The sequence below is a fragment of the Flavobacterium labens genome (assembly GCF_048286755.1).
In the GTDB taxonomy this organism is placed as follows: Bacteria; Bacteroidota; Bacteroidia; order Flavobacteriales; family Flavobacteriaceae; genus Flavobacterium.
The window spans coordinates 115,344-211,946 of sequence record NZ_JBLVPL010000005.1 but is presented as its reverse complement, the minus strand read 5'-3'; the positions used below and the strand labels follow the sequence as shown (position 1 = coordinate 211,946).

General features: G+C 33.2%; 84 protein-coding genes, 2 tRNA genes, 1 rRNA gene and 1 riboswitch (1 of these 88 cut by a window edge). Of the genes, 57 read left to right on the top strand and 30 right to left on the bottom strand.

Annotated elements, in window-relative coordinates:
* The 11 genes from rrf to ACNQF8_RS12390 all read left to right on the top strand — a co-directional run bounded on the left by rrf (position 1) and on the right by ACNQF8_RS12390 (position 9,584).
* Positions 1–109, top strand: a 5S ribosomal RNA gene (gene rrf, locus ACNQF8_RS12440).
* Positions 110–175: 66 nt separating this feature from the next.
* Positions 176–248, top strand: a tRNA-Phe gene (locus tag ACNQF8_RS12435).
* 7 nt (positions 249–255) lie between these two features.
* Positions 256–341 (top strand) — tRNA-Leu (locus ACNQF8_RS12430).
* A 223-nt stretch (positions 342–564) separates the two neighbouring features.
* On the top strand, positions 565–1,317 hold the full coding sequence (locus ACNQF8_RS12425; protein WP_417952565.1) for a LytR/AlgR family response regulator transcription factor: 753 nt from the start codon (positions 565–567) through the stop codon (positions 1,315–1,317).
* Positions 1,318–1,360: 43 nt separating this feature from the next.
* A complete protein-coding gene (locus ACNQF8_RS12420; protein WP_417953665.1) occupies positions 1,361–4,297 on the top strand; it encodes a sensor histidine kinase in 2,937 nt (978 codons plus the stop codon).
* A gap of 341 nt (positions 4,298–4,638) precedes the next feature.
* Positions 4,639–5,190 (top strand): hypothetical protein, encoded by a 552-nt coding sequence (locus ACNQF8_RS12415; RefSeq protein ID WP_417953664.1) that lies wholly within the window; start codon positions 4,639–4,641, stop codon positions 5,188–5,190.
* A gap of 174 nt (positions 5,191–5,364) precedes the next feature.
* Positions 5,365–5,616: a hypothetical protein gene (locus ACNQF8_RS12410; protein WP_417952562.1), complete on the top strand. Its 252-nt coding sequence runs from the start codon at positions 5,365–5,367 to the stop codon at positions 5,614–5,616.
* 31 nt (positions 5,617–5,647) lie between these two features.
* Complete coding sequence (locus tag ACNQF8_RS12405) at positions 5,648–6,370, top strand: hypothetical protein (RefSeq protein ID WP_417953663.1); 723 nt, start codon at positions 5,648–5,650, stop codon at positions 6,368–6,370.
* Between the two features lie 41 nt (positions 6,371–6,411).
* Positions 6,412–7,281 (top strand): hypothetical protein, encoded by an 870-nt coding sequence (locus tag ACNQF8_RS12400; RefSeq protein WP_417953662.1) that lies wholly within the window; start codon positions 6,412–6,414, stop codon positions 7,279–7,281.
* Positions 7,282–7,446: 165 nt separating this feature from the next.
* Positions 7,447–7,734: a hypothetical protein gene (locus ACNQF8_RS12395; protein WP_417953661.1), complete on the top strand. Its 288-nt coding sequence runs from the start codon at positions 7,447–7,449 to the stop codon at positions 7,732–7,734.
* A 230-nt stretch (positions 7,735–7,964) separates the two neighbouring features.
* Complete coding sequence (locus ACNQF8_RS12390; RefSeq protein ID WP_417952560.1) at positions 7,965–9,584, top strand: amidase; 1,620 nt, start codon at positions 7,965–7,967, stop codon at positions 9,582–9,584.
* A 48-nt stretch (positions 9,585–9,632) separates the two neighbouring features.
* On the opposite strand, the gene ACNQF8_RS12385 is transcribed toward ACNQF8_RS12390, so the two are convergent.
* The 3 genes from ACNQF8_RS12385 to ACNQF8_RS12375 are packed head-to-tail and all read right to left on the bottom strand — an operon-like array spanning position 9,633 to position 11,570.
* Entirely contained in the window at positions 9,633–10,277 is a 645-nt protein-coding gene (locus ACNQF8_RS12385) for an endonuclease III domain-containing protein (RefSeq protein ID WP_417952558.1), read from the bottom strand.
* A gap of 4 nt (positions 10,278–10,281) precedes the next feature.
* Positions 10,282–10,671: a peptide-methionine (R)-S-oxide reductase MsrB gene (gene msrB / locus ACNQF8_RS12380; protein WP_315211857.1), complete on the bottom strand. Its 390-nt coding sequence runs from the start codon at positions 10,669–10,671 to the stop codon at positions 10,282–10,284.
* A gap of 32 nt (positions 10,672–10,703) precedes the next feature.
* Positions 10,704–11,570, bottom strand: coding sequence for an alpha/beta hydrolase (locus ACNQF8_RS12375; RefSeq protein ID WP_417952557.1), 867 nt, complete (start codon positions 11,568–11,570; stop codon positions 10,704–10,706).
* Between the two features lie 168 nt (positions 11,571–11,738).
* On the opposite strand from ACNQF8_RS12375, the gene ACNQF8_RS12370 reads away from it, so the two are divergent.
* The 6 genes from ACNQF8_RS12370 (at position 11,739) to ACNQF8_RS12345 (ending at position 21,427) form a co-directional block, all read left to right on the top strand.
* Positions 11,739–13,160 carry a glycogen synthase gene (locus ACNQF8_RS12370; RefSeq protein ID WP_315211866.1) on the top strand — a complete coding sequence of 474 codons (1,422 nt, stop codon included), beginning with the start codon at positions 11,739–11,741 and terminating at the stop codon, positions 13,158–13,160.
* The gene (locus ACNQF8_RS12365; protein ID WP_417952556.1) at positions 13,157–14,437 is read left to right on the top strand and encodes a glucose-1-phosphate adenylyltransferase; all 1,281 of its coding nucleotides are present in this window, start codon (positions 13,157–13,159) and stop codon (positions 14,435–14,437) included. The genes ACNQF8_RS12370 and ACNQF8_RS12365 overlap by 4 nt, the downstream gene beginning before the upstream one ends.
* A 72-nt stretch (positions 14,438–14,509) precedes the next feature.
* Positions 14,510–16,417, top strand: coding sequence for a 1,4-alpha-glucan branching protein GlgB (gene glgB, locus ACNQF8_RS12360; RefSeq protein ID WP_417952555.1), 1,908 nt, complete (start codon positions 14,510–14,512; stop codon positions 16,415–16,417).
* 196 nt (positions 16,418–16,613) lie between these two features.
* A complete protein-coding gene (locus ACNQF8_RS12355) occupies positions 16,614–19,013 on the top strand; it encodes a glycoside hydrolase family 31 protein (protein WP_417952554.1) in 2,400 nt (799 codons plus the stop codon).
* Between the two features lie 88 nt (positions 19,014–19,101).
* On the top strand, positions 19,102–19,917 hold the full coding sequence (locus tag ACNQF8_RS12350; protein WP_417953660.1) for a M48 family metallopeptidase: 816 nt from the start codon (positions 19,102–19,104) through the stop codon (positions 19,915–19,917).
* A 184-nt stretch (positions 19,918–20,101) separates the two neighbouring features.
* On the top strand, positions 20,102–21,427 hold the full coding sequence (locus ACNQF8_RS12345; RefSeq protein ID WP_417952552.1) for an MFS transporter: 1,326 nt from the start codon (positions 20,102–20,104) through the stop codon (positions 21,425–21,427).
* A 35-nt stretch (positions 21,428–21,462) separates the two neighbouring features.
* Here ACNQF8_RS12345 and ACNQF8_RS12340 read toward each other — a convergent pair whose 3' ends face one another.
* From ACNQF8_RS12340 to ACNQF8_RS12325, 4 genes are read right to left on the bottom strand one after another with little or no spacing between them, the layout of a single operon-like run.
* On the bottom strand, positions 21,463–22,197 hold the full coding sequence (locus ACNQF8_RS12340) for a head GIN domain-containing protein (RefSeq protein ID WP_417953659.1): 735 nt from the start codon (positions 22,195–22,197) through the stop codon (positions 21,463–21,465).
* A gap of 16 nt (positions 22,198–22,213) precedes the next feature.
* Entirely contained in the window at positions 22,214–23,278 is a 1,065-nt protein-coding gene (locus tag ACNQF8_RS12335; RefSeq protein ID WP_417952550.1) for a hypothetical protein, read from the bottom strand.
* Complete coding sequence (locus ACNQF8_RS12330) at positions 23,262–23,798, bottom strand: anti-sigma factor (protein ID WP_417953658.1); 537 nt, start codon at positions 23,796–23,798, stop codon at positions 23,262–23,264. Before ACNQF8_RS12330 ends, ACNQF8_RS12335 begins: the two co-directional genes overlap by 17 nt.
* A complete protein-coding gene (locus tag ACNQF8_RS12325; RefSeq protein WP_417952548.1) occupies positions 23,795–24,349 on the bottom strand; it encodes an RNA polymerase sigma factor in 555 nt (184 codons plus the stop codon). The genes ACNQF8_RS12330 and ACNQF8_RS12325 overlap by 4 nt, the downstream gene beginning before the upstream one ends.
* A 308-nt stretch (positions 24,350–24,657) precedes the next feature.
* Here ACNQF8_RS12325 and lon point away from each other — a divergent pair, with 308 nt between their 5' ends.
* The 6 genes from lon to ACNQF8_RS12295 all read left to right on the top strand — a co-directional run bounded on the left by lon (position 24,658) and on the right by ACNQF8_RS12295 (position 33,518).
* Entirely contained in the window at positions 24,658–27,108 is a 2,451-nt protein-coding gene (lon, locus tag ACNQF8_RS12320; RefSeq protein WP_417952547.1) for an endopeptidase La, read from the top strand.
* Between the two features lie 167 nt (positions 27,109–27,275).
* The gene (gene porQ, locus ACNQF8_RS12315) at positions 27,276–28,298 is read left to right on the top strand and encodes a type IX secretion system protein PorQ (protein ID WP_417953657.1); all 1,023 of its coding nucleotides are present in this window, start codon (positions 27,276–27,278) and stop codon (positions 28,296–28,298) included.
* A gap of 63 nt (positions 28,299–28,361) precedes the next feature.
* A complete protein-coding gene (gene cmk, locus ACNQF8_RS12310) occupies positions 28,362–29,054 on the top strand; it encodes a (d)CMP kinase (RefSeq protein ID WP_417953656.1) in 693 nt (230 codons plus the stop codon).
* Between the two features lie 74 nt (positions 29,055–29,128).
* On the top strand, positions 29,129–30,505 hold the full coding sequence (locus ACNQF8_RS12305; protein ID WP_417952544.1) for a nucleoside permease: 1,377 nt from the start codon (positions 29,129–29,131) through the stop codon (positions 30,503–30,505).
* Positions 30,506–30,863: 358 nt separating this feature from the next.
* Entirely contained in the window at positions 30,864–32,642 is a 1,779-nt protein-coding gene (rpsA, locus tag ACNQF8_RS12300; protein ID WP_417952543.1) for a 30S ribosomal protein S1, read from the top strand.
* Positions 32,643–32,963: 321 nt separating this feature from the next.
* The gene (locus ACNQF8_RS12295; protein ID WP_417953655.1) at positions 32,964–33,518 is read left to right on the top strand and encodes a fasciclin domain-containing protein; all 555 of its coding nucleotides are present in this window, start codon (positions 32,964–32,966) and stop codon (positions 33,516–33,518) included.
* A gap of 125 nt (positions 33,519–33,643) precedes the next feature.
* Here the strand turns inward: ACNQF8_RS12295 and pheT are convergent, their stop codons facing one another.
* The gene (gene pheT, locus ACNQF8_RS12290; protein WP_417952541.1) at positions 33,644–36,064 is read right to left on the bottom strand and encodes a phenylalanine--tRNA ligase subunit beta; all 2,421 of its coding nucleotides are present in this window, start codon (positions 36,062–36,064) and stop codon (positions 33,644–33,646) included.
* 295 nt (positions 36,065–36,359) lie between these two features.
* On the opposite strand from pheT, the gene ACNQF8_RS12285 reads away from it, so the two are divergent.
* Together ACNQF8_RS12285 and ACNQF8_RS12280 are read left to right on the top strand one after the other, a co-directional pair.
* The gene (locus ACNQF8_RS12285; protein ID WP_417953654.1) at positions 36,360–37,865 is read left to right on the top strand and encodes an aldehyde dehydrogenase family protein; all 1,506 of its coding nucleotides are present in this window, start codon (positions 36,360–36,362) and stop codon (positions 37,863–37,865) included.
* Positions 37,866–38,097: 232 nt separating this feature from the next.
* Complete coding sequence (locus ACNQF8_RS12280) at positions 38,098–38,472, top strand: DUF779 domain-containing protein (protein ID WP_315211832.1); 375 nt, start codon at positions 38,098–38,100, stop codon at positions 38,470–38,472.
* A 1-nt stretch (position 38,473) separates the two neighbouring features.
* Here ACNQF8_RS12280 and ACNQF8_RS12275 read toward each other — a convergent pair whose 3' ends face one another.
* From ACNQF8_RS12275 to recG, 6 genes are all read right to left on the bottom strand, one after another.
* Positions 38,474–39,397, bottom strand: a complete 924-nt coding sequence (locus tag ACNQF8_RS12275; RefSeq protein ID WP_282717708.1) for an AraC family transcriptional regulator — start codon at positions 39,395–39,397, stop codon at positions 38,474–38,476.
* Positions 39,398–39,471: 74 nt separating this feature from the next.
* Positions 39,472–40,335 carry a bestrophin family protein gene (locus ACNQF8_RS12270; RefSeq protein ID WP_417952540.1) on the bottom strand — a complete coding sequence of 288 codons (864 nt, stop codon included), beginning with the start codon at positions 40,333–40,335 and terminating at the stop codon, positions 39,472–39,474.
* 27 nt (positions 40,336–40,362) lie between these two features.
* Positions 40,363–41,676 carry a TolC family protein gene (locus ACNQF8_RS12265; protein ID WP_417952539.1) on the bottom strand — a complete coding sequence of 438 codons (1,314 nt, stop codon included), beginning with the start codon at positions 41,674–41,676 and terminating at the stop codon, positions 40,363–40,365.
* A gap of 88 nt (positions 41,677–41,764) precedes the next feature.
* Positions 41,765–44,860: an efflux RND transporter permease subunit gene (locus ACNQF8_RS12260; RefSeq protein ID WP_417952538.1), complete on the bottom strand. Its 3,096-nt coding sequence runs from the start codon at positions 44,858–44,860 to the stop codon at positions 41,765–41,767.
* Between the two features lie 82 nt (positions 44,861–44,942).
* A complete protein-coding gene (locus ACNQF8_RS12255) occupies positions 44,943–46,001 on the bottom strand; it encodes an efflux RND transporter periplasmic adaptor subunit (RefSeq protein WP_417952537.1) in 1,059 nt (352 codons plus the stop codon).
* A 294-nt stretch (positions 46,002–46,295) separates the two neighbouring features.
* Positions 46,296–48,401, bottom strand: a complete 2,106-nt coding sequence (recG, locus tag ACNQF8_RS12250) for an ATP-dependent DNA helicase RecG (RefSeq protein WP_417952536.1) — start codon at positions 48,399–48,401, stop codon at positions 46,296–46,298.
* A 181-nt stretch (positions 48,402–48,582) separates the two neighbouring features.
* On the opposite strand from recG, the gene ACNQF8_RS12245 reads away from it, so the two are divergent.
* From ACNQF8_RS12245 to ACNQF8_RS12225, 5 genes are all read left to right on the top strand, one after another.
* The gene (locus ACNQF8_RS12245) at positions 48,583–49,530 is read left to right on the top strand and encodes a hypothetical protein (RefSeq protein ID WP_417953653.1); all 948 of its coding nucleotides are present in this window, start codon (positions 48,583–48,585) and stop codon (positions 49,528–49,530) included.
* Between the two features lie 140 nt (positions 49,531–49,670).
* The gene (locus ACNQF8_RS12240) at positions 49,671–50,150 is read left to right on the top strand and encodes a GyrI-like domain-containing protein (protein ID WP_417953652.1); all 480 of its coding nucleotides are present in this window, start codon (positions 49,671–49,673) and stop codon (positions 50,148–50,150) included.
* Between the two features lie 109 nt (positions 50,151–50,259).
* A complete protein-coding gene (locus ACNQF8_RS12235) occupies positions 50,260–50,805 on the top strand; it encodes a DUF1697 domain-containing protein (protein ID WP_417952533.1) in 546 nt (181 codons plus the stop codon).
* A 214-nt stretch (positions 50,806–51,019) separates the two neighbouring features.
* On the top strand, positions 51,020–51,445 hold the full coding sequence (locus tag ACNQF8_RS12230) for a hypothetical protein (protein WP_417952531.1): 426 nt from the start codon (positions 51,020–51,022) through the stop codon (positions 51,443–51,445).
* Positions 51,446–51,700: 255 nt separating this feature from the next.
* A complete protein-coding gene (locus ACNQF8_RS12225; RefSeq protein ID WP_417953651.1) occupies positions 51,701–53,185 on the top strand; it encodes an aminopeptidase P N-terminal domain-containing protein in 1,485 nt (494 codons plus the stop codon).
* A gap of 67 nt (positions 53,186–53,252) precedes the next feature.
* Here the strand turns inward: ACNQF8_RS12225 and ACNQF8_RS12220 are convergent, their stop codons facing one another.
* Positions 53,253–53,990, bottom strand: coding sequence for a Dph6-related ATP pyrophosphatase (locus ACNQF8_RS12220; RefSeq protein WP_417952529.1), 738 nt, complete (start codon positions 53,988–53,990; stop codon positions 53,253–53,255).
* Positions 53,991–54,094: 104 nt separating this feature from the next.
* Here ACNQF8_RS12220 and ACNQF8_RS12215 point away from each other — a divergent pair, with 104 nt between their 5' ends.
* Positions 54,095–56,158, top strand: coding sequence for a M1 family metallopeptidase (locus ACNQF8_RS12215; protein ID WP_417953650.1), 2,064 nt, complete (start codon positions 54,095–54,097; stop codon positions 56,156–56,158).
* Between the two features lie 102 nt (positions 56,159–56,260).
* Here ACNQF8_RS12215 and ACNQF8_RS12210 read toward each other — a convergent pair whose 3' ends face one another.
* A complete protein-coding gene (locus ACNQF8_RS12210; protein WP_417952527.1) occupies positions 56,261–56,782 on the bottom strand; it encodes a DUF7935 family protein in 522 nt (173 codons plus the stop codon).
* Positions 56,783–56,912: 130 nt separating this feature from the next.
* On the opposite strand from ACNQF8_RS12210, the gene ACNQF8_RS12205 reads away from it, so the two are divergent.
* The 3 genes from ACNQF8_RS12205 to ACNQF8_RS12195 all read left to right on the top strand — a co-directional run bounded on the left by ACNQF8_RS12205 (position 56,913) and on the right by ACNQF8_RS12195 (position 60,837).
* Positions 56,913–57,683: a sulfite exporter TauE/SafE family protein gene (locus ACNQF8_RS12205; protein WP_417952526.1), complete on the top strand. Its 771-nt coding sequence runs from the start codon at positions 56,913–56,915 to the stop codon at positions 57,681–57,683.
* Between the two features lie 125 nt (positions 57,684–57,808).
* On the top strand, positions 57,809–60,148 hold the full coding sequence (locus tag ACNQF8_RS12200) for an ATP-dependent helicase (protein ID WP_121342086.1): 2,340 nt from the start codon (positions 57,809–57,811) through the stop codon (positions 60,146–60,148).
* Positions 60,149–60,216: 68 nt separating this feature from the next.
* Positions 60,217–60,837 carry an L-threonylcarbamoyladenylate synthase gene (locus ACNQF8_RS12195; protein WP_417952525.1) on the top strand — a complete coding sequence of 207 codons (621 nt, stop codon included), beginning with the start codon at positions 60,217–60,219 and terminating at the stop codon, positions 60,835–60,837.
* 105 nt (positions 60,838–60,942) lie between these two features.
* Here the strand turns inward: ACNQF8_RS12195 and ACNQF8_RS12190 are convergent, their stop codons facing one another.
* Genes ACNQF8_RS12190 through ACNQF8_RS12180 form a run of 3 tightly spaced genes read right to left on the bottom strand, consistent with a single transcriptional unit; the run spans position 60,943 to position 63,291 of the window.
* Entirely contained in the window at positions 60,943–61,776 is an 834-nt protein-coding gene (locus tag ACNQF8_RS12190; protein WP_315211794.1) for an OmpA/MotB family protein, read from the bottom strand.
* A gap of 44 nt (positions 61,777–61,820) precedes the next feature.
* Positions 61,821–62,828: a glycosyltransferase family 2 protein gene (locus ACNQF8_RS12185; protein ID WP_417952524.1), complete on the bottom strand. Its 1,008-nt coding sequence runs from the start codon at positions 62,826–62,828 to the stop codon at positions 61,821–61,823.
* Between the two features lie 13 nt (positions 62,829–62,841).
* Positions 62,842–63,291, bottom strand: a complete 450-nt coding sequence (locus tag ACNQF8_RS12180) for a type I restriction enzyme HsdR N-terminal domain-containing protein (RefSeq protein ID WP_282717738.1) — start codon at positions 63,289–63,291, stop codon at positions 62,842–62,844.
* A gap of 92 nt (positions 63,292–63,383) precedes the next feature.
* Between ACNQF8_RS12180 and holA the strand changes: the two genes are divergently transcribed.
* From holA to ettA, 3 genes are all read left to right on the top strand, one after another.
* Entirely contained in the window at positions 63,384–64,388 is a 1,005-nt protein-coding gene (gene holA / locus ACNQF8_RS12175; RefSeq protein WP_417953649.1) for a DNA polymerase III subunit delta, read from the top strand.
* A 76-nt stretch (positions 64,389–64,464) separates the two neighbouring features.
* A complete protein-coding gene (locus tag ACNQF8_RS12170) occupies positions 64,465–64,647 on the top strand; it encodes a CAL67264 family membrane protein (protein WP_091169561.1) in 183 nt (60 codons plus the stop codon).
* A gap of 75 nt (positions 64,648–64,722) precedes the next feature.
* Entirely contained in the window at positions 64,723–66,417 is a 1,695-nt protein-coding gene (gene ettA / locus ACNQF8_RS12165) for an energy-dependent translational throttle protein EttA (RefSeq protein ID WP_113633893.1), read from the top strand.
* A gap of 64 nt (positions 66,418–66,481) precedes the next feature.
* Here ettA and ACNQF8_RS12160 read toward each other — a convergent pair whose 3' ends face one another.
* From ACNQF8_RS12160 to ACNQF8_RS12145, 4 genes are all read right to left on the bottom strand, one after another.
* Positions 66,482–66,607 (bottom strand): hypothetical protein, encoded by a 126-nt coding sequence (locus tag ACNQF8_RS12160; RefSeq protein ID WP_256371164.1) that lies wholly within the window; start codon positions 66,605–66,607, stop codon positions 66,482–66,484.
* 77 nt (positions 66,608–66,684) lie between these two features.
* The gene (locus ACNQF8_RS12155; RefSeq protein WP_417953648.1) at positions 66,685–67,101 is read right to left on the bottom strand and encodes a thiol-disulfide oxidoreductase DCC family protein; all 417 of its coding nucleotides are present in this window, start codon (positions 67,099–67,101) and stop codon (positions 66,685–66,687) included.
* Positions 67,102–67,220: 119 nt separating this feature from the next.
* Positions 67,221–67,598, bottom strand: a complete 378-nt coding sequence (locus ACNQF8_RS12150) for a GIY-YIG nuclease family protein (RefSeq protein WP_417952521.1) — start codon at positions 67,596–67,598, stop codon at positions 67,221–67,223.
* A gap of 63 nt (positions 67,599–67,661) precedes the next feature.
* Entirely contained in the window at positions 67,662–69,827 is a 2,166-nt protein-coding gene (locus ACNQF8_RS12145; RefSeq protein ID WP_417952520.1) for an endonuclease MutS2, read from the bottom strand.
* A gap of 145 nt (positions 69,828–69,972) precedes the next feature.
* On the opposite strand from ACNQF8_RS12145, the gene ung reads away from it, so the two are divergent.
* Positions 69,973–70,644: a uracil-DNA glycosylase gene (gene ung / locus ACNQF8_RS12140; RefSeq protein WP_417953647.1), complete on the top strand. Its 672-nt coding sequence runs from the start codon at positions 69,973–69,975 to the stop codon at positions 70,642–70,644.
* Between the two features lie 149 nt (positions 70,645–70,793).
* Here the strand turns inward: ung and ACNQF8_RS12135 are convergent, their stop codons facing one another.
* The 5 genes from ACNQF8_RS12135 to porX form a co-directional block, all read right to left on the bottom strand.
* Positions 70,794–71,168, bottom strand: a complete 375-nt coding sequence (locus tag ACNQF8_RS12135) for a DUF4258 domain-containing protein (RefSeq protein ID WP_315210049.1) — start codon at positions 71,166–71,168, stop codon at positions 70,794–70,796.
* A 36-nt stretch (positions 71,169–71,204) separates the two neighbouring features.
* On the bottom strand, positions 71,205–72,404 hold the full coding sequence (locus ACNQF8_RS12130; protein ID WP_417953646.1) for an alanine dehydrogenase: 1,200 nt from the start codon (positions 72,402–72,404) through the stop codon (positions 71,205–71,207).
* A 94-nt stretch (positions 72,405–72,498) separates the two neighbouring features.
* The gene (locus ACNQF8_RS12125) at positions 72,499–72,972 is read right to left on the bottom strand and encodes a GNAT family N-acetyltransferase (protein WP_417953645.1); all 474 of its coding nucleotides are present in this window, start codon (positions 72,970–72,972) and stop codon (positions 72,499–72,501) included.
* An 8-nt stretch (positions 72,973–72,980) separates the two neighbouring features.
* Positions 72,981–73,388: a tRNA (adenosine(37)-N6)-threonylcarbamoyltransferase complex ATPase subunit type 1 TsaE gene (gene tsaE, locus ACNQF8_RS12120; RefSeq protein WP_417952516.1), complete on the bottom strand. Its 408-nt coding sequence runs from the start codon at positions 73,386–73,388 to the stop codon at positions 72,981–72,983.
* A gap of 73 nt (positions 73,389–73,461) precedes the next feature.
* Positions 73,462–75,015, bottom strand: coding sequence for a T9SS response regulator signal transducer PorX (gene porX, locus ACNQF8_RS12115; protein WP_417953644.1), 1,554 nt, complete (start codon positions 75,013–75,015; stop codon positions 73,462–73,464).
* A 403-nt stretch (positions 75,016–75,418) separates the two neighbouring features.
* On the opposite strand from porX, the gene ACNQF8_RS12110 reads away from it, so the two are divergent.
* The 18 genes from ACNQF8_RS12110 to ACNQF8_RS12025 all read left to right on the top strand — a co-directional run bounded on the left by ACNQF8_RS12110 (position 75,419) and on the right by ACNQF8_RS12025 (position 93,327).
* Complete coding sequence (locus ACNQF8_RS12110) at positions 75,419–75,820, top strand: hypothetical protein (RefSeq protein WP_417952514.1); 402 nt, start codon at positions 75,419–75,421, stop codon at positions 75,818–75,820.
* Between the two features lie 199 nt (positions 75,821–76,019).
* Complete coding sequence (locus ACNQF8_RS12105; protein ID WP_417953643.1) at positions 76,020–76,883, top strand: alpha/beta hydrolase; 864 nt, start codon at positions 76,020–76,022, stop codon at positions 76,881–76,883.
* Between the two features lie 49 nt (positions 76,884–76,932).
* The gene (locus tag ACNQF8_RS12100) at positions 76,933–77,481 is read left to right on the top strand and encodes a GNAT family N-acetyltransferase (RefSeq protein ID WP_417952512.1); all 549 of its coding nucleotides are present in this window, start codon (positions 76,933–76,935) and stop codon (positions 77,479–77,481) included.
* A 181-nt stretch (positions 77,482–77,662) separates the two neighbouring features.
* A complete protein-coding gene (locus tag ACNQF8_RS12095; RefSeq protein ID WP_417953642.1) occupies positions 77,663–78,457 on the top strand; it encodes a 3-keto-disaccharide hydrolase in 795 nt (264 codons plus the stop codon).
* A gap of 122 nt (positions 78,458–78,579) precedes the next feature.
* The gene (locus tag ACNQF8_RS12090) at positions 78,580–79,809 is read left to right on the top strand and encodes an HD domain-containing protein (protein ID WP_417953641.1); all 1,230 of its coding nucleotides are present in this window, start codon (positions 78,580–78,582) and stop codon (positions 79,807–79,809) included.
* A gap of 40 nt (positions 79,810–79,849) precedes the next feature.
* Complete coding sequence (gene lpxD, locus ACNQF8_RS12085; RefSeq protein ID WP_417953640.1) at positions 79,850–80,893, top strand: UDP-3-O-(3-hydroxymyristoyl)glucosamine N-acyltransferase; 1,044 nt, start codon at positions 79,850–79,852, stop codon at positions 80,891–80,893.
* Complete coding sequence (locus ACNQF8_RS12080; protein ID WP_099716333.1) at positions 80,886–82,274, top strand: bifunctional UDP-3-O-[3-hydroxymyristoyl] N-acetylglucosamine deacetylase/3-hydroxyacyl-ACP dehydratase; 1,389 nt, start codon at positions 80,886–80,888, stop codon at positions 82,272–82,274. The genes lpxD and ACNQF8_RS12080 overlap by 8 nt, the downstream gene beginning before the upstream one ends.
* Before the next feature lie 70 nt (positions 82,275–82,344).
* Positions 82,345–83,130, top strand: a complete 786-nt coding sequence (lpxA, locus tag ACNQF8_RS12075) for an acyl-ACP--UDP-N-acetylglucosamine O-acyltransferase (RefSeq protein WP_099715483.1) — start codon at positions 82,345–82,347, stop codon at positions 83,128–83,130.
* Between the two features lie 58 nt (positions 83,131–83,188).
* Positions 83,189–83,755 carry an elongation factor P gene (efp, locus tag ACNQF8_RS12070; protein WP_035672298.1) on the top strand — a complete coding sequence of 189 codons (567 nt, stop codon included), beginning with the start codon at positions 83,189–83,191 and terminating at the stop codon, positions 83,753–83,755.
* Positions 83,756–83,822: 67 nt separating this feature from the next.
* Positions 83,823–84,752, top strand: coding sequence for a UDP-3-O-(3-hydroxymyristoyl)glucosamine N-acyltransferase (locus ACNQF8_RS12065; RefSeq protein WP_417952507.1), 930 nt, complete (start codon positions 83,823–83,825; stop codon positions 84,750–84,752).
* A 1-nt stretch (position 84,753) separates the two neighbouring features.
* The gene (locus ACNQF8_RS12060) at positions 84,754–85,116 is read left to right on the top strand and encodes a nuclear transport factor 2 family protein (protein WP_315209997.1); all 363 of its coding nucleotides are present in this window, start codon (positions 84,754–84,756) and stop codon (positions 85,114–85,116) included.
* 94 nt (positions 85,117–85,210) lie between these two features.
* On the top strand, positions 85,211–86,083 hold the full coding sequence (gene sucD / locus ACNQF8_RS12055) for a succinate--CoA ligase subunit alpha (RefSeq protein WP_035672307.1): 873 nt from the start codon (positions 85,211–85,213) through the stop codon (positions 86,081–86,083).
* Positions 86,084–86,300: 217 nt separating this feature from the next.
* Positions 86,301–86,723 carry a hypothetical protein gene (locus ACNQF8_RS12050; protein WP_417952505.1) on the top strand — a complete coding sequence of 141 codons (423 nt, stop codon included), beginning with the start codon at positions 86,301–86,303 and terminating at the stop codon, positions 86,721–86,723.
* 126 nt (positions 86,724–86,849) lie between these two features.
* Positions 86,850–86,946: riboswitch (SAM-I-IV-variant riboswitch) on the top strand.
* 54 nt (positions 86,947–87,000) lie between these two features.
* Positions 87,001–88,323, top strand: a complete 1,323-nt coding sequence (locus ACNQF8_RS12045) for a Na+/H+ antiporter NhaC family protein (RefSeq protein WP_417952504.1) — start codon at positions 87,001–87,003, stop codon at positions 88,321–88,323.
* Between the two features lie 183 nt (positions 88,324–88,506).
* Complete coding sequence (fabG, locus tag ACNQF8_RS12040; protein ID WP_417952503.1) at positions 88,507–89,253, top strand: 3-oxoacyl-[acyl-carrier-protein] reductase; 747 nt, start codon at positions 88,507–88,509, stop codon at positions 89,251–89,253.
* A gap of 82 nt (positions 89,254–89,335) precedes the next feature.
* A complete protein-coding gene (locus ACNQF8_RS12035; RefSeq protein ID WP_417953639.1) occupies positions 89,336–91,363 on the top strand; it encodes a hypothetical protein in 2,028 nt (675 codons plus the stop codon).
* Between the two features lie 14 nt (positions 91,364–91,377).
* Positions 91,378–92,274, top strand: a complete 897-nt coding sequence (locus ACNQF8_RS12030) for a LysR family transcriptional regulator (protein WP_417952501.1) — start codon at positions 91,378–91,380, stop codon at positions 92,272–92,274.
* 75 nt (positions 92,275–92,349) lie between these two features.
* Positions 92,350–93,327, top strand: a complete 978-nt coding sequence (locus tag ACNQF8_RS12025) for a YeiH family protein (protein ID WP_417952500.1) — start codon at positions 92,350–92,352, stop codon at positions 93,325–93,327.
* Here the strand turns inward: ACNQF8_RS12025 and ACNQF8_RS12020 are convergent.
* Positions 93,311–94,060 carry a YoaK family protein gene (locus ACNQF8_RS12020; protein ID WP_417953638.1) on the bottom strand — a complete coding sequence of 250 codons (750 nt, stop codon included), beginning with the start codon at positions 94,058–94,060 and terminating at the stop codon, positions 93,311–93,313. The genes ACNQF8_RS12025 and ACNQF8_RS12020 overlap by 17 nt on opposite strands.
* A 98-nt stretch (positions 94,061–94,158) precedes the next feature.
* Between ACNQF8_RS12020 and ACNQF8_RS12015 the strand changes: the two genes are divergently transcribed.
* The gene (locus ACNQF8_RS12015; protein ID WP_417952497.1) at positions 94,159–95,157 is read left to right on the top strand and encodes a zinc dependent phospholipase C family protein; all 999 of its coding nucleotides are present in this window, start codon (positions 94,159–94,161) and stop codon (positions 95,155–95,157) included.
* A 57-nt stretch (positions 95,158–95,214) separates the two neighbouring features.
* Here the strand turns inward: ACNQF8_RS12015 and ACNQF8_RS12010 are convergent, their stop codons facing one another.
* A protein-coding gene (locus tag ACNQF8_RS12010) for a sulfatase-like hydrolase/transferase (RefSeq protein ID WP_417953637.1) crosses the window boundary here: on the bottom strand, positions 95,215–96,603 show its 3' portion. The gene runs 711 nt beyond the window's last position; the window shows 1,389 of its 2,100 coding nt (coding positions 712–2,100); its start codon lies off the right edge, out of view; its stop codon occupies positions 95,215–95,217.

The window sequence follows — 96,603 nt, the reverse complement described above, 5'->3', positions numbered from 1 at the left end:
AAGGTGGTTATTGCGGCGGGGCTCACCTCTTCCCATCCCGAACAGAGTAGTTAAGCCCGCCTGCGCAGATGGTACTGCAGTTATGTGGGAGAGTATGTCGTCGCCTTTCTTTGAAAAGCCTATCTGAAAAGATGGGCTTTTTTATTCATACTTCTTCATTATTGAAAAGTATAATGGTACCTTAGCTCAGATGGTAGAGCAATGGACTGAAAATCCATGTGTCCCTGGTTCGATCCCTGGAGGTACCACAAAAATGCTCGGATGGTGAAATTGGTAGACACGCTGGACTTAAAATCCAGTGAACAGCAATGTTCGTGCGGGTTCAAGTCCCGCTCTGAGTACAATAAGCTTCATCAGTTTAATGCTGGTGAAGTTTTTTTTTACACATTTTTAACTGAAGAATTACTATAAATTTTTTATTGTAGCGAATTCTACAATTTATTTCTTTTAAGAATCATATCGATTCAGTTAAATAGTTTTTTTTGTTTATAAATGTTTTTAATGTTCGAAATAGGTAGGTTTCTTCTTTAATATGTAGTATTTTTAGCTTAAATATTCCATTTAATGAAACTAAAAGCAATAATAGTTGACGATGAATCACATGCACGTAGTTTTTTGAAAAAATTATGTAACCATTTATACAATAATAAAATTGAAATTGTTGATGAATGTGACTCTGTTAAAAAAGCAGTTACTTCAATTAAAAAACACAATCCAGATATTGTTTTTTTAGATATTCAAATGCCAGAGGAAAATGGTTTTGAACTTTTAAAAAATTTTGAATCTATTCCATTTGAAATAATTTTCACGACAGCTCATAAGGAATATGCTATAGATGCTATTAAAAATAGCGCTATAGATTATCTCATTAAACCCATTGATATTGAAGGTTTTAAATCGGCTATTACTCGCGTTAAGAGAGTAAAATCAGAGAAAAATAATTTTGATCGTTATAAATTATTAGCTGAAAATATTGCCAATCAAAATACAGGTAAAGAGAGAATTGTTTTTCCCTCAAAAACGGGTTTTGAAGTAGTTCAAGCTAATACAATTGTCTTTTGTAAATCTGATGGGGCTTATACTACAGTCCATACTTTGGATAAAAATTATTTTACTTCGAAATCGTTTAAAGAGACCTGTGAACTGCTTCATTCCGCTAATTTTTTAAGAGTTCACAGAAGTTTTCTAATTAACATCAATTTTGTAGTTAGTTTCAGGTCTGATGAGTTTATCTTAGAAATGATTACTGGTGATAAAATTCCTGTATCGGATAAATCATTTACCAAAAAAGAATTAATTGATGCGATTTCTAAATAAGTTAATCCTTTTTTTCGGCCTTCTATTTTTTCCAAGTCTTATTTTGGGACAGTATTATCCTTCAAAGAACTATTCTACTACAGATGGATTACCTAATAATGCTGTTCGTTCTTTATTTTTGGATTCAAAAAATATTTTATGGATTGGAGCTGAAAATGGTGTTTCCAGGATGGAGAATGGTTCATTTTCTAATCTAGATGAAACTGATGGTTTGGGTCACAACAGCTGTTGGGATATTAATCAAGATGGAAATGGAAACATGTGGTTTGCCAGTTATGGTGGAGGAATCAGTAAATTTGATGGTAAAAAATTCACTATTTTTACAACAAAAAATGGTTTATTAGCTGATAAAACCCGAAAAGTATTTCCTTATAAAAATAAAATGTATGTAGGTACAGAACAAGGGGTTTCGATTATTGATATTAATACTAATAAATTAGTCAATCCAAAAGTACCGCCTCACAAAGAAGATTTTATTAGTATATCCTTTTTTGAATACGGTAATGAAGTATATTTTGCTACTATTTTTGATGGTTTGTTTAAAATTGACGAATCTGGTTCATTTCCAATAATTATTCCTGTTCTTTTGCATAAAAATACTTATGGATTAGGACTTTATGGATCAACTCTTTATAGTAGCAATGAGGGTTCTATAGATAAATTTGGTATTGATGAAGTTTTAAAAGGCAAAAGGTCCTCAATAAAATTTGGAAAATCTTTTGTTTGGCAATATGCGAAAGACAAACGCAATACCATTTTTGCTGCGGCTTGGGGAGTTTACAAGCCAGATGGCGGACTTTATAAAGTTGAGAATGACAAAATGCTTGATGTTTCGGAATTTTATGGAATAGATTCTAAAATTTTGCTAAATGTAGTGTATGATAAATCCAAGGATATATTATATGTAGGTTCCAATGATAAAGGAATTTATGAAGTTCGCTTAGACAAAATAATTGATTACAATTTATTTGATACTAAATCAGTAATAGATTTTGAAAATCTAGGAAAGCAGAGATTGATTTTGCACAATAAGGGTTTAACTATTTTAGATTCAAATAGTAGAATTGCAAAAACTATTTCTTTATTTGATTTTAAAAATTTTCAATCAAATTTTTTAAAAAAAGGACATAAAGTTACCAATAAGCAAGGAATTGAGTCGAGAGATTTTGAATTGGATTTTGCTATTCCAGCCAGTGGCATCGAATTTTATGAAATCGTTAAAAACAATAATTCTTTTTGGATAGGAAGTAATATAGGGATATTTGAAATTAACAGTTTAGGAAATATTATAAATTATTTACCTAAACACAGCTTGAAAATTGGTTTTACATATGATGGTAAATTCATAGAAACCATAACTTATGCAGGTACCAGGCTATATGACAATATTCACAGCGTAGTTAATAAACATTTTTCAAAGTTTGAAAAAAACACTCCTCAGTATATTGTTAAGATTCTTACTAACAAAGATAAAACGTATTTGCTATCCGTTTTTAACGGATTGTATGTCTATAAAAATAATGACTTTCATTCTTATTTATCGGAAGGCATCTGGAAAGAGAATAAGTTCAAGCATATTACAACTAACAGTAAAGGGCAACTTATTTTAGCTGCCGAATTTGGAAATGTTTTTATTGTCGATGATTCAAAGGCTTTTAAAATTTTAAAAACTATTTATAAAAAAGAGATAGTAGGTAACACTATTCTATTTCTAGAATCGTATAAAGATTTTATTCTTATTGGTACTGAAAAAGGAATTAACCTCTATAAGGGAGGTATAGCCCGATTGATTGATAAGGAACAAGGATTAAAAGATGCAGCAGTTACCACTTCGCAAATTTTTGATAAGCAATTGTGGTTAGGAACTAAAAAAGGATATTATACAATTGATTTAGAGCGATTAACAGCACCGCAAATGACAGTGTCAGAGATGGTAATTTCAGCAATCGCAATCAATAATATTCCCATAAATTCCTCTAATTATAAATGGTTTCGCTTTAAATCAAAAGAATTAATTTGTGACTATAAAGACAATTCCTTTTCTATTGATTTTATTCCAAAAGGACATGCTTTTCCTAATAAATTAAAATTTCGATATCGTCTAAAGAGTTCAAATAGATGGAGTCCATATAGCGAAAAAACAAACCTATTTTTGCCTTATTTGTCTTATGGTAATTATAATTTAGAGGTTGAAGTTTTTGATTCGAATGCAGGAAAAGCAACTGTTTTTAAATTATTAAAAATTCAGATTGAGCCTCCATTTTGGATGACTTGGTGGTTTATTGCTCTTGTTGTATTGGTTCTTTTTAATATTTTAGTCTATTTGATTTTTAAATCTAAAAAGAAATCAAGAGAAAAAGCAGTTATTCAAAAGCGTATTGCAGAAACCAAACTGGAGGCATTGTTAAGTCAAATGAATCCTCATTTTACCTTTAACGCCATGAATGCTATACAAGATTATATTATCAGTAATGACATAGATAATTCGTTAAAATACATCGGTGGGTTTGCTAAGTTAATTCGTAAAACACTAGAAAATTCCTCTAAACAAACAATAACTATTGAAGAGGAAATTGATTATTTGAAGTCTTATATTATTATTGAAAATATGCGTTTTGATAACCGAATTGAAACTGAATTTAACATCGGTAATGAAGTTGACCTTTATCATTCCAAAATTCCAACGATGTTGCTGCAGCCTTTTATTGAAAATGTTTTTGTTCACGCTTTTAATGCTTCTCATCCTGCTCCAAAATTGACTATTTCTTTTGAGATGTTGTCTAAAAATATTTTAGAATGTAAAATTATTGACAATGGAATGAGCTTAAAAGCTTCTAAAAAAATAAAAATTCATCAGTCAAAAGGCATTCAGTTGATTAAAGAAAGACTTTCTCTTTTACAAAATTCGAATGTGAATCCTGTTGACATTCAGTTAACAGAAAATAACGGAACGACAGTTACAATAAGGTTGAAGGTTTAAATTTTTAAATGAATAATTTTAAAAGGCTCTTGTCCAATTTTGGATAGGAGCCTTTTACGTTTACGAACCAATATTACTCTTTCATAACCTAAAAAGTACCTTTCATAAGATGTTTTAATTTTGCCTGCTGTAATCTTATATTTTTGATATAAAGTAGATAAATTAAAGTCCAAATCGCATGGAAAAGTATTACTGTGAAAATTGTGGTTCCAAAAGCAATAACATTTTGAGTTTAACAAGCTTTTTATGTCCGTTTCATCCTAAAGGGAATTGTCAGGGAAAGCATTTCCCGTTCTTTCAAAATATCACATTATTATAAATTGAATAATACAGTGTTAATTATGGATTCTATTTTTTTGCATCTGCAAAATTTTAATGTTGTTTCTTACAGCGCTTTTGGTATCGTTTTGATAAGTTTCATTATTGAAGCTAAATCAAATTCACCCTACAAGTCGCTTTTCCTTTCTAATATTGGCTTTGGAATATACCATTTTAATTTATTGACTGGTTCAGAATTTGATTTTCCAATATATTTTATTCTACTCAGTTTTTTGATTTGCTCCTGGTTCTTTGTGTTAAAGAATATTGAAGAGGAAGAAGATCAGGATAGAGGATTTTTAAGAAATTATTATAATGATAGTATTATTGGGTTTAATGAAACTGCAGATAAAAATAATAAGCAAAATTTCTCACTAGAAAAAGACACTCAATTAACCGCCATACATGTTTTAAACAATAATTTATCAAAACTATTTGAAAGCGAATTTATGTTGATCGTTAGAATTTTTTTAAAAAATGATATTATTTATTACAAACATCCTCAACGAAAGTTTGTGCATGCGTTTACGTACCTAATTTTGACTTCCATTTTAGTTTCGTTTTTTCTTGTGTAGGAATATAGTTTCTGGAGTTTGGATTTAATGTGTTTAAATACCATAAAGTACTATATAGCCCAAAATGATACTTTCATCGCTATAAAAGTACCTTTCATAAGATGAATAATTGTAGCAGAAAAGAAATTCTATTTTTGGAAAAAAGTATAATTAACTAACCAAAAATCATAAACAATGTCAAATTTTTATTGTGAATACTGTGGTACTAAAAGTTCCAGCATTTCGAGTTTAACCTCAAGTTCTTGTTCTCGTCACCCACTTGGGAATGGAAAAGGTAAACACAAATTATATGAAGGCAGTGAGAAAGCTAAATACAGTTGTAAATATTGTGGCACTTCCTCTTCTAGTATTTCAAGTTTGACAGGAAGCTCATGTAGCCGTCATCCAGATGGGAATGGAAAAGGTAAACACGCTCCGGCTTTATAGTTCTGTTTTTTAATTAATTTTATAAATAATTATGAATACTGTAGAAAACTTAATTTTAGAAGAAATTGTTAATATAATTTCAAGTGATAAAGTATATATTTTTATTAATTCTGGCAAAGGGTTGGATGGTATCCCAAAAGAGATTCTCTATAAAATTAGAGAGATTAATAATATTGATAAGGATATAGAAATACTATTAGCACTCTATGATCAAGATTTTGTTCCCGGGGGCTTTTTCGAATCAGCCAGAACATATATTTGGTGTGCTATTTTTTTAGAGGATAGATTTTGTGTTAGGAACATTGAAGAGACTACTGGTTGGGATAAAAAAAACGATTTTGTAAGCGATTTTTATTGGAATGATATTGAAGAAGTAAAGGCGATATATTTTGAAGGAAAAGACGCCAATGATAAGATTGTTCAAAATTTCCATGTTAGAGTATTTTCTAACTCTAATAATAATTTTATAGATATTCCAATAGAATATTTTGGTTTACTCTCAGGAGAATATGACTGTAATAATATTGTAAGTTTAATAAATAATATTATTGAAAAGCTCAATAATCAAAATAACGAAAATAATAATAATTTAAATCTAATTCTAGAAGATATAATATCAAACGAAGATAATGGAGAATTTGAAACAGCATTATACCTCATAAAAAATAATTTTGACTTAACTTCAATTATCGATACAGACTTATCGTTATATTATTTTTTAGTGTTTTTAATGCACTATGTCTTCAAGGGTTAGGATTACATAAGGAAGCTTTAAAGTTTTTAAATGAAATAAATTTGATTAAAGATTATACAGATGTTTATTGTGTATCAATTTTTGATTTAAGAGCTGAATTAAATGAAAATGAAGGAAATTATTATTCTTCAATGCAGGATTATCACACCTCTTGTGAAAATTCGAATGATATAGAGTTTAAAAATACGATTAAAGAGAAATTAAATTCTACATATTCAAAATTTATAGGAATTTTTCCGGAATTAAACTATGATAAGAGAAAAACGATATTGATTAACGATGGTGTTAAACCTAGTTTATCAAATGAATTTGTTGTCCTAAATAGGCATAATTTACCGGATAATATATCCTTTCCTTTTAATCATCCAAAAAAAGAAGAATTATATATGGCTCATCCATATATAAAAGAGGTTTACTTGCCTTTTGCTAGTTATGAAGCTTTATTATTTAATGATCGATTTGAAGAATTTTCTTATTTTATTCAATGTTTAGGTGCTAAATCGATGACGATTGGAGTTGTTAGAGGAAATAAAACAAATAATACTAATAGCTCAACAAATAATTTAAGTTCTAATGTTAATTTTGGAAAAAGTATAATTAAAAATGAGTTATGTGCGTCTGCAGAGAATAATAAAATTAAAAATGAACAAGAAGATGCATTTGCATCTAGAGTAAGAAAGCAAAAATTTAATCCTATAAAAAAACCGTACATACCAGAAAATTTATTGTGGTACCCTCATGAAACATCTTGGCATAGACTTTATCAACAAAGAATCAATGGTAATATACTTCAACATCATGACGTTTTGAGTTCTAAAAATTCTCATTCAATCAATGAAAAGGAAAAATCAGATTTGAAAGTAGCATTTAAAAACTTTTTTGTTGATGCGAAAGTTAATGTTGATACATGAATAGAACATACATTTACCCAAAATGAAACAATTGAATGGGAAATTGAAATTGAGTTTGAATCTATAGAAAATCTACAAGATGTAAACAAAGAAATTGAACAAAAAAACAGCATTGTTTTATTATCTAATGACTATGAAAAAGAGTATATTGAAGAAATAAAATTCATGTTAGAAGATGATGGAATTATTGACCAGAAAGAAAGATCAATTCTTGAAAGATTTAGAGAAAAAAAAGGAATTTCAAATGACAGGGCTGCTGAATTAGAAAATATATTAACTTCTATTAGTAATTTTACAGAAAATGAAAAAGAATATTTAGAAGAGTATAAAGAGATGTTGAAAGATGGTGAAATTGCTGAAAAAGAAAGAAAAATATTAAATAGATTTGCCAATAGATTAGGTTTGCTGGAGGAAAGGGTCAGTGAACTAGAGCAAATTTATATTAAAAATTGAGTTTAAATCTTTCCTAATATTTTTTTTAAAACTATATTATGAAATAACTTTAATATCTCTAGAATTCACCTCTTACCCTATTCCTTAACCAGAATAGGGTTTTCTATTCCCACTTCAATTATAATCTAAACTTTAACTTTTGTTCAATTTGATTATTTATTGTAATTGGTAAAAATAAAGTACTTTAGTAGATTACTTAATATATAGTTATCCAAATAAATGATTAATCTATGAAAAGAAGATCTTTTTTAACTACTGCAACTTTAGCGTCTGCAGGTCTTACCACACTTTTAATTGCAGGTTGCACGTCTAATACAAAAAAGGATGAAGATTTAGCATCAGTTGAAGATTCTGTAGTCTTTGAACTGGATGAAGAAACCATCGGCAGTTTAAGGGAGAAATTAGCTTCTGGAAAATATACTTCGGAACAATTAGTACAATTATATTTAAAACGCATAGAAGCTATTGATGCAACTGGACCTCAATTGCATTCTGTTATCGAAGTCAATCCTGATGCAGTGGCTATTGCTGTTGCAATGGATAAAGAGCTGAAAGCGGGTAAAAACAGAGGCCCTTTACATGGAATTCCCGTTTTAATAAAAGATAATATAGATACAGCAGATAAAATGCAAACCACTGCAGGATCTTTGGCAATGGAAGGAAATATTGCTTCAAAAGATGCTTTTATAGTTAAAAAACTGAGAGAGGCCGGAGCAATAATCATTGGAAAAACAAATTTAAGCGAATGGGCAAATTTTCGTTCAACTCAATCATGTTCCGGATGGAGCAGCAAAGGCGGTCAAACTAAAAATCCATATATTTTAGATCATAATCCATGTGGTTCAAGTGCGGGTTCTGGAGCGGCAGTTTCAGCTAATCTTTGTGTAGTTGCTGTTGGAACTGAAACGGATGGTTCTATTGTTTGTCCAGCTTCGGTAAACGGAATTGTAGGGATTAAGCCAACAGTTGGTTTGGTTAGTCGATCTGGAATTATTCCAATTTCAAAAACACAAGATACAGCTGGTCCAATGGCGAGAACCGTTACTGATGCTGCCATTTTATTAGGTGCAATAACGGCGATTGACGAAGATGATTCTGTAACTCTTGAAAGTAAAGGAAAAGCGCAGAAAGATTATACTACGTTTCTAGATATAAATGCTTTGAAAGGTAAACGTATTGGTATTGAAAAAAAGCCACAGGGAAATAATAAATACATTAATGCACTTTTAGCAGATGCCATCAACCTTCTAAAAAAACAAGGTGCTATTATTATCGAAATTGACTATTTGGAGAAAATTAATGCTTTGGGTCAAGCTGAATTTGAAGTTTTGCAATATGAATTTAAAGACGGATTGAACAGCTATTTGGCTACTGCCAATGCAAAAGTAAAAAATCTGAAAGAGGTCATTGATTTTAATGCTGCTAATGAAGATAAAGCAATGCCGTATTTTAAACAAGAAACACTAGAGAGTTCAAATACAAAAAAAGGATTGGATGATAAAAAATATACCGATGCTTTAAATGTAAGTTTTGAAGGAAGTAAAGGTATTTTAAATGCTGTTTTTGAGGAAAATAAGTTAGATGCTATTTGTGGAATCACAATGGGACCTGCTTGTAGTATTGATATGATTTACGGCGATCGTTGGGGAGGATATTCTTTAACTTCTCCTGCTGCGGCAAGTGGTTATCCGCATATTACGATTCCTAATGGGATGGTTTATGATCTACCCGTTGGTTTATCATTTTTTGGGACTCCATATACGGAAGGGGAGTTAATAGGATTGGGTTATGCTTACGAACAAGCCTCTAAAAAGCGTTTAAAACCAGAACTTAAAGCTTCTTTTTTATAATAAATTACATTTCGGAAATATATAAAAGGGTAAAGAGTGAATCACTTTTTACCCTTTTATTTTTTTATAATACTGACAAATCGAGTTAATAGGACATTCTAGACATTTGGGTTGTGGCCGACAAATTTCCCTTCCTAAAAATGAAATTGCCATTCCAATTTCGCCCCAGATTTCTCTTGGTAAAACGTGCATGAGTTGTTTTTCAGCTTTAATCCCGTCTTTGGTTTCTGGGATTAATCCAATTCTTGGTGCAACCCTAATAACATGTAAATCAGCTATGATTCCTTCTGCGGGAATTTTTGCTTCGCGTAGAATTACATTAGCTGATTTTCTTCCAATGCCTTTTAATGCAACCAAACCTTCCATAGAAAGTGGGATATTTTCGTCTTTTTGGATGGTTTGCGCTATTTCTAAAAGCCAGTTTGCTTTGGTTCCAAAATTTCGGACTTTAGAGATGTATGGAAATAATGCTTCAACATTAGAAACAGCTAGACTTTCCATATTAGGATAGGCTTCAAATAGGACTGGTGCAATTTTATTAATATTAGCATCGGAATCTTGTGCTGATAAAACGACCATCACCATAAGTTGATATAAATTATGATATTCCAGCGGATGCTTTCGTCCTTTATATTTAGTTAAGATGGGTTTTAAATTTTTAGCCCAATCATTAGAATTTCCAAATAAATCCATAGTATTATTCTTTAAAATCTACAGATAAGGAGTTGACACAATAGCGTTGTCCGGTTTTTGTAGGTCCGTCATCAAATACATGCCCTAAATGACTGCCACAATTAGCACAAAGGATTTCAGTACGTTTCATTCCATGGGTAACATCTGAAATGTATTCTACCTTTCCGGGTATAGATTCGTCAAATGAAGGCCAACCGCAATGGGCATCAAATTTAGAATTACTTTCGAACAAAGGTTCTCCACAGGCACCACAGCAGTAGGTTCCTTTTTCGTAATGTAAGTTATAAGATCCTGTGTGTGGATATTCAGTTCCTTTTTGTCGAAGAATTCTATAGCGTTCTTCTCCCAATTGTTCTTTCCATTCTTGTTCGGTTTTTTCTACAGGATATTTCATGATTTATTTTTTTAATTTTATAGAATTATATTTTATTTGTTTTGAATGAATTGAATTGTTCTTTCAATTACTTTAGGATTGCCTAGAATTTTTCTATGCCCTAATCCATCGGTTAATAATAACTCCCCATTTTTTAAGTATTCATGAATGTGAATCCCTGCTTTTACAGGAACTTCAGGGTCATTGTTGTCATGAATTACTAAAACTGGAATAGTGGTTTCCTTTGCGGCTAGAAAAGCAGAATAACTATTCATTTTTTCTCCATATTTTTTTTCAAAATGCAAACGTAAAAGAGTACTCACTGTTGGTTTGAGACCTAATTTTGCTACAAAATCATCCATAATATCTTCTACTATGTCTCCACTGCCAATAACTACAGCATGATTTACTTTTAATCCTTTTTTAATTGCATTTAAAACTGACATTCCTCCTAATGAATGACCAATAGCTGCTTCAAATGGTCCAAATTGTCGATCTATTTCTAAAATTGTAGCGATAAAATCGACCATGATAGTATCTTTTCCCGGTGATTTTCCATGTGCAGGAGCATCAAAACTAACGGTTGAATATCCAGCTTTTAGCAGTTCATCGGCTATTTTAAATAATTGTGTTCCGCGTCCTGACCAACCGTGAACTAGTAAAATTTTCTTCTCACTTTTTCCATATTGGTACAAAACAACTTCTTTATTAATAGCTGGTATTGGAATTAATTTTTGAATGCTATTTCGATCCATTTCTAATTCTCTTTTTGGAATTTTATGTTTTATGGGAGTTGTAAAGAGTTTAGCAGCAAATAATGTAATTAGTTTTGGAGAAATAAAAGAGATTAATTTACTGGTTAATAAGATAATTTTAGGAATTTTCAATGATTGGGTATGATTAGAAGTTTTTTTTGTCATTTCAATAAATTTTCAAGCGCGTTATTATATTATAATTTTTTTAGTAAATTTAGAAAAACATAAAAGTAGTATTTTTTATAAAGTTTTTATTGGTATTAACATAAAAGACGGATATATTAAATAATTCGAATAGTGTTATAATTAACTAAAAACACCAAAATTTCATAAATGGAAATATTTCATATCAGTGCAGAATGTTACCCCATAGCTAAAGTAGGAGGTTTAGCTGATGTTGTGGGTGCATTGCCAAAATATCAAAATAATGCAGGACATCAAGTAAGAGTAGTGATGCCATGTTATGACACAAAATTCAAAAAAGAAAATGATTTTGAATGTGTTCATTGGGGACATGTGAAATTGGGGAATTTTAATTTTCCTTTTAGTATTCTCAAAGAAAAAACAGACAAGTTAGGATTTGAATTGTATTTAGTTGAAATCCAAGAATTATTTGACAGAAAAGATGTTTATGGATATCAAGATGATATAGAACGTTTTTTATCTTTTCAAATCGCAACTTTGGATTGGATTATAGGTAGAAATGAAGTTCCGGATGTAATCAATTGCCATGATCATCATACTGGTTTAATTCCATTTATGATGTTGTATTGTTATAAATACGAAAAATTACGTAATACCCCTTCCATGATTACCATTCATAATGGTTTGTATCAAGGGCAATTTGGTTTTGATAAATTGTATTATTTACCAGAATTTGATTTAGCTCATGTTAAAGTTTTAGAATGGGATAATTGTATTAATTCATTAGCAGTAGCCGTAAAATGTGCTTGGGGTGTAACAACAGTATCACCAAGTTATTTGAATGAGATTAATTATTCAGCTAATGGATTAGAGTCTTTATTTAATCTAGTGCGTTATAAATCCAGAGGAATTTTAAACGGAATTGATATCGAAGTTTGGGATCCTGCTAAAGACATGATGTTAGAAAAAAACTATTCGATTAAAAATTTCGAAAAAGGAAAACAAGAAAATAAAGAAAAATTATGCAATCTTTTTAATCTAGACCCAACAAAACCACTTTTTAGTTTCATTGGTAGGTTATTAGAAGAAAAAGGAGGCGATTTATTGCCACATGCTGCAGCGTTAGCTTTATCTGAAAATTATCAACAAATTAATATTTTAATTTTAGGTTCAGGAAATACAGCTATTGAGAATGAATTGAATGGCTTGTTATCGGATTACAAAGGGAATTACAATACGTTTATTGGTTATAATGAGGAATTAGCGCACTTAATTTATGCAGGTTCTGATTTTTTATTAATGCCTTCAAGAGTGGAACCTTGTGGTTTGAACCAAATGTACTCGTTGCGCTACGGAACAATTCCTATAGTACGCAGGACTGGGGGATTGAAAGATACTGTCATTGATTTTGGAGATGATGGAAATGGAATTTGTCATGACCAGGCAACTGTAGGGGATGTTTGTTATTCGATTCAAAGGGCAGTAAATTTATACGACGATAAAAAACACTTAAATAAAATTATAAAAAAAGGAATGAGTACTGATCATTCTTGGGAAAGGGTTTGTCAGGAATATATAGAAATGTACAATTTAATAATTAACAAAAAATGAAAGCTAAAAAGAAAAATGTTATTGCAATAATTTTAGGTGGAGGACAAGGATCCAGATTATATCCATTGACAGAAACAAGGTCTAAACCTGCAGTACCAATAGGAGGTAAATATAGATTAGTTGATATTCCGATTTCAAATTGTATGAATTCAGATATTTACAGAATGTTTGTACTGACGCAATTCAACTCTGCTTCTTTAAATGCTCATATAAAAAACACGTATAATTTTAGTATTTTTAGCCATGCTTTTGTTGATATTCTTGCAGCAGAACAAACTCCCGATAATCCAACTTGGTTTCAAGGTACAGCAGATGCTGTAAGACAATGTATGCCTCATTTCTTGAACCATGATTTTGATTATGCTTTGATTCTTTCCGGAGATCAGTTGTATCAAATGGATTTCAACGATATGTTAGAAGAGCATATTAAGAGAGAAGCCGATATTACAATTGCTACTTTACCTGTAAATTCAAAAGATGCTCCTGAATTTGGAATATTAAAAACAAACTCTGAAAGCTGCATTGAATCTTTCATCGAAAAACCGGCAAAGGAATTATTGCCAGATTGGGAATCGGATGTGAGTGAGCAAATGAAGAGTGAAGGAAAGAATTATTTAGCTTCAATGGGAATTTATATCTTCAACAAAAAATTGTTGGTAGACATCATGTCAAATAAAGAAACCAAAGATTTTGGTAAAGAAATTATTCCACAAGCAGTAGGTCACAAAAAGATATTGAGTTACCAATATGAAGGATATTGGACAGACATTGGTAATATTGATTCATTTTTTGAAGCTAATATTGGGTTAACCGATGACTTGCCAAAATTTAATTTATTTGACAACGATAATAAAATTTTTACCAGACCTAGATTGCTTCCACCTTCTAAATTCCAAAAAACAATGATTGATAAATCATTGATTTCAGAAGGTTGTATTTTGAATGCGAAAGAAATAAATCGCTCCGTTATTGGGATCCGATCCAGAATAGGCGAGGGAACAATTATTCAGAATTGTTATGTCATGGGGAATGATTTTTATCAGAATATTGATGATATGAATGACGATGTTAAAACAGGGAGACAACTGGTGGGGATTGGAGAAAGATGTTTTATAAGCAATGCTCTCGTGGATAAAAACTGTCGAATTGGGAATGATGTTTACATCAATGGAGGCAGCCATTTAGAAGATTTTTCGAATGAATTATACGCCATTAAAGACGGGATTGTTGTTATTAAAAAAGGAGCAGTTATACCGGACAATTACATCATAAAATAAATTTATCAACTGTTTTTTCTTAAAATAATATTCTATTTTTTTTTATAAAAAATAGAATTACACAAATGTTATATGAGTAAAGTTATCTCGCATTCCCTTTTTACCGATTTTGATATCGATTTATTCAAATCAGGGAAACATTTCCGACTATACGAAAAACTAGGTGCCCATCTTATTACGGTTGACGGAGTAGATGGCGTTTATTTTGCCGTTTGGGCTCCTACGGCTCATTCTGTATCTGTGGTTGGGGATTTCAACTTTTGGACACAAGGCGAACATCTTTTAGAAGTTCGTTGGGATTCATCCGGTATTTGGGAAGGTTTTATTCCAAATGTCAAAAAAGGCACAACGTATAAATATAAAATACAATCTAACAATGGTGGTATAGTAACTGAGAAAGCAGACCCTTTTGCTTTTTACTGTGAAAAACCTCCACATACAGCTTCTGTAGTTTGGGACTTAGATTATAAATGGAATGACAAAAACTGGATGCAAACGCGTCAAAATCATAATGGTTTAGACAAACCTTATTCTGTTTATGAAGTACATTTAGGCTCTTGGAAACGTCATACAGAAGAAAATCGTTTTTTGACCTATCTAGAATTTGCCGAAGATTTAGTAAACTATGTAAAAGAAACAGGCTTTACTCACGTAGAGTTTATGCCTATCATGGAATATCCTTACGATCCTTCTTGGGGATATCAATTAGTGGGATATTTTGCGCCAACTTCCCGTTTTGGGAATCCGCAAGAATTTATGCATTTGGTAGATAAATTACATGAAGCTGGAATTGGTGTAATTCTCGACTGGGTACCCTCTCATTTTCCAGATGACGCACATGGTTTAGGCTTTTTTGACGGGTCTAATCTTTTTGAACATCCAGATCGCAGAAAAGGCTATCATCCTGATTGGAAAAGTTTGGTTTTTAATTATGGACGAAATGAAGTTCGTTCGTTCTTAATAAGCAATGCTTTATTTTGGTTACACTATTATCATGCAGATGCTTTGCGTGTTGATGCTGTTGCCTCGATGTTATATTTGGATTATTCCAGAAATGATGGCGAATGGGAACCTAACATTTACGGAGGAAGAGAAAATTTAGACACGATTAGTTTCTTGAAGGAATTTAATGAAGCCGTTTATTTAAATTATGAAGGAGTTCAAACTATAGCAGAGGAAAGTACTTCTTTTCCTATGGTTTCCAGACCTACATCGGTTGGTGGTTTAGGCTTTGGTATGAAATGGATGATGGGTTGGATGCACGATACTTTAGAATATTTTCAAAAAGATACTGTGTATAGAAAATACCATCAAAATGATTTGACTTTTTCAATGACCTACACCTTTTCAGAAAATTTCATGTTGCCGCTTTCGCATGACGAAGTGGTTTATGGAAAAAAATCAATTGCAGGAAGGATGCCAGGCGATGAATGGCAAAAATTTGCGAATTTAAGATTACTATACGGCTATATGTTTATGCATCCCGGAACTAAATTGTTGTTTATGGGAAGTGAATTTGGACAAAGTAGCGAGTGGAATTTTGAAGGAAGTTTAGATTGGCATTTGTTGCAATATCCATATCATGAAGGAGTAAAAATATTGATAACAGATTTGAATAAATTATATAAGACACAGCCTGCTTTGCACGAAAAACAATTCAGTCCTGAAGGTTTTGAATGGATTAATTATTCCGATCATCAAAATGCAGTAATGTCTTTTATTCGTAAAGGGAATGACCCAAAAAACGATGTAATTGTAGTCTGTAATTTCACTCAAGTAGTGCGTCCTAATTATCGAATTGGTTTACCTAAAAAAGGAAAATTGACAGAAATTTTTAATAGTGATGCTTCAAATTATGGTGGAAGCGGAGTTTCTAACGCTAAAAAAACAGCAATTGAGGCTATGCCTTATGATGGAAGAGATTATTCTGCTGAGTTGCTTTTGCCTCCATTAAGTGTTACTGTTTTTAAAATTTCATAAGTACAAAATTGTTTTTTTGCAGATAAGCATAGCTAATGGTTTTCATTTATAATGAAAACCATTATTGTATATTGTTGATTGTTACATTGAATCACACTATAACGTTTTCGCTAATATTCCCCAGATATATAGCTGTTTACAAAGTAATTTTGTAAGTTTTAGCTTTAGAAAAGGATTAAAATTAATACCATAGAAAATGATTACAAATACAGAATTAGAATATAAAGGGGATCTATATCCCACAAAAATAGTTTCTTTTGAGCATGAAGTTGATTCTATAAGTTTTCATACCGATAATAGTGTCATACTAAAAGTAACGGTATTAAGAGATAGTTTAATCCGGTTTAGATTTACCACAAAAGGGTATTTCAGTAACGATTTTTCTTATGCAGTTGATAAAAGTCATTCGCATGGATATAATTTTCTTGAGGTTTCTGAAGTGGAAGATTATTATCAGATAAAAACCAGTAAAGTAAAATGTAGAATTCAAAAAATAGATATGAGGTTATCTATTTTTGATTTAGAAGACACTATTATTTTAGAAGATGAATTGGGTTTCCATTGGGAAGAAAGTTATGAATACGGTGGTAATATCGTAAAAATGAGTAAAGCTTCAAAAGATGGGGAATGCTTTTACGGACTTGGTGATAAAGCAACCCAAATGAATTTGAAAGGGAAGAGACTGGAAAATTTTGCTACAGATCAATATGCTTTTCAAAAAGATCAAGAGCCTTTATACAAGGTAGTTCCGTTTTATATTGGATTACAAAACAAGCAATCTTACGGTATTTTCTTTGATAATACGTTTAGAACCTATTTTGATTTTTGTCACGAAAGAAGAAACGTAACCAGTTATTGGGCTGAGGGTGGTGAGATGAATTATTATTTCATTTACGGACCACAAATGCAAGATGTGGTTACCACATATACTGATTTGACTGGAAAACCTGAATTACCGCCACTTTGGGCACTTGGATACCACCAATGTAAATGGAGCTATTATCCTGAAAGTAATTTAAAAGAAGTGGCAGCTAAATTCAGGGAATTGAAAATTCCATGTGATGCGCTATATTTAGATATTGATTATATGGAAGGTTTTCGATGTTTCACTTGGAACAAAGAATATTTCCCCGATCCCAAAAGAATGGTGGCTGAATTAGCCGAAGATGGTTTCAAAACAGTTGTAATTATTGATCCGGGAATAAAAATTGACAAAGAATACTCCATTTACAAAGAAGCATTAGAAAAAGACTATTTCTGCAAAAGAGCTGATGGCCCCTACATGAAGGGGAAAGTTTGGCCTGGAGAATGTAATTTTCCAGATTATACAAATCCTGCAGTAAGAGAATGGTGGGCAGGATTATTCAAAGAATTAATTTCAGATATTGGAGTAAAAGGAGTGTGGAACGATATGAATGAACCCGCGGTAATGGAGGTTCCTAATAAAACGTTTCCTATGGATGTACGTCACGATTACGATGGAAATCCTTGCAGTCATAGAAAAGCGCACAATATTTACGGTACCCAAATGGCGAGAGCAACCTATCATGGTGTAAAACGATTTGCGTATCCAAAAAGACCTTTTGTAATAACAAGATCAGCATACGCTGGAGCACAACGTTATACGTCTTCTTGGACAGGAGATAATGTTGCCACTTGGGAGCATTTATGGATTGCAAATATTCAAGTACAACGCATGTCAATTTCTGGTATGGGTTTCACAGGATCTGATATTGGTGGATTTGCAGAACAACCTTCGGGGGAATTATATGCACGTTGGATTCAATTAGGTGTTTTCCATCCTTTTTGCAGAACGCACTCTTCAGGAGATCACGGAGACCAGGAGCCATGGGCTTTTGATGAAGAAGTTATTGATATCACCAGAAAATTTGTCAATTTGAGATATCAATTATTACCTTATTTATATACTATGTTTTGGCAATATATTGAGGAAGGAATTCCTATGCTGAAACCATTGGTATATTATGACCAAGATGATATTCAAACGCATTACAGAAATGACGAATTTGTTTTTGGAAATCAAATATTAGTATGTCCAATTTTAGAGCCAAATGCTTTAGGAAGAAGAATGTATATTCCTCGTGGTCACTGGTATAATTATTGGACGAACGAAGAAGTTAAAGGCGGAAAAGAAATTTGGGTTGACACTAAATTTGATCAGATTCCAATTTTTGTGAAAGCAGGTGCAATCATTCCTAAATATCCTGTTCAACAATATGTTGGAGAGTTAGAATTTGATGAGTTAACATTAGATATTTACTACAAAGAAGGAAAAGAAAAATCAGTAGTTTATGAAGATGCGCAAGATGGATATGATTACAAAAAAGGGAGATACAGCTTCTTATCATTTCAAACAACCGGTAAAGAGAAAGAATTGATTATTCAGTTGCATAAAGAAGGAAAATACGATACGAATTATTCGAAATATAAAATAAATCTTATCGGATTACCATTTAAAGTTAAAATGATCGAAATTGATAATGTAGAAGTATCATTTGATAAAATTACTTTAGAACAAGAGGGGTACTTAATTGTTGATAAAGGGTTTACGGCATTTCATATTACTGGAGAATAACAAAAAAAGTTGATACTTTTATATTTAATTATGTAAATTTAAATGTTGATAATAATTGTATTTTTGTTTAAAATTTAATTCTAAAATTATGAAAAAGCATTTACTAATAGGGATTTTTGCAGCAGGATTGGTTTATTCTTGTGCTACGAATCCAATTACAGGGAAAAAAGCACTTAATATAGTCCCTAATGATCAGTTGTTCCCAACATCTTTTCAACAATATGGTACTTTTTTAAAGGAGAATAAAGTGATTACTGGAACTGCAGAGGCTAGAAAAGTGGAAGCAGTTGGGATGCGAATTAAAGCGGCAGCAGAAAAATATTTAATCTATTTAGGTCAATCACAATATTTGGCTGATTACCGTTGGGAATACAAATTAATTGACAATAAAGAAGTGAATGCTTGGTGTATGCCGGGAGGGAAAATTGTTGTTTATTCAGGGATTTTGCCAGTAACATTGAATGATTCAGGTTTGGCTACCGTAATGGGACACGAAGTATCTCATGCATTAGCTAATCATGGTGCTCAACGTATGAGTGCTTCTCAATTGCAACAATTAGGAGCGGTAGGTGTTGCAGTAGCGACTGGAGGTAAAAGTGAACAAACACAACAAATATGGGGTCAAGCATATGGATTAGGATCTCAGTTTGGTGTAATGCTTCCTTTTAGTAGAAATCACGAAACTGAAGCAGATAAAATTGGTTTGACTTTAATGGCAATTGCAGGTTATAATCCGGAGGAATCTATTACTTTCTGGTCTAGAATGGCTGCAAAATCTTCAGGTCAAGCACCACCAGAATTTATGAGTACGCACCCATCTGATGCTACCAGAATTGCAAATCTAAAAGCATTAATTCCTGAAGCTAAAGCTCTAGCGGCTAAAGTTGGTATTATTTACAAATAGTAACTTAATTATTATAAAATATCTAAACAGGCTGCCCTTAAAATGGTTAGCCTGTTTTTTTTGAATATGAGTAATAATCATTATACGCCCTTAATTCATTAATGATTTGTTAATGTATAAATTATTTACTTTTTATATCGTTCTTAGCAAAAAATAAATAAATTCGTATCATAAAAAAATAAATATGGCAGATTTAGAAAAAGGGAGTAAAAAATTATTAAATGCTTGGGCTTTTTATGATTGGGCAAATTCAGTTTATACACTTACCATTGCATCTGCAGTATTTCCTATTTTTTATGAAGCTTTGTTTTCTGAACGAGATCATTACATTGATGTTTTTGGTTTGCATCTAAAAAATTCAGCTTTAATTAGCTTTGTTACTGCTTTTGCATTTTTATTGGTGGCTTTTATTTCGCCTTTATTATCTGGTATTGCAGATTATGTAGGGGATAAAAAATCATTTATGAAGTTCTTTTGCTACCTGGGAGCCTTGTCTTGTATGGGATTGTATTGGTTTAATCTTGAAAATATATACATCGGATTGGCATTTTATTTTTTTGGATTGATTGGATATTGGGGAAGTTTAGTTTTTTATAATTCCTATTTACCAGACATCGCTTATGTAGAGCAACAAGATAAAATTAGCGCCAAAGGATATTCATTTGGATACATTGGAAGTGTTATTTTATTGATTATCAATTTAGCGATGATCATGAAACCAAAACTTTTTGGAATTACTGGAACAGATGGTGAAGCAGCGATGAAAGCCATGAGATATTCATTTGTTATGGTAGGAGTTTGGTGGATCTTATTCAGTCAGTACTCATATTATTATTTGCCAAAAGGAAATAAAAATGCCAATCGTAAAGTAACACACCATGTTATATTTAATGGTTTTAAAGAGTTAAAAAAAGTTTGGTTTTTATTGAAAGAAAACATCGCATTAAGACGGTATTTAGGAAGTTTTTTCGTGTATAGTATGGCCGTACAAACCGTGATGCTTGTTGCCACATATTTTGGAGCACAAGAAATTGCCTGGTCATCTAAAGCTGAAAGTACAACGGGTTTAATTATTTGTATTTTGATAATACAATTAGTTGCTGTTCTGGGCGCAGTTATAACTTCAAGAGCCTCAGAAAAATTCGGAAATATTCCAACTTTAATTGTGATAAACTGTATTTGGGCAGCATTTTGTGCAATTGCATTTTTTATTACTCTACCAATACATTTTTATGTTATGGCAGGAATTGCAGGACTTGTAATGGGTGGAATTCAAGCATTATCACGCTCAACGTATTCTAAATTATTACCTGAAACGGATGATACGGCTTCGTTTTTTAGTTTTTTCGATGTTGCTGAAAAAATCGGAATTGTTATAGGAATGTGTATTTATGGAATTATTGATCAAATCACAGGAAGTCCAAGATTAGCAATTGTATTTCTTGGTGTATTCTTTGTAGTGGGTGTTTTATTGCTAAAAAGAGTTCCAAAAAAAGGCGTTTTAAATTAATAAAACACCTTTTCGGCTGATTTACTTTTTGAAAATTAAGCTTTCGAAATTGCTCCTGAGCCATTTACTTTCGTGTCTTTTTTCTTGGGGTCACCAATGTATTCAATATCTCCGGAACCAGAAACTCTGGCGTGAAGGCTTTCGCTGCAAAAAACTTTACTATCTCCTGAACCAGAAACCGTAATTTTTGCATTTTTAGCTTTCAAATCACCCGCATCAATATCACCAGAACCGTTTAAATTACTGTTGAAATTTTCAGTTTTTCCAGTTAAAACCATATCTCCTGAACCACTCAAGTTAACATCAAAGTCATTTGATTCAACATCTAAATTCATATCACCGGAGCCAATTAATTTAGCTGAAAATGATTTCGATTTAATGCTATTTTTAGTTGCTACATCGCCTGAACCAGTCAAAGAAACTTGATCAATACTTTCGAAAGGGACAACTATTACAATTTCACTTCCTTTGCTGGTACTGATATATTTATTCTTTTCAGTAGAAATTTTTAATACTTTATCGACAACTTCAACTTTGATGTAAGGCAACAAATTTTCTTCACCTTTTATAGTAATGTTTCCTTCCTTTCCCGAAACTAATTCGACATCAAAAAAACCTGTTATTGCAATTCCATCATAAGAAGCTGTTGTTCTTTTTTCAGAAATTACTTTGCCATTTCCTTTTATTTTTTGATTGGATGACCATTGACCATAAGATATAGTTGTTAGTAATAGTGAACAACTTATAAATAATTTGATTGAATTTTTCATAAATAAAGCTTTAAGGTTATTGTTTTTTTACTAGAATTACATTTCCGTAATCTGAAATTATAGTGATGTTGTTGACTCCTTTTTTCTTGAAGAAACCACTATATTTTTTCAAGTTATTTGAGTCTTCTTTAGAATTTATCTCTAGTTCATTGTCATATTTAAAATTAGCATATTTTACAGTCACATTAAAATCAAAAGCATAATTAGCATCAAATCCAATGTTTAATCCGGTGTAACCCGCTGTAATAGTTATATTATTGGCTTTTGCACTAATAGTTCCAATAGTTACATTGCTGTATTTTGTGGATAGTTTTAAAGTATTAGATAATTCACCAATTTTAAGTGTTAAATAATTTCCATTTGCATCTAATGATTTTACATTCTGAATTTTAATATTTCCGTATTTACTGATGTATTTAACGACATCACTTTCTTGAATATCTACATCTGTATAATCAGAAGCCAAATCTAGTTTTGTGACTTCTCCAATTTTCAGATTCGAATACTTTGCCGTAATGATTGCATTCTTTAAAAATGAAATAGTCGAGTTAGAGCAATATTCGGTTTGTATGTTACTGGAGCTTCCGGATAATCGGCCTAAAACTATTTTACCGTATTTACATTTAATTTCAGCCTCAGAAAACAAGTCTGATGTGGTGATATTTCCGTATTTATTGTGGAGTTTTACACTTCCGTTTTTAGGAATTTTGAGCATATAATTAATTTGAAAACTATTGTTTTTACCATTACTCTTATAACTAGAGTTTCCTAAAATGGTTTTTGCAGTAATCATTCCTTTGAGTGCTATTATATCAACATCAATATCATTTATGCGTTGGTTCACCCAGTTTTCATTGTCACCGCTCACTTTTATAACAATATCCAATTCGGTTTTATCTTCGTCCCAAGTTGTTACTGAAATATTACCGTATGAGTTATCTATATAAAGACCTGCATCCGAATTTACGAAATAGGCTTTTTTAATATTTTTTTGTTTGGTATGAATGTAATCAGCATTGTTTGAAAATCCTAAAAATGGAATTAAAGCCAATAAGAGGAGTAGTTTAAATTGTTCTTTCATCAGAAATATTTTTTAATTTTTCATTGTTTTCAATTTGTAATAGTACATTTTGTAAAAAAGAAATTCGCGTTTGAAGATTGCTGATCATCGCATTAATAATTTGCTTACTTTCTCCATTAATCTCTAATTCTTTAATTATTTTTTCATAATCACTATCTAATGTTCTCACTTGTTTGAGCGCATCGGAAATTATTTTTTCGTTTTCTGGTGATTTTTTCTCTCTTATTTTTTCTAATTCATTTTCAATTAAAACCGTAAAAATTGAATCTGTTTGTTTGGTTTCTTTTGATGCAAATCGCAACTCTTCTGTCCTTTTAGGAGTGTTATTGAATATTGAAAGTCCTAACATAACTACGAAAGAAGCAGCGATTCCAATAGAAACGAAACGTTTCCAATTCGATTTCTTAGATTTTAATTTTTGTACAAATCGTTCCTCATGATTGCTTTCAAGAGTCTCGATGTCCCAATGATTTTCAAATTTGTCAAATAATTTGTCTAGTTTTTTATTTTCCTTTTTCATATTTCCTCTAATTTTTTTCTTAAACAATCTTTGGCTCTGCTCAATGTAGTTCTGCAATTGGCATAACTGATATTTAGGATTTCACTGATTTCTTCTTGATCATATCCTTCAATAAAAAATAAAGTTAAAACCATTCTGTAATTATATTTCAGAGAGTTGATAACCTCTAAAATTTGTTTTACTTTTAATTCATTGAAGTTTATACTTTCAGTTAAAGCGGATTCTTTTTCTTCAATTTTATAAAGCGTGGTATCAAAATCTTCTGGTTTGAATTGATTGTTTTTTTTGTAAAAATCAATACTACAGTTCACTACAATTCTTTTTAACCAAGCACCAAAAGAAACTTCCTGTTTATAGTCGTTTATCTTAATGAATGCCTTTAAAAAACCTTCCTGCATTACATCTTCAGCAAAATGGACATCTTTGACAATCCTAAACGACACATTATACATCGCTTTTGCATAGCGATTGTAAACTTCGCACTGTGCTTTTTGATTTTTTTGCCTGCAAAGCAAGATTAATTCTTCGATATTATAGTTGGTTAAACTCAAACAGCTGATTTTAGTTTATTATAAGGACTTGCTCTTTTTACGTTTGTTACAGTTTTATAAAACTAAATTACATTTTTTCTTTTGACATGTTCTAAATTGTTTTATTTGGTGGTAGTTTGTTGTGTCTCAAATATCCCTTTCTAATGGAAAATAGGATAAAAAGATTATATTTTGGCACAGAGATTGACTCTTTTACCGTTATGCAAATAATGAGGATTAAAGATAGATTTTATATAAAAAGACTACTTTGAAAGCTTATATTTGCTTAAATAATGAAATTTTTAATGACAAAAAGACTTAAATAATATATGTCAAATCATAAAATACTTACTATTGACAATCTGTCACTTCAGGAATTTGATTCAGAAGCAGATTTAATTCCACTTTTGACTCCTGAAGACGAGGAGGAAATGAATAATGAGGCTTTACCGGAATTATTGGCTATTTTACCTTTGCGAAATATGGTTTTATTTCCTGGTGTTGTAATACCAATTACTGCTGGGCGAGATAAATCAATCAAATTGATTAATGATGCCAATGCCGCTGGAAAAACGATTGGAGTCGTTGCTCAAATCAACGAAGAAGATGAAGATCCAACTAAAGATGATATTCATAAAATAGGAACTGTTGCCCGTATTTTACGAGTCTTAAAGATGCCCGATGGAAATATCACCGTAATTCTTCAAGGTAAAAAACGTTTCGAAATTGATGACATCGTTGAGGAATCACCTTACTTGACAGCTAAAATTAAAGAAGTTCCTGAGAAAAGACCTAAGAAAAATGATACTGAATTTGTCGCAATTCTAGATTCTATCAAAGAACTAGCCATTCAGATTATTAAAGAAAGTCCAAATATTCCCAGCGAAGCAACTTTTGCCATCAAAAATATTGAGAGCCAATCTTTCTTGATCAATTTTGTTACTTCTAACATGAATCTTTCGGTTAAAGAAAAACAAGATTTATTAGCAATTAATGAATTGAAAGGAAGAGCTTTAGAGACGCTTCGTTATATGAATATTGAGTTGCAAAAACTCGAATTGAAAAATGATATTCAATCTAAAGTTCGTTTCGATTTAGACCAACAACAACGTGAATATTTCTTGCACCAACAAATGAAAACCATTCAAGAAGAATTGGGTGGCGTTTCTCAGGAAGAAGAAATGGACGAAATGTTGCAAAAGTCTTTGACCAAGAAATGGGACGAGAAAACCAAAAAACATTTCGAAAAAGAATTGTCTAAAATGCGTCGCATGAATCCGCAAGCGCCAGATTTTGGAATTCAAAGAAATTATTTAGAGTTGTTTTTAGAATTGCCTTGGAACGAATATTCAAAAGATAATTTCGATTTAAAAAGAGCTCAGAAAATATTGGACAGAGATCATTTTGGTCTTGAAGATGTTAAGAAAAGAATGATAGAACATTTGGCAGTTTTAAAATTGCGAAATGATATGAAATCTCCAATTATTTGTTTGACAGGACCTCCGGGAGTTGGTAAAACTTCGATTGGACGTTCCATTGCAGAAGCATTGGGTAGAAAATATGTTAGAATTTCCCTTGGTGGTTTGCGCGATGAAGCAGAGATTCGTGGACATAGAAAAACGTATATTGGCGCCATGCCGGGACGAATTATCCAAAGTTTGAAAAAAGCAGGAACTTCAAATCCAGTTTTTGTTTTGGATGAAATCGATAAACTATCAAATAGTAATCAAGGTGATCCATCTTCGGCATTATTGGAAGTTTTAGATCCGGAACAAAACAATTCTTTTTATGATAATTTCCTTGAAATGGGATATGATTTATCGAAAGTGATGTTTATTGCGACTTCTAATAATATGGCTGCGATTCAACCTGCGTTGAAAGACAGAATGGAAATCATCAAAATGTCAGGTTACACAATTGAAGAAAAGGTAGAAATTGCGCGTCAGCATTTGTTTCCAAGACAATTGAAAGAACACGGTTTGACTACTAAAGATTTAACCATTGGAAAAAAACAATTAGAAAAAATTGTTGAAGGATATACGCGTGAATCTGGAGTTCGTGGTTTAGAAGCTAAAATTGCTCAAGTAATCCGTAATGCAGCAAAATCAGTTGCGATGGAAGAAGAGTATAACAAAAAAGTAACGGACGAAGATATCATAAAAACACTTGGTGTTCCCAGATTAGAAAGAGATAAATACGAGAATAATGATGTTGCCGGAGTGGTAACTGGTTTGGCTTGGACTTCTGTTGGTGGTGATATTCTTTTTATTGAATCGTTACTTTCTCCAGGAAAAGGAAGTATGACTATTACCGGAAACTTAGGTACGGTCATGAAAGAATCTGCAACAATTGCTTTGGAATATATTAAAGCGAATGCAAAACTTTTAGGATTGGATTCCGAGATTCTTTCTAAATATAATATTCACTTACACGTTCCTGAAGGAGCTACTCCAAAAGACGGTCCAAGTGCTGGAATTGCGATGTTAACATCATTAGTTTCATTGTTTACACAAAAACGAGTGAAGAAAAATTTAGCAATGACAGGAGAAATCACCTTGCGTGGAAAAGTGTTGCCAGTAGGCGGAATCAAAGAAAAAATCTTGGCTGCTAAGAGAGCGAATATCAAAGAAATTATTCTGTGTCACGAAAATAAGAGTGATATTGATGAAATAAAACCTGAATATCTGGAAGGACTTTCTTTTCATTATGTAAAAGAAATGAGTGAAGTATTGAAATATGCATTAACCGATCAGAAGGTAAAGAACGCCAAGGATTTATAATAAAAATGAATTCTTAATTTTAAAATTCCAAATTCTAAATGCTGATTTTCAGTGCTTAGATTTTGGAATTTTTATTTGTAATTACGAGATTCAAAGTTGCCATTTATTGTATTTATAATTTTATCTTCGCATTTACGTTTTACCTTACATAAGTTGCAATTTAGAGCATGTTAAAAAAACTTTTACTATACTCCTTATTTTTTATTTGTTCTGTGTCTTACAGCCAAATAGGAGGGAAGTATACCTATCAGTTTTTGAACTTGGTCACTTCGCCAAGACAAGCCGCGCTGGGCGGAAAAGTAATTACGATTTATGATGATGACGTCAATCAGGCCCATTTTAATCCAGCAACTATAAATGCTGAAATGGACAACCGTTTGGCTTTAAATTATGGAAGCTATTTCAAGGAAGTAACTTACGGAACTGCTTCTTATGCGTACACATACGATAGACATTTACAAACATTTCAGGCTGGAGTAAATTATGTGAATTATGGTAATTTTGAAGGCTATGACGAGAATGGTCAGCCAACATCAGAATTTACAGGAAGCGAAATAGCCCTTTCTTTTGGGTATGCGTACAATATTCCGTATACGGACATTCATATTGGAGCTAGTGCCAAATTGATATCTTCGACTTTAGAAAGTTATAATTCTTTAGGAGGAGCAATTGATATTGGAGCGCTTTTTATCGATGAAAAAAATGATGTGAATTGGGGTTTGGCTATTCGAAATATTGGAACTCAATTTTCCACTTATAATGGTACAAATGAAAAACTGCCACTCGAAATCATTGCTGGCGTTTCGCAAGAATTAGAAAATGTGCCTATTCGTTGGCATCTTACTTTGGAAAATTTGCAGCAATGGAATATAGCTTTTTCAAATCCGGTTAGGTCAGAATCATCATTTGACGGAACTGATACCGAAGAAAGAGTTTCATTTGTAAATAATGCGTTGCGACATGTAATTGTAGGGGTCGAGCTTTTTCCAAAAAAAGCATTTAATTTGCGTGTGGGATATAATTTTAGAAGAGCAGAGGAATTACGCCTTCAGGAACAACGTAATTTTTCGGGAGTTTCATTAGGTTTCGGACTTAAATTGAATAAGTTGAAATTTAATTATTCGTATTCCAGGTATACATTGGCAGGAAATACAAGCCTTTTTGGGTTAACCATTAACTTTCAAGAATAATTTTCTCATTTGAAATTGACAGCAGAACAGTTTGATTAATTATTAAAATTTAAATACAATATTTTGAAAAAAATTACCATAGCAATTGACGGATTTTCATCTACTGGAAAAAGTACGTTAGCCAAACAACTCGCAAATCATTTAGGATATATTTATGTAGATACAGGAGCAATGTACCGTGCAGTAGCTTTATTTGCGATGCAAAACGGTTATATAAATGCAGAATCTTTTGATAAACAAACATTAATAAACAGTTTGCCAAATATAAAATTGCAATTCAAATTCAATGCTGATTTGGGTTTTGCCGAAATGTATTTGAATGAAGTAAATGTTGAAACAGAAATCAGAACGATTGAAGTTTCTAGTTTTGTGAGTAAAGTAGCTGAAGTTTCTGAAGTTCGTGCCAAATTAGTCGAACAGCAAAAAGAAATGGGAAAAGACAAAGCAATAGTAATGGACGGAAGAGATATTAGTACTGTAGTTTTTCCGGATGCTGAGCTTAAAATTTTCATGACAGCAAGTGCAACTACAAGAGCACAAAGACGTTACGACGAACTGGTAAAAAAAGGTGATACTGTGACATTTGATGAAGTTTTGGCAAATGTAGAAGAACGAGATTACATTGATACGCACCGTGAAGATTCTCCTTTAGTCATGGCTGAAGATGCAGTAGAAATAGATAATTCACATTTGAATCGTGAGGAGCAATTCGAGCTGGTATTGGAATTGGTGAATGAAATTACTAAAACAATATAATTATTTGCAGATCGCATTTTTAATAGTAGATTTACGCCCTGTAAATTTTTTTAAAATAAAAAACAATTCATCGCATGGGAATTAAAAATAGATTGATAATAATGAGTTTTCTTCAATTTTTTGTTTGGGGAGCTTGGTTGATTACCATTGCAAATTACTGGTTTGGTACAAAAAACTGGGAAGGAACTCAATTTGGGTTGGTTTTCGGAACTATGGGAATTGCTTCTTTATTTATGCCAACACTAACGGGAATTATCGCAGATAGATGGATAAATGCTGAAAAATTATATGGAACGCTACATATTTTATATGCCGCGGTTTTATTCTATATTCCTCAAGTTACCACTCCAAATTCTTTTATTTATATTATGCTTTTGGCAATGTGTTTTTACATGCCTACGATTGCTTTGAGTAATTCTATATCTTATAATGCACTCAAACTAAACAATAAAGATATTATTAAAAATTTCCCACCTATACGCGTTTGGGGAACAATAGGTTTTATTGTTGCGATGTGGATTACCAATTTAACTGAAAATAAAGCAACTGAATATCAGTTTTACATCGCCGGTTTAGCCGCTATAGTTCTGGGGATTTATTCTTTTACTTTACCAAAATGTAAACCGCAGCGATTATCGAAAGAAAATGCTTCTGTAATGGAAACATTAGGATTAGAGTCTTTCAAGTTATTTGCTGATTATAAAATGGCTTTGTTTTTTGTTTTCTCTATGTTTTTAGGAGGGGCGCTGCAATTGACAAATGCGTACGGAGATGTTTTTTTAGATGAGTTCAAGCATTTTCCAAAATATGCGGATTCATTCGTAGTGGAATATTCAACGATTATTATGTCCATTTCTCAAATATCGGAGACTTTATTTATTCTTGCAATTCCTTTCTTTTTAAGACGTTTTGGAATCAAACAAGTGATGTTGATTAGTATGTTGGCTTGGGTATTGCGTTTTGGATTATTTGCTTACGGAAATCCTACAAGTGGATTATGGATGATTATTATGTCTTGCGTGGTGTACGGAATGGCATTTGATTTCTTTAATATCTCGGGATCATTATTTGTGGAAACGAATACAGATCCTAAAAACCGTTCTTCAGCGCAAGGTTTGTTCATGATGATGACCAATGGTTTTGGAGCAGTTTTGGGAAGTTTTACTTCGGGATGGGCTATCGATAAATATTTTACGAAATCATTTAACAATACTACTGAGTTAGCTAGTTTTCTGGAAACAGAAACTACAAATTCAAAAATGCTAGAGTTTGTAACTGGTCAAGGCAATGCAATAGGAGCTGATGGATTGTTCAGCAAAGTGGTTTTAATGAAAGACTGGCATACAATTTGGCTAGCTTTTGCAATATATGCCTTGATAATTGCGGTTGCATTTGCTGTTTTGTTCAAGCACAAACACAATCCTTTGGATGTTGAAAATATAAGTCATTAAAAAGTGGCAGGAAAAAAGAGAACCCGATAACTGAAGAATAGTTATCGGTTTTTTTTTGTGTTGAAAAACCAATTGAAGTTAAATAGCCCCGATTGAAGTGGCATCCCACGCTTTTGGGCGTGGATACAGCGGAAAGCGGGAGCAGAGTTCCTAAAAACTGCTAAATGTTCTGCTCCTAATAATCAATCGTTTATCGCAATACAAATATTTTGTTATTTAATATAAATGTGTTACTTTTGCAGTCCTTTTGGTGAATAAGAGTTTCCTTTAGGGTTCAACTAATTATACAAACAACTTCTGTTGTTTTCTAGCACATTAAGAAACTCGAGAGAATACAGAATACAAATTTTTAATCAGCATGTCTGAACAATTAAAATCACAAGAAGAGTTTTTAGCAAATTTTAACTGGCACAATTTCGAAGAAGGTATTGATGCTGTTGATGAGAAAAACTTATTAGAATTCGAAGAACTAGTTTCAAAAACATTTATCGCTACTGATCAAGAAGAAGTGGTTGATGGTGTAGTTGTTAGAATTACAGATAGAGACGTTATCGTTGATATCAACGCAAAATCGGAAGGTGTTATTTCATTGAATGAATTCCGTTACAACCCAGCATTAAAAGTAGGTGATACTGTTGAAGTATTAATTGACATCCGTGAGGACAAAACTGGTCAATTAGTATTATCTCACAGAAAAGCACGTACTATCAAATCATGGGATAGAGTTATTTCGGCTAACGAAACAGGAGAAATCGTTAATGGTTTTGTAAAATGCAGAACTAAAGGTGGTATGATCGTTGACGTTTTCGGAATTGAAGCTTTCTTACCAGGATCTCAAATTGATGTTAAACCAATTAGAGACTACGATGTATATGTAAACAAAATGATGGAATTCAAAGTGGTAAAAATTAACCACGAATTCAAAAATGTTGTTGTTTCTCATAAAGCGCTTATTGAAGCGGATATCGAAATCCAGAAAAAAGAAATCATCGGTCAATTGCAAAAAGGACAAGTATTAGAGGGTGTTGTTAAAAACATTACTTCTTATGGTGTCTTTATTGACTTAGGTGGTGTTGATGGATTGATTCACATTACTGACCTTTCTTGGTCTAGAATCAACCACCCATCTGAAGTTCTTGAATTAGATCAAAAATTAAACGTTGTAATCCTTGATTTCGATGATGAGAAAACAAGAATTCAATTAGGATTGAAACAATTAAACGCTCACCCATGGGACGCTTTAGATGCTAACTTAAAAATTGGTGATAAAGTAAAAGGTAAAGTAGTTGTAATCGCTGATTACGGTGCTTTCATCGAAGTTGCTGAAGGTGTTGAAGGTTTAATCCACGTTTCTGAAATGTCTTGGTCAACTCATTTACGTTCTGCTCAAGATTTCGTAAAAGTAGGTGATGTTGTTGAAGCTGTTATCTTAACTTTAGATAGAGATGACCGTAAAATGTCATTAGGTATCAAACAATTGTCTCAAGATCCTTGGACTGATATCACTGCTAAATACCCAGTAGGTTCTAAACATACAGGTATCGTTAGAAACTTTACAAACTTTGGAATTTTCGTAGAATTAGAAGAAGGAATTGATGGATTAATTTACATCTCTGACTTATCTTGGACTAAGAAAATCAAACACCCATCTGAATTCGTAAACGTTGGTGAAAAACTTGATGTTGTGGTATTAGAGTTGGATGTTGATGGACGTAAATTATCTTTAGGTCACAAACAAACTACTGCTAATCCTTGGGATCAGTATGAAGATTCTTTCGCAGTTGGAACTATCCACACAGGTGAAATTTCTGAAATTGTTGACAAAGGAGCTACTGTAGAATTCGGAGATGATATCGTTGCTTTCATTCCTACTCGTCACCTTGAAAAAGAAGACGGAAAGAAATTGAAAAAAGGTGATTCAGCTGATTTCAAAGTAATCGAATTCAACAAAGAATTCAAAAGAGTAGTTGCATCTCACACTGCTATCTTCCGTGAAGAAGAAGAGAAAAATGTGAAATCAGTTTCTGAAAACACTTCATCTAATTCATCTACAAATGCACCAGCTGCAACTTTAGGTGATAATAATGATATGTTAGCTGCATTGAAAGCTAAAATGGAAAAATCAGAGAAAAAATAATTTCTTGAAATTTTTTGAATATAGAAAGCCCCGCAAATTGCGGGGCTTTTTTTTTGTGCTTAAATTTTTAGAAGCAGAACATTTTAATTTACTATCCGCAATCCTCCCGCTGTACGTAGTATCTTTTTATTGTGCAGAAAACTTATTTTTAAAATCAACTTTTGTATAACACAATAAAAAGGATACTTGCTGCCATCAGGGCTAGTTAGAACTAATATCTATTTCATCTCATCCCAAAAAAATTAAAAATAATTTCATTTTTTAAAACCAAACACAACTAAATGCCGTAAATGCTTTTATATAACTTAAAAAATAGATTTTATGAAAACTAGAAAATTTTTATCAATTGCATTATTCACAGTAGTATTAGGAGCAACTTCTTTCGCTCAAAAAACAGTTATGGTTGGTGGAGCAGCGATGTATCCTTCTAAAAACATTGTTGAGAATGCTGTAAACTCAAAAGATCACACAACTTTAGTAGCAGCAGTAACAGAAGCCGGTTTAGTTGAAACATTACAAAGTAAAGGACCATTCACCGTTTTTGCCCCAACAAATGCCGCGTTTGATAAATTGCCAGCTGGAACTATAACCACATTGTTAAAACCAGAAAACTTAAAAACATTACAAACAATCCTTACGTATCATGTTGTTGCAGGAAAAATGAACGCTTCGGATATAGCAAAAGCTATTAAAATGGGGAAAGGAAAAGCTACAATGAAAACGGTTAGTGGTGGAACTTTGACAGCTTGGATGCAAGGAAAAGATTTATACATTACAGATGAGAACATGAATAAAGCTAAAGTAACAATTGCTGATGTAAACCAATCAAATGGTGTGATTCACGTGATTGATGCTGTTGTATTACCTAAACAATAATTTTTGGATTAGAGGTTGATATTTTGTTAGTCTTAAAAGCCTTGCTGCTCGCAGGGCTTTTTTGTATAAAAAAGTCCCAATTCTAAACTTAGAATTGGGACTTAATATTTTTATAAAAAGAGCTATTATCGCAAGCTAGCTCCAAGTTCAGTTTCAAAATTATTTTGCAGTTTACTCATAATTTTATCAATTTGTGTATCGGTAAGAGTTTTAGAACTGTCTTGAATAGTAAAACTTAGCGCGTATGATTTTTTACCTTCAGGAAGATTTTTTCCTTCATACACATCAAATAGATTAATATCCTTTAAGAGTGCTTTCTCTGTTTGACGTGCAATATTGTAAATGTGGTCATACGTTACGTTTTGATCAATGAGCAACGCTAAATCTCTACGAACTTCAGGATATTTAGGAATCTCAGTATATTTTATCTTGGCAGCAATCAATTTTAAAATCAAAGCCCAGTTAAAATCAGCGAAAAACACTTCTTGTTTGATTCCAAAATGTTTTAATATTGATTTTTTAACTACTCCTAATTCTACCAGTATTTCGGTTCCAACCCTAATAGCAATCCCTTCAGAAAACACATCTGTTGTTACTGGAACGTTTTGTGTTTTTTGAATCCCTAATCTAGAAAGTATGCCGTTTACATATCCTTTGAACAAAAAGAAATCAGATGGTTTTTGAGCGCTGGTCCAGTTTTCTTGATTTCTATTTCCAGAAAGGAATAAAGTCAAGTGCTTTTTCTCTTCGTAACCGGCAAGGTAGTTATGGTACGTTTTTCCAAATTCAAATAATTTCAAATCGGAATTTTTACGATTGATATTATAAGAGATTGCTTCTAGCCCGGAAAATAGTAAAGACTGACGCATTGTAGCTAAATCAGCACTTAAGGGATTTAACATTGTTACGTTATTTGCTGGATTCAATACTTCAGAAAGTTCAACATAAGACGCAGTAGTCAATGAATTAGCCATCATTTCATTAAATCCTTGAGAATTTAATTGTGTGGCAATCACATTTTGTATTTTGTAATCTTCATTTCTTGGAGAATTAGAAACCGTCGCATTTAGTTTTTTAGAAAAATTAATGTTGTTGTATCCGTATACTCTCAGTATTTCCTCTATAACATCTATTTCTCTTTGCACATCAACGCGGTACGAAGGAATAGTTAATCCTAATCCTGCATCTGAAACGCTGTTTACTTTAATGTCTAATGAAACTAATATTTTCTTAATAGTATCTTTTGGTAATTCCTGTCCAATAATTTTAGCCACTTTGCTGAAGTTTAAAAACACAGAAAAGTCTTCAATTTTCTTTGGATACACATTAACAACATCCGATGTTATTTCTCCGCCCGCTACTTCTTGAATCAATAAAGCCGCACGTTTCAATGCGTATTCAGTTATAGTAGGGTCAATTCCTCTTTCAAAACGGAAAGAAGCATCAGTGTTTAATTGATGTCTTTTGGCTGTTTTACGAATGCTCACTGGATTAAAATAAGCACTTTCTAAGAATATAGAATTAGTACTTTCAGAAACTCCTGATTTTTTTCCGCCAAAAACTCCCGCAATACATAAAGGACCTTTTTCATCACAAATCATTAAATCCTCTTCGTGTAAGGTTCTTTCTATATCGTCAAGTGTAGTAAATTTTGTTCCCGCAGGAAGTGTTTGAACTACTATTTTACCGTTAATTTTTGAAGCATCAAAGGCGTGAAGTGGCTGGCCTAATTCGTGTAAAACGTAATTAGTGACATCAACAATATTATTTTTTGGATTTAATCCAATGGCTTTTAATCTATTTTGCAACCAAGCTGGAGATGGTTTTACTTCAATTCCAGAAATAGTTACTCCACAATATCTAGGAGCAAGTTTAGGTTCTTTTACATCAATATCAATTTTCAAAGTTCTTTTGTCTACTCTGAAATTACTCACTGAAGGTGTAATTAATTCTACGTTTACACCACTTTGTAGCATTCCGGCTCTTAAATCACGTGCTGTTCCTAAATGGCTCATTGCATCGGCACGATTGGGTGTTAGTCCAATTTCGAAAACTTCGTCATTTTCAATTTTGAAAACTTTTGCAGCAGGAGTTCCAGGTGCTAATGCTTCGTCTAATATCATAATTCCGTCATGGCTTTCACCAAGACCTAATTCATCTTCAGCACAAATCATTCCGTGACTTTCCTGTCCGCGTATTTTTCCTTTTTTGATTGAAAAAGCAACACCTTCTTTATCGTATAATGTTGTTCCAATTGTAGCAACCGGTACTTTTTGTCCTGCAGCAACATTATTAGCACCACAAACAATCTGCACAGGAACGCCATTTCCTAGATCTACAGTAGTTATTTTTAGTCTGTCAGCATCCGGATGTTGTATACAAGTAAGAACATGTCCTACAACAATGCCTTCTAATCCGCCTTTTACCGATTGGTATTTGTCAACAATTTCTACTTCCAGACCTAAATCGGTAAGTAGTGCTGCAGTTTCTTCGGATTTCCAGTCTATTTTAATGAATTGTTTTAACCAGTTGTAAGATATTTTCATCTGTCAATTTTAATGCGATTACTTCGTCAGTTCGACCTTCGGTCTCGGGTGCAAATATAAGGATTGCAGTTTGGAGTAAGAAACAATTTTTTTGGTTTTTTATAACTGATTTAATGTATTAAGTAAGTATTTAAAATAGGAATTCAATAGTATTAGTTACAAATAAATATGAATTAAATAATAAATTTAGGTTAAAAAAACACATATGAAAATTTAATGCTATTAGTTGAATGAATTGTGCTATTCTAACTATAAAGATGAGGGTATATTTGATAAAACATAAATAGATAACGACATGGATAACGTGGTAAAAAGACCTGATTTTAAGGCAACATATGATAATTATATAGGTGGAAAATTTGTTGCGCCAATAGGTGGGCAGTATTTTGACGTAGTTTCTCCGGTTGATGGAAAAGTATTTACAAGAGCCGCACATTCTACTAAAGTAGATTTAGATTTAGCTGTTGATACTGCGTATGAAGCTTTCCAAACATGGGGAAAAACATCTGTTACGGAACGCAGTAATTTATTGAATAAAATTGCTCAGGTTATGGAAAATAACCTTGAATATCTTGCTACTGTTGAGACAATTGACAACGGAAAAGCCATTCGTGAAACATTGGCAGCCGATATGCCTTTGGCAATTGATCACTTCAGATATTTCGCAGGTGTAATTCGTGCTGAGGAAAGTTCAATCGCCGAATTGGATTCGCAAACGGTTTCTATTGCTTTAAGCGAACCTTTGGGAGTTATTGCTCAAATTATCCCTTGGAATTTCCCTATTTTAATGGCTGTTTGGAAATTAGCGCCAGCATTAGCAGCAGGAAATACAGTAGTTTTAAAACCTGCAGAAAGTACGCCAATCTCTATTATGGTTTTGATGGAATTGATTGGTGATATCTTGCCTCCGGGAGTTATAAATATTGTTAATGGTTTTGGTGCTGAACTTGGAAGAGCTTTGGTAACCAATAAAAAAGTGTCAAAAGCAGCTTTTACAGGTTCTACAACAACTGGTCGTTTAGTAATGCAATATGCTACTGAAAATATTATTCCAGTAACCTTAGAACTTGGAGGAAAATCTCCAAATATTTTTATGAAGTCAGTTGGTGATGCTGATGATGATTTCTTTGACAAAGCAATTGAAGGTGCGGTAATGTTTGCTTTGAATCAAGGAGAAATTTGTACTTGTCCGTCCAGATTATTAGTTCACGAAGATATTTATGAAAAATTCATTGCAAGAGTAATCGAAAGAACAGCCGCAATCAAATTAGGAAATCCTTTAGATAGAACAACTATGATGGGAGCACAAGCATCTTTAGTTCAAAAAGAAAAAATCCTGACTTATATAAAATTAGGAAAAGAAGAAGGTGCGGAAGTTTTAATTGGAGGTGAAGAAAATCATTTGGAAGGGAATTTAGCAGGAGGTTATTACATCAAACCAACGCTTTTCAAAGGACACAATAAAATGCGTATTTTTCAAGAAGAAATTTTTGGACCAGTTTTAGCCGTTACTACTTTCAAAACTACCGAAGAAGCTATTGCTATAGCAAATGATACGATGTATGGTTTGGGAGCCGGACTTTGGACACGTGATGCACACGAAATTTATCAGGTTCCAAGAGCGATTCAAGCAGGTCGTGTTTGGATTAATCAATACCATTCTTATCCTGCAGGCGCTCCTTTTGGAGGTTATAAACAATCAGGTATTGGTCGTGAAAATCATAAAATGATGCTTGGACACTACCGTCAGACAAAAAATATGCTGATTTCTTACGATAAAAAGAAATTAGGCTTCTTTTAATTGATTACAGATTATTGGTTAATCTTGAACCTGACAGATTGTATAATTTGTCAGGTTTTATTTTAAAGGGAAATACATGGGTGGAATCATTTAAAATGTTACACGGATTATACAGATTTTGAATTAAATTTAACTTATTGAACAGTAATGTATCTGCGAATTAGCGGTAATTTTATAGACTAAAAAATAAATACATTTTGAAATATTTTCGCAAGAAATCAAATTAAAAAAGATGATAAAAAGAATTGATGCCACAGAAAAAGCAATAGAATTAATCAATATTCTAAAGGAAAAGCACGGTGATTTAATGTTTTATCAAGCGGGAGGATGTTGTGAAGGAACGCAACCACAATGTTTTGAAAAAGGCGGATTTTATCAGCGAATGGGTGATGTGTGCATTGGCACAATTGAAGATACTGAATTTTGGGTTGACAAAGATTTATTCGAATATTGGAAACATGCTCATTTTACTTTGGATGTAATTGATGCTTTTGGAGTGGGAGGATTTTCCTTAGAAACGCCATTGAAAAAAACATTCCGAATTGAATATAGAATTTTTACTCCGGAAGAAGAATTATCGCTTGAGCCGGTTACATTTATTGAATAAGCTAGTTTACGTACAATAGTTGATATTGTTTTGGAGTAATTCCTTCATGTTTTTTAAACAAACGAATAAAGTAGTTACAATCTTCAAATCCAGATAAATAACAAACCTCATTGATTTGTATCGATGGATTTTTTAGCAATTGTTTGGCACATCTCATTTTCTCGCTAATCACAAATTCAATTGGGCTCATGCCTAATTCTCTTTTGAAAAAACGATAGAAAGATGTTGTGCTCATACACGCTTTCTCACTCAAGTGTTTCATGCTGATGTTTTCCTTCAAATTCAAGCGGATGAATTCTACTACTTGTGTAATTGGATTTTTTGGATCAGCAAATAAACCGTCATCTATTGCTTTTGCTGTTTGTGTCTGAATAATTCTAATTAATAATTCCTGCAAAGTCAAATCAGCCAAAGCATCTTTAGTTATTGAAGTGCTCATGCATTCTTTGATCAATTTATTAATCGTCGTTGCCAATTCCACATTATTGTAAAAGAAATAATTTTGGTAGTTCAATTGCCAGAATTGGTCTTTTCCTTCTTTTGGGTAGCGTTCATTTAAAAATTGTAGAGTATCGGTAATTTTAGTTTGGTCTATCGCCAAAGCCAAACACTGTGTCGGATTGTTTTTTGAAGCCTCCGGAAAATCTATTTTCATCTCAACATTAGAAGGAATCACAACCGTTTCGCCAGGTAAATAGACAAAACTGGGGTCATCAAAAAGATGCATTATTTTTTTACCTCGCAACATGCTAGTCACTACAAAATCATTAAATTTTAAAGGAACTAATGCCGAAGATTCATACGTTTCAAAAAGATTCAGTTCACAATGGTTTAAAGAGTAAACGGTTCTATTTTCTACTAATGTTTTTAAAGATTTCTCGTTTGATAAATGAGGTGGATTTATAAAAGCGCGGGTACTATTCATAGTTTTAAACTTTAAAAAAGGCAAAGTCTAAATTTAATGAAAATAATTAAAACAAGAACACAGTTTAACAAAATTTAAATTAATTCTTCCACATGTTTTTTGATGTTCTCAGCAATTTTATGAGTTGGTAAATCATTTTCATCACTTCCAAAAGGATCTTCAATTTCCTCAGCAATTAACTCTAAACTTGCTAAAACATAAAAAATAAATACCACAACCGGAACTACATAATAACCCAAACTGAAAGAGTATCCAAAAGGTAAAGTCATCACATAAAAGAAGATGAATTTTTTAAGGAAAGCACTGTAGGAGTAGGGAATAGGCGTGTTTTTGATTCGTTCGCAAGCACCACAAATATCAGTAAATGATTTTACTTCTTCGTTTAAAATAATCAGTTGATCACCAGTTATTTTTTTGGAATCATACAAATCATTAATTTTTTGAAACAACATTTTAGCTACCTGATTGGGCTTGTGTTTGTGATGATCAATTTCTAAATCCACATCTTCAAACAATTGTTTGCTGGTATCATCATCATTCAAATGTTTATGCAAAATAGAAGCATAACCGGGAATCATTTTTCGAAAGTATTTGCGATCTTTTTCTTCATGCAAAATGGCAGATAATTTGATGGCAAAATTACGGCTGTTATTGACTAATGCTCCCCACATTTTACGTCCTTCCCACCAACGGTCGTAAGCAGTATTAGTTCTGAAAACGAGTAATAATGAAATCACGAAACCAAGCATTCCGTGCATAATTGTAATATTCTTTACATAACTGTTATCCGCTAATTTCCAATATTCAACCTCTAAATAACCGATAACTCCAGAATAAATTCCAATAGCAAACATTATTGGCATTAATGTTCTAAAGGTGTCTGCTTTGTGAAAACGAAAAATAAAAGTAAACCAGTCTTTTGTATTATATGAAACCATTTAATAAGCTTTTTTAGCAAATTTAAATTAAAAATTAAGATTTCCGGCCAATTCTCGGAGTGCAATTTCAGATAATTTTCCTTGAAATTGTGCATTGCTGTAACGCACTTTTGCATTCACATAATTCAATTGTGCAGTTCTGAATTCTAAAGTTGTTATTGTTCCAATTCTGAATTTGTCTAAAGTAATATTCAGATTTTGTTTGGCTATCGATTCATTTTTTTCTTCTAAAGCAATCAATTCTAAATTGGTCAAATACGTTTGATAGGAAGTTGCTAATTGTGAGTTTAAAGCTAAATTTTGTTGATCAATATTTAATTTAGAATTTTCAATTTGGATCTTGGCGATTTTCTCATTTCGATTTTGTGAAAAGCCATCAAATATATTCAAAGAAGCACTAAAACCATAGTTCAAACCTCTGGATTGTGATTGTGCCACAAACCCAAGACTAGATTGACTTTCTGAAAAATTATAGGCAGTATTCACTCGAACTGTCGGATAACGTGCCGCTTTGATTTGTTTTAATTCTAATTCAGCTACTCTTTTATTAATAATCTGGGCTTCTAATTGTGGATTTTGCTTTTCGGCTAAAGCTCTTAGTTCAGGCAGCAGTAATAATGCATCCACTTCAAGTTCATCAATAACTTTGAAATCAGTCGTAACATCTCTTGCCAATAGTTGATTTAATAAAATCTTACTGTTAGCATACAATTCTTTTTGCCTTAACAACGCAACTTGGTCCGTATTCAAATCTACTTGGGCATTCAAAACTTCTAATTTAGATGCTTTCCCAATGGTAAATCTGTTTTGTGCCAAAGTCAAGCGTTGGTTTGAAATCACAATTGTTGTATCCAAAGCGGCTAATTGTTGTTGCTGTTGCACCAAATTGTAATATGCTGCATTCACGTCACTGATTCGCGTGATCACGGTTAATTTTAATTGCGCTTCACCCAGTTTTTGTAATTCTTTTAACTGATCCAGTCTGGCAAACATTCTCATTCCGTCAAAAACAGTCCAATCCAATCCAACGCCATACGTCAAACTATTGTTTTTGGCATTGTCTAATTCTGTTTCTGTTCCGTCCTGACGCGTTTGGGAACTGTTTTGAATACTGTTGTTATCCACAACGGTTGCAGTAACTGTAGGTAACATCCCAGCATTTCCAATGGCAACGTTTGTTTTTTCAATGCTTAAATTATTGGTGGCAATTTTTATTTCGTAATTGTTTTCCAATGCAATTTTCACTGCGCTTTCCAATGTCAAAACTTCTTGTGCATTGGTTTTTACCACACAAAATAAGAGTAGTACAAAGCTTTGAAATAGTATTTTAGTATGTGTCATAATTATATTTTTTAGCCACGAATCAACGAATTTTAGATAAAAATTCGCGTAAATCTATTTAATTCGCGTCATCAGCATTCCATTAAAATTATTTAACTTCTTTTTCATATTCTTCAATATGATCAAATTCAGGGTAATGTTTTCTGGCCTTAGACCACATTAAATACATAGCTGGAATAACAAATAATGTTAAAACTAAAGAGAAAATGGTTCCTCCTACAATCACAACTCCCATTCCAATTCTACTGGTTGAAGCTGCTCCAAGTGACATAGCGATTGGTAAAGCTCCTAATGAAATGGCTAAACTCGTCATTAAAATAGGTCGTAATCTCGCTTCTGAAGCTTCTAAAATAGCTTCCATTTTCGGTTTGCCTTGTTCTCGAAGCTGGTTCGCAAATTCGACAATTAAGATTCCGTTCTTGGTTACCAAACCAATAAGCATTACGGTTCCAATTTGGCTGAAAATATTCCAAGTCTGGTCAAATAACCATAATGAGAATAATGCTCCTGCAACGGCCATTGGAACGGTTAAAATAATGATAAAAGGATCAATAAAGCTTTCAAATTGTGCCGCTAAAATCAAAAATATTAATACCAAAGCCAATCCAAATGCAAAAGCAGTATTTGAGCTACTTTCGACAAAATCTCTGGATTCTCCACCTAAATCGGTAGTGAATGTATCGTCAAGAACTTTGGCCTTAATTTCGTTCATCGCATCAATTCCATCGCTTATACTTTTGCCTGGAGCAAGACCTGCAGAAACAGTTGCAGCCATGTATCTATTGTTGTGGTATAATTGTGGCGGATTACTTTTTTCTTCAATAGTTACCACATTGTCCATTTGGATTAATTGGCCCAAATTATTTTTGACATACATGGACGTTAAGTCCAATGGTTTCGAACGGTCTTTTTGGTCAAATTGTCCAATAACCTGATACTGTTTTCCATTTCTCATGAAATAACCAAAACGTTGTCCGCTTAATGAAAGCTGTAAGGTTTGTGCAATATCAATAACTGAAATTCCTAAACTTTCGGCTTTTTCTCTGTCAATGGTTACATTAACTTCTGGTTTGTTGAATTTTAAATTCACATCACTAACCGCAAAAGTTGGGTTTTTAGCAACTTCATCCATGAAAATAGGAATTTTTTCTTCCAGTTTTTTAAAGTTTGGCGCTTGTATGATGTATTGAATAGGCAATCCACCGCGTCTGTTTACTGCAATAGTAGGTTGCTCAATCACGGAAGTTTTTGCATCTGGATATTGTTTAGTCCATTTGGTTAATTTCTCAGCAATTTCTTTTTGAGAATCTTTTCTTTCATCTGGCTGAACCAATGATACCCGAATAAAGCCACTGTTTACGGATGAAGATCCAAAACCAGGTGACGTGATAACCAAAGCTACTTTTTTACCAGGAATCGAGTCATCTACCAATTTTGACACTTCTTGCATGAAACGATCCGTGTATTCATAAGAAGAACCTTCGGGTGTAGACATACGCAACACAAAACCACTACGGTCATCGTATGGCGCGGTTTCTTTTTGCAAAAGGTTGAAAAATAAATAAATTAATCCAAAACAAGCAATCAAAATAGGGAAGCTCAACCATTTTTTCTTCATAAAACGGTCTAATGCACTGGCATAACCACTGTTTAGTTTTTGAAAATATGGTTCGGTCCGAATGTAGAATTTTGATTTTTTTTGTTCGCCGCCTTTCATCAGATAGGCGTTTAACATTGGTGTTAATGTCAACGATACAAAAGCTGAAATTAATACCGCAGCACCTATGACGACTCCAAATTCCCTAAACAATCGCCCGACAAATCCTTCGAGAAAAATCACTGGAAGAAATACCGCTGCTAAGGTTATCGAAATCGAAATTACCGCAAAAAATATTTCGTTAGATCCTTTGATAGCTGCCTCGATAGGCGTCATGCCTTCTTCTACTTTTTTGAAAATATTCTCGGTGACCACAATTCCATCATCGACCACTAATCCTGTAGCCAAAACAATAGCTAATAATGTTAATACATTGATGGAAAACCCGAAAAGCCACATGATAAAGAAAGTAGCAATCAACGAAACAGGAATATCAATCAATGGTCTAAATGCAATCGCCCAATCCCTAAAGAATAAATAGATAATCAAAATAACCAAAACAATAGAAATCCCTAATGTTTCCGCAACTTCAATAACTGATTTTTTTACAAAAATAGTATTGTCTATAGCAATATTAAGTTTAATATCCTTTGGTAAATCCTTTTTTAAACGTTCAAATTCTTTATAAAAAGCAGTAGAAATATCTAAATAATTAGCTCCGGGAAGCGGCACAATAGCAACACCAACTAAAGGCGTTCCAGATTGCGTCATTTTGGTTTCTGTATTTTCAGGTCCAAGACTTGCTAATCCTACATCACTAAAACGTACTACTTTTTCTCCTTCGGAACGAATAATAATATTGTTGAATTCTTCAGCAGTAGATAGGTTTCCCACTGTTTTTACCGTTAATTCGGTATTGTCTCCCGTTAGTTTTCCCGAAGGTAATTCTACATTTTGTTTGTTTAAAGCATCTCTCACTTCAGAAACGGTACAACCGTAAGAAGCCAGTTTCACGGGATCAATCCACAAACGCATCGCGTATCTTTTTTGTCCCCAAATTTGGACACCACTCACGCCAGGAATCGTTTCTAATCGTTGTGAGATTACATTTTCGGCATAATCACTTAATTCTAATGCGTTTCTCGTATCACTTTGAACCGTCATTGAAATAATCGCTTCACCATTGGCATCAGCTTTAGAAACAACAGGCGGAGAATCGATATCTTGTGGAAGGTTTCTAACGGCTTGAGAAACTTTATCTCGCACATCATTAGCAGCTTCTTCTAAATCTTTATCCAGATTAAACTCTATGGTAATGTTACTGCTTCCTTGCGCACTCGAAGAAGTAACGTTTCTAATCCCATCAATGGAATTGATTGCTTTTTCTAACGGTTCCGTAATTTGCGACTCAATAATATCAGCATTTGCGCCGGCATATCGAGTACTGATGGAAACTTGTGCAGGATCAATCGATGGAAATTCTCGAACCCCCAGAAAAGTATAACCAATTATTCCAAACAATACGATGGATAAATTGATTACTATAGTAAATACAGGTCTTCTAATACTTGTTGTGGATAAACTCATTTTTTTTGAATTATGAGTTATAAATTATGAATTATGAGTTACTGGATGTAAACTCACAATTCATAATTTATAACTTTTAAAATTATTTAATTTTAACAGTCACAGGAGTTTCATTTTTTAGAGACATAACACCACTGGTAATAATGGTATCACCCGCTTTCAAACCAGAAAGAACTAAAATAGAGGCATCCGTTCTTGTGGCAGTTTCTATCATCACTTCTTTGGCTTGACCATTACTGGAGATAAAAACTTTTTTACCGTTTTGCACGGGAATAATAGCTTCTGTAGGCACAACGATAGCATCTTTTATAATATCCAAAGGCAATTCGACATCAGCAAATGTTCCCGGTAATAATTTTCCGTTTTTGTTATCGGCAATCGCACGAACTTGTAATGTTCTGGTCGCAACCGCAACTTCTGGCTCAATAGCATATACTTTAGCGGTATATTTTTCATCAGAACCTGATACCTTAAAACTTATGTAGGTATTTGTTTTTACTTGACTGGCGTATTTTTCCGGGATTGAAAAAGTGATTTTTAGTTTTCCTGTATTTACTAGTTTCGCCACCAAAATTGTAGGTGTAATGTAGGTTCCTGGAGATATAGATCGCAATCCGATTCTTCCTGAGAATGGAGCTCTAACTGATGTTTTGGCTATTTGTGCTTTTATCAACTGACTTTGAGCTTGTGCCGATTTTAAATCGGCTCTGGCCAAATCATATTCTTCCTGACTGATGGCTTCTTTTTGTAATAACAATTTAGCTCTTCTTTCGTTTTCCGAAGCCAATCCTTCTCTGGTGGAAGTTTGTCTCAATTGTGCTCTTAATTCTAAATCATTTACTTTAAAAAGTACCTGTCCTTTGCTCACATTACTTCCTTCCTGAAAATAAATAGCCTCCACAATTCCAGATACTTCACTACGAATTTCTACTTGTTCATTGGCTTCAATAGAACCGGAAAGTGATAAGTTATTGTCAAAAGTTTGTGGTGTTGCCACAATTCCGTTAACGCTCATGGACTTACCTTTCCCTTTTTGGTCTTTCGAATCGGCATTTTTACTTTTATTTTCTGTGATTCGGTAGCCGATAAATCCAATGATTCCGATGGTTAACAAGCCATAAACTAGGTATTTAATTTTCATAGGTATAGAATAATGTAGGATTAGGTTTGAGTAATTTTAGTTAAAAACAAATTTAGGTTTTAGAAATGGGAATTGTGATCTTGTTAATTTTTATTTAACGTTTGTACATACAAATATTAACAATTAGAAAAAAAAATATTTACAAATAGATACAAGCAATAAAACTTTTTAAAGAGTATTGACTGCTAAAAATGCAAATGGTTTAATCAAGAATTAAAAAAAAGAGTTTTTTTTAAGAAAATAAATTTAGTAGCGTAATTTGAAACAGTTAAGAAATGTATATCAAGCAGTGTTTTAACTTATGTAATTCCAGATGTTTTTCTTTTTGGTCATTTCGATAAAAACAGCTCTCAAAGCAGAATGTTCCGGTTTTTGCATGCCCGCATCTTCTTTGAGTAATTTTAAAGCATAGTTTCTGGCTAATGCCAAAGTATCTCTGTCTCGAACCAAATCAGCAATTTGAAGATTAAGTACACCGCTTTGTTGTGTTCCCATTAAATCACCCGGACCGCGAAGTTTCAAGTCGACTTCGGCAATTTCGAAACCATCGTTCGTTTGCACCATCGTTTCCATTCGGGTTTTACTGTCGGAACTCAATTTATGACTCGTCATTAGGATGCAATAACTTTGCTCCGCACCACGACCCACGCGACCACGAAGCTGATGCAGTTGCGATAATCCAAAACGTTCTGCACTTTCAATAATCATTACACTGGCGTTAGGAACATTCACGCCAACTTCAATTACGGTTGTAGCGACCATAATATTGGTTTTCCCTTCCGAAAAGCGTTTCATTTCGGCATCTTTATCCGCTGGTTTCATCTTTCCGTGGAGTATGGAAATCGAATATTGTGGTAACGGAAAATCTCTTGAAATGCTTTCATAACCGTCCATTAAATCCTTAAAATCCATTTTTTCTGATTCCTGAATCAAAGGATAAACAATATAGATTTGTCTTCCCAAAGCAATTTCGTCTCGAAGGAATTTCCAAACTTTCAATCTGTTGCTGTCAAATCGATGAACAGTCTGAATGGGTTTTCTTCCCGGAGGCAATTCATCAATTACTGAAATGTCTAAATCGCCATACAAACTCATCGCCAAAGTTCGTGGAATAGGCGTGGCGGTCATCACCAAAACGTGTGGAGGAATCACATTTTTCTTCCACAATTTAGAGCGTTGTTCTACGCCAAAACGGTGTTGCTCATCAATTACTGCCAGTCCTAGATTCTTAAATTTTACTTTGTCTTCCAATAAAGCATGCGTTCCGATGAGGATGTGTAACGTACCGTTTTCTAGTTCTTCATGGATAATTCTACGCTGCGCTATTTTGGTAGAACCGGTTAGGATTCTGATGTTTATATTTAAGGTTTCGGCCAATTCGGATAAACCAACAAAATGCTGATTTGCCAAGATTTCTGTGGGCGCCATCAAGCACGCTTGAAAGCCGTTATCAAGTGCCAAAAGCATGCTCATAAAAGCCACAATCGTTTTCCCGGAACCTACATCGCCTTGCAGCAATCGGTTCATTTGGGCATTGCTTCCCATATCGGTTCGGATTTCTTTGATAACTCTTTTTTGGGCATTAGTCAATTGAAAAGGCAAATGATTCTGATAAAAATCATTGAAATATTCGCCTACGGTTGTAAACGGATGTCCTTTTATTTTGTGTTTTCGAATCAGGTTTTTCGTGATTAATTGCAACTGAATAAAGAACAATTCTTCAAATATTAATCGGAATTTGGCTTTCGCCAATACATCAGCGCTTTTTGGAAAATGAATGTTGAATAAAGCTGCTTTTTTAGGAATCAGCTTCAGTTCGTTGATTAAATAATCCGGTAAAGTTTCTGTGAACAACGCTTGCGTTTCCACAAACAATTGTTGCATCAATTTATTAATCACTCGATTCGAAATCCCGCGATTCGTCAAGGTTTCTGTCGAAGGATAGACGGGTTGCATTGCCGAACGTAGGCTTTGTTCGTGCTCGCTCATCAATTCAATTTCCGGATGCGCCATGTTGAAAGCATTCCCAAAAGACGTGCATTTCCCAAAAATCACACACATTTCATTGAGTTTTAAACTCTCCCGAATCCATTTGTGGCCTTGAAACCAAACGAGTTCCATTTGGCCTGTATCATCCACAAAAGTCGCGACTAATCGTTTTTGGTTTCTGCCAAATTCTACAGTTTTGATGTTGATGATTTTACCGATAATCTGAACCTCTGCAATGTTGTTCTGCAGTTCGTTAATCTTGTAATACCGTGTCCTGTCAATGTATCTGTTTGGAAAAAAATTAACGAAATCCACGTACTTATAAATACCCAATTCCTTACGTAGCAATTCGCCCCGATTGGGACCAACGCCTTTCAAGTATTCGATGGGAGTGAGTAGGAGGTTTTGCATTTAGATTTTTTTGGACACAGATGGAACGAATTTGCAAAAGCAAAAACGCAGATTAAGACGCTTTTTAGTTTGATGAAGCGAAGATAGTTTTTTGTTTGGAAATTTGGAAATGGGAAGGCTTGGAAATGGAGTAGGAAAAATTGTATATTTGAAAAAAAAAAAATAAACTACCCCAATTAAAATGAAATATAAAATTCGTTGTTTATTGCTATTCATAATTATAGTAGGAATCAATTCTAGCGCAATTGCTCAATCGCCACAAATAACGATCGAAAGAACTGTTAATACGGATAATAGTGTCATATTGAGTTATAAAAAGGAAGACCCTGGTAGTTATTTTGTCTATTTAAATTTTTCAAATGTTACCAATAGTAACGTTTCGAATTATAAAACAATTATCGATAGCTATTCAGGAAATTTACTCACACTTAAACCATCAAACGACAAACAATCAATTGGTTATGCATTACAATATTATGTAATATTTGGCAAGCCTAATCCAAAAGTTGACAGCTTATTTCATTACGTTTTACCTTTCAAGAAAGGGAAGAGGCATAAAATAGTTGAAGCATCTAATTTAGGTGAAAAATATCTTGGACAAGAAAAGCCTAAAAATTGGAAGTCGTATGTAATCAATTCTACAACGCCTGATACAATTTGTAGTATGAGAAAAGGAATTGTCGTTAAAATTGATAATCAATACCAAAATTCCTCTTTAGACATGTCGTTTACTAGCAAAAGAAATTCTATCACTGTGGAACATTCAGATGGAACAATAGCGATATACAATGGATTTAAAAAAAATCTAATATTTGTAAAATTAGGCCAAACCGTCTATCCGCAAACTGAGTTAGGAGTTATAGAAGAGTTTAATCCAGGTGTTTATCGAGCAGATTTTTTTGTTTTTTATTGGTCCGACAAAGAAATTAATACTGCATCCAAACAATTTTTTCAAAATCACCGTTCTAAATATACCTATTTAGCTCCTTATTTTGTTACTGAAAATGGTGTCGCACAAATAGTGTCGACCAATGAGTATGAGGCACTTTACACTGAAGAGCAGTTAACTCTTGAATTCAGCCGATCAGAAAAGAAAAAATATCTAAAAGAACCAACCTTATTTCGATAATTATAAAATACAAGATAAAAAAAACTACAAAAGAAGACAATGTTCTTTTGTTGTCATTGAGGTTAGTTATTTTTGCTTTAAATAATAGTATGAAAAACAAATGGTTTCTTGATGTTACCTACAAATAAATCGCTTAATAGATGAATCCAACAATAACTACACTCATTGAAAAAAAATGTATTGGTCTGAACCAAAATATGTCCTATACTGATTATCAAGCGCAAGAAGTTTGGAAACGTTTTATGCCAAGACGTAATGAAATCAAAAATAGAGTAGGTACTGATTATCTATCCATTCAGGTATTTGGGAACTCGTATTGGAATGCTTTTAATGCAGATAACACTTTTCAGAAATGGGCAGCGGTCGAGGTAAGTGTTTTAGAGGATATTCCTGCCGAAATGGACACATTAATTATTCCAACTGGCTTGTATGCTGTATTTGTATACAAAGGAGACGGAGCAACTGCACCCGCTTTTTTTGAATCGATTTTTAGCAGTTGGTTGCCAAATTCTATTTACGAATTGGCAGATCGTCCGCATTTTGAAATTCTTGGTGAAAAATATCAAAAAAACAATCCAAATTCTGAGGAGGAAGTATGGATTCCAATTCAATTTAAATAAGAGTTTACTTTATACAATTATTACTCTAAAAGGCAATGATTGAATATTGAGTTGCTGTTCCTATTATTTATGCTAAATAGATAATACATTTGCAAAAAAGAATTAAATCATGACAACTCATCTCGCATTACTTCGTGGTATCAATGTTTCGGGTCATAGTATGATCAAAATGGAAGCGTTAAAAACGACTCTAGAAGCCATTGGTTTTCAAAATGTGCAAACGTATATTCAATCGGGAAATGTTTTCGTAGACACTGAGGAGGAAAATCCTGCGGCTGTTGGTTTTAAAATAAAGCAGGAAATTTTCAAGGCTTTTGGTCATGAAGTACCTGTTGTAGTTATTGGTTCTGCAGATTTAGAAGCGTGTTTCAAGAATAATCCTTTCTTGAAGGAAAAAGATATTGATACTAAGAAGTTATATGTGGCTTTTATTTCGACCACTTTGCAAAGCACCAGTATGAATGATTTGAAAATTAGTCAATTTAAGCCGGACGAAGCCAGTATTGATGGCAGCAGGATTTTTATTAAATACGCTGTTGGTGCAGGAAAAACAAGGTTCGATCAAAAATACATTGAGAAAAAACTGAATGTTACCGCAACAATCCGCAATTGGAATACGGTGACGCAACTGCTGAAAATGTACGAGGAAAGATAATAAGACTTTAAAGTCTAGTTTAACCGCTAATTCGCTAATTTTTAAATGTTATCATCCATTTGAAATTTGCGAATTAGCGGTATTTTTTTAGAGTCAAAACATGGATGTTTCAAAATCTATTTTTAACTTTTTTAACTTTAGAAAAAAATAATTATAATTTGACGCAACCTTTTGCAAGAAGTAGCATCTAGAGAATATATGTAAAATCTGATACATGAAAAAACGAATTATTCTTGTTGCTTTCCTTACAATTTTTACCTCCTGCTTTAAGGATGAAGCTGAAGCAATTGTTACTCCAGATTATTACGGAAAATGGAATTTGGTTGCGATGACGGGTAGTTTACAAAATTCAGGAACTACAGGCGCAGCAATGGCTTGGCAAGAATTTTATTTATTCAACACCAACGGAACTTTTACAAAATCCAGAGAAGAAAATTCAATAAAAACAACACTTTCGGGTACTTATACGACCACAACTCAATCTGACGGAATATTTTTTGAATTAACATATCCCAATGACAGCGAAATTATAGGCAGCTGTTATGGAAACCAAAAAGAAGTTCTGTTTTTAAATGCCAATAATTCTTTGTCCAGTACATGGAATTATTGTGATGGTCCCGGATTAAAATATAAAAAGTAAATTATAAGTGCTTATTATAAAACATTTTTCATAAAATTTAGTTTTGGTTAATTTTAGAATGATGAAGCACTTTTGCTAAAGAGTACTCAGAAGTTGAAAAACTTTTGGTGCTCTTTTTCTATTTTAATCGAATAGTAGGATCAGTCTTTTCAATAAAAAAAAGTAGCTGGTACGAACAAAAAAAATTATATTTACGCACTAATTAATGCTGTCAAAATCTTTTATTTATTTTGCAAAACCCTAAAATGTAGCGCTATGAATTTAAAACTTTCTTTTGTTTTTGCTGTCTTTTTTGTTTGTGTCTCCATAGCACAAAACGGAAATCCAAATGATTATTTGTCGGCTCAATTCCATAAAGAGCGTAGAGAAGCCTTGCGTGCTAAAATGCCTCAGAATAGTGTAGCGGTATTTTTTGGAAATCCTATTCGGAACCGAGCCAATGATGTGGATTTTATCTACCATCAAGATCCCGATTTTTATTATTTGACAGGATATAAAGAGCCTAATTCAGTTCTGGTAATTTTTTCGAACAATCAAACCAATAAAGATGGAAAATCATTCAATGAATTGCTCTATGTTCAAGAGAAAAATCAAAGAGCAGAGCAATGGACAGGAGTGCGTTTAGGAACGGAAGGCGCCAAAAAAGAGTTGGGTTTTGAAAATGCTTTCGATGGGTCAGCGTTTTTAAATTCGGGGATTGATTATATCAGTTTTGACACTGTTTTCTTTAAAGAATTTGAAGAAGACACTCGAAATTCGAAAAATGAAAAAGCGGATTTATACAAGTTAATTGGAGCGTTTAAATCCCAAATCGGCTACAACGAAAAAGTGAAATCTCAAATGGATTCGAATGTGCAAAATGAAATTAATGCTAAAAAAAGCATCATTTCAAAAAAAGCTACGATAAATACCAAATCGATTTTGACTTATATGGCAAGTTTGCGTGAGAAAAAATCCAAAGAAGAGTTGGTTTTATTGACTAAAGCGGTTCGGATTTCGGCAATGGGACAGCGTGAAATTATGAAAGCAATGCATCCTGGAATGTCTGAAACGGAAATTCAAGGAATTCATGAATTTGTTTACAAAAAGTACGGCAGCGAGTTTGAAGGTTATCCATCAATCGTGGGTGCAGGGAATAACGGTTGCGTGTTACATTATATTGAAAACAGCAAAATGAAAGTCGAAAATGAATTGGTTTTAATGGATTTAGGTGCTGAATATCATGGCTATACAGCTGATGTAACTCGAACGATTCCTGCTAACGGAAAATTCTCCACCGAGCAAAAACTGATTTATGATTTAGTTTATGAAGCCCAAGAAGCAGGAATTACTGCTGTAAAAATTGGAAATAGTTTCAATGCTCCTGATGTTGCGGCACGTAAAATAATCAGTGCCGGATTAGTAAAACTAGGAATTGTGGAAACAGAACAAGAATCCCGAAAATATTTTCCGCACGGAACCTCGCATCACATTGGGTTAGATGTTCACGATCCGGGTTTATATAATGCTTTTGAAGCCGATATGGTAGTTACCGTTGAGCCGGGAATTTACATTCCTATAGGTAGTGATTGCGATAAAAAATGGTGGGGAATTGCGGTACGAATTGAAGATGATATTTTGATTACTACAAATGGACCCGTAAACTTATCTGGGGAAGCACCAAGGAAATCAAATGAAATTGAAACCCTTATGAATGAAAAAAGTGTTTTGGATACTTTTTCTGTACCAAGTTTAGATTAGTAATTTATTTAAGATTCTATAAAAATGAAACTCCGTTGTCTTATGATTTCGGAGTTTTTTGTTTAAATTATTTCCCAACCAAATCACAATACCAAAAACCAAAATCGAACGCATCAGAAGCGTTCGTATCGCAAGCAGTATCGGATGAATCTTCTTTTTCGGGTTTTTCATATTTTCGGTACACAATTTCACCAATTTCAAAATCAATTGGTTTCGAGAAAACAGGACCATCAAAAGTAAAGGTATGGAATTCACCGTTTTCGCCACAAACATCAACATTTTCAGGTAGATCATTGATGAAATCTTGGTCGATAACGCGACCAACAAAGCTTTTATCTAAAAATCGTTCATTTACACAAATCACAATCGTTTTGAATCCTAAATTCATGAATTCTTGAATAATTTCATGAGTTGGTATTTTCCAAAGCGGAAAAATGCCTTCAAAACCTATTTCGGCTAATTTATCTTCACGGTATTTACGCAGATCTTCCAGAAAAATATCTCCAAAAATTGAATGCGTGACACCTTGTTTTTTTAGTTTGTCCAATGTTTCGCGCATTACATTTTCATAGACTTCCATCGTTGGCATTTCAGGAATTTGCATAATTTCAAGTGGCAATCCAATGCTTTCGGCTTGTTGTTGCAATAATTCTACTCGTACGCCGTGCATCGAAATACGTTGATACTGTTGGTTTACACTGGTGAGTAAACAGGCTATTTCAATTTCTGGATTTTGTAGGGTTTTATATAAGGCCAGCGCAGAATCTTTTCCACTGCTCCAATTAAATAAGACTTTCTTTTTCAATGTAATTTTCTTGTAATTTTCTGGAGGTAAACTTACAAAATTAGTCGGATTAGTTTGGGAAACCTTTGTAACTTTGGAAATCGCCGTTATAACCTTTGAAATTCATGAAATACCTTTTTCTCTTAATATCTGCCATCACTTTTGCGCAACAAACTAAATCTGTCGATTTTAAATCGGTTGGTGGACAGATAACAATTAATTCTAAGGCTAAATCTGTTAGCGGAGCAGTCAGTTATTGGTTTAATGTTTTAAAAGAAACAGATACCATTAAAATTGACGCACAAAATATGAATTTTTCTGATGTAGAATTAAATCAGAAAAAAATTCAATTTACTACAAATGGAAAGCAAATTCTATTGATTTCACATTTCAAAAAAGGAAAAAATAATGTTAGTTTTAATTATGTTGCCAAACCAAAGCAAGCCTTTTATTTTGTTGGTTCAGAAGAAAAAGATAATGTGCAAATTTGGACGCAGGGACAAGGAAAAAACACCAGCAATTGGCTGCCAAGTTTTGATGATGTCAATGAGAAAATGATTTTTAGTTTGGAAGTAGTTGTTGATTCAAAATACCAAGTAATTTCTAACGGAATTTTAAAAAGTAAGGTTAATAATGATTCAATGACCTATTGGAGATTCAACATGCAAAAACCGATGAGTTCTTATTTACTAATGCTTGCCATCGGGAAATTTGAAAAACAAATACAGCAATCAAAGTCGCTAATTCCTTTAGAAATGTATTTGGAAACAAAAGACGCAACTAAATTTGAACCAACCTATCGTGATTCTAAAAGAATGTTTGATTTTTTAGAAAAGGAAATAGGAGTAAAGTATCCTTGGGGAATTTACAAACAAGCGCCTGTTCGGGATTTCTTGTATGCCGGAATGGAAAACACATCGGCAACACTTTTCAACACGCGTTATGTGGTCGATTCTACAGGTTTTGAGGACAGAAGTTACACGAATGTCAATGCACATGAATTAGCGCATCAGTGGTTTGGGAATTTAGTCACTGCCGAAAGCGGAAAACACCATTGGTTACAGGAAGGTTTCGCAACCTATTATGCGTTGCTGGCCGAAAAGGAAATCTATGGTGAAGATTATTTTTATTCCAAATTATACGAAACGGCTCAACAACTGAAATTTGCTTCCCGAACGGACACCATTCCTGTTTTGAATGCCAAAGCCAGTTCATTGACTTTTTATCAAAAAGGAGCTTGGGCACTTTTTGTTTTACAGAAAGAAATAGGAGATAAGGAGTTTAAAAAAGCGGTATCAAACTATTTGAAAAAACATGCATTTCAGAATGTGAATACCCCAGATTTTTTTGCTGAAATCAAAAAAGTATCGAATTATGATTTGGATAATTTTAGTAAAGTATGGCTTGAGTCAAGTGTTTTTAATACGCAACAAGCCAATATTTTATTGCTTAAAAATAAATCAATTCAAGTGTTATTTGAAGTGGAGAAATTAAAAAATCAACCGTTATCAGAGAAAAAGGATTTTCTTGAAAAAATAATGCAATCTGACGTTTATTTTTCGGTAAAAGAAGCGATTCTGAATCAATTGAAAAATGAAAAATGGGAAGATAAAAAGAGCCTTTTTATTTTAGCTTTAGAAACTAAAAATGTGCAATTGCGCCAAACAGTTGCTGTATCATTGAATGAAATTCCGGAAAGCTTCAGAACACAATATGAAACTTTATTAGAGGATAAATCATATCAAACACAAGAACTGGCGCTGTATAATTTATGGAATAATTTTCCAGAGCAACGCAGTCAGTATTTGGATAAATCAAAAAATTGGATAGGTTTCAATGATTATAATTTGCGAACCTTATGGCTGACTTTAGCATTTTCGACACCAAATTACCCTCTTGACAAGCAAGCTTTAGAAACCGAATTAATACAATATTCATCCATAAATTATGAGGCGAATACCAGACAAAATGCTTTAGAGAAATTACTCGCTTTCAAAATAATAAATGACGTTGTTTTGAAAAATCTCGTAAATGCTACCACGCATCACATGTGGCAATTCACTAAATTTGGTAGAGATAACTTAAGAAAATTATTGATAAACCCGGAAATGAGAGTTTCTTTGGAAAGAATAGTTCCTGATTTAAATGAAGCGGAACAGTTTCAATTGAATCGGTTGTTGAAAGAATAAGTCAGAAATCAACAGGGATTTAAAAACGCAAATTCACTCATTTCAAACGATTATTCATGTAGAAATTAGTGAATTTGATTATTTTTATTGCTTTAGAATGTTTTACCACAATTGCCCCACTTCGTTTTTAATGTAGGCTAATGCAGCATTGCTAGGTGATTGTTTTTCCATCAAATCACTTATAACTACTTCACGCAATTTATCGGCATTGTCAACACGATCACTCATATTCGCTTTTCGAATCATTTGGATCGTAGCATTTTTTGCCGTGACAATAATTGTCCAACATTCATCTGTCATGTAGATTTGTTGGGTTAAATTGTGTTCAAATTCTTGTTCGATATGCGCAATTATCAGATTTTCGTAATCGTTTTTATCGTTAGAAATTGGTGCAATCCGAATCAATAATTTAGTAGGATTAATGCGCTCCATGTATAATGACATACGCTCATACGCTTGTAAGCGCAATGGTAAAGCATTTTTTTGTGCTTCTTTGTTTAGTAAATAACGACGTCTTCCTTCTTCGTTTTTGGTATGGAGATCAAAAAAATAATAGGCAACAAGACCCGTGACAATTGCCGGTAACGTATAACTTAGTAATTCTATAATTTTAGTAGTTTCCATGTTTTGATAAAATTTATAAAAGCAAAAATATACTTTTTTGACTATAAATCAATTTCATTTTAATAGCAATAAATCAATATGAATAGTATTTTTGCCAATCGCTACGAGAATACTAAAAATAATAGTTTAAATGGAAACCTACATATTAGTTTTACTTTGTTTGGCTGCTTTTGCGGCAGGATTTATTGACGCAATTGTTGGTGGCGGGGGATTGATACAAACTCCCATGGGTTTGATTTTATTGCCTAATCTTCCTGTTTCAACCGTAATTGGTACCTTGAAAGTTCCTGCTTTTAGTGGGACATCTTTTGCAGCGTATCAGTATCTTAAAAAAGTGGATATGAACTGGAGATTGCTTGCTATCATGATGCTTTTGGCATTTCCTTCGGCATTTTTAGGCTCTACTTTGTTGACGTATGTCAGCAATGATTTCATGAAACCGTTATTACTGGTTGTTCTTTCTTTTTTAGTGATTTATACCTACGCCAAGAAAAATTTTGGACAACATATTGAAAAAAATCATTCCCCAAGAACTCAAATTTGGAATGCTATTGGAATCAGTTTCATAGTTGGTTTATATGATGGATTTATCGGACCGGGAACCGGAAGCTTTTTAGTGGTGGCTTTTATTGCCATTATGGGATTCGATTTTTTGCACGCTTCCGCAAATGCTAAAATGGTGAATCTGTCGACTAATTTTGGTTCCATTTGTCTTTTTATTTTAAAAGGCAAAATAATTTGGGCTGTAGCATTACCTATGGCTGCCAGTAATGCTTTAGGTGGTTGGATTGGCGCTAAATTAGCCATCAATAAAGGAAATAGTTTTATCAGAATTTTCTTTTTGGTCGTGGTTGTAGGGACTTTAATCCGTTTTGCATACGATGTCTTTTTTAAAGATTAGCAACTTTGCTAATGACTTTATAGTAAGGGAAATTTTGGTTAAATCAGAACTCATTATGATTGTAATTTAAACCTGTTTTCTAAATCTTAAATTCTTATTTTTGCATAATAAATTTAAATTTCTCCATGCATAAATATATCGATCAACTCAACGAAGCCCAACGTGAACCTGTTCTTCAAAAAGACGGGCCAATGATTATCATTGCTGGTGCGGGCTCCGGGAAAACGCGTGTGTTGACTATTAGAATTGCTTATTTGATGAATCAGGGCGTTGATGCCTTCAATATTTTATCGCTTACGTTTACCAATAAAGCGGCACGGGAAATGAAAACCCGAATCTCTCAAATTGTAGGGGCAAGTGAGGCCAAAAACCTTTGGATGGGGACATTTCACTCAGTTTTTGCCAGAATTTTACGTTCCGAAGCCGATCATTTGGGATATCCTTCGAATTTTACGATTTATGATTCCCAAGATTCATTGCGTTGTATCTCCGGGATTATCAAAGAAATGCAATTGGACAGGGATGTATATAAACCAAAACAGGTTTTAAGCAGAATTTCCAGTTATAAAAATAGCTTGATTACAGTAAAAGCCTATTTCAATAATCCTGAATTACAAGAAGCGGATGCAATGGCTAAAAAGCCAAGATTAGGAGAAATTTATCAAAATTATGTTGATAAATGCTTCAAATCTGGCGCAATGGATTTTGATGATTTGTTGTTAAAAACCAATGAATTATTGACTCGTTTTCCAGAAGTTTTGGCTAAATATCAAAACCGTTTCCGTTATATTTTGGTAGATGAGTACCAAGATACAAACCACTCTCAATATTTGATTGTTCGTGCATTGTCTGATAAATTTCAGAATATTTGTGTGGTGGGTGATGATGCGCAAAGTATTTATGCGTTTCGTGGTGCGAATATCAATAACATTTTGAATTTTCAGAAAGATTATGAAGGCGTGAAAACCTTTAGACTTGAACAAAATTATCGTTCGACAAAAAATATTGTAGAAGCAGCAAATACCATTATCGATAAGAATAAGGTAAAACTGGATAAAATAGTTTGGACTGCGAATGATTTTGGTCCAAAAATAAAAGTGCACCGCAGCATGACCGATGCCGAGGAAGGGCGTTTTGTAGCCAGCACGATTTTCGAACAAAAGATGCAAAACCAGCTTAGTAACGGTTCTTTTGCAATTTTATATCGTACCAATGCGCAATCCCGTGCGATGGAAGATGCGCTTAGAAAAAGAGATATTCCGTATCGCATTTATGGTGGTTTATCATTTTATCAAAGGAAAGAAATCAAGGATGTATTGTGTTACTTACGATTGGTTATCAACCCAAAAGATGAAGAAGCTTTGGTGCGTGTAATCAATTATCCGGCTCGTGGAATTGGAGATACAACAGTCGAAAAACTTACGATTGCTGCCAATCACTACAAACGTTCCATTTGGGAAGTGATGCAAAATATTGATAAAATTGACTTAAAACTGAATTCGGGAACCAAACAAAAATTGCAAGATTTTGTAACGATGATTCAGAGTTTTCAGGTGATTGATCAAAATCAAGATGCGTTTTATATCACCGATCACGTTGCCAAAAAAACCGGATTAGTACAAGAATTAAAGAAAGATGCTACTCCGGAAGGAATGGCAAAAATTCAAAATATAGAGGAATTACTAAACGGTATAAAGGATTTTACCGAAGGTCAAAAAGAAATTGATGGTGCTCGTGGCGCCTTGTCTGAGTTTATGGAAGATGTGGCTTTGGCAACAGATTTGGATAAAGACACAAGCGATGAAGACCGCGTGGCTTTAATGACGATTCACTTGGCAAAAGGATTGGAATTCCCTCATGTTTTTGTGGTGGGAATGGAAGAAGATTTGTTCCCGAGCGCAATGAGTATGAGTACGAGAAGTGAACTCGAAGAAGAACGTCGTTTGTTCTATGTGGCTTTGACACGAGCGGAGCATCAGGCGTATTTGACGTATGCACAATCGCGTTACCGTTGGGGGAAATTAACTGATAGCGAACCTTCCCGATTTATTGAGGAAATTGACGCACAGTATTTAGAATATCTAACACCAGCCGAATCGAATTATAGGTATAAACCAATGATTGACAGTGATATTTTTGGAGATGTAGATAAATCCAAATTGCGTCTGGCAAAACCAGCCAACGGAACACCACCAGTCAAATATAATAATGATAATGAACCCAAATCGGATATAAATATTCGTAAATTGAAACCTGTATCCAATACAGCAACTTCAAGCGGTAGTGCAAATTTGTTTGATAATAAATTAGTAGCCGGAAATATTGTAATGCACGAACGTTTTGGTAAAGGCGAAGTTTTAAACCTTGAAGGAGTGGGAGCAGATAAAAAAGCCGAAATCAAATTTGAAGTTGGTGGAATAAAGAAATTATTGTTACGCTTTGCAAAACTGGATATTATTGGATAAAAAAATTTAAAGTTGTTGAAAAACTGTAGAACCTGAAACTTTAAATCTGAAACTTTAAACTAAAAAAAATGGCTCAATTTATAAAAATATACGAAGACAAACCTAATGAAGCGGCAATTGCCAAAGTAGTCAAGGTTTTAAAAGACGGTGGGTTAGTTATTTATCCAACGGATACCGTTTATGGTTTAGGTTGTGATATTACCAATACCAAAGCTTTGGAACGAATTGCAAAGATTAAAGGGATCAAGCTGGAAAAAGCTAATTTTTCCTTTATTTGTCACGATTTGAGTAATATATCTGATTATGTGAGACAAATTGACACAGCTACTTTTAAACTATTAAAAAGAGCTTTGCCAGGACCTTATACGTTTATTTTGCCTGGAAATAATAATTTACCTAAGGAATTTAAAAAGAAAACTACTGTTGGAATCAGGGTTCCAGACAATGCGATAGCATTAGAAATTGTGAAGTTGCTAGGGAATCCAATAGTTTCCACTTCAATTCACGATGAAGATGATGTGATTGAATATACGACTGATCCGGAACTCATATTTGAGAAATGGCAAAACCTTGTCGATATGGTTATTGATGGCGGTTATGGTGATAATATGGGATCAACGATTATTGATTTATCAGGAGATGAACCTATTGTGGTGAGAGAAGGAAAGGGAAGTTTGGATATTCTTTAATTTAGTCAGTATTCAGTCCCGAATAGTCGGGATTAGTGTTCTTTAAAAACCAAAAAAAAACGTCCCGATATTCGGGACGTTTTTTATTTCAAATAGAATTTGAAATTATGGTCTTTGTTTTTTCATCTCTTTTTCAATCATTTCATAAAACTGATCGATTTTAGGTAGAACAACAATACGAGTTCTTCTGTTACGAGCTCTGTTTTCAGCTGAATCATTCGCTACTAAAGGAATATATGAACTTCTTCCTGCTGCAATCAATTGTTCTGGTTTAACACCCAATTGAGTTGTTAATACACGAATGATAGAAGTAGAACGTTTCACACTTAAATCCCAGTTGTCTAATAAAATACCTGAACCATTATAAGGAACATTATCAGTATGACCTTCAACCATACATTCAAAATCTGGTTTGTCATTTACTACTTTAGCCACTTTAGCTAAAACACCTTTTGCTTTGTCAGTTACATCGTAACTTCCCGTTTTAAACAACAATTTATCAGCAATAGATATAAATACAACTCCTTTTTCAACATTTATTTCGATATCTGGATCAGAGATTCCTACAGCGCTTTTCAAACTAGTAACTACAGCAAGTGTTACGCTGTCTTTCTTAGTTAAAGCATCTTGCATTCTGCTGATTTTTAAATCTTTTTCTTTGATAGATTCTAAAGCTTTTTCAATATTTTCTGCTCCTTTTGTAGACAATATAGTCATGTCTTTAGAAGTACTTATTAATCCTTGGTTTTGTTCTTTTAAAAGAGACGCTGTAGCAGAAAGTGCTGCTTTTTCTTCTAAACAAGCATTTAATTTTACTGTTGCAGTATTTAACAAGTCTTGAGTTTCTTTATTTCTAGCTTCTAAATCAGTGTATTTCTTTTTAGAAACACATGAAGTCAATAGTGCTAATACAGATAAGGCAATTACTATTTTTTTCATAAATGGTATTAATTTAATTAAATGTTAAAGACAAAGTTACTTTTTTATATTTGTTTTGTTCTAAATAAATCGTTAAAAACAACGATTTTCTTAATAAAATAGATGTAAACGATACTTTTTGTGTGATAGTATTTTTGTTCTTGAAATTTAGTTCTTTTTTTATAATGATCTAAAAATAGTTTATAAAAAGAAAAATGCGCTTTCAATATTGCTACAAAATGATTGAATTTTCCTTTCATAAGAAATTGTATTCCGGCAATTCCATCCAGAACCATTCTGCCTAAAAGAATTGGATACAATTTATTTTCAGGAAGGTTTTTTGTCAGCATCAATAAGGAGTTTCTAAAATTCAAAAAAGTTTTCTTCGGATTTCCTTGTTGTAAAGTAGCTCCGCCTACATGATACACAACTGATTCTGAAATATATTTTATTTGATATCCTTTGTTAAAGGCGCGCCAACACAAATCAATTTCTTCTTGGTGCGCAAAAAAAACATCATCAAAACCCTTTAATTCTTTATAAACGGCGCTTCTAATAAAAAAACAAGCTCCCGTTGCCCAAAATATTTCGCAATTATCATTGTACTGTCCGTTATCTTTTTCTAAAGTGTCAAAAATACGACCACGACAATATGGATATCCGTATTGATCTATAAAACCACCGGCAGCACCAGCATATTCAAAGTATTCTTTATTTTTGAAATCCAGTATTTTAGGTTGAATTATAGCGGTTTTTGGTTCATTTTCGAACGTTTTAAGAATGGGTTGTAACCAATTCTCAGTCACTTCAATATCAGAGTTTATTAACGCATATAAATCAGCCTCAATATGCTTTAAAGCTTGGTTGTATCCGTCTGCAAATCCGAAATTAGTATCGTTTTTTACAATTTTAACTGTAGGAAAAAAAGCTTTCACATAGGAAACAGAATCATCTGTAGAAGCATTATCGGCTACATACACTGTGGCTTCCGGAGAATATTTTAGCACTGAAGGCAAAAAATTTTCTAACAATAAAATTCCATTCCAATTCAGGATGACAACAGCTATTTTCATTTAGATTATTTGATTATACAATTTTATACATTGGCAATTCAGGGAGGAATTGATATTTTTCATTTTCAAAATCCATTTGACAAAAGTAATGATTCAATCCATTGGTTACCATCAAAAATTCGGACTTCATTGTCATATTGTATCTTGCAATTTGGTCGAAAGTTGTTTGTGCAATTTTTACTTCAGGTGCTTTGCATTCAATTAAAATGAAAATAGAACCATCAGAATTGAAAACCACGACATCGTATCTTTTGCGCAAGCCATTGACTTTTAAAACTTTCTCTACATTAATCAATGATTTCGGGTATTTTTTTTCTTCCAATAAAAATTGGACTACATGCTGACGAACCCATTCTTCGGGAGTAAGAATGATAAATTTTTTCCTGATTTCATCAAAAATGGAGACTTTATTTTCGCTATTTTTGAAACGAAAATTATAAAGCTGAAAATTTAGTTTTTGCATAAAGCAAAAGTATTAAATAAGTTTAAAATTTAGGGTTTAAAAGTTTCATTCGAAGCAACAAACTTTAAACTTCAAACTTTAAACAAAAAGGAATGGACGAGGTCATAAAAATTGTAAATGATATAAAAAGCGGGAACATCAAACCAATCTATTTTTTGATGGGCGAAGAACCGTATTATATTGACAAACTTTCAGATTATATTGAAGAAAAAGTCTTATCCGAAGAAGAAAAAGGCTTCAATCAAACCGTTTTATACGGAAGAGATGTTTCTATAGAAGATATCATTTCGACTGCAAAACGTTATCCAATGATGGCGGAACGTCAAGTGGTCATCGTAAAAGAAGCTCAGGATTTAATCAGAACAATAGATAAACTGGAAAGTTACGCTGAAAACCCAATGGCAACAACAGTTTTAGTTTTTTGTTATAAATACAAAACGCTTGATAAACGTAAAAAAGTAACCAAACTGTTAGCCAAAAACGGTATCGTTTATGAAAGCAAGAAACTATATGAAAACCAGGTAGGAGAGTGGATTAAGCGCGTTTTATCCGGTAAAAAATATTCGATTGAGCCTAAAGCAAATGCCATGTTGGTAGAATTTCTTGGGACAGATTTAAGTAAAATAAACAATGAATTAGAAAAATTACAAATCATTCTTCCGGTTGGAAGCACTATAACTCCCAAACACATCGAGGAAAATATAGGTTTCAGTAAGGATTTTAATGTATTTGAATTGCGAAAAGCACTTGGCGAACGCAACCAGTTAAAAGCCTATACAATTGCTGAAAATTTTGCTCAGAATCCAAAAGACAATCCAATGGTAGTTACTACGAGTTTAGTTTTTGGTTTTTTTATCCAATTGCTGAAATACCACGGTTTGAAAGACAGAAATCCAAAAAATATATCGGCTGTATTAGGCGTAAATCCATTTTTTTTGAAAGAATATGATGTGGCTTTGAAAAACTATCCAATGAAAAAAGTAAGTCAAATTGTAGGTGCTTTAAGAGATATTGATGTAAAAAGTAAAGGAGTTGGCGCTAATGCAATGTCTCAATCTGATTTGTTACGAGAAATGCTTTATAAAATATTTAATTAAAGGACAAAAATTTCCGATATTTGCACTCCCGTTCCGACGCTTTGGAATCGGGTTATTAAAAATAAATACCACAATTATGGGAATGAATAAAAATACTATTTTAGGTTGGGCTACTTTGATAATGATTGTAATGGGTTTATTGCTTATCGCATTAGGCGCTTTTAGATATGATGATGTAGCAGGCTGGGGATTTGCAGCTGTAGGTGTTGGCTTTTTGGCTAATGCTTGGGTGTTTAGTTCGCTTAAAGGCAGACTTTAGTAGTTATTTTTAATGTAGATCTTAGACTTAAGATCAAATAGATAATATAAATATAATTTAAATTAAAAAATAGAGATGGCAGACGATAAAAAAGTGATATTCTCAATGTCAAAATTGAGTAAAACGTATCAAGGAGCAGATAAACCAGTACTTAAAAACATCTATTTGAGTTTCTTTTACGGAGCTAAGATTGGTATTTTAGGTTTAAATGGTTCTGGAAAATCTTCCTTATTAAAAATTATTGCCGGTGTTGATAAAAACTATCAAGGTGATGTCGTTTTTGCACCTGGTTATACGGTAGGTTATTTAGAACAAGAACCTATTTTAGATGATAGTAAAACGGTTATCGAAATTGTTCGAGAAGGAGTTGCTGAAACGATGGCAGTTCTTGATGAATTCAATAAAATCAATGATAGTTTTGGTTTGCCAGAAGTCTATGAAAATGCCGATAAAATGGAGCAATTGATGGATCGTCAAGCGCTTTTGCAAGATAAAATTGATGCATTGGGTGCATGGGAAATCGATACCAAACTTGAAATTGCCATGGATGCGTTGCGTACTCCAGAAGGTGACACGCCAATAAAGAATTTATCCGGTGGTGAGCGTCGTCGTGTAGCTTTATGTCGTTTGTTGTTGCAACAACCTGATGTATTGCTTTTGGATGAGCCTACGAATCACTTGGATGCCGAAAGTGTACTTTGGTTAGAACAACATTTAGCACAATATGCCGGAACTGTAATTGCAGTAACGCACGATAGATATTTCTTGGATAATGTTGCAGGTTGGATTTTGGAATTAGATAGAGGTGAAGGAATTCCTTGGAAAGGGAATTATTCTTCTTGGTTGGACCAAAAATCAAGCCGTATGGCATTAGAAGAAAAAGTAGCTTCGAAACGCAGAAAAAACTTAGAACGCGAGTTGGACTGGGTTCGTCAAGGTGCCAAAGGACGTCAAACAAAACAAAAAGCGCGTTTGCAGAACTACGATAAATTATTGAATGAAGACCAAAAACAATTGGATGAAAATCTGGAAATTTACATTCCAAATGGTCCACGTTTAGGGACGAATGTAATTGAAGCCAAAAATGTTGCTAAAGCTTTTGGAGATAAATTACTGTATGATAATTTAAATTTCACATTGCCTCAAGCAGGAATTGTTGGGATTATCGGACCAAACGGGGCTGGTAAATCAACCATTTTCAAGATGATAATGGGTGAAGAAAAGCCAGATTCAGGAGAGTTCTCAATAGGCGATACTGTAAAAATCGCTTATGTAGATCAAGCACACTCAAACATAGATCCTAATAAATCGATTTGGGAAAATTTCGCTGACGGTCAGGAATTGATTATGATGGGCGGAAAACAAGTAAATTCAAGAGCTTATTTGTCACGATTTAATTTTGGTGGCGGAGAACAAAACAAGAAAGTGTCAATGCTTTCTGGTGGAGAACGCAACCGTTTGCATCTAGCGATGACTTTGAAAGAAGAAGGAAACGTACTTTTACTGGATGAGCCTACGAATGATTTGGATATCAATACACTTCGTGCATTAGAAGAAGGTTTGGAGAGTTTTGCAGGTTGTGCGGTAGTTATTTCTCACGACAGATGGTTCTTAGACAGAATTTGTACGCACATTCTAGCTTTTGAAGGTAACTCTGAAGTGTATTGTTTTGAAGGTGGTTTCTCCGAATATGAAGAAAATAAAAAGAAACGTTTGGGTGGTGATTTAACACCAAAACGATTGAAATACAGAAAATTAATTAGAAGTTAGTTTTTCTAAATATAGATAATAGCAGCAAGAGGATGTCCATAAAGGCATCCTCTTTTTTATGCTGTTATTTTTTTCTGTCAGAATTCATCATAATGAAAACTGCTGAAATAATTCCTACGATGACTAATCCGAATACGACAACCATTATAAAAGTTCCGTTATCCCAAGAAAAAAGTGTGGTGTCTTTCATGATTCATTTATTTTAAGATTGTTCAAATATATTATTCCTGTAAAATAAAAGGTATGATAATTATCATGATTGGGTGTTTAATCTAAAAATTTGGCTTGTAGCTCCTTTGTGGGAATCAGACAAGTTTCCTTTTTTCCATACCATTTGTACCGGTTTTTAGCGATATAATCATAAATATAGTTACTGAAAGAAGTGGGTAATATTGAAAATAGTGAAGCAAAATAAAATATTCCTCCCAAATGTTTAGCAATTTCTAAGGCAGCTTCGGATTTATAGTAGTAAGCAAAACCAGGCTGATACAGAATAATACTATCTGTTTTTTGGGTGTCAATTCCCAAGTGTTTGATTATTTTTTGACCCAAATCAGATTGTAAGGCTACAAACCGGAAAACATCTTTTTTATCATGCTTAATAATCGTTTGCACCGCCGAATCACACAGATTGCAAACACCGTCAAAGAGAATTATTTTTTTTTCTTTAGGAATATTGAGCATTTTCTTGTTTTGTTATTTCATTGCGAGGAACGAAACAGTCGCATTTAGTTATTCAACTTGCTTCTTGTTAGTGCGATTGCTTCGTTCCTCGCAATTACTTATGTTCGTCTATATAAGATTCATTTCGTCATTATATCTTTAATTTCTTCAAATAAATCGTTCCAAGTTGGGTTTAAAATCCGAATTAATTCGTTTTTTGCTTCTCTTGAACCTGCTTTTATTTGCTTTTCTCTAGCTATAGCATCATCAATCCATTGAAATTGCTCATAATAAACTAATACATTCACATTATAACGAGCAGAAAATGAATTAGGATATCTTTTCTCTTTATGTTCTAAAATTCTTTGTGGAAGGTTTGAAGTTACACCTGTGTAAACTACTGTTTGGTATTTATTAGTGATAATATAAATAAATCCAGGTTTCATAGTTTTATTTGTATTTGTCATTGCGAGGAACGAAGCAATCGCATTTCGTATATCTGTTTCAATGATTAGCAAAAGTCACTCTTGTTAGTGGGCTTGCTTCGTTCCTCGCAATGACTTGCATAAATGGTATACTGTTTACTTCTTCCCGGCTTCCACGAATTCCAGCGCTTCCAGACTGACTTTTGAAGTAAATACGCCGTAGTTCACTGTTACTTTGTTTTTTTCAATAGAATCGATGGTTCCTACTGCTTTTCCATCAAACATTCGCACGCGATCACCTACTTTTAGAATTGGTTTTGGTTTTTCAATTACGACTTTCAATTTCTTCTCTTTCTTTTCTTTTCTGATCTCTTCAACCTGCACCGTAACTTCTTGAATGACTTCTTTTTTCTTTTCAATCAGCGCTTTTGTCTCTTTGGTTGTGGCTTTCTTACGCTTTGAATTTTCGATTTCAATGATTTTCAAAAATTCACCAAGTAGTTCTTTCTTGTTTTTATTGTTGAAATATTTCTCCGAAATGTCTTCAATTTTTTGGCCAATATAAATGGTTTTCTGGTTGCTGTCGTACAATTCTTGATAGCTTTCCAGTTTTTGCTTGATTTTTACATTGATATTCTCCATTTTTTTGCCTTCTTCACGCGCTTTGGTTTCTTCTTCTTTCAGCGTTTGAGAAGTTTTTTCCATCTTAGAACGTTCTTTCTGAAGGGTAGCAATGGTTTTATCGAAACGTACTTTTCCAACTTCAATTTTCTTTTTCGCCCGATTGATTAAGCTGAAAGGAATTCCGTTTTTCAAAGCTACTTCAAACGTAAAGGAACTTCCTGCTTGACCCAAAACTAATTTGTACAATGGCTCTAATGTTTTTTCATCAAAAAGCATGTTGGCATTGGTGGCAAAAGGTAGTTCGTTCGCCAGAATTTTTAGGTTTGAATAATGCGTTGTAATAATCCCGAAAGCTTCTCTATGATAGAATTCTTCTAAGAAAATTTCGGCTAAAGCACCTCCTAATTCAGGGTCTGAACCAGTACCAAACTCATCAATAAGGAACATGGTTTTTCTATTGCACTTCTTTAGAAAATAATTCATGTTCTTTAATCGATAGCTGTATGTACTTAGATGGTTTTCAATAGATTGGTTGTCTCCAATATCTGTTAGAATTCTATCAAATAAAAACGTTTCACTACGTTCGTGCACCGGAATCAACATTCCGGATTGCAGCATTAATTGCAGTAGTCCTACGGTTTTTAACGAAATGGTTTTTCCTCCTGCATTAGGACCGGAAATCACAATAATTCTATTTTCCTGACCCAATTCAATGGTTTGCGGATGCGTAATTTCGTTTTTTTGTTTGTTGTTCAAATACAGAATTGGATGGTAGGCCTCTCTAAAATAAAGGCGGCGTTCCTCTGTAATTGTTGGCAAAATTCCATTGATTTTATTTGCATATTTTGCTTTCGCAGCAATCACATCAATATCACTAAGAAAATCCTGGTATTTGATTAAAAGCGGTAAATATGGGCGAATATAATTAGTTAACTGTTTTAAAATTCGGGTTATTTCTTCTTTCTCTTCGTATTCAAGATTACTCAATTCACGGGAATATTGTAAAGTAGCTTCGGGTTCAATATAAGCAATACTTCCTGTCTTCGAACTGCCCAGAATGGATCCTTTTACTTTACGGCGATACATAGCTAAAACTGCTAAAACTCGCCTGTTTTGCACAAAACTTTCTTTAATATCATCCAAATATCCCAACGAATTGTAGTGAGTCAATGCAGTTCCAAAACTTTGATTGACTTTTCCGCGAACAGCATTCATGCTACGTCGGATGTTCAATAAATCCGGTGAGGCATTATCTTTTATTTCGCCATACTTATCGACTACTTCATCCACCATCGTAATGATTTCTTTGGTTAGTTCGACTTGGCTTGCTCTTGCGTTTATATTTGGATAATAATCCTCAAATTTTCTCAAAAAACTTAACAAGAAATTTACCGTTGAAGAAATGGTGGCAATTTTTCTAAAACTGCCCACTTCTAAGAAACTGTCTTCAATGGCCAGAAACTTTATTTCATGCGTGATAGCATCAAAACCATGATTGGGAATAGCATTGTTATTTTGGAAAGACGAAACATATTCTGAGGTTTGCATTAATGCTTGCATCAATGTTTCCTTGTCTTTAAAAGGGGTTATTTCTAATGCTTTTTGTTTTCCGATGTCAGTATTACAAATGGTCGAAATGGTTTCGAGAACAGTTGGAAATTGTAAATCTTGTAATGTTTTTTCAGTGATGGATATCATTTATCGTATAATTCTTTTCAACACAAAAATAGCTAATAGTTAAGACTATTTAACAGACTTTCACAAAGAATTAATGAATGTTTATTATCCTTTTTATGATTCAAAAAAATTTTCTCTCTGTATCTTTGCTTACAAATATTTAATTATGCATATCAATCTCAATCCCACTTGGCAATCCGTTTTATCTGATGAAATCCAGAAACCCTATTTTCAAGAATTAATGGAAACGGTTGATGAAGAATATAAAATTCATACGTGTTATCCTCCGAAAGAATTGATTTTTGCTGCGTTTAATTATTGTAGTTTCAAAGATGTAAAAGTGGTTATCATTGGTCAAGATCCGTATCATGGGAAAGGCGAAGCCAATGGTTTGTGTTTCTCTGTTAATGATGGTGTGCGAATTCCGCCTTCGTTACGCAATATTTTCAGGGAAATGAGTGAGGATTTGGAAACTATTTTCATGCCCTCTTCCGGTAATTTAGAATCTTGGGCAAAGCAGGGCGTTTTGTTGTTGAATGACTCGCTGACGGTTAGAGAAGACAATGCGAATAGTCATAAACATTTGAAATGGAATCTTTTTACCGATGCAATTATCCAAAAAATTTCGGAAGAAAAAGAGCATGTTGTTTTCTTGCTTTGGGGAAATTTCGCCCATAAAAAAGGAATCAAAATAGACCGAAACAAACATCTGGTTTTAGAATCCGGGCATCCTTCGCCAATGAGCGCCAATCAAGGAAAATGGTTTGGGAATAAACATTTTAGTAAAACGAATGCGTATTTGAAAAGTAATAATTTAGAACCTATAAAATGGTTATAGTTTTTTAAACTATTTTCAAATTATCTTTTCTGAACCATTAAGAAATTAAGTTTAATTAAGGTTTTAAAACTTAATTTTCTAAATATCTTAATGGTTTGATTTTAAAAGTACTATTTTCTAAAATTTACTTTTGTTGGTATAAAGAGCAATTATTTTTTGATAATATCCTCTAAAACGGCTTTATCAGTGTAATTAATGACTTTCAAAGTTACCTCTTGGTTTTTGATTGTTTTTCCTTCGATGATATATAGCTTTCCTTTTTTAAGTTCGATATTACTGTTGTCAAAATCTACATCACCATATTGTAATGTGTTTTTTATATCTGCAGTATCAATCCATTTTTCAGCTAAAATTTGTGATGCTTTATCCGAATAATGGAAAGGTTTGTTTCTTAAATCATTTAAGACTCTCGCATTTGGAAAATAGTTACAACGGGTATCTTTACCACTAAAAACTAACGCTACAAAAAACAATCCGATAACTAAACCTACTAGATAATACGCAAAACGATGTATAAACTTCATGAATTAAATTTTTGGCAAAGGTAGAAGAAAGTTTTCTTAAAAAACAATTAAATTAATGTCGTTATTGGGTAAATCAAACCAATCACCAATGGCACTATTTGTGAGAATTCCATGGTACATGTAAACACCATTTTTTAATCCTTTATCACAACGAATAGCACTTTCAATCCCACCATCTGCAGCAATTTGCATCAAATAAGGTGTTATGATATTGCTAATGGATAACGAAGCCGTTTTAGAATATCTGGAAGGAATATTGGGTACGCAATAATGCAACACATTGTTTTTGATAAACGTAGGTTTTTCGTGTGAAGTCACTTCTGAAGTTTCAAAACAACCGCCGGTGTCAATACTAACATCTACAATTACAGCACCGTTTTTCATGTGTTCGACCATAGTTTCCGTAACAATTACGGGACAACGTTCTTTGCCTCGCATAGCGCCAATAGCAACATCACATCGTCTTAATGCTTTCAGTAAGGATTTTGGTTGTATGGTAGAAGTAAAAATACGCTGATTCAAATTATTTTGTAAACGGCGTAATTTGGTAATGGAATTGTCAAAAACTTTGACATTAGCACCTAATCCAATAGCGGTTTTAGCGGCAAATTCCCCAACAGTTCCCGCGCCAAGAATTACAACATCAGTAGGAGGAACACCGGTAATGTTCCCGAATAATAATCCTTTTCCAAATTCATTCGTAATCATCAACTCGGCTGCAATAAGAATTGAGGCAATTCCGGCAATTTCGCTTAACGCTTTTACCGCAGGATACGTACCATCTTCATCTTTTATGTATTCAAAGGCAAGTGCGGTAATTTTCTTTTTTGTCAAAGCCTCAAAATAGACTTTCTTTCGGGTTTTCAGTTGAATGGCTGATAGCAAAATCGTTTGAGGGTTCATCATTTCAATTTCAGCAAGCGTTGCAGGCTCTACCTTCAATATCATCGGACAACTAAAAACTTTCTTGGTATCATTTGTAATTTCTGCACCGGCATCACAATATTCTTTGTCCGTATAACTGGAATTTAATCCCGCGCCAGCCTCAATCATTACCCGATGGCCATGATAGGTCAGCGAGTTCACAGCGTCTGGAGTAAGACAGATACGGCGTTCCTGATAACTGGTTTCCTTTGGAATACCTATAAAAAGTTCGCTTTTTTTTCTGGCAATCTCTAGTTTTTCTTCTTGAGGTAATAGCTGTTGTTTTGTGAATGGCGTTATAGTAATTGACATTGATGTTGTTAAATTAAGGGTACAATTTACGTAAAAACTTTTAAAAAAAGTGCACGATTTGTGGGGATAAATATAAGTTAACTTTCATTTACTATTAGCGAATGATTCTTTCCATTTTTATATCGGCTCGTTCATAAACGCCATCTTCCAACTGTACTTCTACGAAACCAAATTTTTCATACAAATGAATAGCCGACAGTAATTTTCGGTTCGAATATAAAATCAGTTTCTCCATTCCTTTTGCTTCGGCAATAGCAAGACAATGCAGCATAAGTTTTTTGCCAATTCCCAATCCTTGAACACCATCAGTAACTGCCATTTTACTGAGTTCGAAAGTCGTATTGTCAATTTTTATTAAGGATACCGTTCCAACGATTTCATCGTTATATTTTGCATAAAAAATCATTCCACCTTTGTCTATAATTTGACCTTGCGGATCCGAAAGTACGATTTCGTCTTTGGGTTCAACCTTGAAATTTTTTTTCAGCCATTCCAAGTTTAAGGTTTTTATAGGGGCTGCTAATGTTGCTGAAAAAGGGATGATTTCTACAGTATTGTCTAAACTCATAATTACTTTTAGCTTAAGGTTAAAGATCTTTTTCCATCAGTAAGCAGTGAAATAGTTATAACGGAATGTGTTTCAGGGATCAAATTAGGAATCTTCTCTGCCCATTCTATAAAGCACCAATTACCGGAATACAAATAATCATCAATTCCCATATCTAGAGCTTCTTCTTCTTTGTTTAATCGATAAAAATCAAAATGGTAAACTAGCTGATTGTCATTAGCTTCATATTCATTAACTAAAGAAAAGGTTGGGCTGCTTGTAGCGCCAATTACACCAAGCGTTTTACACAATTGTTTAATCAAAGTGGTTTTTCCAACGCCCATTTCTCCATGAAAAAGAATCACTTTTTTAGGATTATTGGCTATAATTTTTTGCGCTACTTCTTCGAGCTGGTCTATAGAAAAAATGATATTCATTCTTATAAAATTGTTTAAAGTTTAAAGTTTAAGGTTCTTGCCGTACACTGAAAACTAAGCCTGACTTCTTTTTTTATTTTGGATTAAAAACTAAAAACGGAATAATCATTTCTTCCAATGAAATTCCACCGTGTTGATACGTATTTTTGTAATAACTCACATAATGATTGTAGTTGTTGACATACGCCAAGAACAAATCATTTTTTGCAAAAATATAAGAACTACTCATATTTATTGCAGGCAAACCAATATTTTTTGGCTCTTTAACGGCATAAACATCTTTTTGTTCATACGTCAAACTGCGTCCAGTTTTGTAACGTAAATTCAAACTGGTGTTTTTGTCACCCACCACTTTCGATGGATTTTTTACATTTATCGTTCCGTGATCGGTAGTCAAAATCAATTTGAAACCCATTTTTTGGGCCTGTTGAATGATTTCCAAAAGCGGGGAATTCTTAAACCAACTTAACGTCAGCGAGCGGTACGCTTTATCATCAGAGGCCAGTTCTTTTACTACATCCATTTCTGTTTTGGCATGCGAAAGCATATCAACGAAATTGTAAACTATTGTCACAAGATCATTATCTTTTAAGGCTTTAAAACTTTCGGATAATTTTTTTCCGCCGGCAAGACTGGTGATTTTAAAATAATCTTCCTTGATATTCAAGCCCAATCGTTTCAATTGCGCCGTCAAAAATTCCGCTTCAAAAAGGTTTTTTCCGCCTTCTTCCGGGTCATTTTTCCAGTATTGAGGAAACTGTTTTTCCATTTCCAGCGGCGTTAAACCAGAGAAAATCGCGTTTCTAGCATATTGCGTCGCCGTAGGAAGAATAGAGTAGTAGGGCACCTCTTTTTCCAGTTTATAGTAATTTCCCACTACACTTTCAAAGGTTTTCCACTGGTCGTAACGCAGGTTGTCAATCACGACAAACAAAATGGGCTTATCTTTTTTCTTGAGTTCAGGAAGTACTAATTCTTTGAATAACGTGTGTGATTGAACCGGTTTATCAGCTTTTGGAGCGAACCAATCCTCATAATTGCGCTCAATGAATTTTCCAAATTGCGAATTGGCTTCTGTTTTCTGGGATTCCAAAATTTCAATCATGCTCTGATCGTCGATATTTTCCAATTCCAGTTCCCAAAAAATCAATTTCTTGTACAACTCAATCCAGTCTTCATAGGAATTCACCATCGCCATTTCCATGGTGATTTTTCTAAACTCCTTCTGGTAATCCAGCGTTGTTTTTTGCGAAATCAATCGGGAATGATCCAGATTTTTCTTCAAACTCAGCAAAATCTGGTTCGGATTCACAGGTTTGATTAAATAATCAGCAATTTTAGAACCTATGGCTTCTTCCATAATGTATTCTTCCTCGCTTTTAGTAATCATAATCATGGGAACCGCAGATTTTTTCTCTTTCATTTCTGACAGCGTTTCCAAACCGCTCATTCCGGGCATATTTTCATCCAAGAAAACAATATCAAAATTGTTTTCCTCAAAAATCCCAATGGCGTCAAGCCCATTGTTACAGGTTGTTACCTCGTAATTTTTCTTTTCTAGAAATAGTATATGTGGTTTCAAAAGGTCGATTTCATCATCAACCCAAAGTATTTTTATTTTATCCATAATTGTATCAACAAGTGTTCTAAAGAACTATTTAAAGTGCCAAATTACATTTTTTTGCAACGGCTACCTGCTAATATTATGATAATTTTTTAACATATTTACGCTACATTTTATAAAAGTACAATTCGTTTTCGGTTTGTTTTAGGTTTGTTTCTGGGCGTGTCCCATCCTCCGTAAACTCCGTCCGGGTCGGGCTGTACGCTGTATCTTTCCTTTTTAAAGAAAAAAGGAAAGGATGCCGCTTCCATCCCTCACGCACTTGCGAGAATGATTGGGGTTTAGTACTATATTTTGATGAGAAAAGTTATCAGAAACAAAACTGGATTGTATTATTTGTAATGAATTTATTATATATTTGGGATTATTGTATTTATACAAAATTAATAATCAAAATAAAATAATCATGAAAAAACTAATTTTAGTATTATTTATTATGACAACTCTAAGTTGTAAATCGCAAAAAATTGAACCTAAAGAAATAAACGATTTTGAATTAAATCATTTATTCGGAAATATGAGCACTTTCAAAACTTACACCTTAACCGATAATGTTGTCAATATAGTTATTGTTAAAAATCTGTCAGGGAGTGCAAAAAATAAAGAATCAGGAGAAGTTTCAAATAATCTGTATTTATCAAAGTGCGAGTTCGGAGAACTTCCAGTTTGTAAATTATATTTATTGGAGGATTATATCAATTTAAATATTGAAAAAGTGTATGAAGATAAGACAAACATTAAAATTGATATTACATCTGGAAATCAAAATCAACGTAAATCGAACACAATATTAATCTCAACAAATTAATACATTCAAGTATTTTTAAATAATTTATTAAAAAAGATGCTGTTTAAAAATCAATTCCGGACATTTTTTTTATACCTAATACTGATTAGGCATAACGCTCGTGACAGCAAACAAAATTAAATACAATTACAAAAAACGAACAATATAAAAGAATGCCACACACATTTGCTTTTAAAAATATTCGAAGAAAAACAAAAAGATGAAACCAATACTAATTTTAATAGTGCTCTTTTTTACTGCTGCTTCAAATTCTCAAAATAATAAGCCAAAAGAGAATAGTAAACCTTTTGTTCTGGGAAGCATCGAAGAAATACAGTCAAAAGTATTATATGAAAAAAGAATTTTAAACATTTATTTACCGGAAGGATATCAACAAAATGATACCATCACTTATCCGGTAATCTATTTACTAGATGGTTCCGCAGACGAAGATTTTATTCACGTTGTTGGGCTTTTTCAATTCAACAGCTTTTCCTGGATTAATAGAGTTCCTAAATCAATTGTTGTTGGAATCGCAAATGTGGATCGCAAAAGAGATTTTACATATCAAACCACCATCGAAGCAGATAAAAAAAGATTTACAACTGCTGGGAAATCGGCAAATTTTATTTCATTTTTAGAAAAGGAATTACAGCCGTATATTGAAAAGAAATACAAAACTAATGATTCAAAAACCATTATTGGACAATCATTAGGCGGACTTTTGGCTACCGAAATTTTACTTCAAAAACCCAATTTATTCAATAAATACATCATCATAAGTCCCAGTTTGTGGTGGGATAATGGCTCCTTGTTGCGTCAAAATTCAGTTATTTATCAAGAAAACTTTAATAAAAAAATTGATATTTACTTAGGAGTTGGAAAAGAAGGACTTGCACCAAGTGAGATTCCGCATGTTATGGAAGTAGATGCAAATCTCTTAACAGAAAAATTAAAAAGTTCAAAGTCTAAAACAATACAAGTCAATTTTGACTATTTGCCACTGGAAGACCACGCCACGATTACGCATCAAGCTATTTTTAACGCTTTGAGAATTTTGTATCCGATGACAACCGAAAAGTAAAAGGCACTTTTATAATTGGACTGACTGTAGTAATTTTAAAAAACAAAAAATGAACACCATAATTCTCAAAACAGAACGATTGATTATAAGACCAATAACACTATTGGATTTGGTTTATATTCATGAATTGCATTCTTTGAAAGAAACAGATGAATTCAATACGTTAGGAATTCCGGAAAATAGTGAAGAAACAAAACTACTTTTAGAAAAGTGGATTTTTGAAAATGACAAAGAACTTAAAACCCATTTTACTTTTGCGGTCGAATTCAGTACCAGAAACCAAACTATAGGATTAATTGGAATCAATTTGGGGAAAGTGAAATATAAAAATGCTGAAGTTTGGTTTAAATTCCACAAAGACCATTGGAACAAAGGCTACGCTACAGAATCTTTAAAAGAAATTCTCCGTTTTGGTTTCAATGAACTGAATCTGCATCGGATTGAAGCGGGTTGTGCTGTTGGGAATGTTGGTTCCATACATGTTTTAGAAAAAACCGGAATGAAAAGAGAAGCTCACACCCGAAAATTATTGCCTTTATCATCCGGCTGGTCCGATAATTACGGCTATGCTATTTTAGCAACTGATACATATCAATAGAAAAATACATTTCATTTTTAAAATTGATTAAGCAATTTATTTGGGATGATTTGGTGTGGAATCTAAAGTTTAACCATCAATTAGTTATATTTAAATTAAAAGTTAGTTTGTGAAAAAAAAATGCTTAATATTGAAAAGAGAACAATTACCCTATATTTTATTAAACCAAATGAATGTAACTATGAAATCTAAAAACTTCAAGAACTCTTTTTTAATGATTGCCTTGTTTTCTGCAACAGCAGCTATGGCACAACACAAATATGTAAATACTCCACCAGAAGTTTCCCCAATGCCGATGAAACCCGAAATGACTGAGATTTGGGAACCTGAGGTAAAAGTAATTACACCTGCAAAAAACCTTGGAAATGCACCTTCGGATGCGATAATCTTATTTGATGGTAAAAACTTAGATCAATGGGTAAGTCAAAAAGATGCAAGCAAACCTGCAGGATGGAAAATTGTTGACAAAGATTATATGGAAGTTGTTCCGGGTTCTGGAGCCATTCAGACCAAAATGGCTTTTGGTGATTGCCAATTGCACCTAGAATGGAGCGCACCAGACGTTGTTTTAGATGGAGGACAGGCAAGAGGAAACAGTGGTGTATTTTTCCAAAATAGGTATGAATTGCAAATATTGGATTCCTACAATAACAGAACATACAGCAATGGACAGGCAGGAAGTATTTATAAAGATCATCCGCCGTTAGTAAACGCTGTAAAAACTCCATTAGAGTGGAATGCTTATGATGTAATTTATACGGAACCTAGATTCAAAGCAGATGGTAGAATTGATGCTCCGGCTAGAATAACCGTATTTTTGAATGGGGTTTTGGTACAAAATAACGCGACTATCAACGGATTGACACTGTACATAGGTTTACATAATTATCCATCATCTCATGGCGATGATGTTATTTCGCTTCAAGATCATGATTCTAAAAATCAATTCAGAAATATTTGGATTAGAAAACTTTAAAAAAGTAAACCAACGGAGCGCAACAAACGCTCCGTTTTTTTTGGCTCTAAATCAGAATAAGGAACGTCTCTGTTTTAAAATCTAATTTACTTATATTTGTTGACCTTAAAAACAAACTTATAGTGAGTCAAATCAATAAGCTGAAAATATTCAATGATCCCATTTATGGGTTTATTACCATTCCAAATGCCTTAATCTACGATTTAGTTCAGCATCCCTATTTTCAAAGATTACGTCGAATTTCCCAAATGGGATTGTCGTATTTAGTATATCCTGGTGCCAATCACACCCGTTTTCATCATGCTTTAGGTTGTATGCATTTAATGCAAAAAGCAGTCGATGTATTGCGTTTCAAAGGAGTTTCAATTTCTCCCGAAGAAGAAAATGCGTTGTATATTGCTATTATATTACACGATATTGGGCACGGACCGTTTTCGCATGCTATGGAAAAAAGCATTGTTGAAGATGTGCATCATGAAGAGATATCGCTTTTATTCATGAACCAATTGAATGTGGAATTTAACGGTCAGTTAAGTTTGGCAATTCAGGTTTTTAAAGGAAAATACAACAGGAAATTCATGTTGCAGTTGATTTCGAGTCAGTTGGATATGGATCGAATGGATTATTTGAAACGCGATAGCTTTTATTCTGGAGTGGCAGAAGGAAATGTCAACTCGGAACGACTGATTCAAATGATGAACGTGGTGGACGATTATTTGGTAATTGAAGAAAAAGGAATTTATTCTGTCGAGAAGTTTTTGATGTCCAGACGCTTGATGTATTGGCAGGCGTATTTGCACAAAACGAGTTTAGTGGCAGAGTTAATTTTGATGAAAATCTTAAAACGCGCCAAAGAATTAACGTTAAAAGGTGTGCAATTGCCTTGTAGTGAGCCGTTATTGTTTTTCATGCAAAATAAAGTTACGATTGACACTTTTGATGCTGAAACCTTAGATTTATTTGCTCAATTAGATGATTTTGATATTATTGGAGCTTTAAAAGCTTGGCAAAAACAGGATGATTTTATACTGTCGTCTTTGAGTAAAATGATAGTAAACCGAGATTTATTAAAAATAAAATTAACTAGTGAAAAAGTAGCGATTGAAGAATTACAGCCGCTAAAAGAGCGTTTTGCATTGGAAAACAATATTTCATTATTAGAAACTAATTATTTTATTTTTAAAGGGAAAATAAAAAACCAAGCGTATAGCAAAGAAGCAGAACCGATACGTATTTTGAAAAAAGACAGCACAATTGAGGACGTCATAGAATCTTCTGACCAGCTGAATTTAAAATCGTTATCTAAATTAGTGACTAAGTATTATATCTGTTTCCCAAAACAACTGCTATAAAAAGGTTATTTAAAATCTATTTTTTTATATTTTTGTCGCGATGAAATTTACAGCAGAACAAATAGCAGGGATTTTAGAAGGAGAAGTTGTTGGTAATCCCATGGCGGAAGTTTTTAGATTGTCAAAAATCGAAGAAGGTACGGAGGGTTCACTTACTTTTTTATCAAATCCTAAATATCTTAATTATATATATTCTACAAAAGCCTCAGTGACAATTGTTAACGAGACTTTTGTTTCAGAATCCCCTTTAACTACTACATTAATAAAAGTACAAGATGCGTATGCCGCATTTTCTAAATTATTAGAGTTTTATAATCAGGTGAAGTTGAATAAAACTGGAATAGAACAACCTTCTTTCCTTTCAGAAAGTGTAAAATACGGAGATAATTTATATCTTGGTAGTTTTAGTTATGTGGGACAGAATGTAGTTTTAGGTGAAAATGTAAAAATATATCCGAATTGCTTTGTTGGCGATAATGTGGTAATAGGCGATAATGTAATATTGTTCGCTGGCGCAAAAATATATTCGGAGACCGTAATTGGAAATAATTGCACGATACATTCCGGAGCTATTATTGGTGCTGATGGTTTTGGTTTTGCACCAAATCCAGATGGAACGTACACTAAAATTCCACAAATAGGAAATGTAATTATTGAAGATAATGTTGATATAGGTTCTTGTACCACAATAGACAGAGCTACAATGGGATCTACAATTATTAGAAAAGGAGTGAAGCTTGACAATCAAATTCAGATTGCCCATAACGTTGAAATTGGTGAGAATACCGTAATTGCAGCTCAAACAGGAGTTGCAGGTTCTACAAAAATTGGAAAAAGCGGTATGATTGGCGGACAAGTTGGAATCTCTGGACATTTAACCATTGGTAATAATGTTCGAATCCAAGCGCAGTCTGGTGTGGGACGAAATATAAAAGATGATGAAATCTTGCAAGGAAGCCCTACATTTGGATACAATGATTTTAGTAAATCATATGTTCATTTCAAGAATTTGCCAAAGATTGTTGCAGAAATAGAAGAATTAAAAAAACAAATATTAAACCAAAAAAATGGAAACAATGGTTAAACAGAAGACCATCAAAACAGAAATTTCGCTAACTGGAGTTGGATTACACACAGGAAAAGAAGTAAAAATGACTTTTAAACCTGCTCCAGTCAATAATGGTTTTACTTTTGTTCGAGTAGATCTTGAGGGACAACCTATTATTGAAGCAGATGCAAATTATGTTGTAAATACGCAAAGAGGAACTAATTTAGAAAAATTAGGAGTAAAAATTCAAACACCTGAGCATGTTTTAGCAGCACTGATTGGTTGTGATTTAGATAATGTAATTATAGAACTAAATGCTTCTGAACTTCCTATTATGGATGGTTCTTCAAAATATTTTGTTGAAGCACTTGAAAAAGCAGAAATTGAGGAACAGAACGCTAAAAGAAATGTATATGTAGTAAAAGAAGTTATTTCTTTTACAGACGAAGCTTCTGGTAGTGAGATATTGGTAATGCCAAACGATCATTATTCTGTTACTGCAATGGTAGATTTTGGTACTAAAATACTTGGTACTCAAAACGCTACAATGAAAAGCATTTCAGATTTTAAAACGGAGATATCTGAGTCAAGAACTTTCAGCTTTTTACATGAATTAGAATCATTGTTAGAAAATGGTTTGATAAAAGGCGGTGATTTAAATAATGCTATAGTTTATGTCGATAAAGAAATTTCTGCGGCAACGATGGAGAATTTAAAAGTTGCTTTTGGAAAAGACGAAATTACGGTTAAACCAAACGGTATTTTAGACAACCTTACTTTGCATTATCCAAATGAAGCTGCAAGACACAAATTACTTGATGTAGTAGGTGATTTGGCTTTGATTGGAACAAGAATTCAAGGAAAAGTAATTGCTAATAAACCAGGGCATTTTGTAAATACACAGTTTGCTAAAAAAATGGCAAAAATCATAAAAATAGAACAAAGAAATTATGTTCCTGTTTATGATTTACATCAAGAACCTTTAATGGACATTCATAAAATTATGGCTGTTCTTCCTCATAGACCACCGTTTTTATTGATTGACAGAATCATTGAAATGTCTGAAACTCATGTAGTAGGTATGAAAAATGTTACAATGAATGAGAATTTCTTTGTAGGACATTTTCCTGAAGCTCCGGTTATGCCGGGTGTTTTAATTGTTGAAGCAATGGCGCAAACAGGTGGAATACTAGTATTGAGTACGGTTCCGGATCCTGAAAATTATTTGACTTATTTTATGAAAATAGATAATGTTAAATTCAAACATAAAGTATTACCTGGTGATACCTTGATTTTTAAGTGTGATTTAATTACGCCTATCAGAAGAGGAATTTGTCACATGCAAGCAAACGCTTACGCAAATGGAAAACTGGTTGCTGAAGCAGAATTAATGGCACAAATTGCTAAGAAACAGTAATTTTTTTGTTGATTTGGTTAATCGTGTATTCGGTTAATCGATTAAACAGTTAAACGATTAAACAAAGAATATGAATCAACCACTAGCCTATGTTCATCCAGGCGCCAAAATCGCTAAAAATGTTGTCATTGAACCATTTACAACCATTCACAATAATGTAGTTATTGGGGACGGAACTTGGATTGGTTCGAATGTTACCATTATGGAAGGCGCAAGAATTGGAAAAAATTGTAATATATTCCCAGGCGCAGTTATTTCGGCGGTTCCGCAGGATTTAAAATTTGGTGGAGAAGATTCTTTAGCAATAATTGGAGACAATTGTACGATTAGAGAATGTGTAACTATCAATAGAGGTACAATAGCATCCGGACAAACTACATTAGGTAATAATTGTTTAGTAATGGCAACAGCGCATATTGCTCACGATTGTCACATTGGTGATAATGCAATTATTGTAAACGGAGTCGCTTTGGCAGGTCATGTTACTGTAGGGAAATTTGCGGTTATAGGTGGTTTGGCAGCAATTCATCAATTTATTCAAATTGGGGATCATGCCATGATATCAGGTGGATCTTTAGTAAGAAAAGATGTTCCTCCTTATACAAAAGCAGCAAAAGAGCCATTGTCGTATGTTGGTATTAATTCGGTTGGATTAAGAAGACGCGGTTTTACAACTGAAAAAATACGTGAAATTCAGGATATTTATAGAATTCTGTATCAAAAAAATTACAATACCACTCAAGCTTTGGGGATAATTGAAGCAGAGATGGAAGCTACGCCAGAAAGAGATGAAATCATTGATTTTATTAGAAATTCATCAAGAGGAGTAATGAAAGGATATTCTGGGAACTACTAAAATTTAAGTAATTTCAGTTACCAAAAAATAAAAATAGTAATAAAAAACAAACAATATAATGGCATCTACATCAGATATTAAAAACGGATTGTGTATTAAATACAACAACGATATTTACAAAATCATTGAATTTCTTCACGTGAAACCAGGAAAGGGTCCTGCTTTTGTTAGAACAAAACTTAGAAGTTTGACTAACGGAAAAGTATTGGACAACACTTTTTCTGCAGGTCATAAAATCGAAGAAGTTAGAGTAGAAAATCATAAATTCCAGTTTTTATATCCAGAAGGTGATGAATTTCATTTTATGAATACAGAGACTTTCGAACAAATTACTTTGAATAAAAATATTTTAGATTCACCGGATTTATTGAAAGAAGGAGAAAATGTAATGGTAAGTATCAATACAGAGACTGATTTACCGCTTTCTGTAGATATGCCAGCATCTGTTATTCTTGAAGTGACTTATGCGGAGCCAGGAATTAAAGGAAATACGGCTACAAATGCAACAAAATCAGCAACTGTTGAAACTGGTGCAACTGTAAATGTCCCTTTATTTATTAATGAAGGAGATAAAATTAAAATTGATACTGCATCAGGTTCTTACATGGAACGTGTTAAAGAGTAGATTACAGTGTTCAGTATTCACTTAAAAATGAGCTGGATACTGAATATTGAAACCGAACATTAAATTTATGAAATTCCAAAAAGTTTATACTTTAGAAGAAATTGCTACTATCATCGACTGTGAATATGTTGGTGATAAAAATTTTCCAGTGACTGGAATGAATGAAATTCACGTTGTTGAATCTGGAGATATTGTCTTTGTAGATCATCCTAAGTATTATGACAAAGCATTAAATTCAGCGGCGACAATAGTTTTAATCAATAAAAATGTAGCTTGTCCAGATGGAAAAGCATTGTTGATTTCTGAAGATCCATTTAGAGATTTCAATAAATTGACAAATTATTTCAAGCCATTTCAATTCTCAAATGTTTCAATAGCTACTTCAGCTTCAATAGGTGAAGGAACTCTAATACAGCCAAATACATTTATTGGAAATCATGTTGTTATTGGGAAGAATTGTTTAATTCATTCAAATGTTTCGATTTATGATTATACAGTAATTGGTGATAATGTAATGATTCATGCAGGAACTGTTCTTGGTGCAGATGCGTTCTATTATAAAAAACGTCCTGAAGGATATGATCAATTACTTTCCGGTGGAAGAGTTGTCATCAAAGATAATGTTGGAATTGGAGCGCTTTGTACGATTGACAAAGGTGTTACTGGCGATACTACTATTGGCGAAGGCACAAAAATTGACAACCAAGTTCATGTAGGTCATGATACCGTTATTGGTAAAAAATGTTTAATTGCTTCACAAACCGGAATTGCGGGTTGTGTTATTATTGAAGATGAAGTTACTATTTGGGGACAAGTAGGAACTACAAGTGGTATCACAATAGGAGCAAAGGCTGTCATTCTTGGTCAAACCGGAGTTACAAAATCAGTAGAAGGTGGTAAATCATATTTTGGAACACCAATAGAAGAATCAAGAGAAAAATTGAAACAACTGGCTAATATCAAGAAGATACCAGAAATTCTTAATAAACTAAAGTAATATGTCTGCTAAAGAAATCGTTCAGAAGTTTTACAAATCAGATGCCCTAATTGATAGCGAAGTCATAAAAGATTTTTTGCATCCTGAAGTTATCGTTGAATGGAATAGCAGTAAAGGATTAATTCAATTGAATTATGATTCTTTAATTAGCCTGTCCAATGATCTAAGTAAAGCCTATGTGCGTTCAAAGGTTAGAATTAGTCATATTGTAAGTGAAAATGATACCATTTCGGTGCGATATTCTCATTTTGTGAAAACGATTGAGAATCCTAGAGAAGAAATGTTATTGGCGCATTTTATGGTTATTTGGCAAATAAAAGACAATAAACTATTTCGAGGGTATCAAATGAGTCAATTATCATAATTTAGTATCAAAAAACTGAATACTGAATACTGATTACTGATTACTATTTTATACTTTTGCATAACAATTTTAAAAACTACATAAAAAATATATCATGAGTGTTTTAGTTAATAAAGATTCCAAAATAATTGTTCAAGGTTTTACAGGAAGCGAAGGAACTTTCCATGCTTCTCAAATGATTGAGTACGGTACTAACGTTGTTGGTGGTGTAACTCCAGGAAAAGGGGGAACTACTCACTTAGACAGACCAGTTTTTAATACTGTAAAAGATGCTGTAGAACAAGCAGGAGCTGATACAACTATCATTTTTGTTCCGCCAGCTTTTGCTGCTGATGCAATTATGGAAGCTGCAGATGCTGGAATTAAAGTAATTATTGCAATTACTGAAGGAATTCCTGTTGCTGACATGATAAAAGCAAATAGTTATGTTAAAGAAAGAAACGCAAGATTAATCGGTCCAAACTGCCCTGGAATTATTACTCCGGGTGAAGCTAAAGTTGGTATTATGCCAGGTTTTGTTTTCAAAAAAGGAACTGTTGGTATTGTTTCTAAATCTGGAACATTAACGTATGAAGCTGCAGACCAAGTTGTAAAACAAGGATTAGGAATCACTACTGCAATTGGTATTGGTGGAGACCCAATCATTGGAACTACTACAAAAGAAGCGGTTGAATTATTGATGAATGATCCAGAAACAGAATGTATCGTAATGATAGGTGAAATTGGTGGACAATTAGAAGCTGATGCTGCTCATTGGATTAAAGCTGATGGTAACCGTAAACCAGTTGTAGGTTTCATTGCAGGAGTTACTGCTCCTCCAGGACGTACAATGGGACATGCTGGTGCAATCGTTGGTGGTTCTGACGATACTGCTGAAGCTAAAAAACAAATCATGAGAGAATGTGGAATTCACGTTGTAGATTCTCCAGCTGAAATTGGTAAAAAAGTAAAAGAAGTTTTAGGTTAATCTAAACTCTTATTAAATATTTCTAGAAGCCTCACAATTTGTGGGGCTTTTTTATTATTAATTGAATTAAAGAAATATCTTTGCACTTTATTAAATATTTCTGTTTTTGCAGATTCAATTGTAATAAGAACAAACATAAACGAATGGTTTCTAATGGACCTCACGATTTTGTGGGGTATTTTTTTGTCGAAGCCAGTTCAAATTAAAATAAAATAATATGTACAAAGAGTTAAAAAATTTCAAAGTTACCAATCAGTTTTTATTTACTACAGAAGATAGTTTAGCAGAAGTTTGCAACGCATCAGAAGGTTCTGGAGTGTTTTTAGTGTATTCAGTAGGTGATGAAAAAGAGCTAATTATGGTTGGTTCTACTGGAACTGTTCAAAATAATGGAACTTTGAAAATTAAAAATGGTGGTTTGAAAGATAAAATTGTTGAAGGACACCAATTTGCAAAAACAGGAAGAAAATATTCTTGGCCAGCACAAATGAAAATTGAAGATATCAGCACACTTGAAGTGGTTTGGTATGAAACATTTAATGATAAAACTAAAGTGATTCCAACATTCGTAGAAGGGCAAGTTTTACAAAACTTCCTTGACGAAAATGGAAGGTTGCCAAAATGGAATGTAGCTTTCTAATTATTTAAAGACTGTTTTTCAATATCTTACTTATAATTGCGTCACATTTTTATGTGGCGCTTTTTTTGTTTTATTATTTTTTTGAATGAAATTCAAAATATTTCATAAATAATTAATTACTTTTGCACCCGTTATCACGAATCCTTCAATAGGATAGCAACCTGCAACAACAAGCAAGGTGCTAAAACGATAAGCCAAATCCTTTGGAAAAAATGTTGTTTACATTCCCATATTTAGCTTCGTTTTTCGTCATAATTTTTAATTTAAAATTATTTTTATGACTTTATTTTCAAAAGAAAAAGGAAATGCCTTTGCCTTGATTCCTTTATTTGTTTTTATTTTTACCTTTTTGGGAGCAGGAATTATTTTGAATGATTTTTATGCTTTCCCATCTCCAGTAGCTGTTCTAGTTGGTATAATTGCTGCTTTTTTATTATTCAAATCCTCAACTGAGGATAAAGTTGCTACGCTAATCGCAGGTTGTGGCGAAAGTAAAATTATGACCATGTGTTTAATTTACTTGCTAGCGGGAGCGTTTGCAGTGGTTAGTAAAGCGATGGGCGGAGTTGATGCAGTTGTGAATCTTGGGATAAATACTATTGATGTTGCTTACTTTCCGTTAGGAATTTTCTTGATTGCTTCTTTTTTATCAACTGCTACAGGAACTTCAGTAGGTGCAATTGTTGCGATTGGTCCAATAGCTGTCGCATTAGCTGATAAAAGTGGCGCCTCATTACCGCTTATATCTGGCGCTTTATTGGGTGGTTCTATGTTAGGTGACAATCTTTCCATGATTTCTGATACTACTATTGCAGCAACGCAATCATTAGGATGTGATCTAAAAGATAAGTTTAAAATCAACTTGTTCATTGCCTTTCCTGCTGCAGTTTTGACAATTTTAGTTTTCTTTTATCTTGGTTTAAACTCGGATATTGTGACTGTTGCCATTGCAAAAAGTGATTTTTCCTGGATTGCAATTGTACCTTATATTTTAGTAATCGTATTGGCTGTTGTGGGTGTTAATGTATTTTCAACATTGCTTATTGGTACTTTATTAGCAGGTATAATTGGATATTTTAGTGGTTCATTTACGCTAATGGAGTTTACGCAAAAGATATATGAAGGCTTTACCAGTATGACTGATATTTTCTTATTGTCAATGCTAACTGGAGGTTTAGCAGCTATGGTAGATAAAGCGGGTGGAATAACCTATTTATTAGTTCAAATTAAAAAACTAATTAAAAGTAAAAAATCGGCTCAAGCGGGAATTGGCGCTATAGTAGGTTTTGCAAATTTAGCGATAGCCAACAACACGGTTTCTATTGTAATTACGGGACCTATTGCTAAAGAAATTAACGATGAGTACAATTTAAATCCTAAAAAGACAGCTGCAATTCTTGATATTTTTTCATGTGTAATTCAAGGGGTTTTACCGTATGGTGCTCAAATATTGCTTATCTTGAGCTACGCCAATGGCAAATTGAATTTCTTTGATTTAATTAGTAATGCCTGGTATCATTTATTTTTATTAGTTTTCACATTAGTGGCTATTTACAGTTCGTTTTGGGACAAATGGACAAAGCGATTCTTTAATATTTAAGAACTGAATTTTTGACTGTAATTGCTTTTGAATTTTTTTTAAAAAAGGAATTATTATATATTTGACGAGTGTAAGATAGCCCTGATAGTAGTGAAAATCCTTTTATGTAAGCGATAGCGGTCATAAAAGATTGAAACGGATAGCAGGAATAGCTCCAAATAAAATTTAAACTAATTTTTGAATATGAAATTACTAGAAGGAAAAGTTGCCATAATTACTGGTGCGAGTCGTGGAATTGGAAAAGGAATTGCTGAAGTTTTTGCAAAACAAGGTGCAAATGTAGCCTTTACATATAGTTCATCAGTAGAATCTGCTTTGGCTCTTGAAAATGAATTGAATGCTCTTGGAATTAAAGCCAAAGGTTATCAATCGAATGCAGCCGATTTTAATGAAGCGCAAACTCTGGTAGACGCGGTTATAGCTGAATTTGGAACGGTTGATATTCTAATAAACAATGCCGGAATTACTAAAGACAACCTATTAATGCGTATGTCTGAAGGCGATTTTGATCAAGTGATTGATGTTAACTTGAAATCGGTTTTTAATATGACTAAAGCCATTCAACGTACTTTCTTGAAACAACGTTCTGGTTCAATTATAAATATGAGTTCTGTTGTAGGGGTAAAAGGAAATGCTGGACAAACGAATTATGCTGCTTCTAAAGCGGGTGTTATTGGTTTTTCTAAATCAGTAGCATTGGAATTAGGATCACGTAACATTCGTTGCAATGTAATTGCTCCGGGATTTATAGAAACGGAAATGACGGCTAAATTAAACGAAGATGTTGTAAAAGGATGGAGAGACGGAATTCCATTGAAACGTGGCGGAACAACTGAAGACGTTGCTAATGCATGTCTTTTCTTTGCTTCTGATATGAGCGCTTATGTAACTGGACAGGTTATGAATGTTTGTGGGGGAATGCTTACTTAAGATAATTATAAATTATAAATGATGAATTTTAAATTGGTGAATAATTTAAAATTTATAATTCATCATTTAAAATAAAATAAGAATGACAACAAACACGATACTATTATTACTGCTTTCTTTACTAATAGCTGGCGGATTGTCGTTTTTTCAATATATCTACAAAGCCAAAAACAAATCGAATGTCGGTTGGTTTTTGGCTTTTTTGCGTTTTTCATCCATTTTTGGAATTTTATTGTTGTTGATTAATCCAATAATAACCAAAAATACGCTTGAAACAGTAAAAACGCCTTTGCCCATTGTTGTTGATTATTCGAGTTCTATTTCTTTTTTGAATGCCAATGAAAAAGCATTAGAATTGTACAAAAAAATACAATCAAACTCTGATTTACAAGAGAAATTTGATGTGCAATCGTATCAGTTTTCGGATGATTTTGAACCTACTGAAACATTTGATTTTAAGGGAACGCAAACTAATATTGATGTTGTAGCCAAAAATCTAAAAAGCATTTATAAAAACACAATCTATCCTACGGTTTTAATTACAGATGGAAATCAAACTTCCGGGAATGATTATGTCTATAGTTTTGATGCTGTAAATAAAGTATATCCTTTGATTGTAGGTGATACAACGACTTTTTTAGATTTTAAAATCAATCAACTGAACGTTAATAAATACGCTTTTCACAAGAATAAATTTCCTGTAGAAGCTTTTTTACAGTATTCAGGAACCAAAAGTGTAACCGCTGATTTTGTTATTTCGCAAGGCAATTCGGTATTCAGTAAGCAATCTATTTCCTTTTCTCCTTCCAAGAAAACAGCAACTATAAACATACTTTTACCGGCGGATAAAATAGGATTACAGGTTTTTAAAGCTACAATATCATCAAAAGAAAAAGAAAAAAATACGTATAATAACGCTAAGAATTTTGCGGTTGAAATTATTGACCAAAAAACAAATATTGCTATTGTATCTGCTATAAATCATCCTGATTTAGGGGCATTAAAAAGAGCAATTGAATCGAATGTACAGCGTAAAGTAACGATTATTAAACCAAATGACATCAAATCATTACAAGATTATAATGTTTTGATTTTATATCAACCGACAACAGAATTTAAAACTATTTTTGAGAATAATAAAGGTGCCGGAATCAATACGTTTATTATTACCGGAAACAACACTGATTTTAATTTTCTGAATCAGCAGCAGGATAATTTAAACTTTAAAATGAGTGGACAAAAAGAAGATTATTTGTCAGTTTTTAATGGGCAGTTTAATTTATTTGCAGCTGACAATATCGGTTTTGAAAATTTACCGCCTTTACAAAATGCTTTTGGAACCGTAACTGTAAAAGGTGCGGTGTCTGTTTTGCTTTCGTCCAAAATCAGAGCTATAGATACCAATTCACCTTTGTTGGCTTTTGCCGAAAATCAGGGGAAACGAGCCGCTTATCTTTTAGGAGAAAATAGTTGGAAATGGCGTTTGCAAACCCATGTCAACAATCATTCCTTTGAAAAATATGATGTTTTCATCGATAAGATTATTCAATTTCTGGCTTCTAATAATTCTAAAAAATCACTGGTAGTTGAACATGAAAGCTTCTATAATTCAGGTGAAGCCATTGAAATAACCGCTCAATTTTTCAATAAAAATTACGAGTTTGATGAAAAAGCCCGTTTGACAATTGCGGTAACAAATACAAAAAACAAGCAAACGAAAAATTACGATTTATTAAAAGGAAACAATTCCTACAAAGTCAATCTTGATGGATTGAAAGCGGGTTCTTATGTGTTTACAGTAAAAGAATTAAATTCTAAAACGACTTATTCCAGTAGTTTTGAAATTCTTGATTTTGATATCGAAAAGCAATTCGTCAATCCCGATGTGGAGAAATTGACACAATTAGCCACGCAAACGCAAGGAAAAGCTTTTTTCACAGACCAAGTTGATGTGTTGATTAAAACGTTTTTGGAAAATGATGAATACAAAGCGATAGAGAAGAACATTGTTACTAAAACTCCTTTGATAGATTGGATTTGGTTATTGGTTTTAATTTTATTTTTGTTGGCAACGGAATGGTTTGTTCGAAAATACAACGGATTACTCTAATACAATTAAAGAACATGGATTTTAGACTGAAAGTATTTTATACCGTTGCAAATCGTTTGAGTTTTACAAAAGCAGCAACCGAATTATTCATTACGCAACCTGCGATTTCCAAACATATTCAAGAATTAGAGGAACAATATAAAATCAAACTGTTTGACAGGAATGGTTCCAAAATCGCATTGACACCTGCAGGTGAAGTGTTATTAAAACATACCAAAAACATTTTCGAACTTTATAGAGAAATCGATTTTGATATGAACACTCTTATTAATCAACGTTCCGGACTGTTGCGATTAGGCGCTAGTACAACGATTTCTCAGTATATAATTCCGCCACTTTTAGCTCGTTTCCACCAAAAATTACAAGATGTAAAAGTGAGTTTACTCAATGGAAACACGGAACAAATAGAAAATGCTTTACTAAACCAGGAAATTGAAATAGGAATTGTTGAAGGGCAATCAAAAAATAAATCTATTAAATATTCTGAGTTTTTAAAAGATGAATTGGTTTTAGTTTGTAAGAGTTCCAATCCGTTAGTAAGTCTTGATGAAGTGACTCAGGACGATCTTAAAAGGATGCATTTTTTAATGCGAGAGCAAGGTTCAGGAACACTTGAAGTTATTGAACACGCGTTGAAACCATTTGAAATTAAAATATCCGAACTACAAATTGAAATGCAATTAGGAAGTACTGAAAGTATAAAATCCTACTTAATGAACTCTGATTGTGTGGCTTTTATATCTATTCATGCGGTAAAAAAAGAACTTCAAAACAATGAACTGGCGATATTAGATATTAAAGACCTAGTTATAGAACGTTTCTTTTACGTCATTACTTTACAAGGAAAAACGGATTCACTATCCGATTTGTTTATCCAAAATATTTCTAATCATTATAATTTAAAGTTATAGCAGATTATAATTTGCGATTGGCATAAATAGATTTATCGTTCCACCTTTGTACTGTAATAATTCAACAACTTTACATTGGAAACGCATCAAAAAACAATTCAAAAGGAATCTTTTATTTTTTTTAAAGTAAATGCCACGTTGCAGCAACTCATTTTTGTTGTCTTGCTATTGTCTTGTACCACAATTTTTGTTTTTCCGCCAATTGCTTTAGTATTAGGATTGATTGTCGCCAACCTTTTTGGACATCCTTTTTTAGAGTTGAATCATAAAGCCACTAATTATCTGTTGCAGTTTTCAGTCGTTGGTTTAGGATTTGGAATGAATGTTCACAGTGCTGTATCTGCAGGAAAAGAAGGCTTTTTGTTTACAGTTGCGTCCATTGTGAGCACTTTAATTTTAGGAACTTTTTTAGGAAAATGGTTTAAAACGGATACTAAAACATCGCATTTAATTTCTTGTGGCACTGCAATTTGTGGAGGAAGTGCCATCGCAGCGATTGCTCCCGTAATCAAATCCAATGAAAAACAAACCTCAGTTGCTTTAGGAGTGATATTCATTCTTAATTCGGTGGCGCTGTTTTTATTTCCTGCTGTGGGTCATTGGTTGGATTTAACACAAAAAGAGTTTGGATTATGGTGTGCTATTGCTATTCATGACACGAGTTCTGTAGTAGGAGCAGCGAGTAAATTTGGCCCTGAAGCTCTGCAAATAGCCACAACAGTAAAATTAGCCCGTGCGTTATGGATTATTCCTGTAGCATTGATTACGGCATTTATTTTCAAGAATAAATCAGGTAAAATAAAAATTCCTTATTTTATTGGATTGTTTATTTTGGCGATGATTGCCAATACCTATCTGCCACAAATGGCAAGTGTAGCCCCACACTTGGTTTCAGTTTCTAAAATAGGTTTGACAGTAACTTTGTTTCTTATTGGAGCCGGACTAAATAGAAATGTCTTGAAGTCAGTAGGATTAAAACCACTTGCGCAGGGCGTTTTGCTTTGGACATTCATTGCAATTGCTACTTTGGCATCGATTATTTATCTAAAATAGTTTTATGATGAAAGGTTTTTCGTTTGATGACATTAAATTGTAATCTAATATAATCATACAAAAGCGCTAGCAACAAAAAGGTTGCAGCAACAAAAAGGGTTTTAATTTTTAGTGAATTATAAAGAAAACCACCTGAAAAACAGCCAATAAAAAAGAATGTGATAATCGATAATCTCAGATAAATACTGGTTTTTAATTTTTTCTTTTCATCGGATTTTTTATAAAAGAATAATTGCGAAAGTTCTATTCCTAAATCAGTAAAAAGTCCAGTTAAATGGGTTGTTCTAACAGTAGATTGAGAAATTTTTGTTACCAAAGAGTTTTGTATTCCCATGGCAAAAAGCATTGAAAAAGCAATCCATTTTCCTTCTGTGCTAGACAATGATGATTGTGCTCCGAAAATCCCAACGCTAATTAAAACAATCATTTCTAGCGAAATCGGGATAACATGAGATAAATTTGGATGTTTTTTCGAAATCAATTCGGCTAAAAAATTAGAGGTAAAAGCCCCCAATAAAAAGAAAATAGTGAATACAAAAAAAGTGATTGCGGCTGCATAATCTCGTTTCATTATTTCTTCGGCAAAGTATGCGAAATGCCCTGTAACATTTGTTGTCAATGTTTGTATCGATAAAACTCCCGTAACATTTACAATTCCGGCAACAAAAGATAATAAAGTGGCTAAACGAAGATTGTGAATAAAAGTTCTGTTTTTTCCTTGATGTCGAAACATATTTGTAAGTTTTCTTTTTTAATTAACAGAATCTTAAACCCAATTTTTTCTAATAACGATTTAAAGAAATACATTTGTACTTCAAAAAAATAAATTTAATGAAAAATTTTAAAATTAGACCTACACTAATCACTTTATCTGCTCTGGGAGTTGCACTTTTTCTTTTGTCATGGGGCGTTATCGGTCATGAACGAATCAATAGAGCGGCAGTAATGGCACTTCCAAAACCATTGCAGACTTTCTTTTACAATCATATTGATTTTATTACTCAAGAATCTACTGTTCCGGATTTGAGAAGAAATGTTTTGAATGATAAAATGGAACCACCGCGTCATTATTTTGATATGGAAAACTTTGGTGATGTGGCCACTTTTCCTAAAACTATGGAAGAAGCAAAACTAAAATACGACGAAAAATTCTTGACCAAAAACGGAATTTTACCTTGGCATATTCAAGATTTAATGGTGAAACTTACCAAAGCATTTAAGGAAAAAAGGAAAAATGAAATACTATTTATTGCAGGTGATTTAGGACATTATATTGCTGATGGTCACATGCCATTGCACACATCTGATAATCACGACGGGCAAAATACCAACCAAAAAGGAATTCACTCTTTATGGGAAAGCCGTTTGCCAGAATTGTTTGCAAAGGATTATAAGTTCAACGTACCTCAAGGCGTTTATCTTGAAAATGTAGAAAAAGCAACATGGGACATGATTTTTGATACTCATAGTTTAGTAGAACCTCTATTAGCGATAGATAAAAAATTGAGAACTGCGACACCTGAAAATAAAATATTTGTGACTGATGCTAGTGGGGAAATTGTAAAAAATAAATACGGAGGAACCTTGTATTCTGATGAGTATGCTAAACAATTGCATGCTGATATGAACGGAATGGTTCAACAACAAATGAGAAAAGCCATTACAGTTACGGCAAGTTTTTGGTACACTGCATGGGTCAATGCCGGTAAACCCGATTTAAGTGGTCTTGATACTCCAGCGTTAACTAAGAGAAACAGCAAACTTCTAAAAAAAGATATGAAGACGTATACTAAAGGAAATCTTTTTGGTTTGACAAACGAAAAAGAGTAACTATATATTTCCAATTAAAAAACGGGTGAAACTTCAATTTCACCCGTTTTTTTTATGCTAATTCATTTTTTGATCCTTCTTTTTCTTCAACATGTCCGATGCAGTTTGATAATATGAAATTGTTTCATTGACTAAATTTGTTCTTTCTTTTATTAAGGGTATTTGGTCGTAATAGATTTGAAAATCAGAACCTACTTTTTGGTTGGGTTTCAAAGTTAATTGAAATTGTTTTACTTTTTGTTTTGCAGAAATAATCGTCAAAACATTGTTTTTTATTAATCCTAAATCCTGGTACGTAGCAATTAATGCTCTGGGTTTGTAATCTGGTTTTAAAACATCCTGACCATAAAATTTACTTTGATAATCAAAATTCAATAATCCAAAAACGGTTGGCATAACATCTATTTGTGACATTAGATTGGTATAGTTCTTTGGTTTAACCAAAGTTGGACTATAAATCAGGGCTGGAATTCTATATTTATCTACCGGAAGCTCTGTTTTTCCTGCACTGGAAGCACAATGATCGGCTAAAATAACAAAAACGGTATTGGCAAACCAAGGTTGTTTTTTGGCCATTTCAAAGAATTTTTTCATCGCATAATCCGTGTATTTTACACCACCGTCACGAGATTTTGCATCACCCGGAATATCAATTTTACCATTAGGATAGGTGAATGGTCTGTGATTGCTTACTGTCATTATATGATTGAAAAACGGCTTATTAACCGCTGCTTCTTTGTTCATTTCCTTTATGGCTTTGGTATACATATCTTCATCACATACGCCCCAAATGTTCGCAAAAGTGATTTCATTTGGTTTAAATGTTTTTTTGTCAACAATTTCATATCCATTTCCTGTGAAGAAATCTTCCATATTATCAAAAAAAGCATCGCCTCCGTACATGAATTTTACAGTATATCCTTTTTGTTTAAAGATGTTACCCGTAGAAAATTTATTTTTATTGTCTTCTCTTTTTACCACACTTTCGCCAGCGGTAGGAGGAAAACATAAAGTAACGGCTTCAAGTCCGCGAACTGTTCTGTTTCCTACAGCATATAAGTTTGTAAAAACTAAACTTTTGGTTGCTAAACTATCTAAAAACGGAGTAATATTCTTTTCGTTACCATACATCTTCATAAACTCAGCACTGTAACTTTCAATAGTTATCAAAACCACGTTTTTATGATTTTCGGCAGCCTCATTTTTTATTTGTCTCCAAGTTGTTTCTCCTGAAATAGAAGGAATTTGTTGCTTTAATTGTGCAAAGGCTTCACTATTGGGAAGTGTTTTATAAAACTTAAAATAATCCAACTCACTATGCATAAATGCCAGATAGAATTTGTAAATACCGTTTGCCTGAAGTTCATTTGCAAAAACATTATGAGCATTCTCTTTGGTAGACAAAAATGGTATTGCCAGTAAAGAAAGGGCAAATAAAACCAAATA

Bases quoted from the DNA above. Each gene is read 5' to 3' on its own strand.
- sucD (WP_035672307.1), top strand. From the start codon at position 85,211: ATGAGTGTTTTAGTTAATAAAGATTCCAAAATAATTGTTCAAGGTTTT.
- ACNQF8_RS12375 (WP_417952557.1), bottom strand. From the start codon at position 11,570: ATGACAAAAAAAACTTCTAATCATACCCAATCATTGAAAATTCCTAAA.
- ACNQF8_RS12100 (WP_417952512.1), top strand. From the start codon at position 76,933: ATGAACACCATAATTCTCAAAACAGAACGATTGATTATAAGACCAATA.
- recG (WP_417952536.1), bottom strand. From the start codon at position 48,401: ATGCAAAACCTCCTACTCACTCCCATCGAATACTTGAAAGGCGTTGGT.
- ACNQF8_RS12130 (WP_417953646.1), bottom strand. From the start codon at position 72,404: ATGTCAATTACTATAACGCCATTCACAAAACAACAGCTATTACCTCAA.
- ACNQF8_RS12285 (WP_417953654.1), top strand. From the start codon at position 36,360: ATGGATAACGTGGTAAAAAGACCTGATTTTAAGGCAACATATGATAAT.
- lpxA (WP_099715483.1), top strand. From the start codon at position 82,345: ATGAATCAACCACTAGCCTATGTTCATCCAGGCGCCAAAATCGCTAAA.
- ACNQF8_RS12155 (WP_417953648.1), bottom strand. From the start codon at position 67,101: ATGCTCAATATTCCTAAAGAAAAAAAAATAATTCTCTTTGACGGTGTT.
- ACNQF8_RS12415 (WP_417953664.1), top strand. From the start codon at position 4,639: ATGGATTCTATTTTTTTGCATCTGCAAAATTTTAATGTTGTTTCTTAC.
- ACNQF8_RS12345 (WP_417952552.1), top strand. From the start codon at position 20,102: ATGGCAGATTTAGAAAAAGGGAGTAAAAAATTATTAAATGCTTGGGCT.
- ACNQF8_RS12370 (WP_315211866.1), top strand. From the start codon at position 11,739: ATGGAAATATTTCATATCAGTGCAGAATGTTACCCCATAGCTAAAGTA.
- glgB (WP_417952555.1), top strand. From the start codon at position 14,510: ATGAGTAAAGTTATCTCGCATTCCCTTTTTACCGATTTTGATATCGAT.
- ACNQF8_RS12265 (WP_417952539.1), bottom strand. From the start codon at position 41,676: ATGACACATACTAAAATACTATTTCAAAGCTTTGTACTACTCTTATTT.
- ACNQF8_RS12105 (WP_417953643.1), top strand. From the start codon at position 76,020: ATGAAACCAATACTAATTTTAATAGTGCTCTTTTTTACTGCTGCTTCA.
- ACNQF8_RS12080 (WP_099716333.1), top strand. From the start codon at position 80,886: ATGGTTAAACAGAAGACCATCAAAACAGAAATTTCGCTAACTGGAGTT.
- ACNQF8_RS12020 (WP_417953638.1), bottom strand. From the start codon at position 94,060: ATGTTTCGACATCAAGGAAAAAACAGAACTTTTATTCACAATCTTCGT.
- porQ (WP_417953657.1), top strand. From the start codon at position 27,276: ATGTTAAAAAAACTTTTACTATACTCCTTATTTTTTATTTGTTCTGTG.
- ACNQF8_RS12235 (WP_417952533.1), top strand. From the start codon at position 50,260: ATGACAACTCATCTCGCATTACTTCGTGGTATCAATGTTTCGGGTCAT.
- fabG (WP_417952503.1), top strand. From the start codon at position 88,507: ATGAAATTACTAGAAGGAAAAGTTGCCATAATTACTGGTGCGAGTCGT.
- ACNQF8_RS12255 (WP_417952537.1), bottom strand. From the start codon at position 46,001: ATGAAAATTAAATACCTAGTTTATGGCTTGTTAACCATCGGAATCATT.
- ACNQF8_RS12180 (WP_282717738.1), bottom strand. From the start codon at position 63,291: ATGCAAAAACTAAATTTTCAGCTTTATAATTTTCGTTTCAAAAATAGC.
- ACNQF8_RS12215 (WP_417953650.1), top strand. From the start codon at position 54,095: ATGAAATACCTTTTTCTCTTAATATCTGCCATCACTTTTGCGCAACAA.
- pheT (WP_417952541.1), bottom strand. From the start codon at position 36,064: ATGAAAATATCTTACAACTGGTTAAAACAATTCATTAAAATAGACTGG.
- ACNQF8_RS12355 (WP_417952554.1), top strand. From the start codon at position 16,614: ATGATTACAAATACAGAATTAGAATATAAAGGGGATCTATATCCCACA.
- ACNQF8_RS12200 (WP_121342086.1), top strand. From the start codon at position 57,809: ATGCATAAATATATCGATCAACTCAACGAAGCCCAACGTGAACCTGTT.
- ACNQF8_RS12015 (WP_417952497.1), top strand. From the start codon at position 94,159: ATGAAAAATTTTAAAATTAGACCTACACTAATCACTTTATCTGCTCTG.
- ACNQF8_RS12425 (WP_417952565.1), top strand. From the start codon at position 565: ATGAAACTAAAAGCAATAATAGTTGACGATGAATCACATGCACGTAGT.
- ACNQF8_RS12050 (WP_417952505.1), top strand. From the start codon at position 86,301: ATGTACAAAGAGTTAAAAAATTTCAAAGTTACCAATCAGTTTTTATTT.
- porX (WP_417953644.1), bottom strand. From the start codon at position 75,015: ATGGATAAAATAAAAATACTTTGGGTTGATGATGAAATCGACCTTTTG.
- ACNQF8_RS12205 (WP_417952526.1), top strand. From the start codon at position 56,913: ATGGAAACCTACATATTAGTTTTACTTTGTTTGGCTGCTTTTGCGGCA.
- ACNQF8_RS12210 (WP_417952527.1), bottom strand. From the start codon at position 56,782: ATGGAAACTACTAAAATTATAGAATTACTAAGTTATACGTTACCGGCA.
- ACNQF8_RS12185 (WP_417952524.1), bottom strand. From the start codon at position 62,828: ATGAAAATAGCTGTTGTCATCCTGAATTGGAATGGAATTTTATTGTTA.
- ACNQF8_RS12030 (WP_417952501.1), top strand. From the start codon at position 91,378: ATGGATTTTAGACTGAAAGTATTTTATACCGTTGCAAATCGTTTGAGT.
- ACNQF8_RS12270 (WP_417952540.1), bottom strand. From the start codon at position 40,335: ATGGTTTCATATAATACAAAAGACTGGTTTACTTTTATTTTTCGTTTT.
- ACNQF8_RS12350 (WP_417953660.1), top strand. From the start codon at position 19,102: ATGAAAAAGCATTTACTAATAGGGATTTTTGCAGCAGGATTGGTTTAT.
- ACNQF8_RS12045 (WP_417952504.1), top strand. From the start codon at position 87,001: ATGACTTTATTTTCAAAAGAAAAAGGAAATGCCTTTGCCTTGATTCCT.
- ACNQF8_RS12395 (WP_417953661.1), top strand. From the start codon at position 7,447: ATGTTAGAAGATGATGGAATTATTGACCAGAAAGAAAGATCAATTCTT.
- ACNQF8_RS12125 (WP_417953645.1), bottom strand. From the start codon at position 72,972: ATGAGTTTAGACAATACTGTAGAAATCATCCCTTTTTCAGCAACATTA.
- lon (WP_417952547.1), top strand. From the start codon at position 24,658: ATGTCAAATCATAAAATACTTACTATTGACAATCTGTCACTTCAGGAA.
- ACNQF8_RS12305 (WP_417952544.1), top strand. From the start codon at position 29,129: ATGGGAATTAAAAATAGATTGATAATAATGAGTTTTCTTCAATTTTTT.
- ACNQF8_RS12160 (WP_256371164.1), bottom strand. From the start codon at position 66,607: ATGAAAGACACCACACTTTTTTCTTGGGATAACGGAACTTTTATAATG.
- ACNQF8_RS12260 (WP_417952538.1), bottom strand. From the start codon at position 44,860: ATGAGTTTATCCACAACAAGTATTAGAAGACCTGTATTTACTATAGTA.
- ACNQF8_RS12110 (WP_417952514.1), top strand. From the start codon at position 75,419: ATGAAAAAACTAATTTTAGTATTATTTATTATGACAACTCTAAGTTGT.
- efp (WP_035672298.1), top strand. From the start codon at position 83,189: ATGGCATCTACATCAGATATTAAAAACGGATTGTGTATTAAATACAAC.
- ACNQF8_RS12410 (WP_417952562.1), top strand. From the start codon at position 5,365: ATGTCAAATTTTTATTGTGAATACTGTGGTACTAAAAGTTCCAGCATT.
- tsaE (WP_417952516.1), bottom strand. From the start codon at position 73,388: ATGAATATCATTTTTTCTATAGACCAGCTCGAAGAAGTAGCGCAAAAA.
- ACNQF8_RS12280 (WP_315211832.1), top strand. From the start codon at position 38,098: ATGATAAAAAGAATTGATGCCACAGAAAAAGCAATAGAATTAATCAAT.
- ACNQF8_RS12240 (WP_417953652.1), top strand. From the start codon at position 49,671: ATGAATCCAACAATAACTACACTCATTGAAAAAAAATGTATTGGTCTG.
- ACNQF8_RS12245 (WP_417953653.1), top strand. From the start codon at position 48,583: ATGAAATATAAAATTCGTTGTTTATTGCTATTCATAATTATAGTAGGA.
- rpsA (WP_417952543.1), top strand. From the start codon at position 30,864: ATGTCTGAACAATTAAAATCACAAGAAGAGTTTTTAGCAAATTTTAAC.
- ACNQF8_RS12340 (WP_417953659.1), bottom strand. From the start codon at position 22,197: ATGAAAAATTCAATCAAATTATTTATAAGTTGTTCACTATTACTAACA.
- ACNQF8_RS12225 (WP_417953651.1), top strand. From the start codon at position 51,701: ATGAATTTAAAACTTTCTTTTGTTTTTGCTGTCTTTTTTGTTTGTGTC.
- ACNQF8_RS12035 (WP_417953639.1), top strand. From the start codon at position 89,336: ATGACAACAAACACGATACTATTATTACTGCTTTCTTTACTAATAGCT.
- ACNQF8_RS12170 (WP_091169561.1), top strand. From the start codon at position 64,465: ATGGGAATGAATAAAAATACTATTTTAGGTTGGGCTACTTTGATAATG.
- ACNQF8_RS12390 (WP_417952560.1), top strand. From the start codon at position 7,965: ATGAAAAGAAGATCTTTTTTAACTACTGCAACTTTAGCGTCTGCAGGT.
- ACNQF8_RS12135 (WP_315210049.1), bottom strand. From the start codon at position 71,168: ATGAAGTTTATACATCGTTTTGCGTATTATCTAGTAGGTTTAGTTATC.
- lpxD (WP_417953640.1), top strand. From the start codon at position 79,850: ATGAAATTTACAGCAGAACAAATAGCAGGGATTTTAGAAGGAGAAGTT.
- ACNQF8_RS12190 (WP_315211794.1), bottom strand. From the start codon at position 61,776: ATGAAAAAAATAGTAATTGCCTTATCTGTATTAGCACTATTGACTTCA.
- ettA (WP_113633893.1), top strand. From the start codon at position 64,723: ATGGCAGACGATAAAAAAGTGATATTCTCAATGTCAAAATTGAGTAAA.
- ACNQF8_RS12295 (WP_417953655.1), top strand. From the start codon at position 32,964: ATGAAAACTAGAAAATTTTTATCAATTGCATTATTCACAGTAGTATTA.
- ung (WP_417953647.1), top strand. From the start codon at position 69,973: ATGCATATCAATCTCAATCCCACTTGGCAATCCGTTTTATCTGATGAA.
- ACNQF8_RS12060 (WP_315209997.1), top strand. From the start codon at position 84,754: ATGTCTGCTAAAGAAATCGTTCAGAAGTTTTACAAATCAGATGCCCTA.
- holA (WP_417953649.1), top strand. From the start codon at position 63,384: ATGGACGAGGTCATAAAAATTGTAAATGATATAAAAAGCGGGAACATC.
- ACNQF8_RS12335 (WP_417952550.1), bottom strand. From the start codon at position 23,278: ATGAAAGAACAATTTAAACTACTCCTCTTATTGGCTTTAATTCCATTT.
- ACNQF8_RS12385 (WP_417952558.1), bottom strand. From the start codon at position 10,277: ATGGATTTATTTGGAAATTCTAATGATTGGGCTAAAAATTTAAAACCC.
- ACNQF8_RS12095 (WP_417953642.1), top strand. From the start codon at position 77,663: ATGAAATCTAAAAACTTCAAGAACTCTTTTTTAATGATTGCCTTGTTT.
- msrB (WP_315211857.1), bottom strand. From the start codon at position 10,671: ATGAAATATCCTGTAGAAAAAACCGAACAAGAATGGAAAGAACAATTG.
- ACNQF8_RS12275 (WP_282717708.1), bottom strand. From the start codon at position 39,397: ATGAATAGTACCCGCGCTTTTATAAATCCACCTCATTTATCAAACGAG.
- ACNQF8_RS12365 (WP_417952556.1), top strand. From the start codon at position 13,157: ATGAAAGCTAAAAAGAAAAATGTTATTGCAATAATTTTAGGTGGAGGA.
- ACNQF8_RS12145 (WP_417952520.1), bottom strand. From the start codon at position 69,827: ATGATATCCATCACTGAAAAAACATTACAAGATTTACAATTTCCAACT.
- ACNQF8_RS12405 (WP_417953663.1), top strand. From the start codon at position 5,648: ATGAATACTGTAGAAAACTTAATTTTAGAAGAAATTGTTAATATAATT.
- ACNQF8_RS12065 (WP_417952507.1), top strand. From the start codon at position 83,823: ATGAAATTCCAAAAAGTTTATACTTTAGAAGAAATTGCTACTATCATC.
- ACNQF8_RS12230 (WP_417952531.1), top strand. From the start codon at position 51,020: ATGAAAAAACGAATTATTCTTGTTGCTTTCCTTACAATTTTTACCTCC.
- ACNQF8_RS12330 (WP_417953658.1), bottom strand. From the start codon at position 23,798: ATGAAAAAGGAAAATAAAAAACTAGACAAATTATTTGACAAATTTGAA.
- ACNQF8_RS12195 (WP_417952525.1), top strand. From the start codon at position 60,217: ATGGCTCAATTTATAAAAATATACGAAGACAAACCTAATGAAGCGGCA.